The sequence below is a fragment of the Kitasatospora sp. NPDC022856 genome (genome assembly GCF_055561235.1).
The window spans coordinates 1-115,343 of record NZ_JBVHHE010000012.1; the positions used below are offsets into that span (position 1 = coordinate 1).

The following is a 115,343-nucleotide window of genomic DNA, read 5'->3' on the forward strand; positions in this document are numbered from 1 at the left end:
GTCTGAACCCAGAACTCGAACGGTTCCGGCGCCGATAGTGCTCACCTGCTGGCGGCTATGGAACTGAGCATTCCCCGGTTCCATAGCTCCCATTAGGCGCCGAGGAATTCCAGCAGGTCCTTGGTGAACGCGGCCTCGTAGGCGCCGACCAGGCCGTGCGGGGCGCCCGGGTAGACCTTGAGGACGCCCTGGGAGAGCAGCTCGACGCTCTTCTCGGCGGAGGCGGCGATCGGCACGATCTGGTCGTCGTCGCCGTGGGCGACCAGGACCGGGATGTCGATCTTCTTGAGGTCCTCGGTGAAGTCGGTCTCCGAGAACGCCTCGACGCAGTCGAGGGCGCCCTTGAGGCCGGCCTGCATGCCCTGCAGCCAGAACTCGCGGCGCTTGCCCTCGGAGACCTCGGCGCCCGGCCGGTTGAAGCCGAAGAAGGCCTCGCTGAGGTCGTAGTAGAACTGCGAGCGGTCGGTCGCGACGCCGGCCCGGATGCCGTCGAAGACCTCGATCGGGGTGCCCTCGGAGTTGTCCTCGGTGCGCAGCATCAGCGGGGGCACGGCGCCGAGCAGGACGGCCTTGCGCACGCGGTCGCTGCCGTGCCGGCCGAGGTAGCGGGCGACCTCGCCGCCGCCGGTGGAGTGGCCGACCAGGACGGCCTCGGTGAGGTCGAGCCGCTCCATCAGCTCGGCCAGGTCGTCCGCGTACCGGTCCATGTGGTTGCCGTCCCAGGTCTGCTCGGACCGGCCGTGCCCGCGCCGGTCGTGGGCGACGACCCGGTAGCCGGCCTCGGCGACGGCGACGGCGAGGCCGTCCCAGGCGTCGGCGTTCAGCGGCCAGCCGTGCGAGAGGACGACGGGGCGACCGGTGCCCCAGTCCTTGTAGAACTTCTGCGAGCCGTCGGAGAGCGTGATGGTGGGCATGAGGCGCCTTTCTGAAGGGGTGTCACGGCCGGACCGGAGAGCCCGGACCGGAGAGCCCGGGCCGGGGGCGGCCACGGGGTCGGCCGGGCCTCCGTGCGGAACACCGGGAACGCTAGGGCGCCGTCGGGCCGAGCGGTGCTCCCTCCCTGCACAGCCCTTGCCCACGCGCGCACCGCCCGTCTCCCCGACCACCCGGGGCGGCTCCGGGCCGGCCCGGGACCGCCCGGCCGGTCTCCGCATACCGGACAGTCAACTACCGCATCGAACACGGCCTTTCACGTCAACGGACCATCCGTCCAGGGCTATTGACTAAGAATCCAACAGTGGCGATTCTCATCGCACCGAGTACGCGGGACATGACAGTCGCCCGGCGCGAAACAATCAAACACCCCGCGCCGGCGGGTCGTTCGTCCCCGTCGTCCCTGCCTCGACGACACGAATGGTGACCGATGAAACCCCCACAGCCCCGCCCTCATCCGCACCGCAGGCGCAGAATCGTCACGGCCCTGGCCTCGCTCCTCACCCTCTTCTCCCTGCTGTTCGCGGCCCCCGCGCCGGGGGCCTCGGGCGGGACGGGCTGGTGGAACCCGGTCGCCCGGCCCGCGCCGGACTCGCAGATCGGCGTCACCGGTGAGCCGTTCCGCGGGACCGACGCCCAGGGCAAGGTCCGCGGCTTCGTCGACGCGCACGACCACCTGATGTCCAACGAGGCCTTCGGCGGCCGTCTCCTGTGCGGGAAGACGTTCTCCGAGGCCGGGATCGCGGACGCGCTCAAGGACTGTCCCGAGCACTACCCCGACGGCTCGCTGGCGGTCTTCGACATGATCACCAAGGGTGGCGACGGCAAGCACGACCCGGTCGGCTGGCCCACCTTCAAGGACTGGCCGGCCCACGACTCGCTGACCCACGAGCAGAACTACTACGCCTGGGTCGAGCGGGCCTGGCGCGGCGGCCAGCGGGTGCTGGTCGACGACCTGGTCACCAACGGGGTGATCTGCTCGGTCTACTTCTTCAAGGACCGCGGCTGCGACGAGATGGACTCCATCCGCCTCCAGGCGCAGAAGACGTACGACCTGCAGGCCTACATCGACCGGATGTACGGCGGGACGGGCAAGGGCTGGTTCCGGATCGTCACCGACAGCGCGCAGGCCCGCCAGGTCGTCGCGCAGGGCAAGCTCGCCGTCGTGCTCGGCGTGGAGACCTCCGAGCCGTTCGGCTGCAAGCAGATCCTGGACGTCGCCCAGTGCGGCAAGGCCGACATCGACCGCGGCCTGGACGAGCTGTACGGCCTGGGCGTGCGCAGCATGTTCCTGTGCCACAAGTTCGACAACGCGCTGTGCGGGGTCCGCTTCGACGAGGGCGCCCTCGGCACGGCGATCAACGCCGGCCAGTTCCTGTCCACCGGCACCTTCTGGACCACCGAGCAGTGCGCCGGGCCGCAGCACGACAACCCCATCGGCCTCGCCGCGGCACCGGAGGCCGAGAAGCTGCTGCCGCCGGGGGTGACCGTGCCGGCGTACGCGGCGGGCGCCCAGTGCAACTCCCGCGGCCTCACCGACCTCGGTGAGTACGCCGTGCGCGGGATGATGCAGCGCAAGATGATGCTGGAAGTCGACCACATGAGCGTCAAGGCGGCCGACCGCGCCTTCGACATCCTGGAGTCCGCGTCCTACCCGGGCGTGATCTCCTCGCACAGCTGGATGGACCTCGACTGGACCGAGCGCGTCTACAAGCTCGGCGGCTTCGTCGCCCAGTACATGAACGGCGCCGAGGCGTTCAGCGCGGAGGCGAAGCGCACCGACGCGCTGCGCGACAAGTACGGGGTGGGCTACGGCTACGGCACCGACATGAACGGCCTCGGCGGCTGGCCCGCGCCGCCCGGCGCGAACGCCCCGCACCCGGTCCAGTACCCGTTCCGCACCACCGACGGCGGCTCGCTCGTCGACCGGCAGACCACCGGCGAGCGGACCTGGGACTACAACACGGACGGCGCCGCGCACTACGGCCTCGTCCCGGACTGGCTGGAGGAGATCCGGCTGGTCGGCGGACAGGGCGTGGTGGACGACCTGTTCCGGGGCGCCGAGTCCTACCTGACCACCTGGGGCAGCACCGAACAGCACCGGGCCGGCACCAACCTGGCCGCCGGCGCCCCGGCCACGGCCGCGTCCACCGAATGGAACCCGTTCGTCAGCTACGCGGCCGGCCGGGCCGTGGACGGCGACGGCGGCACCCGCTGGGCCAGCGACTGGAACGACGACCAGTGGCTGCGGCTCGACCTCGGGTCCACCACCCTGGTCGGACGCGTCACGCTGGACTGGGAACGCGCCTACGGGAAGGCGTACCGCATCGAGGTGTCCACCGACGGGGCCACCTGGAAGTCGGTGTGGTCCACCACCACGGGGGCGGGCGGGCTGGAGACCGCGCGGTTCACCGGCGTCCCGGCCCGGTACGTCCGCGTCCACGGGGTCCAGCGCGGCACCAGCTGGGGCTACTCGCTCCACGAGGTCGGGGTCTACAGCACCTGACGGACGGACGGCGCGGGCACGGCTTCGCGGCCCCGGGCGACCGCCCGGGGCCGCGGGACGTGCGCGGCGCTCAGTTCCGGCGGGTGTGCGGCATCAGGTAGACGTCCACGGCGACCTGGCGCTCGGGGTGCGCCGAGGGGAACGAGGAGAACTCCAGGTAGTACGGCAGCGGCGGGCGCTCGGTGCGCTGCATCCCCTTGGTGGCGGCGCTGACCGCCAGGTGCATGTAGGTGAACGGGATCAGCTCGGGCGGTCCGACGTGACGCATCGCCAATCCCGTTGAAGCGGGAACGACTTGGACACCCATCCCGTCCCGGGTCTGCGGGTCGAAGCGGTCCGAGACCGGGACGCAGATGTCGTGCCGGGTCCGGGCGCCGATGAAGAAGTCCGGGTCGTCGTAGGAGACGCCCAACGCCTTGGAGCGGGCCGGGCAGTGGCCGTGGGTGGTGAGCCAGCCGCGCAGCCGCTCCCAGGCGGTGTCGGCGCTGTCGATCGGTCCGAGGTGGGAGTAGAACGCGACCCGGCGCTGCGGGATCGCGGCCGGCCGGATGTCCGAACCGGCCGCACCGGCGGTCGGCCAGGCGGTGTTCTGCGGGTTGGTGCGCAGGTCGGTGGGACATATCCCGTACGCGGACCGGAACGCGCGGGTGAAGGCCGCGTGCGAGTTGTAGCCGGCGCTGACCGCGATGTCGATGATGGTGCGGTCCCCGTAGACCAGCCGGTAGGCCGCCAGGGAGAGCCGGAGCCTGCGGACGTAGCGGTGGATCGGCTCGCCGACCTGGTGCCGGAAGACCCGGCGCAGGTAGTCGGGCGAGGTGTTGGTGGCCATCGCCAGCTCCTCCAGCGAGACGGCGGCCTCACCGTCCCTGACCTGGGCCACGATGTGGGGGATGGCCCGGCGCAGACGCTCGTCGTGGCTGCTCAGCGTGTCGATCTTCATAGCAGACTGAAGCCCTCCGCTTCTCGGGTCCCTCGGGCGGGGTCCGACGGGCGACCGGAGCCGAGCCCGGGCCTGTTGGAGCCGACGCCTGACCGACCGATGGCATGACAATCGATCGCACCTCAATGCCTACCTGCGCGGTCACCCCCCGTGCGCGCCAGGGTCAGACGTCCAGATCCACCTCGCCCCGTGGCATGTCCGGTGGACGGACGCCGCCCTGACAGCGGCTCCCGGGGACGGGCGAAGACGGGCCCCGACGGGCACCTGGCCCTGACGGGGATTCTCACGATGCTAGGGGGGGCGTCCATGGCTGTCCAGCGGGCCGCAGCCGGTGCACGGAGGTGCGCCACGGCGGCCACAGGAGGTCAGGGGTCCGTACCCGGGTGTGCCGACGCCTCAGGACACCGGCTGGCGCAGGATGGTACGGCGTCGCTCGGGGGCCGTCCTGGTCGGGTCCGAGAGGTAGATCTCGTGGTGCCGGCCGGCCTCGCGCAGCCCCTCGGTGTGCAGGTAGTCGTGCAGCAGCTTCACCGTCCGCGGCTCGGTCTCGTAGGGGCCCTGGTGCAGCACCTGGACGCAGCGGCCCTCGGTGAAGGACTCCCGGCGCAGCCGGCCGACCGCCTCGGCCCCGGCCTTCCCTTCCGCCTTGGCCTCCGCCTTGGCGAGCGCGGCGGCGAGTTGTGCGTCGGTGTAGGGGACGGGCTGGCGGATCAGCAGGGTCCACCGCCAGCCGGCCCGGGCGCCGGGGCCGTAGGAGTCGGCGGAGACGGCGTCGAAGTGCGGGTCGTCGCTGTGCCAGAGCCCTTCCAGCGGCATCACCGCGTAGTCCGTCCCGGTGTCGGCCCGGACGGCGAACTTCAGGGCGTAGGAGACCGCGTACAGCGCGGCGATGGCGGGCCCGAACTCGGGGCTCTGCTGCGGGTCGCCGGTCCCGTCGAGGGCCAGGAAGGCGAACTCGGGGACGTCGAGCGGTTGCGGGACGGCCTTCGCGCGGTACAGCTCGCCGCCCAGCTTGCGGTGGTCGGTCTTCTCGGCCTTCTTCCCGGTCTGCCCGGTCTTCTCCCCGGCCTTGCCGGGCTGCCCTGCCTGCTCTGCCTTCTCGGCCCTCTGCTCGGTCTTCTTCTCAGCCTTGCCGGTGGTACCCATGGTGCACAACTCCCGTACGACTGCGGATCGGGGCGCCCGGGGCGCCGGTGGAACAGGGCGACCGGTGGCCCCCGCAGGGGCGAACGAGACGGCGCGACGACGGTCACCGCGCGTCCGGTCGCACGGTCCGGGCCGCCGCCCCGCCGTCGGTCCGGGCTCCTGACCCGGGGTTCACCCAGGAGCGGGCCGGTCCGGGACCGCTTTTCCACCGTTGCGGTCAAGTACTCCCCCGGCAACCGATCCAAAGCTTGACTGAGCCGGTCAACAACGCTCCTACCGCTTCTCACCCGGTCGTTTCGCTGCGAGAACTGACGTGCGCGGTTCCCCCATCCGGATGACGAGAGGGATGCATCGTGACTCCAGCCGCCCAGTGGACCCCCGTGCCGGTGCCGGCCGCAGCGGACCCCCATGAGGTCCCGTCGCACTGGTTCAACCTCGTCCCCAGCCTGCCCGGCCCCGTCCCGCCGCCCCGCGAGCCCGAGGGCGCCGAGCACGACGCCTGGGGCTCCCGGCTCGCCCTGCAGCAGCGGATCCGGCTCGACGCCGTCCGCGCCCAGGACGGTGCCACCGAACCCTTCCTGGCCATCCCGGAGCGGGTGCGCGAGGAGCTGGCGTCGATCGGACGCCCCACCCCGCTGCTGCGGGCCCGGGCCCTGGAGCGCTACCTGGAGACCCCGGCCCGGATCTACCTCAAGCGCGAGGACGTGCTGCCCACCGGCAGCTTCAAGCTCAACTCGGCCATCGCCCAGGCCCACTACGCGGCCGAGCAGGGCGTCGACACGCTGGTCACCGAGACCGGCGCCGGCCAGTGGGGCCACGCGGTGGCCTGGGCCGCGCGCCGCTTCGGCCTCAGGGCCGTCATCTACTGGGCCGGCGTCTCGGCCCGCCAGAAGCCCGGCCGCCGGGCGCTGATCGAGATGCTCGGCGCCGAGGTGCACGCCTCCCCCAGCGAGCGGACACCGGTCGGCAAGGCGCTGCTGCGCGACGGCCGGCACCTGCTGGGCTCGCTCGGCACCGCGATCGGCGAGGCGATCAGCCACGCCGCGCTGCACCCGGAGACCCGCTACATCTCCGGCAGCAACCTGGCCCACGTACTGATCCACCAGACCGTCATCGGCCAGGAGACCAAGGCCCAGCTGGCCGCCCTCGGCGAGCGGCCGGACGCGCTGGTGGCCTGCGTCGGCGGCGGCAGCAACCTGGGCGGCTTCATGGGCCCCTACCTCGCCGAGAAGGCGGAACGCGGCGACGACCTGCTGCTGCTCGGCGCGGAGTCCGCGAGCGCCCCCCGGCTGACCCGGGGCACGCTGCGCTACGACCACGCCGACCCGGAGGGCGTCACCCCGCTCGGCAAGTCGTACACCCTCGGCCGGGACTACGAGCTGCCGGAGACCCACGTCGGCGGTCTGCGCCAGCACAGCGGCTCGCCGCTGATCGGCGTGCTGCGCGGCGAGGGGCTGCTGGACGCGGTCGCGTACGAGGAGACGGACGTCTTCGAGACCGGGCGGCTGGTGCTCTCCACCGAGGGGATGCTGATCGCGCCGGAGTCCTGCCACGCCCTGCGCGCGGCCGTGGACCGGGCCGTCCTGGCCCGCGAGACCGGGCGGGCCGAGGTGATCGTCGCCTGCGTCAGCGGCAACGGGCTGCTCGACCTCGACGGCTACCTCGCGCACCGCTGACCACCGGCGCCCCGCGCCCACCACAGGCACCCGTCACCGGGCCCTCCGCCGGGCCCCGCACCACCGCCCGCGCACGCCGGGAGCGTGCCACCGCGTACCCGGGGCCGCGCGCACCACCGGGAGCACCACCCCCCGCGCACGACCGAGGTCACGGCACCACCCGCACCGGCACCGCCCGGGCGAGGCGCACGTGCCCCAGGACCACCCGTTCCGACACCACCCGTTCCGACACCCTGCACGAAAGGACCGACGTGTCCGACGGAACCATCATCGAGCTGTCCAGCGGGACCAGCCCAAGCTGCCCGTACTATCTCGGCGAGTCCATCGGCGACCGGCTGCCCGAGTACCTCGGCCGGCACGCCTTCGACGAGTTCTACCTGGTCACCAGCCAGCCGCTGTACGAGCTGTTCGGCCGGGACCTCGCCAACCGGCTCGGCCGGACCGGCGTCGCCGTCAACCTGATCACCGTGGCCGAGGGCGAGGGCGTCAAGGGCTGGCCCGAGCTCACCGCCCTCTGCGAACGGCTGGTGGCCGCCGGGGCCACCAAGGACTCGATCGTCGGCGCGCTCGGCGGCGGCATGATCAGCAACCTGGCCGGACTGGCCGCCGCCATGGTCTACCGGGGCCTGCGCTTCGTCGAGATCCCGACCACCATGCTGAACCTCACCGACGGAACCCTCAGCAACAAGCAGGCGATCAACGGCGCCCTCGGCAAGAACCAGTTCGGCGTCTACCACGCACCGCTGTTCATCTGGGCCGACGTGGCGATGCTGCGCAGCGAGCCGGAGCGCCAGCACCGCAGCGCGCTGGTGGAGGCGCTGAAGAACGGCCTGGTCAACGACGCCGCGTGGGTCGACCGGATGGAGGGCCTGCTGACCGGCGGTGTGGCGGGCATCCGGGACGACCTGCTCGGGGTCTGCCACGAGGTGGTCCGCAGCAAGCTGGGCATCCTGGCGCAGGACCCGGGCGAGCGCGGCGCCGGCATCATCCTGGAGTACGGCCACACCGTGGGGCACGCCGTGGAGTTCCTCTCCGGGGGCGCGCTGCTGCACGGCGAGGCGGTCGGCATCGGGATGTGCGCCGCGGCCCGGCTGGGCATCCGGCTCGGGATCACCGCCCCGGAGGTGCTGGCGCGCCAGGAGCACCTGCTGGGCACCCTGATCGGCAGTCCGACCACGGTGCCCCGGGAGTTCACCCCGGAGCGGATCGTCGAGGTCATCCTCAGCGACAACAAGCGCCGGGCGGGCAGCGCGGTGCGGTTCGTGCTGGTGCCCGAGGTCGGCCGGGTGCACATCGTCGACGGCGACCACGAGACGCCGGTGCCCGAGCCGCTGCTGAAGAGCGTCCTCGCCGAGGCCTGACCGCCCCCGTACGCGCCCGGGCACCGCGCGCACCCCCCGACCGCCGGCCCAGCAGGGCCGGACGGCCCGTTCGGCCTCCCGAAGGAGTCATCCATGAACGACGCGCATTCGCCGGAGATCGCCGAGACGGTCTACCGGCTCGACGGCCCGCTGCGCTGGGCGCTCGGCGAGGTGCAGGACCTGCTGCGCTCCGTCGGCGCCGCGCCCGGCCAGCAGGTGGTCGACGTCGGCGCGGGCACCGGCTACGCGGCCGTGCCCGCCGCCCGGCTGGTCGGGCCGGAGGGCTCGGTGCACTGCGTCGACGGCAGCCCGGAGCTGCTGGAGGTGCTCGCCGGCCGGGCCGCCCGCGAGGGCGTGGCCGACCGGGTGACCCGCACCGTGAGCCCGGTGGTCCCGCTGCCCGTCGCCGACGCCGCCGCCGACCTGGTGATCTCCACCTACGTCCTGCACGAGCTGGCCGACGACGCGCCCGCCGCGATCGCCGAGATGTACCGGGTGCTGCGCCCCGGCGGGCGGGTGGCGCTGGCGGACTACCGCAAGACCGCCGACAAGGAGCGCAACCGGGAGATCGAGGCCTGGTACGCCCGCCAGCCCGACGGCGCCGGTCCCGAGGAGGTGCACCTGCGCTTCACCCTCAACGAGTTGGAGGAGATGCTGCGCGCCGCCGGCTTCCAGCGGATCGAGCTGCGCACCTGGCACGACTTCCACGTGCACGCCACCGCTGAGAAGTGACCGGGCCCCCGGGCACCGGAGCCCCGGCGCGGCACGCACCGACGCGGCCGCGCACCAGCACCCGGCGACCGGCCGGCCAGGACCCGCCGGTCACCGTCGTCACCACCGTCACCAGCCAGAAGGAGAACTGTCGTGGTCAAGCTTGCCTACAACGCCAACGGCCTGCGGACGATCTCGGTGGAGCGGGCGATCGAGGCGGTCGCCGACGCCGGCTACGAGGGGATCGAACTCTCGCTCCACCCGGCCCACCTGGACCCGTTCGCCTTCGGCCCCGCCGAGGCCGCGCCGATCCGCAAGGCCCTGGAGCGCACCGGCCTGACGGCCTGCTGCCTGGCCGCGGGCGCCGACAACCTGCTCGGTGAGGAGCGCTTCGAGCCCTCGCTGATCCATCCCACCGCCGAGGGCCGGGCCCGCCGCGTCGACCTCGTCCTGCGGTCGGTCCGGATCGCCGACGAACTCGGCATCCCCTACGTCAACTTCGCCACCGGCAAGCGCAAGCCCGAGGTGGCCGAGGAGCAGGCCCGGCAGTGGCTGGACGAGGGCGTCCGGCAGGTGCTGGACGGCCCGGGCACCGCGGTGCTGGCGATGGAGCCCGAGCCGGAGTTCTTCCTGGAGAGCAACGACGGGGTCGCCCGGCTGGCCGACTCGCTGGCCTCGGACCGCTTCGCGCTCGCCCAGGACCTCGGCCACTGCCGGGTGGTGGAGGAGGACTACCTCGCCTCGGTGGAGCGGAACCTGCCCTATACGAAGATCATCCAGGTCGAGGACATCAAGGGCCGGGTGCACCACCACGAGATCCCCGGGGACGGCGACATCGACTTCGCCGGCTTCTTCTCGGTGCTGGGGCGCGGCGGCTACGACGGCTACGTCAGCGTGGAGCTGTACAACCACGCCGACCGCTACGAGCACGCGCTGCGCCGCAGCCGCGAGGTGCTGACCGCCGCGATCGCCGCCGCCGCGCAGGGCTGAGCCCGTCGTGCCCGCCGACCGCCCCGGCCCGCCGCCGCCCCCGCCGCCGCTGGCCCCCCGGGCCCTGCACGGGACCGGACTGACGCCGCTGTTCGACCACCACATCCACACCGACCTGCGCAACGCGGACGACTACGAGCTGATGGCCGTCAGCGGGGTGCTCACCGCGCTCGCCCCGTGCTCCGCCTCGCTGGAGGCCCGGGACTCCGGCAGCGCCTTCGCCGCCCGCTTCGAGCGGCTCGCCGGAGCCGAGACCGCCCGGGCCGCCGCGTACGGGATCGACCTGCACGTGGCGCTCGCGGTGCACGCGGCCGACATGGCGGGGCTGCGCGGCGCGCTGGCCGGGATCGAGGTGCTGGAGCGGTACCTGGACCACCCGAGGGTCCGGGCGCTGGGCGAGGTGTCGCTGCGCGGCGGCGGCCCGGACGAGGTCGAGGTGCTGGAGCGGCAGCTGAAGCTGGCGTCGGCGCGCGCCCTGCCGGTACTGGTCGAGTCGCCGCCCGCGCTGCCGGCCTTCCGGGAGATGCTGGCGCCGCTGGCGGGCGCGGTGGAACGGGCCGGCATCGACCCGGCCACGATCGCCCTGCTCGACCTGGACGAGCAGCGGATCGACCTGCTGGCCGAGCACCCGGCGCTGCGCGGGCTCGGCGGGTACGGGATCGCCGTCGCCCCGCGCCAGGACGCGCTGTTCCAGGTCCGCGAGAAGCAGTCGCACCGCGAGGTGCTCGGCCTGCTGGACCGGTTCGGCCCGGAGCGGCTGATGCTCAACACCGGCCTGCACTTCGGCTCGGCCGACCCGCTGGGTCTGGCCAGGACGGTGCACCGGCTCCGACTCCATGGTGTCCCCGAGCAGATCGTGAGGGCTCTCGCTCATGGCAACGCTGCCCAGTTCTTCGCCGTCCCCCACCGGGTCCCCGCCGCCGGGTGAGCCGGCCGGCGCCCGCCCGCACGGGCTGCCCGACCGGGGCGTCCCCGTCGAGCGGGTGCTCGCCGAGCTGGCCGGGCTCTGCGCGGACGACCACGACTACCGGGACGGCACCGTCTTCAACTCGATCTGCTCGACGCCGCTGCCGGTGGCCGAGCAGGTGTTCGCCGCCCACCAGCAGTCCAACATGGGCGACAACCGGATCTTCCCCTCGCTGCCCCGCGCCGAGGCCGAGGTGACGGCCATGCTGGCCGACCTGATGGACGGTCCCGGGGCCGCCGGGGTGGCCACCTCGGGCGGCACCGAGGCCAACCTGCTGGCGGTGCTCGCCGCGCTCCGGCACCACCGGGCCCGCTTCGGGGCCGGTGCGCCGGCCCGGGTCCTGATGGGCGACAGCGCGCACTTCTCCTTCGACAAGATCGCCGCGCTGCTGGCGGTCGAGGTGGTCCGCGTCCCCTCCGACGAGCGGCTGCGGGTCGACACCGGGCGGCTGCTGCCGCTGGTGACCCCGGAGACCGCGCTGGTGGTGGCCACCGCCGGCAGCTCCGAGTCCGGCGCCGTGGACGACGTGCCGGCGATCGCCGCGCACGCCTCGGCGCTCGGCGTACCGGTGCACGTAGACGCCGCCACCGGCGGGTTCCTGGTGCCGTTCGCCCGCGAGATGGGCGACGACCTGCCGGCGATCGGCTTCGGCGTCGACGGCGTCAGCTCCGTCACCCTGGACCCGCACAAGTACGGCGGCGCGCCGATCCCCGCGGGCCACGTGCTCTTCCGCGACCCCGGGGCGCCGGACGCGCTGCGCACCTCCTCGCACTACCGGGGCACCCTCGACCACCACGCCCTGCTCGGCACCCGGCCCGGCGGCGCCCTGCTGGCCACCTGGGCGGCGCTGCGCGCCCAGGGCCGCAGCGGCTACCGGGCCTCGGTCGCCGGGCTCTGGGAGCGCCGGGCGCTGCTGGTGCGGCTGCTCACCGAGGCCGGTTTCGAGGTCGCCCCGCGGCCCGAGCTCACCGTGGTGACGGTTCGCCACCCGAGCCCGGAGAAGCTGGTCGACGCGCTGGAGGAGCGCGGCCTGATCGCCTCGGTGGCCCACCGGCTGGGCCTGCTGCGGCTGGTCGTGCACTGGCACCAGAGCGAGCGGCAACTGCGCGGCCTGGTCGCCGCGCTGGCCGAGGTCGACGGAGGCCGGCCGTGAAGATCCTCTTCGTGTCGATCAACAAGCTGAAGTCCTTCCGGCCGGTCCTGCCGATCGGCATGGTCACCATCGCCACCCAGGCGCGGGCGGCCGGGTACCAGGTCGAGACGCTGGACCTGATGTGGGAGGAGGAGGACGAGCCCGTCGTCCGGGCCGCGGTCCGCGCCTTCAAGCCCGACGTGGTGGGGATCTCGATCCGCAACGTCGACTCGCAGAGCATGCTGGAGCCGGTCGTCTACACCCCGCTCGCCCGCGAGGTGGCCGACTGGTCGCGCGACGAACTGCCCGGCGTCACCGTGCTGCTGGGCGGTCCGGGGTTCTCCACCGTCCCCGAGGACCTGATGGACTTCGTCCGGGCCGACTACGGGATCACCGGTTTCGCCGAGGAGTCCGTCCAGCCGCTGCTGGACCACCTGGCCCGGGGCGAGGAACCGCTGGACGTGCCCGGGGTGATCAGCCCGCGCGAGGGCGGCGGCTACCACCGGCGCGACGCCGTCTTCCGGATCGACTACCGCAAGGCGGCCCGCCCCGACCCGGCCCTGTACGACCAGCGCTACTTCAGCTACTCGTACGAGACCCACGACCGCAGCCTCAAGGTGCCGGCGACCATCCAGACCAAGAAGGGCTGCGTGCTGGAGTGCGTCTTCTGCAGCAACTTCCTGGTGGACGGCACCGGCGTGAAGTTCGACGAGGTCTCCCGGGTGGCCGACGAGGTGGAACGGCTGCGCGACGAGGGCCTGGAGGTCCTGGAGATCGTCGACGGGGTCTTCAACCTGCCGCTCAACTACTCGCTGGAGGTGCTGCGGGAGTTCGTCCGCCGGGGCATCGAGATGCCGTGGTCCTGCATGGTCAACCCGGGCAACGTGACCTCCGAACTGGTCGACCTGATGGTCCGCACCGGCTGCTACTACGTCGAGTTCGGCACCGACTCGGCGTGTGACCGGATCCTGCGCGGGCTGAAGAAGAACTTCCGCCAGCGCCAGATCATCGAGTCGCACCGCAAGTTCGTCGAGGCCGGCATCCGGGTCGAGCACTGCCTGTTCATCGGCAGCCCCGGCGACGACCGGGACTCGGTCCGCGAGACCTTCGACGTGATGGAGCAGCTCGTGCCGCCCGCCACGCCCGACGTGCACGCCTTCTGGACGCTCGGCCTGCGGGTCTGCCGGGGCACCGCCCTGCACACCACCGCCGTCGCCGAAGGCATGATCACCGGAACGGAGCGATTCATCGTGCCCAAGTACTACTGCTCCCGCGCGGTCATCGAGGACGCCGCCGTCCTCGACGAGATCCAGGCGCGGGTGCTCGCCAACGACAACTGGTACCTGTGGTGGGGGCTCAACTCGATCAGCCTGCGCGAGCGCATCACCATGGCCCGCGCGGAGAGCGAGCGGATCGAGGCCGAGCTGAACGACCACCTGCCGCCGCTCCCGGCGGCCGGGGACGGTGCCCGGTGAGCGCCGGGGCGGACCTGCGGCTGACCGGCCCCGGCCGGCTCACCGTCGACGAGGCGAAGCCGCCGACCGCGCCGCTCGGCCCGGACGAGGTCCTGGTCGAGGTCGACCGGGTCACCCTGTGCGGCAGCGACCAGGCGCTGTACGACGGCGCCTACGGCGGCCCGAGCAGCTACCCGCTGCGCTTCGGCCACGAGTGGTCCGGCCTGGTGGTCGACACCGGGAGCAACGGCCGCGCGCTGCTGGGCCAGTGGGTCACCGGCGACTGCTCGCGCTGGTGCGGGGACTGCCCGCGCTGCGGCACCGACCGCAACGTCTGCACCCGGATCGAGAAGTTCGGCCTCACCGTCGACGGCTTCTCGACCCGGCTGCGGACCGTGGACCGCCGCTACCTCTACCCCGACACGCACGGCCTGGGCCCCGGCCTGCTGGCGCTCTCCGAGTTCTTCGCCGTCGCCGCCCAGGGCCTGCGGCGGATCGACCCGCGCCCCGACGAGCGGATCCTGGTGATCGGCGCCGGCGCCCTCGGCCTGGCGAGCTACCTGCTGCTCACCGGGGCGTACGGGGCGGGCGGGGTGGAGCTGCTGGAGGCGGACCCGGTGAAGGCCGCAGCCGTCACCGCGCTGCTGCCGAGCGCCCGGGTCCGCACCGCCGCGCCCGAGCCCGACGCCGCCGCGCGGTCCGCCGGCGGGTACGCCGCCCTGACCGCCGCCGCCCGGTACGACCTGACCGTGGACTGCTCCAGCGGCGCCGACGGCCTCGCCACCGCGCTGGCCTGCGCCGTCCCCCGCGGCCGGGTGCTCTGCTTCGGGCTGCGCCGCAGCGCCGCGCTCCGTACCGACCTGCTGGTGGCCAACGCACTGACCCTGGTCGGCTCGATCGGCGGCACCGGCGGCTTCCACCGCGCCCAGGAGTTCCTGGCCGGCCACCGCGAGGAGGCCGGGCTGCTGGTCACCCACCGCCTGCCGGCCGAACGGGCGGCGGAGGCCTTCACGCTCGACCCCCGTACCCGGATCAAGACCCAGCTGATGTTTGGAGAGGATGCCCGGTGACCACCGCCGACCGCCCCCCGCACCTGCGCTATCCGGAGATCCGGGAGGCCGCGCTGGCCGACCTGGCCGCGTTCGAGAAGCTCAGCCCCGACCAGGTGCCCGACCACCAGTTCGCTCTGCTGCGCCGCCAGTTGGACCACGCCTTCGCCAACTCGCCGTTCTACCGGGAGCGCTGGGCCGGGCGGCACGGCTCTCTGCGGCCCACCAGTGCCGAGGAGCTGCGGACCCTGCCCTTCACCACCAAGGCCGAGCTGCGCGGCGCCTACCCGTTCGGCCTGCTGGCCGTCGGCCGGGAGGAGCTGATCCGCTACGGCGAGTCCACCGGCACCACCGGCAGCCCCACCTCCTCGATGATCACCTACGAGGACTGGATCCGCGGCAACGTCGCGGTCGAGCAGTCCGTCGGCCACGTGCTCGGCCCCGGCGACCTCGTCTTCATCGCCATCCCCTACGAACTCGCCTTCGCCTCCTACGACCTGGACCGGGCGCTGGAGCAGAACGGCGCGGCCGTGGTGCCGGTCGGCACGCTCAGCCTGGTCTGCCCGTTCGAGCGGATGGTCGAGATGATGTGGACCGTCCGCCCGACCGCCCTGGTCTGCACGCCCAGCCGGGCGCTGCGCCTCTACGACATGCTGAAGGACACCGGGCGCGACCCGGCCGAGATCGGGCTGAAGACCTTCCTCTACGTCGGCGAGACCTGCTCCCCCGCCAAGCTGGAGAAGATCGCCGCGCTCTGGGGCGTCCGGCTCTCCAACGCCTACGGCTCCACCGAGACCAACTCGCTCGGCCTGGTCTGCGAGCGGGGCAGCCTGCACCTCACCGAGGACCGGCACCTGTTCGAGGTGATCGACCCGGAGACCACCGAACCCGTCCCCGACGGCACCGCCGGCGAGCTGGTCATCACCGCCCTGGCCGGCCGGGCCATGCCACTGCTGCGCTACCGCAGCGGCGACTTCGTCACCGTCTCCGCCGAGCCCTGCGCCTGCGGCAGCCCGCGCCGGGTGCTCTCGCACCACGGCCGGGTCAGCGAGCAGCTGACCGTCGGCGGGCAGCGGATCAACAAGCTGGCGCTGGAGCAGACCGTGCTCGCCACCGAGGGCGCCGGCCTCTACTGGGCGGCCGGCGTCTCCGGGGACCACCTGGAGATCCGGGTCGAGGCCGAGGTCGAGGACCCGGCGGCGCTCTGCGCGGCCGTCGCCGAGCGGGTCACCGCGGAGTTCGCGGTGCCCGCCTCGGTCGCCCCGATCGACCGCGCCCAGGTGCGGCGGGCGATGGACCGGATGCTCAAGCCCGGCAGCCTCACCATCGAGGACCTGGAGGCGGTCTCATGACCCTCGGCCTGCGCCCGGGCAACCCCGCCGAACCCCGGCACAACGACCCCGGCACGATCGCCGTGGTCGGCCTCGGCCGGCTCGGCTCGGTGCTGGCCGACCGGCTGGCCGAGCGCTTCCCGGTGCTGCTCAACGACAGCGACCCCGCGGTCGCCCGGCGGGTCGCCGCCGAGCTGTCGCTGCCCGACATGGACCAGCGCGAGATCCTCTCCGCCGCCGACACCGTGCTGCTCTGCGTCCCGCCGCAGGAGACCGCGGCCGCGCTGCGCCGGCTCGCCGCGCTGACCGAACAGGTCGGCCGCCGGGCGCTGTTCGTCAACATGGCGACCAGCGTGCCCACCGAGGACCTGCCGGACCTCGGCGTGGAGGTGGTCGGCCTCAAGCCGGTCTGCCAGTTCACCGCCGTGGCCCTCGGCCTCAAGACCGTCCTGGTCACCTCCGCACCGCGCCGGATCGGCCTGCTGCGGACCCTCGCCGCCGACCTCGGCGAGGTGGTGCTCGGACCGGAGGCGTGCGTCGGCCCGGCCAACCGCGCCGCCACCAAGGCCGCCCTGCGCGCCTGCGCCGAACTGGCCGCCGAACTGACCGGCCGCGGCCTGCCCACCGACATCGTGCGGGCGGCGATTCGCAACGTCTTCGTCGGGACGGCGCTGGACTACCCGCCCTCGGACGCCAACCCCTACACCCGCTCGGTGCTGGAGGAGATCGCCGCCGAGGCCGCCGGCGCCGCGCCGCCCGCCGCCGACCGGGCACCGGCCGGGCCGCGGGCCGCCGTCCGGCCACCGACCGTCCTGCCGCCCACCGACCTCGTCCCGCCGGACGCGCTCGGCTGGGCCGCCTGGGCCGAGCGCCCCGTCACCCCGGGAGGACCCGCATGACCACCACCCCGCCGGACGTCCCGCACGGCGGCGCGCACTGCGAGACCGCGTCGATGCGCAAGCAACTGGCCGCGCACGACCTGCCGATCAGCGAGGCGATGCTGTTCGGCGTGGCCGGCGGCATCAACTTCATGCACATGCCCGCCCCGCCCGGCGGACGCGGCTTCACCGGCGGCCGCAACGGCCCGTTCCCCGAGTTCACCCGGCGGATGGCGGCCGGCGTCGGCCTCGACCTGGAGGTCGCCGTCACCGACGACCCCGAGCGCGCCTGGGGCGACCTGCTGGCCGAACTCGACCTCGGCCGCCCGGCGGTGGTCTACGCGGACCTCTTCCACCTGCCGTACTTCCAGGCCACCCGGCACTTCGGCGGCCACGCGATCGTCGTCGTCGGCCACGACCGGGACGACGACACCGTCACCGTCTCGGACCGCCCGGCCCGCGCGCAGACCCTGACCACGGCCGAACTCGCCACCGCCCGGGCCTCCGGCCACCAGCCCTTCCCGCCCCGGCACGCCCTGCTGCGCGCCGACTGGAAGGCCGCCCGGTACCCCACCGAGGACGACATCCGCCAGGGCATCCGCTGGTCCTGCCGCGCGATGCTGCACCCGCCCGTGCCCAGCTTCGGGTTGCGCGGCCTCGACTCCTACGGCGCCGGTCTGCGGCACCTGCTGCTCAGCGACACCCCCGCCGCCGCCGTGGTGGACGAACTCGCGGGCGCCTACGTCGACTTCGAACTGGCCGGCACCGGGGGGAACGCCTTCCGCAACCTGTTCCGGACCTTCCTGACCGAAGCCGCCGAGCTCACCGGGGACCACCGGCTGGCCGACGCCGCCCTGCTCTGCGCCGACAGCGCCGGGCGCTGGGAGCGGGTGATCGCCCTGCTGCTGCCCGACTGGACGCCCGCGTTCACCGAACTCGGCGCCGCCTACCGGGCACGGGAGGCCGAGCTGCTGGACGGCGGCGCCGCCGCCCTCGCCCGGGCCGCCCTGCTCGGCGAGCGGCTGCCCGACCTGCGGGCCGCCGCGGCCGCCGGGCTCGCCCCGGTGCGCGAGCGCCTCGCCGGGGAGCTGCGGGCGGCCCTGGCCTCCGTCGCCGAGACCGAGCGGGAGCTGTTCGCCCTGCTGAGGGAGGTGTGAGCGGGGTGTCCACCGGCCTGCTGCCGGCCGTCCGGACGCCGACCCGCCACCGGCTCTCCGACGAGGCCGACCGGCTGGCGTACGACCGGTACGTGGCCGCCCGCAACCAGTACAAGGAGGAGTTCCTCGACCTGCTGGAGAGCGCCTGCACGGACGGCCCGGTGCTGGAGGTCGGCCCCGGCTACGGCGGGTTCGCCGCCCTGCTGCTGGCCCGCCGCCCGGTCGACCTGCGGGTGCTCTGCACCGACCCGGGCGCCGTCGCCCCGCTGCGCGAGCGGCTCGGCGCGGCGGTGCCGGTCGACCACTGGCCGGCCGGCGGCCCGCTGCCGGCCCCCCTCGCCGGGCGCCACCCGCTGGTCTACAGCGTGCACGCGCTCGGGGAGTGCACCGACCCCACCGCCCTGCTCCGCGGGGCGGCGCGGGCCCTGGCCCCCGGCGGCCGGCTGCTGGTCAACGACCTGCGCCGGGACCCGGATCCGTTCATCCTCGAATACACCCTGCGCGAGATGGCCGCCGACGACTCGCCCGACGGCCAGTACCGCTTGCGCACCTACCTGGACTCCCTGCGCGGCGCCTGGACCGGCGCCGAACTGCGTCAACTGCTCGACGCCGCGGGGATGGCCGACTGGGCGGTCGGCCCGGACGGCCCGATGGCACTCACCGTCGAGCACCACCGCGCCACCTGACGACCGGAGAGGCACATGACCCAAGAAGCGATCACCCGGAACTTCCTCGACACCCCCAGCTTCTGGCGCGACTACCCGGAGCGGGACATCGAGTTCGTCCGCTGGTACCCGTGCGACGTCAAGCCGCTGTCGGCGGACCAGATCTACGCCACCCGGGAGAAGTTCCCGAAGACCACGTCGTTCTACGTGCACATCCCGTTCTGCAACCAGGTCTGCACCAGCTGCCCGTACAACAAGTTCTCCACCCGCAACACCCTCACCCAGCGCTACATCCAGGCGCTCAAGCGGGAGATCGACCTCTACTCGCAGCTGCCGCACGTGCGGGACACCGTCTTCACCTCCGGCTACTTCGGCGGCGGCACGCCCACCACGCTGCGCGCCGAGGAGCTCGACGACCTGCTGGGCTACATGAAGCAGCGGCTCAACTTCAGCCCGGACTGCTCGGTCACCATCGAGTCCACCCCCGTCGACGTCGACCAGCAGAAGCTGGACGTGCTGCTCAAGCACGGCGTCAACCGGATGAGCCTGGGCGTCCAGACCTTCCACGACCCGCTGCTGCGCTACCTCGGCCGGGCACGGGCGCACACCGGCGAGTCCGCCACCCGCACCATCGAGCTGATCGACCGCAGCGGCCTGGAGAACCTCTGCATCGACTACATGATCGGCATCCCCGGCCAGACCCCCGAGCTGTGGGCGCAGGACATCCGCACCCTGATGGACCTCCCGGTGACGTCCTTCTCGGTCTACAACTACGCGGTCATGCCCGGCTCGGAGGTGTTCTTCGCGCTGCAGAGCGGCGCCACGCCGCCCTGCCCGAGCACCCGCGAGGCCGACGAGATGTACCAGTACCTGCACACCACGCTGATGGACGCGGGCTACCTGGCGCTCACCTACAACGACTTCATCGAGCCGATGCGGCCCGAGTGGGAGGCGGCCGGGGTCAAGACGTACCCGGTGGTGAAGGACGGCAGCAAGCCGTACCGCGGCCTGGAGACGGACACCTTCTACCTGACCGACCACCTGTCCCAGATCTGGGGCCGGTGCGGGGACATGGTGGCCATCGGCTCGGGCGCCTACGGGTACCTGAACAACCACATGTACCTCAACGAGCCGGACATCGAGTCGTACATCAGCCGGTGCAACGAGGGCCGGCTGCCGGTGGTGATGGGCGCCTACACCGACGAGCACGAGCAGCGCTGCCGCAGCCTCGTCCTGGGGCTGAAGCTGCTGCGGGTCAAGCGCTCGGTCTACCGCGAGCGGCACGGCGTCGACCCGTACGAGTACTTCAAGGACAAGGTCGACGACCTGGTGGCCAAGGGGCTGCTGGAGGTCGACGCCGACGCGATCCAGGTCACCTACCCGAAGGGCTGGTACTACATCGACAACATCTCCAAGAGCTTCTACTCGGACGCCAACTACCGGCTCCCGCAGCCGACCTCGGCGAGCACCGAGATCCTCAAGTGGCAGATCGACCGCACCGACGGCCGGAAGGGGCTCCCCCTTGTCCAGTTCTGAGACCACCGCGCGCCGCTCCCGCCGGGGGCGGATCTTCGACCTCGCCGAGCGGGCCCCGCAGGGCGACCCGTTCGAGACCGCCGAGGAGTGCCGCGCCTACGACCGCAGCGTGCGCACCTCGATGATCATCCCGATGCAGCACATGATGAAGCTGATCGGGCCGGACTGCGGTCCGGACAAGGACGTCCTGGAGATCGGCTGCGCCAGCGGCCTGCTGTCGCTGCGCCTGGCCGCCCAGCACCGCGACTCCACCTTCACCGGGCTGGACAGCAACGACGCCTTCCTGGAGGTCGCCCGGGAGAACACCATCTTCGCCAACCTGGTCTCCTACGGCGGCGACTTCGCCTGCGACTGGGCCCGGTACAGCCGGCTGCCGTACCCGGACGACAGCTTCGACGTGGTGTTCAGCTTCTGCGCGATCAACCGGTGGGACAAGCCCGCCCGGATCCTGCCCGAGCTGGCCCGGGTCTGCCGCCCCGGCGGCGCCGTCCTGCTGTACGACCTGGCCCGGGACGCCGACGAGGGCATGGTCTCGTTCGTGCTGCAGTACGCCGGCGGTGACGCCAACGCGTTCATGACCTCGCTGCGGGCCTCGTACTCCACCGAGGAGATGCGCGAGCTGCTCGACCAGGTCGGCCTGAACGACTGGAGCGTCACCAAGGAGGGCATCAACCTGGTGGTCTCCTCCCGGGCCAGGGACACCGGGTACACGGTCGGCGAGCCCGGCATCTACGAGCGGATCTTCGACTGACGGTCCCCGCCCCAGGTCCGGGTGGGGTGCCCGCCGCTGCGGCGGGCACCCCACCCGGACCCCCCGGACCACCCCGCCCGCGCCACCGCCCGTCCCCGGAAGGAGCACGACCATGCCCACCGCCGATCTTCGCCGGTACCGGGTCGGCGTCGTCCAGCTGTCCGTCGCCACCAACCGCCGTGCGGAGAACCTGGCGCGGGCCGAGAAGCTGGTGCGCGCCGCGGCCGACGACGACTGCCGGCTCGTCGTCCTGCCCGAGGTGTTCGCCACCGCGCTCAACCTGCCGAAGAGCCACGAGATCGCCGAGCCGGTGCCCGGGCCGCTCACCGAGTGGCTGGCCGGCCTGGCCCGCGAACTCGGCGTCTGGATCGCCGCCGGCGTGCTGGAGCGCGCCGGGGACGACGTGCACAGCACCGCCGTCCTGCTGGACGACACCGGGGAGCTCGTCGGCACCGCGCGGCGCACCATGGTGTACGACCTGGAGGCGCACTTCATCACGGGCCGCACCGGCGCCCGCGTCTTCCCGACCCCGCTCGGCCGGATCGGCTTCGCGCTCGGCTACGACGTGCAGTTCCCGGAGGTGCTGCGCGGCCTGTTCGCCGACTCGGCGGAGATCATCGTGGCCCCCTCCGTCCTGCTGCGGCCGTTCGCCGAGCCGGTGCGGCAGATGCTGCTAGCCCGGGCCGCCGAGAACTGCGCCTACGTGCTGTTCGCCAGCGCGACCGGCGAGAACACCCTCGCCGGGCTCACCTACATGGGCCGCAGCGCGATCCTGCGCAGCCCGCTGGCGATCGGCGCCTACTCGCGGGACTTCCGCAAGCAGCAGCCGGTGCTCGCCGAGGCCGACCGCGAGGAGGTACTGCTGACCGCCGACCTGGACCTGCACGAGCTGCGCCGGATGCGCGAGGCGGCGCCGTTCGCCGCCGACTTCCGCCGCTCGCCGCTCGGCCTGGCGCTGACCGCCGCCACCCACCCGGACGGGCCGCTGCCCGACTGGGCCGCCGCGGCCCTCGCCCCGCACACCGCACCGCATGCCGCTTCGGACACCCCGGACGCCCCGACCCCGGAAGCCCCCGAGACCCCGGTGGCCTCGGACACCTCGGCGGCCCCGGACACCTCGTTCGCCTCGGATGGAGCCTGACCAGATGACCGTCGAACGCTCGCTCGCCACCAGCCGGCCCCGGGTCGCGCTGATCCAGTCCTTCTGGGACCCGGACCCGGAAGTCAACCTGGCCCGGACCCTCGCCCTGCTGGACACCGTCCAGGACGTCGAACTGATCATCCTGCCGGAGTTCTTCCTCGGCCCGCCCTTCTACTTCCCCGGCCGCGCCCACCTCAAGGGCGTGATCGACCAGCCGGTGCCGGGCCCGCTCTTCGACCAGCTCGCCGAGGTGGCCCGCGCCAAGGGCTGCTACCTGCTCTGCGGCACCGTCGTGGAGCGGGAGGGCGACCGGTACTACAACACCTCCGTCCTGCTGGACGACCAGGGCCGGATCGCCGCCAAGGCCCGCAAGACCCACCGATTCGCCGCCGAGATGGTCACCGTCTCGCCCAGCGACGAACTGGTCATCGTGGACACGCCGTTCGGCCGCCTGGGGATCTGCGTCTGCTCGGACTTCTGGATCCCCGAGGTGCCGCGGACGCTGGCGATGCGCGGCGCCGAGATCATCGCGGTGCCGGGGGCGGCGCTGCGCGGCAACATCCAGATCACCCGGCCGTGCATCCAGGCCAACTCCTCCTTCAACGTCTGCTACACCCTGCTGGCCAGCGCGGTCGGCGAGGTGACCGGCGAGCGCGCCGGACGGACCGTCACCATCTCGGTGGCCGGCCACAGCACCGTCGCCTCGCCCGAGCACCTGGTCGGCTCGCTGGACGAGGAGGAGGGCGTGCTGATCGCCGAGCTCGACCTGGACCGGGTGCGCGAACTGCGGGAGGTCGACCTGTCGTTCCGCAAGAGCCTCTACTTCTGCCTGCACGGCCGTCGGCCCGAGCTGTACCAGGACCTGCTGAAGCCGTACGCCGGCCACCAGGACCTGGAGACCCTCATCACGGACTACCTCACCGCCCGACGGAGCTGATTCGCCATGGCACCCAGCCTGCTGTACCCCGCCGCCGACCACCTGCCCACCGGTGCCGACCGCGAGCCCGCCCTGAAGGAGGTCCTCGACTGGGCCGACCGGGCGGCCGCCACCAACACCGCCGACGCACTGCTCGCCTTCTTCGGCCAGCCGCTGGACCCGCGCACCCTGCGGCTGACCGGCCTGCACCACGTCGCCGTCTACCTGGGCGACTACCGCACCGAGGAGGAGTACGAGGCCTGGCTGGAGACCGTCCGGTCCCACCCGGGACTCGGCCGGGTGTCCGCCGGCCCCTCGCACATCGCGCCGCGGGTGCACGGCACCCCCGGGCACTGGATCAACCTGACCACCGAACGCGGCACCGAGGTCGAGTTCTTCACCTGCCGAGCCTACGGGGCCTGGGCCGACGAGCCGCCGGAGCGCAAGCGGGCGCTGATGTCCCACCTCGGACTCAGCGTCGACACCCCGGACCACGTCCGCCGGGTGCTGGACTACCTGGCCGGCTTCGACAGCGTCGAGGTGCTGGCCTACGCCCCCGAGGACGAACTCGGCCACACCTACGGACACCTGCTGCGCACCGACACCGACCGGGTGCTGGAGCTGGTGCACGCCGGACGGAGTCTGGCATGAGCGAGCGGAGCGAGGTCATCATCCAGTGCCGCGCGTTCCGCGAAGCGGCCACCGAGCGAAGCGAGGCGGGCGCATGAGCGAGCGGAGCGAGGTCATCATCCAGTGCCGCGCGTTCCGCGAAGCGGCCACCGAGCGAAGCGAGGCGGGCGCATGAGCGGGTTCCCGGTACCGGCCCGGCTGCCGGAGAACGTGCCCGGGCGGTTCTACGTCAACGCGGAGTGCACCGACTGCGACACCTGCCGCTGCATCGCCCCGGACTCCTTCGTCCGCAACGACAAGGCCGGCTACACCTTCGTCGCCCGCCAGCCGGCCGACGAGGACGAGGAGGAGCTGGTGTACGAGGCGATGGACTGCTGCCCGGCCGACGCCATCTGCGAGGACGAGTGAGCCCCCGTCCGCCGGGGCCGAGGATCCTCGGCCTCGGCGGCTCGCTGCGCCCCGGCTCGACCAGCCAGCTGCTGCTGCGCCGCGCCCTCGCCGTCCTGGACGCCGACGGCTGCCGGACCTCCCTGCTGGACCTGCGCGAGCTGGACCTGCCGTTCTGCAACGGCGACAAGCAGGACCCGTGGCCGAGCCGCCCGGACGTCAAGCTGCTGCGCGAGGAGTTCCGCGCCGCCGACGGCGTCATCCTGGCCGGGCCGGAGTACCACGGGACCATCGGCGGGGCCCTGAAGAACGCCCTGGACCTGCTGGACTTCGAGCACGTCGAGGGGAAGGTCTTCGGGGCGATCTGCGCGCTCGGCGGGCGCAACAACTCCAACGCGCTCAACCACCTGCGCCTGGTGGCCCGCTGGTACCGGGCCTGGATGGTGCCCGAGCAGGTCGCCGTCCCGCAGGCCCGCGGCGCGCTGCCGGGCGGCGAGCCGGCCGATCCCGAACTCGGTGCGCGGGTGGACGAGCTGGCCCGCAGCGTGGCCCGGGCGGCGGCGCTGCTGCGGCCCGGGGCGGGCGGTCCGGCCGTGGTCGGGTCGGTCCGGCCGGGACCGGCCGTCCCGGAAGAAGTTCCGAACGTGTCCAGGACAGTCAAACGCGGGAGCTGACCCGTTGGTAGCGTCACCCCTGTGAATAAGACGCACACATTGGGTGCGCATTTCCAGGGGGCCGGAGAATGGTTCCCGGTGCACCCCAGACCACTTCTCGTGATCAGTCTCCGCCATCCGTCCAACGGAACTCCGCGGGAGGCGACCTGGCTTCGCCTCACCGCCTTTCTGTTCAATCGCGGGATTTCCGACGACCGCACCGTCGGTATCGAAGTCCTGTACGACGATCCGGAGTCCACGGCGCCCGACCGGCGGCGTTTCGACGCCTGCCTGTCGGTGCCCCGGGACCGGGTCGCCGGGCTGTCCCTGCTCGATCCCCGCAGGGACAGCCTGGGCATCCGCGTGCTGCCCGTCCTGAGCGAACGGCTGATGCTCTGGCGGGGCGGTTCGGCCCAGGCCGAACCGCCCGTCCGCCACCGGCACGTCGCACCGGCCGCCGACCTCCCGCTGCGGGCCAACTGGCCGCGCTACGAGGTCTACCGGGGCTCGCCCGTGCTCACGCCCGGGCACCCCGAGGTGATCGGCTGGTACGCCACCGCGGCCTCCTCGGCCGGCGCCGTGGGCGGCAGCCACCTCCCCCCGCGCACGCCCGCCACCGGCGTGCCCCGCCGGCCGTACGGTGCGGTCCGGCGCGCCTCCGGAAGGGGTCAACGACCATGACCACGACGACCACGATGAACTGGGACCGGGCCTACAAGGCCGGTGATCACCACCAGTACTGGGAGCTCAGCGCCCCCTCCCCCGACCTGGTCGGCTTCCTCGCCGCCACCCCGCCCGCGCCCGGCGCCCGGGCCCTGGACCTCGGCTGCGGCACCGGCTGGGACACCGTCGCGCTGGCCCGGGCCGGGTACCGCGCGACCGGGGTCGACATCAGCGGCGAGGCCGTCGGCATGGCCGTCGCGCGCGCCGCCGAACTGGGCCTGGAGATCGAGCTGTCGGTCGGCGACGTCCGCGGACTCGACCTGCCGGACGAGGAGTTCGACCTGCTGGTCGACCGCGGCTGCTTCCACCACCTCGGCCCGGACGACCGCGACCGCTACGCGGCCGAGGTGGCCCGGCTGCTGGCCCCCGGCGGCCTGCTCTACCTGCGCGGGAGCCGGCAGGAGATGTTCCCCTTCAAGCCGGTGGACGCCGCCTCGCTCGCCCGGCACTTCCCCTCGGACCGGTTCAGCACCGGCCCGTTGATGCCCTTCCAGCTCCACACCGACGTCCTCCAGCTGGACGCCAACGCGGTGGTCCTGCGCCGCGCCGACTGACTCCGGGGCGGCCCCCGCCGCCCGCCGGCGCGCCCGTGCGGCGCGACCGCCACCCTCGCGGCGCACCGCCGCGACCACCCCTCGCGATCCGTTTCGCGCCGGCCTGACCGAGACCGGCGGACATTCCGTGCTTCCCCGTTTCCGGAGCCCGATGCCCGCTTCGTCCGACGGCTTCCGGCGCTCCAAGAAATGAGCCACCTATGCCCACCCCGCAAAGCCGGGACAAAAGTCCCTGGCTCATCCTCGGCGTGCTCAGTATGGGCTTCTTCATGACGCTGCTCGATATGACGATCGTCAATATCGCGCTGCCCCATGTGATGACCGGAGTACACGCCTCGCTGGACGAGGGCCTGTGGGTGTTCAGCGCCTACATCCTCGGCTACGCCACCCTGCTCATCGTCGCCGGCCGGCTCGGCGACCTGTTCGGGCCCCGCCGGCTCTACCTGTACGGCCTGGCGGTGTTCGTGGTCGCCTCCTGCGTGTGCGGGGTCGCCCCCAACGCGGGCGTGCTGATCGCGGCCCGGGCCGTCCAGGGAATCGGCGGGGCCATGCTCGCCCCGCAGATCCTGCCGATCGTCACCATGGTCTTCCCGCCCTCCAAGTGGGGCGCGGCGTTCGGGTTCACCGGCGCGCTCTCCGGGCTCGCGGTGCTCACCGGGCCGACCCTGGGCGGGGTCATCGTCAGCTACCTGGACTGGCGGTGGATCTTCTACCTCAACCTGCCGATCGGCATCGCCACCGCCTACCTGGTGCTGCGGCACGTCCACGACTACCGGCCGGGCAAACGCCAGCCGCTCGCCGTGCTGCCCACCGCCCTGCTCGTCCTCGGCCTCACCGCGCTGGCCTTCGGCCTGATCGAGGGCGAACGCCTGGAGTGGAACGCCACCGCCTGGGCGGCGATCGCGGCGGGGCTCATGGTCCTGACGTACTTCGTCCTGGACCAGCGCAGGCACCAGCGGTCCGGCCCGCTGCTCCCCTTCGACCTGCTGCGACTGCGCAACTTCGCCTCCGCCAACATCATCGCGGCGATCATGGGCTTCTCGATGCTCGGCGCCTTCCTGCCGATCTCGCTCTACCTCCAGACGGTGCTCGGGATGTCCCCGCTGCGGGCCGGCTTCACCATCGCCGCGATGCCGCTCACCTCGGCGCTGGTCGCCGGGGTGGGCGGCAAGCTCTCCGACCGCGGCTCGGGCAAGGCCGTCATCCTGACCGGGCTGGCCTGCTTCACCGCCGGGCTGGGCTCGTTCGTCCTGGTCACCGGGACGGACACCGGCACGCTCCAGCTGATCGGCCCGTTCGTGCTGGCCGGCCTCGGCATGGGCCTGGTGTTCTCGCCGCTGTTCAGCGTCGGCATGCGCCAGGTCCCGCCGCCGCAGGCCGGGGTGGCCTCCGGACTGGTCAACACCGCCCAGGAGATCGGCGGCCTGCTGGCCAGCGCGGCGATCGGCGCGATCCTGTCGCTGCGGCTCTCCAGCGGCCTGCGCGGCTGGGTGAACGAGCAGGCGCTCGCACTGCCGCCGGAGGCCCGGGAGGGCTTCAAGCGGGCGTTCGCCCCGCTCACCGACGGCGCCCTGAAGATCGGCAGCGGCGGTCCGCCCCCCGCCCTGGCCGGGGCCGACCCGGCGCAGGCGGCCAAGGTCCAGGACGCCTTCGCCGAGGCCTTCACCAGCGCCATGCACAGCGGACTGCTCCTGCCGGTGGGCCTGCTGGCCGTCGGCTGGGTGGCCGCCCTGCTCCTCATCCGGGACGTCCCGGCACCGGCCTTCGGAGCTCCACGACCGCCCGCCGCCAGGGCCACGGGCAGCGCCCCGGCGGCGGCCGAGAAGGCCTGAGGCCACCGGACCGGTGGCTCCGCGCCACCGACCGACGTCCCCGTCCACCATCCACCCACCACCTACCGATCCGAACCGCATCCGACCGGTCCGCACCGGCGGCACGAACAGAACCGAGGAGTCATCCGATGTCCCAGTCCCCCGTGGTGCTGTCCACGCACATGATGGCGACGTACATGGTCAAGCCCGGCTGCGCCGAGCAGGCCCGTGACATCATCGCCCGGCACTGGCCCACCCTGAAGGCGCACGGCCTGGTCACCGACGAGCCCGCCACCGTCTACCACAGCGAGAGCGAGCACGGTCCGGTCTTCTTCGAGATCGTCACCTGGGTCGACGAGAACGCGGTCAGCCGCGCCTTCAACACCCCGGACGTCAACGCGATCTGGCAGGAGATGGCGGCGATCACCGAGGCCCGCGAGGGCCGGCCGCCGGTCGACTACCCGATCGTGCACCGGATGGGCTACTTCCAGGACGAGCCCGACCTCCCCGAGGAGGACGCCTACACCGGGCTCGCCCACTACCTCGTCCGCCCGGACAAGGTCGCCGAGTTCCACGAGCTGATGGCCCGTGACTGGCCGACCCTGCGCGACGAGAAGCTGACCACCGGCGACCGCGCCGTCGTCTACTTCGGCGAGGACGCCACCGGCCCGTTCTTCCTGGAGATCGTCCGCTGGTACGACCAGCAGGGCCCCAGCATCGCGTACCGCAACGACAAGGTCAGCGCGATCTGGCAGGACGTGTTCCGCTACACCGAGGGCCGCAGCGGCCGCCCCGCCTCCGAGTACCTGTGGGCCGGCGAGATCCGCTACCCGTACCACGACGCCGACTGACGTAACGTCAACACATCAGAGAACGATCAGCGTTCGGACGGGCCGGGGCTCCGCCCCCGGCCCGTCCGGCCCCGTCCGACCGGAGCTTCCTCGGTGACCCGCAAGACCCCCCAGACCTTCGACACCCCGCCCGCCCCCGTCCTGGCCGACCGGCTCAGGTCCGAGTTGGAGGACAGCGCCGTGCCCGGCCGGGCCGACGGCGAGAAGGCCTACCTGAAGAGCCGGCTGGAGCACATCGGCGTACCGCTGCCCGCCATGCGCACCGTGGTGCGCAACTTCGTCCGCCGCCACCCCGGGATCGACCGGGACACCCTCCTGGAGCTCACCGAGGAGCTCTGGGCCCCGCCCGTCCACGAATCGCGCTCCTGCGCCGCGCTGCTCCTGGAGAGCCGCTCCGACCTGCTGGTCCGCGAGGACACCGGCTACCTGGAAGAGCTGCTGCGCGAGTGCGAGACCTGGGCGCACGTCGACCTGATCGCCCCCAAGGGCGCCGGCGCCCTGCTGCTGCGGCTGCCGGAGACCGCCGAGGACTTCCTGCGCTGGAGCCGGGACGACCACCAGTGGGTACGGCGCGGCGGCATCCTGTCCTACCTGCTGGCCCTGCGCGACCGGGGCGAGTTCCCGCACTACTTCGCCGCCTTCGGCGAACTCGCCGACCCGCTGCTGACCGACTCCCGGTTCTTCGTGCGCAAGGCGCTGGGCTGGGCCCTGCGCGAGGGCGCCAAGCACCACCCCGAGGAGGTCGCCGACTGGCTGCGCGCCCGCCTGCCCCGGGTCTCCGGGCTCACCCTGCGCGAGGCGATCCGGCCGATCGACGACGACACCTGCCGGAGCCTCCTGCAGGAGCACGCCGAACTCGGCGGGCGCCGACCGCGCGGCTGACCGCCCGCGCCGCGCCCGGCCGCCACCGCACACCGCCCGGAGGCCCGCATGACCACGCACAGTCCCGCCGACCGGCACCGCCGGCCGCTCCCGGTCGTCCAGGTGCTCGCCGAGGACGGCCGGCACCGGACGATCTGCCGGATGTGCCACGGCGGCTGCGGCGCCGTCGTGACCGTCGACCAGGGGCGGCTGACCGCCATCGAGGGCGACCCGGAGAACCCCAACAACCACGGGTTCCTCTGCGCCAAGGGCCGCGCCTCGCTGGAGCACCTCAACCACCCCGACCGGCTGACCACGCCGCTGCTGCGCACCGGGCCGCGCGGCAGCGGCGAGTTCCGCCCGATCGGCTGGGACGAGGCGCTGGAGCGGACGGCCGTCGCGCTCGACCGGGCCCGGATCGAGCACGGCCCGGAGGCGGTGGTGCTGGCCCAGGGCACCGACCGCAACTACCAGGAGTGGCTCTTCCGGTTCGCCAACAGCTTCGGCACGCCCAATGTGCTCGGCCCGGCGCACGTCTGCTTCTACCCGAGGGTGATGGCCGGCATCCTCACCGCGGGCGGCTTCACCTTCTGCGACTACGAGGGCCGGCCCGACCTGGTCCTGGTCTGGGGCTCCAACAAGGCGCTCACCCACGGCGACGGGGTGATCGGCACCCGGCTGCTCGCCTCCGTCCGGGACGGCTCCCGGATGATCGTGATCGACCCCCGGCGGACCTCGCTGGCCGCCCGCGCCGAGCAGTTCCTCCAGGTCCGCCCGGGCGGGGACGCGGCGCTGGCGCTCGCGATGATCCACACCGTGATCGAGGCGGACGCCTACGACCACGCCTTCGTCGAGAAGTACACCGTCGGCTTCGAGGACCTCGCCGCCCACGTCGCCGACTGGACGCCGGAGTCGGTCGCCGAGCGGACCGGCGTGCCGGCCGACCTGATCAGATCGGCCGCCCTCGCCTACGCGGCCGCGCCGAGCGCCGCGATCGAACTCGGCACCGGGCCCCAGCAGCACCGCGACTCCTTCCACACCTGCCGGGCGGTCCTGCTGCTCTCGGCGATCTGCGGCAACCTGGACCGGCCCGGCGGCGACGTCCTGTGGGACCCGCCCGGCATCGACGGCCGCCGGTCCTTCCCGCGCGCCGAGCTGCTGGCGCCCGAGCAGGCCGCCAAGCGCCTCGGCGGCGACCGGCACCGCATCCTGGCGATGTCCGGCTGGGCCCACCCCGGCTCCGTCTGGGACGCCGTGCTCGAACCCGACGCCCCGCACCCGGTGACCACCATGCTGGTGCACGGCAGCAACCTGCTGCTCAACTACGCCGACTCGGACCGCGTCCGGCGGGCCCTGGAGCGGCTGGACTTCCTCGCCGTCGCCGACCTGCGGCTCACCCCGACCGCCGCCATGGCCGACGTCGTCCTCCCGGTCGGCGGCTGGCTGGAGCGGGACCAGATCGTCGAGCACGCCCACTACGTCGCGGCCCGCCGGGCCTTCGCCAAGGTCGGCGACACCCGCTCCGACGAGTGGATCCTCACCGAACTGGCCCACCGGCTGGGCCTGTCCGCCGACTTCTGGCCGGACGCCGCGGACTCCCTGGACACCCGGCTGGAGCCGATCGGCATGGACTGGCGGCAGCTGGCCGAACTCCACTACCGGGCGACCCCCCTGGAGTACCACAAGTACCGCAGCCGCGGCTTCGGCACCCGCAGCGGCAAGGTCGGGCTGCGCTGCGACGCCCTGCGCGCCTTCGGCTACCCGCCGCTGCCCACCCCCGGCCCGCCGGTCGGCGGCCCGGAGGACGGCCCCTACCTGCTCACCTCGGCGCACTCCGCGTTCTACTTCAACTCCGAGTTCCGCGACCTGCCCTCGCTGCGCTCCAAGGAGCCCGAGCCCCGGCTGGAGATGCACCCCGAGGCCGCCGCCCGCGAGGGCATCGCCGACGGCGAGTGGGCGGAACTCGCCACCCGCACCGGCCGCATCCGGCTGCGCGTCCTGCTCACCGACCGGATCGCCCCCGAGGTGGTGATGGCCCCCGCCGCCTGGTGGTACCCGGAGCGCGGCGCCGACGGCGGCTGGCGGGAGGCCAACGTCAACCTGCTGACCACCAACGAGGACGAGAACGCCGAGATGGGCTCCTCCACCTTCCGCGGCCTGCGCTGCACCGTCACCCGCGCGGCGGACCAGTCCCCGGCCCCGGGCGGACCGGCCGCCGCCGCGGCGGGTCCGCGGGCCCCGGGGCGGTGAGCCCGGCCGTCCGCCGGGCCGACGGCGGGCGCCGACCGGTCAACCGGCCCTCGCGCTGCGGAACGCCTCCCGGTAGCTGTTGGGCGGGACGCCGACGATCCGCTTGAACTGGCGCCGCAGCGTGGTGGCCGTCCCCATCCCGGTGGCGACGGCCACCGCCTCGACGCTCTCGTCGGTGGCCTCCAGCAACTCCTGGGCCCGGCGGACCCGCTGGTTCAGCAGCCACTGGAGCGGTGTCTGCCCGAGCACCGACCGGAACTGCCGGCCGAGGTTGCGCGGGCTGGTGTTCGCCCGCCGCGCCAGGTCGGTCACGGTCAGCGGCCGGTCCAGCCGCTGCTGCGCCCAGGCGAGCACCTGGGTCAGCGGGTGGTCGCCCGTCGCCTGCACCGGTGTGGCCACGAACTGGGCCTGGCCGCCCGTGCGGTGCGGCGGCATGACCAGGCGACGGGCGACCGAGTTGGCGATCGCGGTACCGTGGTCGAGGTGGATCAGGTGCAGGCAGAGGTCCACGGCCGCCGCCTTGCCCGCGGAGGTGAGCACGCTGCCGTTGTCCGTGTAGAGCACGTCCGGGTCGACCACGGCCAGCGGGTGGCGGGCGCTCAGCTCCGCAGTGTGGGCCCAGTGGGTGGTGGCCCGCCGGCCGTCCAGCAGGCCCGCCGCGCCGAGCACGAACGCGCCGGTGCAGAGCGAGGCCACCCGGGCGCCGGCCCGGTGCGCGGCGCGCACCGCCTCGACCAGCTCCGGGGGCGGCGGCTCGTCGACGTCGGCCCAGGCGGGCACGATCACCGTGTCGGCGTCCACCAGGCGGTCCAGCCCGTGGTCCGGCTCGACGACGAACGGGCCGACCCGTACCGGCCCGGGCCCGCAGAGCACCACGTCGTACCAGCCGTCCACGGCCTCGCGCGGAGGATTGCCGAAGATCTCGTAGGCCACCCCCAGTTCGAAGTGCAGCAGGTTTCCGGCGGTCGGCAGCGCGACAGTGGGCATGTCCGGAAGTGTACGGGTGTTGTCGTTCCGGACCATCACACCCGGGCCCCGCCGGCGACCAGACTGAGGGTCGACAGGACGACGAGAACGGGGAACAGCGATGGGTACGACGGCTGCAGTGGTGGTCTACGGCGCGACGGGGCACACCGGTCGCTTCATGGTGGCCGAGTTGCGACGGCGTGGCTTCGCCCCCGTCCTCTCCGGCCGCAACGCGGCCCAGTTGGAGGCGCTGGCGGCCGAGTGGCCCGGTACCGAGGTCCGGCCGGCCACCGTGGACGACCCGGCCTCGCTGGACCGCGCCCTCGCCGGGGCGGCGGCGGTCGTCAACTGCGCCGGACCGTTCGCGGTGACCGGCGGCCCGGTCGTCGAGGCCGCGATCCGCGCGGGGATCCCCTACGTCGACGTCGCGGCGGAGATCGAGGCGAACGCCGCGACCTTCGCCGACCACGCGGACGCCGCCCGGGTGGCCGGCACCCCGGTCGTCCCGGCGATGGCCTTCTACGGCGGCCTGGGCGACCTGCTGGTCACCGCCGCGATGGGCGAGTGGACCTCTGCGGACCTCGTGCACGTCGCGTACGGGCTGGACAGCTGGCATCCCACGCCGGGCACCCGGGAGGCCGGCCGGGTGTCCCACGAGCGCCGCGCGGGCCGCCGGGTGAGGTTCGCGGACGGCGCGCTGCGGTACCACGACGACGCGCCGTCCGAGCAGCAGTGGACGTTCCCCGCGCCGCTGGGTACCCGCGCGGTGCTCGGGGAGTTCACCATGGCCGACGTCGTCACGGTACCCAGCCACCTGGCCGTGCCGGAGGTCCGCACCTACATGACCGTCGAGGCCGCGGGTGACCTCGCCGGCCCGGACACCCCGGCCCCGGAGGCGGTCGACGACCTGGGCCGGTCGGACCAGAGCTTCGTCGTCGACGTCCTGATCGAGTCCGGCGGGGTCGGGCGCCGGGCCACCGCGCGCGGCCGGGACATCTACGCGATCACCGCCCCGCTGGCGGTGGAGGCCGTCGAGCGCCTGCTGACCGGCCGGGGCCGCACCACCGGGGTCGCCTCGGCCGGCGCGATGTTCGACGCGGCGGACTTCCTGCGGGCGCTGGGCCCGCACCTCTCGGTCGAGCTCCCGCACTGACGCCGCTCGGCCGTCCCCCGCTACCCGCTACGCCTCACCGGCGCGCAGCGGGTAGCGGGGGACGGAGCGGCGGTGGGCGATCCGCCAGCCGTCCCCGGTGCGGACGTAGACGTCGAACCAGTCCCCGTTGTGGACCGTCCCGTCGAACTGGATCGCCAGGTAGCGGCTGTGGCCCCGGACGGTGCCGTCCGGCTCGACGGTGAGCACGCTGTCCAGGGTGTGCTGGTCGGGGGACCGGCTGCCGAGGTCGCGGCTGAACACCCGGATCTTCTCCAGTCCGCTGAACACCGCTCCGGTGCGGGCGAGTTCGAGCACTCCGTCGGCGGTGAAGACCTCGCCCAGCGCCCTGGTGTCGGCGTTGTCGAAGGCGTGCGGGAAGCGGGCGAGCAGCTGGCGGATCTGCTCGGCGTCGGTCGGGGACAGGTCGGCGGCCATGCGGTCTCCTCGGCAGGGAAGTCGGGGCGGGGGTCCGGCACCCGGACCTCGACCGCACCGGTGACCTGACGTCGCGTCAGCGGAGTGCACCCCGGTGACGGGGCTGCCGGCCGGGGCCCGCGGCCGACGTTCTCCGCCGCCCGATTCTAGGAACGCCGGGACGATCTCTCAACGGCCGGACCGGGGATTCGGCGGCCTCGGGGCATTCCGAAAACCGCACGTCACAGGAGCGAAACACAGCCGCCACACTGACCCGTGGAACGCCACTGCGACCCGCCTGCCGGCCGACCCGCCCGGCGCCGGGCGCACCGGCCTCAGCAGGCGCAGGAGATCCCGGAGCGCGGGGCGGTCAGGTCGTCCACCGGCCGCTGCTCGCTGCCGTGGTCGGTGTCGTAGGCGAAGCCCTCGCGGGCCCAGTACTCGAAGCCGCCGAGCATCTCCTTGACCGGGTGGCCGAGCCGGGCGAACGCGAGGGCCGCCCGGGTGGCGCCGTTGCAGCCCGGACCCCAGCAGTAGGTGACGACCGTGGCCGAGGGGTCGATCAGCAGCGGCGCGAGTTCGGCGATCCGGGCGGTGGGGATGTGCACCGCGCCGGGGATCCGGCCCTGTGCCCAGGCCACCTCGTCACGGGAGTCGACCACCACCACACCGTGCACGCCGGCGGTCAGGTCGGCGTGCACGTCCGAGACGTCGGCCTCGAAGGAGAGCCGGCCGAGGAAGTGCGCGGCGGCGACGGCCGGGTCGGCGGCGGGGACGGTGAGAACGGCGCTGGCGGTCATCGGGGTGCTCCTCGCACTCGTACCGGGGTCCGCCCTGTTCGGCGGTGGTCCGATCCTCGCCCGGCGGGGCCGGCGCCCACGAGCGGCGTGATCGCCCGCCTTCGTCAAGATACCGCCAGCCCGTGGGCGCCCAGCCGGATGCGCAGCCCGCGCAGTTCGTGGCGGGCGAGGGCGGGCAGCGCGGTCGCCTCGTCCAGGACCGGGGCCAGCAGCTCCACGGCGGTCCGCGGGTCATGGGCACACAGGTGGCAGTCGGCCATCCGGATGGTGAACAGCAGCCGGGTGGAGGGCAGTTGCTCCGGGGCCAGCAGCCGCAGCGCGGTGTCGGCGGCGTCCACGGCGCGCAGTGCCAGCCGGTGGTCCCCGACGGCGGCGGAGGCGTCGCGCAGTGCGGCGGCGGCGGCCGACTCGACCCGCAGCCGCATCGAGGCGATGGAGAGCCAGGGCGCGTCGGTCTCGTCGTGCTCGCCGATGTGGTCGAGGTGCAGCCGGGCGCGGCCGATGTGCCGGACGGTCGCGCGGACGTCCCCCGCCAGGGCGCGCGCCCGGGCCTGGCCGATCTGGGACATCGCGCCGGCCCAGTGCCGGCCGGGCGCGGCCCGGGCGATCTCGCGGGCGTAGCCGAGCGCGGCGGCCGGGTCGCCGTCGAGCCGGGCGAGGGTGCTCATGTCGCTCAGCGCGGCGACCTGGGTGGCCGGGTCGTCGGCCAGTTCGGACCAGGTGAGCGCGCGGTCGAAGCAGGCCATCGCGGTGGCGTTGCGGCCGTGCTGCATCCGCAGTCCACCGGCCGCGTGCGCGTACTCGGCGGCGAGCCGGGCGAGCGCCTGGCGGGCCCGGGCGTCGGTGGTGCCGCCGAGCCGGCGCAGGATCGCCCGCAGGGTCTCCTCGACGGCGGCTGTGCCGGGCCCGGCGGGCGCCTCACCGGCGCGCAGGTGGGCGGCGAGCAGGCCGGTGAGGGCGTGTGCGGTGTCGGCGTCCAGCGGCGGCGCGGTGTCCGGGGCGGTGGCGCAGAACGCGGCGTGCAGGGCGGCGAGTTCGGCGGCCTCGGGGACGGCGCAGCCGGCCGCGCCGTGCAGCGGGCAGAGCAGCCCGTAGTCGGGGAGCCGGCGGGGCGGGCCGCCGGCCGCGAGCGGCGGCAGCGGCGAGGGCGGGGCGGCGGGGCCGCCGGGCAGTGGTGGGCGGGCCCAGCCGGCCGGTCCGGGCGGGGCTGGCGGGGCGGCCGGGGCGGGCCGGTCCCACTCCCCCGCGTCCCCCTCCTCGGCCCGCAGGCAGGCGGTGCGCAGTTCGCCGCCGGCGCCGAGCAGACCGTCCAGCCGCTCGGCGATCCGCGGGGTGGTCCGGCGGGCGCCGTGTTCGAGCTTGCTGACGGCGGTGTGGTCGTAGCCGATCTCGGCGCCGAGCTGGGCCTGGGTGAGGCCGGCCCGGCGGCGCCAGTGCCGCAGCCGGGCGCCGAAGGCGCGCCAGAGCGGGTCGGCCGGCGGCGGACCGACGGACGGTACGTCGGTGTGGCTCCGGTGCACGGGGCTGCCCTCCCGAGTCGGTTCCGGTCCTTCCGATGGACAGGACGGTACTGGACCGGGCGGGCTCCGTACATGAGGTGGTCTCAACCTCTTGGTCTCAACCTCTTCACAAAACCCGCAGCTTGACAGAACTTGCCAACTGCACGGAAGCCATGCCGCAGCCGTTGACCGGGGCATGACGGCATGTGAGTGTTCCGGCACCCGAGCGCGGACGCCCGCAACGGCCGTCCCCCGATGCGGCCCCGCGGTGAGCGCCAGACAGGCACGTCGTCCGCGGTCGAGCACCCCCACGTTCGAGGAGCCTCGGAATGAAACGCAGATTACTGACGGCGGGAACCACCCTGACCGTCCTGGCCGGCATGCTGACCGCCACCGCGGTCGGACAGGCCGCCGCCCAGCCCGGCCCGGCCGTCAGCGCGCCGCCGAGCGCCCTGGCCGCCGCCGTCTCCGCCGCCGACCAGGCGGCCGCGGCGGGCCTGGACGCCCTGGCCAAGGGCCCGGGCGAGACCTACGAGCGCCAGTCCGTCACCCCGTGGCTCGGCGGCCTCTACTCCGTGGCCTACGAGCGCACCTACCAGGGCCTGCCGGTGGTCGGCGGCGACGCCGTCGTCATAGCCGACGGCCAGGGCAGGGTCCGCGGCCTCCAGTCCGCCGCCACCGGTCCGGTCGGCGGCCCGACCAAGGCCGCGATCAGCGCCGCCCAGGCGGAGAAGACCGCACGCACCCGGCTGGCCGCCGTCGACGGCGTCGACACCCGCCGCCTGGTGGTCAAGGTGCAGGACGGCACCGGGCGGCTCGCCTGGGAGACCGTGCTCACCGGCCGGACCGGCGCGGCCCCGAGCCGGCTGCACGTCTTCGTCGACGCCCGCACCGGCGAGGTGATCGACAGCTACGACGACGTCAAGGCCGGTACCGCGAACAGCAAGTGGAACGGCCCGGCCCCGGTCACCATCAACACCACCGCCTCGGGCGGCACGTACTCGCTGCGCGACCCGAGCCGGTCCGGGCTGAGCTGTGCGGACTACAGCTCCGGCCAGGTGTTCTCCAAGTCCAGCGACTCCTGGGGCACCGGCAACCCGACCAGCAAGGAGACCGGCTGCGCCGACGTGATGTTCGCGGCGCAGAAGGAGTGGGACATGCTCCGCGACTGGCTGGGCCGCAACGGCCACAACGGCAACGGCGGCAGCTGGCCGGTCAAGGTGGGCCTGAACGACGTCAACGCCTACTGGGACGGCTCCTCCGTCTCGATCGGCCACAACAACGCCAACGAGTGGATCGCCTCCATCGACGTGGTCGGCCACGAGTTCGGCCACGGCATCGACCAGTACACGCCGGGCGGCGCCAACAACGAGAACGGCCTCGGCGAGGGCACCGGCGACATCTTCGGCGCGCTGACCGAGGCGTACGCCAACGAGCCGTCCCCCTACGACAACCCGGACTACACCGTCGGCGAGATGATCAACCTGGTCGGCAGCGGGCCGATCCGCAACATGTACAACCCCTCGCTGGTGGGCAACAACCCCAACTGCTACTCCTCCTCGATCCCGAGCACCGAGGTGCACGCGGCGGCGGGCCCGCTGAACCACTGGTTCTACCTGCTCTCCGAGGGCTCCAACCCGGGCGGCGGCAAGCCCACCAGCCCGACCTGCAACAACTCCTCGGTGACCGGCGTCGGCATCAAGGACGCCGGGCGGATCTTCTACGGCGGCATGCTGCTCAAGACCAGCGGCATGACCTACAAGAAGTACCGGGTCACCACGCTCACCGCGGCCAAGAGCCTCGACCCCGGCTGCGGCCTGTTCACCCGCACCAAGGCGGCCTGGGACGCGATCAGCGTCCCCGCCCAGAGCGGTGAGCCCACCTGCACGCCGTCCGGCACCAACGACTACTCGCTTCTGGTCAACCCGACCGTCGGCTCCGTGCAGCCCGGCGCCACCACCAGCGCCACGGTGAGCACCGCGGTCACCTCGGGCACCGCCCAGGCCGTCAACCTGGCCGTCTCCGGCGCCCCGGCCGGCGTCACCGCCTCGGTCAGCCCGTCCTCCGTGCAGGCCGGCTCCTCCGCGACGCTGAACGTCTCGGCCTCCTCCTCGGCCACCCCCGGCACCTACGTGCTCACGGTGACCGGCACCGGTTCCGCCACCCACAGCGCGCAGTACAGGCTGACGGTCGGCAACGGGAACCCCAACCCCGGCGTGCCCGACGTCAGCGTCGCCAACGTCCAGGCGCACCTCGCCCAGCTGAACACCATCGCCTCGCAGAACGGCGGCAACCGCCGGGCCGGCTCGGCCGGCCACAGCCAGTCGCTCGCCTACATCAAGGGCAAGCTGCAGGCCGCCGGCTACACCGTCAGCGAGCAGACCTGCACCTCCTGCACCTACAGCTCCAACAACCTGATCGCGGACTGGCCGGGCGGCCCGGCCGACCAGGTGACCATGTTCGGCGCCCACCTCGACAGCGTCGCCGCCGGCCCGGGCATCAACGACAACGGCTCCGGCTCCGCCGTCCTGCTGGAGAACGCGCTGACCCTCGCCCAGCAGAACCCCACCCTGACCCGGCACGTCCGGTTCGCCTGGTGGACGGGTGAGGAGCAGGGCCTGCAGGGCTCGCAGCACTACGTCAACCAGCTGGGCTCCACCCAGCGCAGCGCCATCAAGGGCTACTACAACTTCGACATGGTCGGCTCGCCCAACGCCGGCTACTTCATCAACAACATCGGCTCCGCCACCTCCGCCCCGATGAAGGCCTACTGGGACTCCCTGGGCATCCAGCCCGAGGAGAACGTCGAGGGCCAGGGCCGCTCCGACGACTACTCCTTCCAGCAGGGCGGCATCCCCACCTCCGGCTACGCGGCCGGCGCCAGCGCCGTCAAGACGGCGGCCCAGGCGACCAAGTGGGGCGGCACCGCCAACCGGGCGTACGACTCCTGCTACCACCAGGCGTGCGACACCACCAGCAACATCAACGCCACCGCCCTGGACCGCAGCGCCGACGGCGTCGCGTACACCCTGTGGAAGACCTCGGTCGGCACCGGGCCCATCCCGACCAACGACTTCTCGGTCGCGGTGAACCCGACCACCGGCAACGCCCTCCCGGGCGGGAGCACCAGCGCCACGGTCTCCACCGCCACCACCTCCGGCTCCGCCCAGACGGTGAACCTCACCGCCTCGGGCGCGCCCAGCGGGGTCACCGTGTCGGTCAGCCCGTCCTCGGTGCAGTCCGGCTCCTCCGCGACGCTGAACGTCTCGGTCGGCTCCGGCGTCCAGGCCGGCACCTACACCATCACGGTGACCGGTACCGGCTCGGCCACCCACAGCACCACGTACTCGCTGGTGGTCGGCACCGACCCGGGCAACCCGGGCGGCACCTGGACGCCGGGCACCACCTACAGCGCGGGTGACGTGGTCACCTGGATCGGTGTCAGCTACCGCTGCATCCAGGGCCACACCGCCCAGGTCGGCTGGGAGCCCAACATCGTCCCGGCCCTCTGGCAGCAGATCTGACCTGATCCGGAGGCCGTCGGGCCGGGCCGGGCCGCGGTTCGTCGAGGGGGACGAACCGCGGCCCGGCCGTCTGTTCGGCGGGGGTCACCGGGCGCACGACGGGGTGCGACCCCGGTCGGCACCCGATCCGGTCGGCACTGCCGTCCGGGCGGATCGGAACCCCGCCGTCGTTGCGGGCCCCGGCGGTGCGGCCGGGGCCCGCAACACGTACGCCCGGCGGCAGGGCGGCGCGCGGCGCTCGTGCGCTGACGTACAGTCAGCCCGGGGCCCGTGCCCCGCCCAGCAGTCGACCGTGTCGGCAGAGGAGAAGCGCCGTGGCCACCGAAGCCCACCCCGTCCCCGTCCCGCCGCCCGCCGACGGGGCCGCCCGGCCCGTTCCCGAACTGCCGGCCGGGGCCGTCACCCGGTGGCAGGCCGAGGGGTCCGAGCTGGTCGAGCTGCTCGCGCTGGCCCACCGGGAGCTGGGCGGCGTCGCGGCGTTCCGGCTCGGACCGGCCCCCACCGTGCTGGTCACCGATCCGGAGGCGGTGCAGCACGTGCTCGGGCGGCACCCGGACCGCTACGTCAAGCGCTCCCACCGGGCCCGGATGCTGGCCGGCGAGGGCGTCCTGTCCGCCACCGGAGAGGCCTGGAAGCGCCAACGGCGGATGCTGCAGTCCCAGTTCACCGGACCGGGGATGCGCCGCTACGAGCGGCGGATCGCCGAGGCCGCCCGCCGCGCCGCCGACCGCTGGGCCGGGTACGCCCGCACCGGCGAGCGCTTCGACCTCGGCGAGGAGATGCGGCACTTCGCCCTCGACACCATCTGGCGCGCCCTCACCGGCCGCCCGCTGGACGACCGGACCGACCGCGAACTCGCCTCGGTGGCACGGGTGGTGGCCGCGCTGCCGACGCTGCCCGCGGACGGCGCCGACGCCCGGGACGCGGTCGCCGAGGACCTGGCCAGGATCGACGCCGTCGCGCACGCCGCGATCGACGCCGCCCGGCGCGACCCGGCGGGCGACGGCCTGCTCCGGGTGCTGGTCGAGGCCGCCGACGAACACCCCGAGTACACCGACCGGTTGATCCGCGACGAGCTGGTGACCCTGCTGGTCGCCGGGCACGAGACCACCGCCACCACATTGACCTGGCTCTTCCTGTTGCTCGACGGCAACCCCGGGGCCCGCGCGTGGGCGCTGGCGGCCGGCCCCGAGGGCTCGGCCGGGCGGCGCGAGGCGGTGCAGGCGCTGGTCAGCGAGACCCTGCGGCTCTACCCCTCCGCCTGGATCCTGCCCCGGCACGCGGCGGAGGCCGACACCCTGGCGGGCCACCGGATCGAGGCCGGTACGGACCTGCTGGTCTGCCCCTATCTGACCCACCGGGACGCGGAGTTGTGGCCCGACCCGGAGCGCTTCGACCCGGCCCGGTTCACCTCCCCCGGCCGCAAGCCCGCCCACCTGGGCGCCTACTACCCCTTCGGGCTCGGCGCGCGCGCCTGCCTGGGCACCCAGTTCGCCGTGCGGGAGACCACCGCCCTGGTCGAACTCCTGCTGGAGCACAGCCCGCGGCTGCTCGCCGTCCCCACCGGCTCCGCGTACGGGATCACCGTCCGGCCCGACGGGCCCGCCCCGGCCACGCTCGCGGGAGCGTGACCGGGGCGGGCCGGCCTGCGGGCGACCGTCGGGGACGGCCGGTCGGAGACGGTCAGGTCAGGGCCGGTCAGTGCAGGGCCGGTCAGTGCAGGGCCGGTCAGGGCGTTCAGGGTCGGGTCAGGGACCGGTCAGGGGAAGGCGACCACGGTGGACGGGACGGTGGCGGTGCCGGAGGTCGCGCCACCGGTGCCGTTGACCACGTGCTCGTACTGGCCGTTGCCGCCCAGCGAGACCACCGACAGGTCGTGCAGGCGCACCCCGGGCCGGACCGGGACCTCGAAGCCGTGGTCCATCCGGATGGTCGGGTCCACGTTGAAGTAGCAGTAGCTGCCGAGGCCCCAGCCCTCGTGGGTGGTCACGCCGTCGTCGACCTTGTAGGCCGCGAAGCCCTTGGTCGCGCCGTTCTGCACGGCCGCCTGGTTCGGCGCGTCGTACGCCTTCTCGTTCTGGAAGAAGATCGTCCGGCCGCGCTCGCCGGACCACTCGACGTCGTACTTCTTGAAGTGCTCCACGAACAGGCCGGTGGCGAGCACGTCGTCCCCGCGCACCAGCAGGCCGTAGTCGGAGGGGTTGGTGGTCCAGCCGACCCCGGCGCCGTGGTCGGCCCGCCAGATCCAGCTGTGGTCGACGATCACGTCGTCACTGTTGACCACGATCCCGGCGGTGGCGGAGCCGGGGCCGGCGCCGCCGACCCGGATGAACACGTCCTGGAGGGTGGTCGGGTCGGCCGCGTGGTCGGCGGCGGCGTTGTCCGGCCCGATCTGCACCAGGGAGGGCGAGTTGACCGCTCCGGCGTCGACCAGCAGACCGGCCAGCCGGACGCCGTCGACGTCGGCCACCTTGATCGCCGTCACCCCGTTGTCCGGGACGACGGTGGCCAGGCCGAGGCCGAGCACCACGGTGTCGGGCCGGTTCACTTCGATCGGCCGGTCGACGTGGTACACGCCGGGGGTGAAGAGCAGGTCGAGCCCCTGGGCCAGCGCCGCGTTGATGGTCGCCGCGGTGGCACCCGGCTTGACCACGTAGAACTGGCTGAGCGGCCGCGAACCGCCCTGCGGGGTACCGTCCCAGGAGACGCCGCGGGCGTCGGTCCGCTTGGCCGGGACGAACACCTTGTAGTCGTTGCCGTCCAGGTAGAGGAACGGCTTCTCGCGGGAGACCGGTGTGCTGTCGAGCGTGGTGTAGGGCGGGTTGGGGAAGCCCTGCGCCGGGGCGCCCTGGACGCCGGAGAACACCTGGTTCCAGACCCCGTTGGAGAAGCCGCCGACCGCGCTGTCCCGGGTGTACCACTGCTGCTGGGAGTAGTTGCCGACGGTGCCGTCGATCCGGCTGTCGGCGATGTAGCCGCCGCTGGCCCAGCCGTAGCCGTCGGGCGACAGGTTGAGGCCGCCCTTGACGTGCATCCGGCGCAGCGGCGCCGCCTGGGCGACGGCCCAGCGGTCGGTGCCGTTGACCGGGTTGAGCGCGAGGTTCTCGGCGGAGCGCCAGAAGTTCTGCGTCGCGTTGCCGTTGAACCAGCCGGCGTCCACCGTGACATCGCCGTTGATGGTGGTGTCGTCCGGCTTCAGGCCGAGGCCGGCGATCGAGGTGTAGAAGCCGAGCTGCGCGTTGAGGTTGTTGTAGGTGCCCGGCTTGAACAGCAGCGCGTAGCGCTCGCTGCCGAACTGGTTGGCCTCCTGCTGGTGGAAGACCGCGTCGACCTTGGCCTGGATCCCGGGGGTGGCGGGGTCGAAGACCAGCACGTTGGGGCCGAGGTCGCCGCCGCCCTGGACCGGCGGCACGGTCGGCCCGTCGGTGGTGTTGACCCGGAAGTCCCAGAGCGAGTACCCCCAGGCGGTGCCGCGGGCCTGCCCGTTCATCCGGACGTAGCGGCCGCTGCCGGAGACGGCGAGCGTCTCGGTGCCGCCGGTACCGGTCGCGGTGGCGTACAGCGTCCGCCAGCTCGATCCGTCGTCCGAGGTCTGGAGCTGGTAGGAGCGCCCGTACGCGGCCTCCCAGTTCAGGACGACCCGGCAGAGCGGGCGGACCGAGCCGAGGTCGACCTGGAGCCACTGCTGGTCGCTCGCCGCGGAGGACCAGCGGGTGCCCGGGTCGCCGTCGACGGCGTTGCCGGCCGCCGTGCCGGCGTTCTCCGCGGACGAGGCGGTGGCGGGCCGGCCCCGGGCGGCGTCGGTGCTGCCGCAGTCGGCGCCGGCCGGGGTGAAGGCGCCGTAGACCTGGAACTCCCAGAGCGAGTAGCCGTATCCGGTGCCCCGGGCCAGGCCGTTCATCCGGACGTAGCGGCCGCTGCCGGAGACGGCGAGCGTCTCGGTGCCGCCGGTACCGGTGGTGGTGCTGTGGAGCGTCCGCCAGCTCGATCCGTCGTCCGAGACCTGGATCTGGTACGCACGGCCGTACGCCGCCTCCCAGGTGAGCACCACCTTGGTGAGCGCGGCACTGGCGCCGAGGTCGACCTGGAGCCACTGCTGGTCGCTCGCCGCGGACGACCAGCGGGTGCCGGTGGACCCGTCGACGGCGTAGGCGGCCGGGGTGGCGCCGTTCTCGGTGGACGAGGCGGTGACCGCACGGCCCTGGGAGATCAGGGCGTCGGCGGCGTGGGCGGCCGGCGCGGGCAGCGCCAGGACGGCGCCCGAGAGCAGGGCGAGGCCGGCCAGTGCGGCCGGGGCCCTGCGGGGGCGTGCTGAAGCGAGCCTCATGGGCTTCTCCTGCGGTGGGGGTGGGTGGGGTGTGGGGGCGCGCGCCACGGCCCGCACCCGGTGCGGCGCAGGTACCGGGCGTGGGGGAACGGCGGGGCGGCCGGGCGGTCAGCGGTCGACGGTCGGCCGGCCGGGCTCGGCAGGTGGTGGCCGGCCGGGCACGGGTGGACGGCCGCCGGAGGTCCGACGGAGCGCCACCGGCCCGTCGTCCGGGCTCGGGGAGCGCCCCCGACCGGGAGTCTCGGGGCTGCCGATCGGGGGTGTCAACCCTTCGCGCCGACTTTCCTCACACCGTGAACTTGCCGGTGTGCCAACGGATCGGCAGAAGAAGCCAGGTCAGGCGGGGGTGGCCCGCACCTCCCGGGCCCGCGGTTCGGCGCGACGCGGGAACTCCCCGCCGGAGTCCAGGAAGTCGGTCAGCGGCAGGGTCGCCGCGCCGACGGTGACCGCCTCCGGCCCGAGCATGCCGAGCACGATCGAGGTCTGCTCCCGGGGGAACCGCAGCGCGTACTCGGTGGCGGCGGCGCGGATCGCGGGCAGCAGCCGGGGGCCCAGCAGCAGCCCCGCCCAGCCGCCGATCACGATCCGCTCGGGGTTGAACAGGTTGACCAGGTCCGCGATCGCCGCGCCCAGGTACTCCGCCGCCTCGGCCAGCAGCCCGGTGGCCGCCGGCTCGCCCGCCTCGGCGGCCGCCAGCAGCGCGGCCAGCCCGGCCTTCTCGCCGCCGCCGGGCGGCGCCGCGCCCCACCGCTCGACCAGCGCCTCGGCGCCGACGTACGCCTCCAGGCAGCCGCGCGCGCCGCACCGGCAGCGCCGGCCGCCGACGTGCACCTTGGTGTGGCCCCACTCGCCGGCGCTGCTGGTGGCGCCGCGGAAGCGCACGCCGTCGGCGATCACGCAGGCGCCGACCCCGGAGCCGAACAGCGCGATCACCGCGTGCCGGACCCCGCGCCCGGCGCCGAACCACATCTCGGCCTGGCCGAGCGTCTTGGCGCCGTTGTCGACGAACAGCGGCAGGTCGGTACCGGCTCTCAGCAGCCGGCCGAGCGGGACGCCCTCCCAGCCGACGGTCTGGCTGTGCACGACGATCCCGAGGCCGTCCGGGGCCGGGTCGCCCTGGTCGACGATGCCCGGGACGCCGATGCCGACGCCGAGCACGGTCGCCGGATCGGTGCCGGTGCGCTCCAGCACCTCGGCCAGTCCGGACAGGATCAGCTCCACCACGTGGTCCACGTCGTGGCCGCAGTCGGAGAGCGGCCGGTCGCTGGCGGCCAGTTCGGTCCGGGCCAGGTCGAACAGGGCGACCCTGACCTGCGTCTCCCCGACGTCCACGCCGACCAGCCGGGCCCGCCCGGCGGCGACCCGGAGCAGGATCCGGGGGCGGCCGCCGTCCGACTCCACCGAGCCGCACTCCTCGATCAGCCCGTCGGCGAGCAGCTCGCCGGTCACGTTGCTGATCGAACCGGCACTGAGCCCGGTGATCACGCCGAGCTCCTGCCGGCTGAGCGATCCGTCGAAGTACAGCCGCCGCAGCAGCGCCGACCGGCTGCCCCTGCGCAGGTCACGCACCGTCTTCTTGCCTCGCACGGTCATGGCATCTCCCTCCTGATCCGAATCTATCGCTGTCCGAACCCTTGACGGAAGCTTTTCTCACACGTTAAATCACGGCCTGAAGTAAGCATTCCATCAAGGCACTTCACCCGAACCCGCCCACCCCGCCCGAGAGGGGCAATCGGTCATGCCCATCAGCCGAGTCGCTGCGGCCACCGCCCTGGTCGCCACCCTGGTCCTCACCGCCACCGCCTGCGGCGGCGGTTCCACGTCCGGCGGCGGAGACAACAGCAGCCCCGGCACGCTCACCTACTGGGCCTCCAACCAGGGCACCAGTCTGGAGAACGACCGGCAGGTCCTGGAGCCGGAACTCAGGAAGTTCGAGCAGCAGACCGGCATCAAGGTCAAGCTGGAGGTCATCCCCTGGGCCGACCTGCTCAACCGGATCCTCGCCGCCACCAGCTCCGGCCAGGGCCCCGACGTGCTGAACATCGGCAACACCTGGTCCGCCTCGCTCCAGGCCACCGGCGCGCTGCTCCCCTTCGACGCGGCCGCCCTCAGCAGGATCGGCGGCAAGGAGCGCTTCCTGCCCGCCGCGCTCGCCTCGGCCGGCGCCCCCGGCCAGGACCCGGCCGCCGTCCCGCTGTACTCGATGGCCTACGGCCTGTACTACAACAAGAAGCTCTTCGCCGAGGCCGGCCTCGACAAGCCCCCGGCCACCTGGGAGGAGCTGGTCGCCGACGGGAAGAAGCTCACCACCGGCGACCGCCACGGCATCGCCCTGGAGGGCGGCAACGTCTCCGAGAACGTCCACCACGCCTTCGTCCTCGCCAAGCAGCAGGGCACCGACTTCTTCGACGCGGCCGGCAAGCCCGCCTTCGACAGCCCGGGCGCCGTCGCCGCCGTCAAACAGTACGTCGGCCTGCTCGGCACCGAGAAGATCGCCGCGCCCGGCAACGCCGAGTACGCCAACAACCAGTCCGTCACCGACTTCGCCACCGGCAAGGCCGCCATGCTGATGTGGCAGGCCGCCGGCGCCAACCTCAAGTCCCACGGCATGAACCCCGAGGACTACGGCGTCGCCCCCGTCCCCGTCCCGGCCGGCGCCACCGGCGGACGCGCCACCACCTCGATGGTCGCCGGCATCAACCTGGCCGTGTTCAAGAACACCAGGAACACCGACGGCGCGCTCTCCTTCGTCAAGTTCATGACCGGCACCGAGGAGCAGACCCAGCTCAACCGGACGTACGGCTCCATCCCGCCGGTCAAGGACGCCCAGGCCGATCCGGCCTTCGCCACCCCCGAGCTCAAGGCCCTCACCGACGTCCTCTCGACGAGCGCCCAACCGCTCCCGCAGGTCGCCGACGAGAGCCAGTTCGAGACCCTGGTCGGCACCGCCGTGAAGAACCTGCTCGCCGCGGCCGCCGGCGGCAAGGCCGTCACCGACGAGTCCGTGAAGGCCGAACTCACCAAGGCCCAGCAGCAGATGCCGGCCAAGTGAAGTGATCCGCAAGCGCCTCCTCCCCCGTCGCAGCGCGCTGCCGTACCTGCTGCTGCTCCCCGCCCTCGTGCTCGAACTGCTCATCCACCTGGTGCCGATGGTGGTCGGCATCGTGATGAGCTTCAAACAGCTCACCCAGTTCTTCCTCCGGGACTGGACCGCCGCCCCCTGGGCGGGTCTCGCCAACTACCGGATGGCGGTGGACTTCCACGCCCCCGTCGGCCGGGCCCTGCTGCACTCCTTCTGGGTCACCTGCGCCTTCACCGCCCTGGCCGTCGGCCTCTCCTGGCTGCTCGGCACCGCCGCCGCGATCATGATGCAGGACACCTTCCGCGGCCGCGGCCTGCTGCGCGCCCTGTTCCTGCTCCCGTACGCGCTGCCGGTCTACGCCGCCGTCATCACCTGGTCGTTCATGTTCCAACGGGACACCGGCCTGATCAACCATGTACTGCACGACCAGCTCCACCTGGTCGACGACAAGCCGTTCTGGCTGCTCGGCGACAACAGCTTCACCGCCCTGGTCACCGTCTCGGTCTGGCGCAGCTGGCCGTTCGCCTTCCTCACCCTCACCGCGGGCCTGCAGAACATCCCGCGCGAGCTCTACGAGGCCGCCGCCCTGGACGGCGCCGGCGTCCGGCAGCAGATCCGCCGGATCACCCTGCCCTCGCTGCGCCCGGTCAACCTGGTGCTCGTCCTGGTGCTGTTCCTCTGGACGTTCAACGACTTCAACACGCCGTACGTGCTGTTCGGCCGGTCGGCGCCGGAGGCGGCGGACCTGATCTCGGTCCACATCTACCAGTCCTCCTTCGTCACCTGGAACTTCGGCGCGGGCTCCGCGATGTCGGTCCTGCTGCTGCTCTTCCTGCTGCTGGTGACCTCCGGCTACCTGCTGCTCACCTCGCGCCGAAAGGATGCGCAATGATCGGCCCGCCCGCGTCCTTCCGCTGGATCCGCCGGATCCTGCTGACCGCGCTCGCCCTCTTCGCGGCCGCGCCCGTCCTGGTGATGCTCAGCAGCTCGCTGAAGCCGCTGCAGGACGTCCAGGGACCGTTCCGGTGGATCCCGAGCACCGTCACCCTCCGGCCCTACCTGGACATCTGGCGCACCATCCCGCTCGGCCGGTACCTGGTGAACTCGCTGATCGTGGCGGGCGGCGCCACCGTGCTCTCGGTGCTGGTCGCGATCCTCGCCGCCTACGCGGTGAGCCGCTACCGCTTCCGCGGCCGCCGGCTGTTCACCGTCACCGTGCTCTCCACCCAGATGTTCCCGGGCATCCTCTTCCTGCTGCCGCTCTTCCTGATCTTCGTCAACGTCGGCAACGCGACCGGGGTGGCGCTGTACGGCAGCCGGGGCGGCCTGATCCTGACCTACCTCACCTTCTCGCTGCCGTTCTCGATCTGGATGCTGGTCGGCTACTTCGACTCCATCCCGCGCGACCTCGACGAGGCCGCCCTGGTCGACGGCTGCGGGCCGGTCCAGGCGCTGCTGCGGATCATCGTCCCGGCGGCCGTGCCCGGCATCGTGGCGGTCGCGGTGTACGCCTTCATGACCGCCTGGGGCGAGGTGCTGTTCGCCTCCGTGCTCACCAACGACGAGACCCGCACCCTCGCCGTCGGCATGCGCGGCTACGCCACCCTCAGCGACGTGTACTGGAACCAGGTGATGGCCGCCTCCCTGGTGGTGAGCGTGCCCGTGGTCGCCGGCTTCCTGCTGCTCCAGCGCTACCTGGTCGCCGGGCTCACCGCCGGAGCCGTCAAGTGACCCTCCCCGAACTCCCCTTGAGCGAAAGGCTCGCCGTGAACGACCTCAGCGCCCTCCCCGACGACTTCCTCTGGGGCGCGGCCACCGCCGCCTACCAGATCGAGGGGGCGGTGGACGCCGACGGCCGCGCACCGTCCATCTGGGACACCTTCTCGCACACCCCCGGCAAGGTCGCCGGGGGCGACACCGGCGACACCGCCTGCGACCACTACCGGCGCTGGCCCGAGGACGTCGCGCTGATGAAGCGGCTCGGCCTCGACGCCTACCGGTTCTCGATCGCCTGGCCCCGGGTGGTGCCGCTCGCCGACGACAAGGTCAACACCGCCGGTCTGGACTTCTACGACCGCCTCGTGGACGCCCTGCTGGCCGCCGGCATCACGCCCTTCCCGACGCTCTACCACTGGGACCTCCCGCAGGCCCAGCAGGACCGCGGCGGCTGGCCCGTCCGGGAGACCGCCGAGCGCTTCGCCGAGTACACCGCCGCGGTGGCGGCCCGGCTCGGCGACCGGGTGACCGACTGGGCGACCCTCAACGAACCCCTCTGCTCCGCCTGGATCGGCCACCTGGACGGGGCGATGGCCCCCGGCCTGACCGACCTCACCGCGGCCGTCCGGGCCTCCTACCACCTGCACCTCGCCCACGGCCTGGCCGTCCAGGTGCTGCGCGAGAACGTCGCCGGGGCCCGGATCGGCATCGTCAACAACCTCAGCCCGGTGACCGCCGCCACCGACTCCGAGGCCGACCGGACCGCCGCCGTCCGCGCCGACGGCCACATCAACCGCTGGTGGCTGGACCCGGTCCTCGGCCGCGGCTACCCCGAGGACATGGTGCGGGCCTACGGCGTCGACCTGCCGGTGCGCGACGGCGACCTCGACCTCATCGGGGCCCCGCTGGACTGGATCGGCCTGAACTACTACTTCCGCCAGATCGTCGCCGACGACCCGACCGGCCCCGCCCCGCACTTCCGCCAGCTGCCCGGCCCCGGCCCCGAGCGGACCGCGATGCCGTGGGAGGTGCACGCCCCCGGGCTGGAGGAGCTGCTGCTGCGCCTCACCCGCGAGTACGGCGCGCGACGGATCTACGTCACCGAGAACGGTTCCGCCTACCGCGACACCGTCGGCCCCGACGGCAGCGTCCACGACCCGGAGCGCACCGCCTACCTGGAGCAGCACCTGGCCGCCTGCGCCCGGGCCACCGCCCAGGGTGCCCCGCTGGCCGGGTACTTCGCCTGGTCGCTGCTGGACAACTTCGAGTGGGCGTACGGCTACGACAAGCGCTTCGGCCTCGTCCACGTCGACTACGCGACCCAGCGGCGGACGGTCAAGACCAGCGGCCGGCGCTACGCCGACCTGATCACCGCCCACCGGGGGCGCTGACGCCGACACCCGAGGGGCGCGGACCGAATCGGTCCGCGCCCCTCGGGTGCACCCCTGCCCCCGCACCGCCCCGTCGGCCGCGTCAGTGGCGCCGTCCCAGGTAGGCCGGGGTGACGGCGGAGATCAGCACGGCGGCCGCGGCCACCTGGAGCAGGTGGCGTATCCAGTCGACCCCGTCCGTGTGCCGCACGCCGACCGCCGAGGCGAGCAGATTGCCGAGCAGTGCGCCCACCAGCCCCAGCAGTACCGTCAGCCAGAGCGGAACGGGCTGACGGCCCGGCAGTACCAGCTTGGCGAGCAGACCGACGACGAGTCCGACGACGAGCGCCCAGATCAGCGTCATGGGGAACAACCTCCCTGTGGGCCGGGCTCCCGGCCGGTCGACCGGGGCGCCCTCCGCCTGCCCCGCCGGCCCCGCTTCATTCCTGGGTCGCCCGCGAGCCGGCCGCGCCCCGGGGAGGCTACGGCGCGTCGACCGGGTCGGCGGCGCTCACCGGCACGTCCGGGTGGCGGAACCAGGAGCCCTGCACGGCCCACTGGACCAGCATCAGCACACCGCCCAGCAGCAGGGCGCCGATGCCGATCACGGTCACCCCGCCGGTCTCGCCGATCAGCGGCAGATCGATCGAGGTCGCCCCGTAGTCGGCGGCCGCGTAGACGTCGAACGCGGCGTAGCAGAAGAAGTACAGCAGCACCACGCCGCCCAGCAGCGGGACGAGCCCCTTGAAGACGAAGTCCTTGACGCTCCTGGTCAGCACCCGCCGGTAGTACCAGACGCAGGCGAAGCCGGTCAGGCCGTAGTAGAAGGCGATGCCGAGCCCCACCGAGGCGATCGAGTCGGCCAGGACGTTGCCGCTGATCGCGGTCAGCAGGACGTAGAAGGCGATCGACGCCAGGCCCATGCCGACGGTCGACCAGGTCGGGGTGCGGTGGCGGGGGTGCACCCGGCCGAACGCGGCGGGCACGGCCCTGTGCGCGGCCATCGAGAAGGCGGTCCGGGCGGTGGGCAGGATGGTGGTCTGGGTGGAGGCCGCCGCCGAGGTCAGCACCATGAAGATCAGCAGCTTGCTGAGGAACCCGCCGAAGCCCGCCGTGCCGAACACCGCGTCACCGAGGCCGGACAGCACGTCCCCGGAGTTCTCCTCGTTGCCGAGTCCGATGCCCTCCGTGCCGATCCCCGCGAACGACAGCGCCGAGGTGGACACCAGGGTGTAGATCAACAGCAGCAGCACGGTGGAGATGACGGCCGCCCGCCCCGGGGTGCGCTTCGCGTCGGCGGTCTCCTCGTTGACCGAGACGGCGGTGTCCCAGCCCCAGTAGATGAACACCGCGGCGAGCATCCCGGCCGTGAAGGCACCGGCCGAGGGGATGTCCAAGGGGTTGAACCAGGAGGCGCTGACGTGGGCCGCCGTGGCGGGCGCACCGCTGCCGTAGGCCTTGACCAGGGCGGTGACCGACAGCACGACCAGCATCACCACCTCGATCGACAGCAGCCAGCGCTGCAGGGCGGCGGAGATCTCGATCCCGACGTAGCAGATCGCCGTCATCACGACGATCCAGACCACGCCGGCGATCGACGTCCAGACCGTGCTGTCGGCGAGCGAGTCCAGCCCCACCAGCCGGAACCCGTACACGCCGGCGATCTGCGCCAGGTTCGCCATCACGATGATGTCGGCGACGATGATCCCCCAGCCGCCCATCCAGCCGGTGCGCGGCCCGAACGCCCGGGCGGCCCAGGTGAAGGTGGTGCCGCAGTCCGGATCGGAGGCGTTCAGCTCCTTGTACGCGTACGCGATCATCAGCATCGGGATGAACGCCAGGATGGTGACGATCGGCGCCTGGAAACCCACCCCCACCACGATGATGCCGAGCGTCGCGGCGAGGCTGTACGCGGGCGCGGTGGAGGCCAGCCCGATGGCGACCGAGGACACCAGACCGAGCGCACCGGTCTTCAGCCCCTTCTCGCCCGCACCCGAGCCGGTCGCCACTGGCGCCACGCCCGGGGCCGGGCCGTCGGAGGAGTGCGGCATGGGTCCCACCTCCTCCCCCTGACCCACCCGAGTGCCTCGGGCCCGGTCACGGGGTCAGACAAATCACCCTGAACCGACCATACTGCCGCCACCCCTCCCCGGCTCGCTGCGCGCCTGCGGCCCAGCTGGGGGCGCCCCGGCCCGCTCCGGGGCGCCGCGTCACCCCTCACCGACCGGCACTCGCCCACCGCGCGGGCGGCCCGGCCTCCGAACCGCGTGGCGGTGCCGGGTGCGGTCGGGGTGGTCGCCGATACTCCGAGCAGCCGAGCGACGGCGGAGGGGTGAGCGAGAGGATCCCGATTCCCGATGGAGTTCCTGGTCGACATGGTGACCACCGTCCCCGACGGGACGAGCGAGGAGGAGGTGGCGCGGATGCGGGCCCGGGAGGCCGTCCGGGCCGGGGAGCTGGCCGCGCAGGGGAGCCTGCTGCGGCTCTGGCGGCCGCCGCTCTCGGCCGGCGAGTGGCGCACCTGGGGGCTGTTCAGCGCGCCCGACGCGGAGCGGCTGGAGCGGCTCCTGGCCTCGATGCCGCTGCGGGCCTGGCGGCGCGACCGCGTCACGCCGCTGTCGCCGCACCCGAGCGACCCCGGGGCGGAGGGCGTCCGATGAGCGACACCGCCGTGCTGCGGGGCGTGCTGGACCGCTGGAAGGCGGCCGTCGACGCCCATCGGCCCGAGGCGGTCGCGGCCTGCTTCACCGAGGACGCGGTCTTCCAGGGCCTGCACCCGTACAGCGTCGGGCGGCCGGGCGTCGCCGCCTACTACGCCTCCCAGCCGCCCGGGATGACGGCCGACTACCGCGTCCTGGAGACCAGGCGGCTCACCGACGGCCTCCTGCTCGGCTACCTCGCCGTCGACTTCGCCTTCGTCGACCGGCCGACGCTGACCGTGAACCTCGGGGTCCTGCTGAGCAGGGCGGGCGACGGCTGGTCCATCGCCCACTACCAGGTCTCGCTGCTGCCCTGACGGCTCGGTCCCGCGTCAGTGCCGGTGGTGGTTGTCGGGCTGGGCCGGATCGCCGGGGTGTTCGAGGCCGGGCAGCAGGGTGAGCCGGGCGGCGCGGGTGCGGTCGAGCCAGCGGACGAAGGCGGCGCGGCGGGCGGCGGCCCGGACGGCGGGGGCCGGGTCGCCGCCCGCCTCCCCCGGCGGGTGGACGGCGAGCAGGGCCGCCGTCCACCCGCCCGCCGTGACCCAGGCGCCCGGCCCGGCGGCGCGGAGGGCGTCGGCGAGGGCGAGCGGGAGGGTCGCCGGGTCGGCCTCGCAGCCGCCGCCGTCGGGGAAGCCGAGCCGCCAGAGGGCGGGAACGGGGCGGTCGGCGGTCATCGCCCGGTAGTGGGCCACCTCGTCCGCCCGGGGCCGGACGTCCGCCGTGACGGCCTCGAAGACCGCCCGGACGGCCGCGCTGCCCTCGTACGCGGCGGCCGTGATCGAGCCGAGTTCGACGGCGGCCTGCTGGTCGAGCCGGGCGGGGGTGCCGGTGCCGAGCGGCAGCCCGCGCTCGGTGCACACGGTGGAGCACAGCTCCTCCGTCAGCACCACCTGGGCGACCCAGCGGGCGAGTTGGCGGTCCTCGGAGCTGCCGGGCCGCGGCAGGGCGGCGGAGCGCGGGCCGGACCGCAGGGCGGCGAGGCGGCGGTCGAGTTCGGTGCGCGGCAGCGGGCGGCCGTCGAGCAGACCGAGGGCGCCGGCCACCGGGGCCCCGGCGGTCACGGCTCCACCACCAGGGCGACGGCCGGGGAGTACTGGCAGCGGCCGAACCACATCACCTTGGCCAGCGCCCAGGAGGCACCCGGCTCGGCGTCCTCGGGAGCCGCGAGCTCGAAGGCGGCGGTCTCCGTGGCGCCGGCGGCGAGGGTGAAGCCGCGGACGGGGGCGCCGACCGCCTCCCACGTCCCCCAGGGTGAGACCAGCTGGAGTTCGCCCCGGATCTCGCCGCGGGTCCGGTTGGCGAGCCGGACGGCGAGGGTGGCCCGGCTGCCGGGGGTCAGCCGCAGCCGCTCCTCGGCCACCGTCGCGGTGAGACCGGTGTCGCGGCCCTCCATGGACTCGGTCCCCTGCGCGGCGGTCCAGTCCTCGGGCGTCTCCCCGGCGGCGGGCAGCAGGCCGGGGAGCTCGCCGACGGCGAGGGTGACGACGTCCTCGATCAGCTGGTCCTCGTGCGTGATCCGGACGGCGGCGAAGTACAGCCCGGGTTCGACCGCCGCCGGCGGGGTGAGCGTGACCGGGAAGCGCAGGTGTCCGCCCGGCTCCAGGCGGTAGGGGCGGGCGCCGAGGCTCGCCGTCCAGCCCTCGGGGGGCAGGATCAGCGCGGCGCCCTCCACCGCGGCGTCCCGCAGCTGGGAGGAGAGGGCGACGGAGAGCTCGACCGGCTCACCCGGCCCGGCCGTCCGCAGCAGGCCGGGCGAGACGCCGACCGACACCGGGAGGTAACCGAGCGGCGCCGGGCCCCGGTTGTGCAGCCAGTAGCGGGCGTGGACCGGCTGGGCGGCCTCGGCGACCGCGCCGAGCACCGGGCCGGCCGGGTCGGCGGCCACGCTCGGCCGGGCCAGCACGGTGGCGATCTGCGAACCGGCGAGGTCCAGGGCCCCGTCGACGGAGTCCAGCGGCCGTTCCAGCAGGTCGGCGCGGTGCGGGTCGGTCAGCCCGAGGGCGCCGCCGAGGGTGGCGGTGCGGCCCAGGCCGGTGGACTCGACCAGCCGGACGGTGAGTCGGCCGTCGCCCGGGGCGGCGGCCGAGCCGTGCGCGATCGGGTTGCCGGTCGGCTTGAGGGTGCCCAGCAGCACCTCCCGGGCGGGTTCGACCCGCAGCCAGGAGAGGGTGGCGGGCAGCGGCCCCTTCCGCGCGGGGGCGATCCGGGCATACAGCGGGTGGTTGAACTCCTGCCCCTGGGCGGGCAGCGCCTGGGCCCGCCAGTCCCCCGCGCCGCCGACCAGCGCGTAGCTGAACTCATGCGTCCAGTGCTGGAGCTGGAAGGACGCGCCGTCGGGCAGGGTGCGCCGGGGCGGGTCGATCCAGACGCCGGAGGGCCAGCCGGTGCAGGAGCGCATCAGCGAGAGGTGCAGCGCGCCGGTGGCGTCGACCGCGAAACCGGGCAGGCCGAAGCTCAGCAGTCCGACGCTGTGGTCGGTGAGCCGCTCCGCCGGGTGGAGCGCTCCGGGGCAGACGGCGGTGATCCGGGCGTCGGCGAGGTCGTGGACCAGCGCGGCCGGGTCGGTCACCACCAGGGCGGGCAGCGCCCGCAGGTCGCGCAGGTCGGCGCCGGGCTGCCAGACCTCGGCCAGCGGAGTCAGCGCGGGCACCCAGACGGCGCCGTGCGTCTTGAGTACGGTGGCGTACTCCTCGCCCGCCCGCTCGATCAGCTCCCGGGCGGCGGCATTGACCTCCGGACCTCCGAGGACGATCCGGAAGTCCGGCAGGTTGGAGTCGACGTCCAGCCAGCCGTAGCGGGCCCAGTCGGCGCCGGAGGTGGTGGCGGTGACGCCGATCCGGGCGAGCGCGACCACCAGGTCGCGGGCGTCGGCGGCGGAGTCGAGGTCGGGAGTGATCACCTCGGCGACGCCGAGGGCGCGTTCGCCGAGCGGCGCGCCGGCCGGGTCGGTGAGGGCGACCCGGGCGGTGGAGCCCAGGCCGAACCAGGTGTTGGCCGGATTGTCCAGGGTCCAGGGCGCCTCGGCGGAGTCCACGTCGGGCAGCGCGAAACCGCGCCCGACCACCGCGTCGGCGACCTCGCTGACCGGCAGCGCGCCGGGCAGGTCGACCGGGAAGCGCAGCCGCAGCAGGCGGTCGGCGCCGGAGAAGTCGACCACCCTGGTCCGGCAGTCGACCCGGTCGACGCCCCGCCAGAGCGTCACGGTCTGCTCGTACCGGACGCCGTCCACGGTGCCGGCGATCACCAGCCGCTCACCGAGCGGGCCGGTCTCGCGGCGCACGCTCGCCGGCTGCCCGCCGGAGCCGAGGACGGGCCCCTTGGGGACGAGGTGCCACGGGCCCTCGCCGAAGTCGGGGTGCTGCGGGTACTCCTCGTACACCCGCAGCTCGTTGCCGATCCGGCCGTTCCGGATCAACTCGCTCTCGTGGAATAGGTCCTGAATGGACGTCAGTCCGCCGCCCCGGGCCGGGTCGGCGGTCACCCGGTAGCGGGCGTTGGCGACGGTGTGGCCCTCGGCGCGCGACCAGGCGGTGTCCTCGACCCCGTCGGCGGAGGGGACCAGCCGCCAGGTGCGCCAGCCCAGGGCGGGCACCCCGGCGGCCAGGAAGCGCAGGGTGCCCCGGTCCACGGCGCTGGGTACCACGGCGCCGGTGTCGTCCAGGACGAGGACGGCCCGGGAGCGCCCCCGCGGCAGCCGGACGGCGACCAGGTCGGTGCGGTCGAAGGAGAGGGTGTTGGTGACGACGACGGCCGAACCGATGCCGGCGGTGTCGATCCGGCCGGTGAGCGCGTCCAGCGACCGGTCCCGGACGTCGGCGGCCAGGTCGTACGCCTCGCGCCAGCCGCCGAGCAGGTCGAGGTAGACCTGGTCGGACTCCGAGCCGGTGATCGCGTCGTGGTGGGCGCCGTAGGCGAGGTGGCGCCAGACCTTGTCCAGCGCGGCCCCCGGGTAGCGGCCCAGCCCCTGCACGGTGGCCAGGGTGGCGAGCTTCTCGGCGTCGACGGCGGCGACCTCGGCGGCCCGCTGGGCCTGCTTGGTGTCGATGTAGGAGACGTCCTTGCCGGTGTAGACCGGGTTCATGTCCCGGGTCTGCGGGCTGGGCCGGCGGCCGGCGGCGGCCAGCTCGGCGCGGACGGCGTCCAGGAAGTCGCGCGGGGTGGCGCAGACGAACCGCGGCCAGAGGTACTTGCGCGCCCAGGAGCGGTGGATCTCGGTGACCCACTTGTTCGGCGGGGTGTAGTCGGTGCCGACGGGCAGCAGCAGGTTCTTCGTCGCGCCGACCGGCTTGAGCTTGCGGTACAGCTCGTAGACGGCCTGCTCGGCGGTGGCGAGGTCGGCGGAGGAGTCCATCCACCAGCCGGCCGAGTAGTGGTGCGGCATGTAGTGGGTGAGCACGCCGTCGCCGGAGGGCGCGATCCACTCGAACTCGCTCGGGAACTGCATCACCCGGGCGTCGTCCTTGGCCTCGCGGAAGTTCTTCTGGATCGGGCCCCACTGGTGGAACGGGCCGCGGGCCCAGGCGCTGCCGGTGAGCCCGGCGGCCGCGAGGTGACCGGGGAACTGCGGGTCGTGGCCGAACACGTCCAGCTGCCAGGCGGTCCGCGGGTCGCCGCCGAGGATGTCGCGCTGGTAGCCGATGCCGTAGACGATGTTGCGGATGGTGGTCTCGGCACCGGTGAGGTTGGTGTTGGGCTCGTTGTAGGTGCCGCCGACCAGTTCCACCTGACCGCGCTCCAGCAGCAGCCGCAGCGCCGCGCGGCGTTCCGGGTGCTGGTCGAAGTAGGGCTTCAGGTAGTCGACTTCGGCGAGTACGAACCTGTAGACCGGGTCACGCAGCGCGAGGTCCAGGTGCGCGTCGACGAGCGCGAAGCCGTTGCGCTCCCAGAGCGGCCGGGTGGTCGCGTCGGCGGAGAGCAGCTCCCAGGGCGAGGTGTAGGCGGCCTGGGTGTTCCACCAGACCGGGTCGTAGTGGAAGTGCGAGACCAGGTACATCGTCCAGCCGGGTTCGGCCGCCTCGACGACGGCCTCGGCGGTCGCGGTGACGCCGTCCGTCGCCGCGGTCACCAGGACCGGGATCCGGGCCCCGGGCTCGGCGCCGGTGATCTCCAAGGGGACTTCGACCAGCCCCGTGCCGGCCTCCTCGCCGCGTACGCCCGGGCCGGTGACGGTGATCCGGGCGGGCGGGCCGTCGAGGGTCACGCGCAGCAGCTGGCGCGGCGCGTCCTCGGGGCCGGTGAAGAGGTCCGTGCTCTCGACGGCGGTGATGGTGACCGGCACGGGGTGGGTCCTTTCGGGAGACGGAGCGGGTCGGGAACCGGGGCCGGGACGTGTCCGGTGATTCCCGTCGCATCAGCGCGCGACGGGAATCACCGGAGGAGCCCTACGCGCCCCAGGCCTCGAACTCGTAGATCCGGGCGGCGGGGTCGGTGCCCTGGGTCGGCTTGGTCACCGAGAGCCGGACGTAGCGGGCCGTGGTGCTCACCGGGTGGGTGGTGGTCCCGGCGGTGTTGCCGGTGACGGTGGCGACGGTGGTCCACGCGTCGGCGGTGGAGTCGCGCACCTGGATGGTGAAGTCCCGGGTGTTGTACGCCGCGCTCTCACCCCCGGCCGAGGCGTGCTTCACCACGAACCTGCTCAGCGGCTTGGCCGAACCGAGGTCCACCTCCAGCCACTTGGCCGACGTGGTGGTGCACCACTTGTCGCCGTTGCCACCGTTCACGGTGCCGTTGACGGCCTTGGCCGGGGTCTCGTTGCCGTTGCACTGGCCGGAGGCGGTGGCCGGGCGGTTCAGTGCCAGGTTGCCGCCGGCCGGCGGGGTGCCCGTCCAGGAGACCGTGGTGGCGGCGGCGGCGGAGCGGCCGTACTCGGTGGAGACCGCCTCCACCTCGACGGTGGTGCCGCTCTCCGTCCCGGCCCGCTCCAGCTTGTTGACGAAGTAGGCGTCGGACGGCGTCGCGCCGAGGTAGCTGCGGCTGCCGTCGGCGTTGCGCCGGTACAGCTCGTAGTGGTGCACCGAACCGCTCGCCGAGGCCGTCCAGGAGAGCCGCAGCGACTGGCTGGAGCCGGCCACCACGTCACTGGCGCCGAGCACGGTGAGGCCGCTCGGCGCGGCGGGCGCGTCGACCACGCCGTCGTAGACGGCGAGCTGACCGACCCTCAGGTCGTAGGCCGGGTTCGAGCCTTCGACCTGGAGGCCGATCTGGGCGATGGTGCGGCCGGCGTAGGCGGAGAGGTCGAGGGTGTGCCGCTCCCACCCGGTACCGGAGTTCGCGCCGACGTCGACGGTGGTGAAGGTGCCCGGTGCGTCGGTGAAGGAGATCGCGGCCTTCAGCCCGGTCGCCCCGGCGGCCGGGGTCTTGAGCACCAGCGAGAGCTTGCTGTCCGCCGCGACCGGCAGTCTGCTCTGGTAGAGGCGCACGGTGTTGGTGGCGTCCAGCTTGCCGCTGAGCCGCAGCGAGGAGCCGCCCTCGTAGGCGTCCGTGAAGTCGACGGACGGGGTCAGCTTGGTGCCGCTGGAACCGACCAGCCAGCGGTAGGTCGGCGGGACGTCCTGGAGCGAGAGGTTGTTCCAGCCGCCGGTGGCGACCCGGCCGCCACCGGCGTTGTAGAAGTCGCCCTGACCGGTGGAGAAGTTGGTGACGAAGGGCTTCGCGGTGATCGGCGAGGACTCGGCTATGTAGGTCGACAGGCCCTTCCAGCTCGACGAAGTGGCGGTGTTCGACGGGTCGTTGTTGGCGCCGACCCAGTAGCGGGAGTCCTTGGCGTAGAAGTCGGCGCGGTCGGTGGCGGACTTCCACGTCCACTCGGGCCGGTAGAGCCCGAGCGAGGTGGTGTGCGCCTTGCCGGCCGGGAAGAGCGCGTTCCAGTCGACGCCGGTGTTGTAACCGTTGGACTCGGTGTCGATCCCGGAGTAGAGGTCGTACTCGTCGCGGCCGAGGCCGCGGGCCAGCGAGCGGGACGAATCCAGCCCGCCGGAGCTCCAGTTGAAGTTCAGGAACATCGAGTCGGAGGTCCGCTTGGCGCCGTCCTGGAGGAACGAGTCGTTGGCGGAGGTCAGCGCGTTCTGCCAGGACACCGAGCCGGACTCGGTCATCGCGTCGTACCACATGTACTCGGTGCCGGTCTGCGCCTTGGTGTACTGTATGAGGTTGCGCACCTCGCCGGCCAGCGCCGAATCCCCGCCGCCGGTCTCCTGGTTGATGAACCAGCCGTCGAAGCCGTAGTACTGGGCGGCCTGGGTGAGCTTGTCCGCGACCGGGTAGCGGGAGCCGGACTTCTGGACGAAGTCGCGGACCCACTGGAGCTGGCCGCCGTAGGCGGCGGGCGGGAAGAAGACGGTGCCGTAGACCTTGACGCCGTTGCGGTGCGCGGCGTCGATGACGGTCGGGTTGGGGGCGAGGATCAGGCCCTCTCCGGCCGAGCCGCCCCAGAACACCAGCTTGTCGACGTACTGCCAGTAGCCGAAGGCGTAGTAGTTCGGGTCGGCCGAGCCCTGGGAGGGGTTGTTGGAGGTCGGGCCGAAGGAGACCAGCGAGGCCACCTTGCCCTCGCCGGCCCGGGCGTTGGGGTTGGCCTTGAGCGCCGGGTCGCTGGTGCGCGGCCGGAGCGGGACGCGGGACCGGTTGAAGCGGGCGTCCGGGTCGGTGGCCGGGTCCCAGTTCAGGATGGTGTTCGGGTACCAGTAGGAGGCGTAGGGCTGGGTGCCGGCGGCCGCGGCGGCGGCCCGGGTGGCCGGTGCCGGAGCGGGATCCGCGTGGGCGGTGGGCGCGGCGCCGAGGACGGCGGCCCCGAGGGCGGCGCTCAGCAGGAGGGGGAGACGTCGTGACATGCGGTGGCTCCGATCGAGCGGAGGAGGGTGGGGGCGGAGCCGCCCGCGAGGGGCGGTCCGGGTGCATGTGCGAGGTACGTGCGGTGGTGCGGGTGGGCGTGGTGGTGCGGGTGCGGTGGCGCCGATCGCGGGGAGTCCCCGCCCGTCCGGCCCCGGCCCACTCGGTGCCGGACGGCCGAGGGGCCGACGGTGCGAGGCACGGCGGAACGGGGAACGGCGGTACGAGGAAGGCGGAAACGGCCGCGCACCGGCTCCCGCCCAGGGGACGCACGGGGCAGCACGGGCACGACGCCCCCGCCGCCCCGGCCGCGACGGCCCGGGCCGGGAGCCGCCCGACTCCCCGCCACCGTGGCGCGCCGAGCGGACCGGCTCGGCGCTGCGAGGCTAAACCGGTTCAGACCGACTGTCAACGGCCCCGGCAACAGCCACCCCTGAGGGTGATTCGGGGGTCGGCGGTGAGGTGGACTCGCGGACCGTGAGGCGCGGCGTGGGCATCTGCAGGTCCCGGCCGGGGCCGGTCCCGTCGATCACCGCGAGCAGGCTGCTCGCGACCTGCTCGCCGAGCGCGAAGGTGTCCCGGCTGAGCGCGGTCAGCGGCGGGTGGACGATCCGGGCGAGCACCGAGTCGTCGAAGGAGACGATCGACAGCTCCCCGGGCACCGCCACTCCCATCTCGCCGGCCACCCCCAGACCGGCCACCGCCATGACGTCGCTGTCGTAGACGATCGCGGTGGGCCGCCGGGGCCGGGAGAGCAGGGCCCGGGTGGCGGCCGCGCCCTCGGCGTCGCTGAAGTCGGTCGGCACCGAGACCGCCTCCTCCAGGTCCAGCCGCCGGGAGGCGTCGCGCAGGGCGCGGATCCGGCGCTGGGTGTGCTGGAAGTGCGGCAGGCCGGCCAGGTGGGCGATCCGGCGGTGCCCGATCGCGGCCAGGTAGTCGACGATCGAGAGCATCGCCTCCCGGTCGTCGGCCCAGATCCGCAGCGGCCCGCCGCCCTTGCCGGGGCCGCCCAGCACCACGGCGGGCAGGGCGAGTTCCTCCAGCGCCTCCAGCCGCGGGTCGCGCACCTGGAGGTCGACCACGATGAAGCCGTCGACCCGGTGCTCGGAGGCCCAGCGCCGGTAGACGCCGATCTCGGCGGCGGTGTCCTCGACCACCATCAGGTGCAGCGCGACCGCGTGGGCGGAGAGCACCGCCTGGAGGCCGGAGAGCAGTTGGCTGAAGAACGGCTCGACCCCGATGGTGCGGGCGGGGCGGGCGATCACCAGCCCGACCGCGTCGGCCCGGGCGCCGCCCAGGGCGCGGGCGGCGCTGTGCGGCCGCCAGTTCATCTCCTCGGCGACCCGGAGGATCCGGGCCCTGGTCGCCTCGCTCACCCCGGGGCGCCCGTTGAGCGCGAAGGACACCGCGCCCTTCGAGACCCCGGCCTGGCGCGCGATGTCGGCGATGGTCGGTCTGCCCACAGAATCCGACTCCTCTCTTGACATCCAAGTTTAGGCGGGAGCATAGTCCCTGCAACAGCTAGACCGGTTTAGTAAGTCAGGTTCTGTACGTCAGCACAATCCCCCACCCACCCCCTGGACCGGGAGACCCTCATGCGAAGAATCTGGGCGGCACTGACGATGGCGGCGGTCACCACCGCCACGCTCACCGGCTGCGGACTCGGCTCCGACACCAAGAGCGACGACACCGCGGCGAGTGCGGCCGCCACCGGTGACGTCAAGGGCAAGGTCTCGCTCCAGACCTGGGCACTCAAGCCGAAGTTCACCGATTACATGCAGAGCGTGATCGACGGCTTCAAGCAGAAGTACCCGGGCGTCGAGGTCGACTGGCTCGACCAGCCCGGCGACGGCTACTCGGACAAGGTGCTCAGCCAGGCCGCGGCCGGCGGCCTCCCCGACGTGGTGAACCTTCCGCCGGACTTCGCCCTCCCGCTGGCCAGGCAGAACCAGCTGCTGGACATCGCCAAGGCCGACCCGAAGCTCGCCGACGAGTACGTCGCGGGCGGCGTCGACGCCTACCGCTTCCGCGGCATGGACGGCACCTACGGCTACCCCTGGTACCTCAACACCGATGTCAACTACTGGAATTCCGAGCTGCTGACGAAGAACGGCCTCGATCCCAAGGCCCTTCCCGGCACCCTGGACGAACTGATCGCCCAGGCCCGGGTGTTCAAGGAGAAGTCGGACGGCTCGACCTACCTGATGAGCCGCAAGCCCGGCCTCGGCGACCTGGTCAACGCCGGCGTCAAGGTGATGTCGGACGACGGCAAGTCCTTCACCTTCAACACCCCCGAGGCCGCCGCGCTGCTCGACAAGTACCGCGCGGCGTTCAAGGAGGGCCTGCTGCCCAAGGACGTCCTGACCGACACCTACGCCGGCAACTCCAAGCTCTTCAACGCCGGCACCGCGGGCTGGACCACCGGTGGCGCCAACTTCATCACCAGCGTCGCGACCGACAACCCGACCCTCGCCCCGAAGATCGTCTCCTCCCCCGCGACGGGCACGCCGCCGCTCTACGTCCAGGGCCTGTCCGTCCCGAGGAACAGCAAGAACCCGGCCGCCGCGGTGGCCCTCGCCCGCTGGGTCACCAGCGCCGAGAACCAGGCCAAGTTCGCCCACCTGACCAGCATCTTCCCGTCCACCAAGGCATCCGCCGGCGACCCCTTCTTCAGCAAGAGCGACGGCACCAACGCCGGTGACGCCAAGGTAGTCGCGTTCACCTCGCTGGCCAAGGCGAAGATCCTCCAGCCGGTCGAGGTCGACGATGCGATGGGCACCGTCATCAAGCAGCAGATCGCCCTGGCGATCAGCGGCGACGCGACCTCGAAGCAGGCCCTGGACACCGCCGTCGAGCGCTGCAACCAGCTGCTCAAGGGCTGATCCGGCCCCCGGACCAGCCCCCGGCAGTACCCCGTACCGGTGGCGCGGCGGCGTCCTCCCCCAGGAGCCGCCGCCCGCCGGGGCCGCCCGCACCGACCGGCCACCCCCGACCGCCCGCACCGCCCGCACCGGCCGCCGGCACCGCCCCCGGCCCGCCGGGACCCGGCCGCGAAACCCCGGCCGCAGCCCCCGCCGCGGCTCCCCGGCCCGACGGCCCCGGCCCGCACCGCACCACCCCCGGGGACCCACCCTCCCCGCCCCAGGAAGGCATCGGTATGACCCACCGGCGTTGGTTCACCCCCTGGCTGCTCGCCGGGCCCGCGATCATCTGGCTGGTCGTCTTCAACCTCTGGCCGACGGTCAACACGGTGATCCTCTCGTTCACCAACGCCAAGCCGCTAGGCGGCGGCCGGTTCACCGGCCTCGCCAACTACGAACGCATCTTCAGCGACGAGCAGTTGGCCGACGCCCTGCTCAACAGCATCGTCTACCTGCTGATCTGCCTCCCGCTGCTGACCGTCCTGCCGCTGCTGCTCGCCCTGCTGGTGCAGCGCAAGCTGCCCGGCATCACCTTCTTCCGCACCGCCTTCTACACCCCGGTGATCGCCTCCGCCGTCGTGGTGGCGCTGATCTGGGGCTGGGTGCTCGACGACCGCGGGCTGGTCAACGGCCTGCTCCAGCAGACCGGGCTGGCCGACTCCCCGGTCGCGTTCCTCACCGACCGCTGGCTGCTGCTGCTCAGCTCGATCGCCCTGACCACCTGGAAGGGCCTCGGCTACTACATGGTGATCTACCTGTCGGCGCTGGCCAACGTCGGCCGCGAACTGCACGAGGCCGCCGCGGTCGACGGCGCGAGCGCCTTCCGCCGGTTCTGGCACGTCACCCTGCCCGGGGTGCGCCCCACCATGATGCTGATCTCGGTCCTGATCTCGGTCTCCTCACTGCGCGTCTTCTCCGAGCTGTACGTGCTCTCCAACGGCACCGGCGGCCCCGGCGGCCGGGACATGTCGGTGGTGATGCTGATCCAGATGTACAGCCGCGGCTTCACCGGCCACCTGGGCTACGCCTCGGCGCTCAGCCTGCTGCTGTTCGTCATCACCCTCGGCCCGATGCTGCTCCTGACGCGCCTGAACCGGAAGGCGGACTGACCCCGTGACCCGACCCGCCACCCCCACCGGGCCCGCCCAGGCACCCGCCACGGCGCCGGTCCCCGCTCCCCGCGAGCCCGCGGACCGCCCCGCCGCCGCCCGGCGCGCCCGGAGCTTCAACTCCCCCTCCCCCGCCCAGACCGCGCTGCGCTACCTGCTCCTGCTGGTCGTCCTGCTGCTGGTGATCGGCCCGTTCCTCTGGCAGCTCTCCACCTCGCTCAAGGGGCCGGGCGAGGACGTCTACACCAAGCACCCGAGCTTCTTCCCGCAGGACCTCACCTTCGCCAACTACGGCAAGGTCGCCGACACCATCCCGGTCTGGACGTACGCGGCCAACTCGCTGGTCGTGGCCGCGATCGCGATCTTCGGCAACGTGGTCGGCACCACCCTGGCCGGCTACGCCCTGGCCAAACTGCGCTTCCGCGGCGCCCGGCTGGTCTTCGGCCTCTTCCTCACCACGCTGGTCCTGCCCGGCGAGGTCACCATCGTCTCCCAGTACGTGACGGTCCGCAGCCTCGGCCTGGCCGACTCGCTGACCGGCGTCGCCCTGCCCGGCGCGATCGCCATGCTCAACGTGCTGCTGATGCGGACGGCCTTCGCGGCCGTCCCGCCCGAACTCGACCAGGCCGCCCTGGTGGACGGCGCCTCCGTCTGGCAGCGCCTGTGGCACATCGGCCTGCCGAACGTGCGCGGCATGCTCAGCGTGATCGTCATCTTCACCTTCATCGGCGCCTGGGACGACTTCCTCTGGCCGCTGATCGTGCTCAACGACCCGCAGAAGTACACGCTCACCGTCGGACTCCAGTACCTCAACGGCACGTTCAGCGCCAACCCCCGGCTGATCGCGGCCGGCACCATGATCGCCTTCCTGCCGATCGTCGTGGTGTTCGGCGTCTGCCAGCGCTTCTTCTTCAAGGGCGTCGAGGAGGGGGCCGTCAAGGGGTAGCCGCGCCATCCGCCCGACCCGTCGCGGTACCCGCGACGGCCGCACCCACCGAGGAAGCCCACCGCGCATGACCGCCGCTCAGGACCGCCCGCAGGACCGCGCCCAGGACCGGGCCGGGGACCGCACCCAGGCCCCCGCCGCCCCGCGCTTCGGCGTCAACTACACGCCCAGCGCCGGCTGGTTCCACCACTGGCTCGACTTCGACCTCGACGCCGTCCGCGCCGACCTCGACTCGATCGCCGCGCTCGGCCTGGACCACGTCCGGGTCTTCCCGCTCTGGCCCGTCTTCCAGCCGAACCGGACGCTGATCCGCCCGCGCGCCGTCGAGCAGCTGACCGAGCTGGTGGACGCGGCCGGCGAGCGCGGCCTGGACGTCGCGGTGGACGGCCTCCAGGGCCACCTGTCGAGCTTCGACTTCCAGCCCTCGTGGACGCAGACCTGGCACCGCCGCAACCTCTTCACCGACCCGGACGTGATCGACGGCCAGGCCGCCTACCTGCGCACCCTGGCCGCGGCCCTGCACGAGCGGCCCAACTTCCTCGGCATGACGGTCGGCAACGAGGTCAACCAGTTCTCCGGCGACCCGCACCCCGACCCGGACCGGGCCACCCCCGGGCAGGTCGACGCCTGGCTGCGCCGGATGCTCGCCGCCTGCGAGCAGGGCGCGCCCGGCCGGCTCCACCTGCACGCCTCCTACGACGCCGCCTGGTACCTGGACGAGCACCCGTTCACCCCCTGGCACTCGGCCCGGCTCGGCGCCGCCACCGCCGTGCACTCCTGGGTGTTCAACGGCACCGCCCAGCGCTACGGGGCGCACTCCACCGCCACCGCCCAGCACGCCGCCTACCTGGTCGAGCTCTCCAAGGCCTGGGCGGACGACCCGCACCGCCCGGTCTGGCTGCAGGAGGTCGGCGCGCCGGCCCCGCACATCACCGCCGAGGACGCCGCCCGGTTCACCGGCGACACGGTGGCGGCCGTGCTGGACTGCCCGGACCTCTGGGGCGTCACCTGGTGGTGCTCGCACGACGTCGACCGCTCGCTGGCCGACTTCCCCGAGCTGGAGTACAGCCTCGGCCTGCTCACCACCGACCGCCGGGTCAAACCGGCCGGCGCCCGCCTCGCCGCCGCCGTCGCGGACCTGCGCACCGACCGGCGGCCGCCCCGGCCGCGCACCACCGCCGTGGTGGTCGCCACCGGCGACGACGTCACCTCGCCCAAGCGCTCGGTCTGCGGCCCGGGCGGCACCGTCTTCGAGGCGTTCATGCGCCTCGCCGAGGCCGGCGCCCGGCCGACCGCGGTGCTCGCCGAGCGCGCCGAGGACCGCGCCCACCTGGCCGCCCGGGGCATCACCGAGGTCGTCCACCCGGACGACGTACGCTGACGAACCACCGCCCGGACCTCGCGAAAGCCGCACCCCGACCCCCCGTCACCACCCCTCAGTCACGCAACGGAGCCTGCTGACATGCACGATGACCGCAGCCTGGTCGAGTCCCGCCTCAAGCGCGTCCTGGAGGAGCGCATCCGACCGGCGCTCTACCCGGAGTCCGTCCCGCTGGAGGTCACGGTCTGGACCGCGCCCGGCGAGCCCGTCCCGGTCGCCGAGGGCCTCGCCGCGCCGCGCACCCCGATCGCCGTCGGCGACGCCTGGGGCGCCCCGTGGAGCACCAGCTGGATCACCGTCGCGGGTACCGTGCCCGAGGCGTGGGCCGGGCGGACCGTCGAGGCGCTGATCGACCTCGGCTTCGACGCCAACATGCCCGGCTTCCAGTGCGAGGGCCTGGTCTACCGCCCGGACGGCAGTCCGGTGAAGGGCCTCAACCCGCAGAACCAGTGGGTGCGGATCGCCGCCCCCGCGGCCGGCGGCGAGCAGGTGCTGCTGCACGTCGAGGCCGCCGCCAACCCGGTGATCCTCGACTACCACCCCTTCCTGCCGACCGAGCTCGGCGACAAGGACACCGCCGGCGACCGGCCGCAGTACAAGCTGGCCCGGATGGACCTCGCGGTCTTCGACGAGACGGTCTGGCAGCTCGTCATGGACCTGGAGGTGCTGGGCGAGCTGATGGAGGAGCTGCCGGTCGACGGCGCCCGCCGCTGGGACGTGCTGCGCGCCGTCGAGCGGTCCCTGGACGCGATCGACCTCCAGGACGTCAACGGCACCGCGGCCGCCGCCCGGGAGCAGCTGGCCGGCGTGCTGGCCTCGCCGGCCGTGCCCTCCGCGCACCGGATCAGCGCGGTCGGCCACGCGCACATCGACTCGGCCTGGCTCTGGCCGCTGCGCGAGACCGTCCGCAAGGTCGCCCGCACCACCGCCAACATGACGGCGCTGCTGGAGGACGAGCCGGACTTCGTCTACACCATGTCGCAGGCGCAGCAGTACGCCTGGATCAAGGAGCACCGGCCCGAGGTCTACGCACGGGTCAAGAAGGCCGTCGCCGAGGGCCGGTTCGTGCCGGCCGGCGGCATGTGGGTGGAGTCCGACACCAACATGCCCGGTTCGGAGGCGATGGCGCGGCAGTTCGTCCACGGCAAGCGGTTCTTCCTGGAGGAGTTCGGGGTCGAGAACCAGGAGGCGTGGCTGCCGGACACCTTCGGCTTCACCGGCGGGCTGCCGCAGATCATCCGCAACGCGGGCTCCAAGTGGCTGCTGACCCAGAAGATCTCGTGGAGCCAGGTCAACAAGTTCCCGCACCACACCTTCTTCTGGGAGGGCATCGACGGGACGCGGATCTTCACCCACTTCCCGCCCGTGGACACCTACAACTGCTCCATGAAGGGCAAGGAGATCGCGCACGCCGCGCGGAACTTCAAGGACAAGGGCGTGGCCCGGCACTCGATCGCCCCGACCGGCTGGGGCGACGGCGGCGGCGGCACCACCCGCGAGATGATCGCCAAGGCGGCCCGGCTGCGGGACCTGGAGGGTTCGGCCACGGTCCGCTGGGAGCGGCCGGCCGAGTTCTTCGAGAAGGCCGAGGCCGAGTACCCGAATCCGCCGGTCTGGGTGGGCGAGCTGTACCTGGAGCTGCACCGGGCCACCCTGACCAGCCAGGCCAAGACCAAGCAGGGCAACCGCCGCAGCGAGAACCTGCTGCGGGAGGCCGAGCTGTGGTGCGCCACCGCCGCGCTGCGCACCGGGCTGGCGTACCCGTACGAGGAGCTGGACCGGATCTGGAAGACGGTGCTGCTGCACCAGTTCCACGACATCCTGCCCGGCTCGTCGATCGCCTGGGTCCACCGGGAGGCCGAGGCGACGTACGCGGCGCTCGGCGAGGAGCTGGAGGCGCTGATCGAGCGGGCCCAGCAGGCCCTGGCCGGGGACCGGGCGGGCGGGCGCGAGCTGGTGTTCAACGGCGCGCCGCACACCCGCTCGGCGGCGCCCGCCGGCGGCGCGGCGCCGGCCTCGGCGGCGCCCGCGGACGGCTGCGCGGTCACCGCGCGGGCGGGCGGCGGGTTCGTGCTGGAGAACGGCCTGCTGTCCGTCACGCTGGACGCCGAGGGCCTGGTCGTCTCGGCGGTGGACCTCGCCACCGGGCGCGAGACGGTGGCCCCCGGCGAGCGCGCCAACCTGCTCCAGCTGCACCCGGACTTCCCGAACATGTGGGACTCCTGGGACGTGGACCAGTTCTACCGCAACTCCGTCACCGACCTGACCGGGGTGGACGCGCTCACCGTGTCGCTCGCCGCACCGGACGCGGTCGCCGTCCGGGTGGCCCGCTCCTTCGGCTCCTCCACGGTGGTCCAGACGCTGAGCCTGCGCGCGGGCGCCCGGCGGCTGGACATCGACACCGAGGTGGACTGGCACGAGACGGAGAAGTTCCTCAAGGCGGCCTTCCCGCTGGACGTGCACACCGAGCGGTACGCCGCCGAGACCCAGTTCGGCCACCTCTACCGGCCCACCCACACCAACACCAGCTGGGAGGCGGCCAAGTTCGAGGCCTGCAACCACCGCTTCGTCCACCTGGACGAGCCGGGCTGGGGCGTCGCGCTGGTCACCGCCTCCACCTACGGCCACGACGTCACCCGCACGGTCCGCGCGGCGGACGGCGGCACCACGACCACGGTGCGGTTCTCGCTGCTGCGCGCCCCGCGCTTCCCCGACCCGCAGACCGACCAGGGCCTGCACCGGTTCCGGCACGCCCTGGTGCCGGGCGCCGGGATCGCCGACGCCGTCCGCGAGGGCTACCTGATCAGCCTGCCCGAGCGGCGGGTGACCGGCACCGCCGACGCCGTCCGGCCGCTGGTGGAGCTGGACGAGGACGCCCTGGTGGTCAGCGCCGTCAAGCTGGCCGACGACGGCAGCGGGGACGTGGTCGTCCGCGTCTACGAGGCCAACGGCGGCCGCGCCCGGGGCCGGCTCACGACCTCGTTCCCGCTGGCCGGGGCGGTGCCCTGCGACCTGCTGGAGCGGCCGTGGGACGGCACCCGCGGCTCGGTGGCGGTGAGCGGCGACGGCGTCGAGCTGGCCCTGCGGCCGTTCGAGCTGGTCACGCTGCGCCTGACGGCCGCCGCGGGCTGACGCCCCGGTCCGGCCCGGCGGATGCCCGCCCGACGCCGTCCGTCCGGGCGTCCCGCGGGCCCGCCCGGGCCGGACCTACCCTGCCCCTGTGCCCCGCCCGCCCGGGCGGGGGCCCCGTCCCCGGTTCTGGAGCCCCTGCGATGACCGCCGCCCCGCCCGTCCGCCCGCTGTTCGCCGCCCTCGACATCGGCGGGACGAAGATCGCCGGGGCGCTCGTCGACGAACGCGGGGAGCTCTCCCACCGACTCCAACTGCCCACTCCCGCTGCGCAGTCCGGCGCGGCCGTGCTGGCCGTGGTGCACCAGGTGCTCGACCGGCTCGCCACCGCGCCCGGCTGGGCCGCGGTGACCGCCGTCGGCATCGGCAGCGCCGGGCCGGTGGACCTCCGGCACGGCACCGTCAGCCCGGTCAACATCCCCGGCTGGCGGGCGTTCCCGCTGGTCGCCGAAGTCGCCGGGCACCCCGCCGTGGCCGGGGCCGCCGTCCCGGTGGCGCTGGCCGGGGACGGCGTCGCGATGGCGGCCGCCGAGCAGTGGCGCGGCGCCGCGCGCGACGCCGCCAACGCGCTCTGCCTGGTGGTCTCCACCGGGGTCGGCGCCGGGCTGGTCCTGGACGGCGCGGTGCGGCCCGGCCCCAGCGGCAACGCCGGCCACCTCGGTCACATCAGCGTCGAACTGGACGGCGACCCCTGCCCCTGCGGGTCGCGCGGCTGCCTGGAGGGGATCGCCTCCGGTCCGGCGATCGCCCGGCGGGCCGTGGCCCGGGGCTGGCGCCCGTCGGACGGGGGCGAGGACCGCTCGGCGCGCGCCGTCGCCGCCGACGCGCTGGCCGGCGATCCGGTCGCGCTCGCCTCCTTCGACCGGGCCGCCCAGGCGCTGGCCGCCGGGATCGCCGCCACCGCCGCCCTGGTCGACCTCGACCGGGTGGTGATCGGCGGCGGGGTCGCCGCCGCCGGCGCCCCGCTGTTCGACCCGCTCGCCCGCCACCTCGACCGGTACGCCGCGCTGCCCTACGTCCGGGGGCTCGACGTCCGCCGCGCCGAACTCGGCACCGACGCGGGCCTGATCGGCGCGGCGGCGCTCTGCCGACCGGCGCCGGCGGGGCGTCAGGCACCCCCGGGCCCGCTGTAGCCGCCCCGTCGGCCCCCTCAGGAGAGGCCCCGCATGCCCACACCCGCCCGTCCCCCGTTCGCCCCGCTCCTCAACCCCGTCCGCGGCTACGCGTGGGGGTCCATCACCGCCATCCCCGCGCTCACCGGCGCCCCGCCCACCGGCGAACCGCAGGCCGAGCTCTGGATGGGTGCCCACCCGTCCGCGCCCTCGCTGCGGGACGACGGCGCGGACGCGGGCCCCCGCCCGCTCGACCGGCTGATCGCCGAGGACCCGGACGGCGAGCTCGGGCCGGACACCGTGAAGCGGTTCGGGCCGCGACTCCCCTTCCTGTTCAAGGTGCTGGCCGCCGACCGGGCGCTCTCGCTCCAGGTGCACCCGACCCGGGCGCAGGCCGAGGCCGGCTTCGCCGCCGAGGAGGCCCGCGGCATCCCCCGGGACGCCCCGCGGCGGATCTTCCGGGACCGCGGTCACAAGCCCGAACTGATCTGCGCCCTCGGCGACTTCGAGGCACTCTGCGGGTTCCGACCGGCGCCCGCCACGGCCGGGCTGCTGGACGCGCTGGCCGTCCCGCTGCTCACCCCCTGGGTCACCGCACTGCGCCACCGGCCGGCCGAGGAAGTGCTGCCCGCGATGCTGCGGCACGTCCTGGAGGACGTCCGCCCCGGGCCGGCCGAGCTCGCCGCCGTGGGCGCGGCACTGCGGCGGGTCGCCGCCGGCGGCGGACCGTACGCCGCCGCCTGCGCCGCCTACGCGCGGGCGGCCCGGGACTACCCCGGTGACCCGGGCCTGGTCGCCGCGCTGCTGCTGAACCACGTCCGGCTCGGGGCGGGCCAGGCCCTGGCGCTGGACGCCGGGGTGCCGCATGCCTATCTGCACGGTCTGGGAGTCGAGTTGATGGCCAACTCGGACAACGTGCTGCGCTGCGGCCTCACCGCCAAGCACATCGACGTGGACGGGCTGCTGGCGGTGACCTCGTTCCGGACCGGTGAGCCCCCCGTGCTCACCGCCTCCCCTGCCGCCGGGCCCCCCGCGAACGGCGCACCGGCCCGTGGGGGGATCGAGGAGGTGTTCCCGTCACCGGCCGAGGAGTTCCGGCTCTCCCGGCTGCGGCCCACCGCCGCCCCCACCGGGATCGACCTGACCGCGCCGCAGATCCTGCTCTGTACGGCCGGGCGGGCCCGGCTGCGGAGCGCCGCGGGCCACACCCTCGACCTGCGGCCGGGCGGATCGGCCTACCTGCGGCCGACCGGCGACCCGGTCCTCCTGACGGGCGCCGGCGCGGAGCTGTTCCGCGCCACGACCGGCTGAGCGGCGCGGGCGACCCACCGGACGGTCCACGGGATGACCCACCGGACGACCCACCGGGTGAGCACCGGGCGGCTCCCCCGGCCGCTTCCGGCCGCCGCCTCGTCGGGGTGTCGGGAGCGCGGCAGCCGGTCGGCGTCCCGGTCGGGTCTCCGCAGTCGGCGGCGCCATTGCCGCCGCTGCCCACCCCACCGCCGCCGTCCTCGCCGCAGCCGCCCACCGGTCCTGCCCGCGCTGCGGGTCATGCTCGTCCTACGGCCCAGTGGGCCCTGTCCCGGACGCGTCCGTGGTCCCGGACGCCCCGAATGTGCTGGATGTGCTGGCTGTGCTGGATGCCGGCAGCGTCATCGGTGCCGGCATCGCCGCCGTCAGCGCGCCGAGGCGCGACAGCGTCGGCGGGCGCGGAGCGCCGAGCCGGGCAGCGGGCTGCGCGATGCCGACACCGGCACCCGCTGTGACGGCGCCGAGGCCGTCGCCTCGACCGCCTCGCCCGGGACGAACGCCGAGAGAAATCGGCGCTCGGACTGGCTGAGTTTACGGGAACGGCCCGATTCGCGGTCCCGGGCGACCACCACCGTGCGCGCCCGCATATAGGTGAGCGGATCGCGGCAGACATTCACCACCACATGCGCGGAACTCCGGCCCAGCCGCTCCACGGTCAGCCGTACCAGCAATGGCTCCGGCTGGTGGTGCAACTGTTCCAGGTAATCGATCTCGTGCCGTGCGATCAGGAATCCGGACGGAAAGAGGGATTCCCGGACGGCGACCTTGTGGTGGCAGAAGAGGTCGTAAATCCCCTCCTGGACGTAGGAGACCAGCCGGGCGTTGTTGATGTGCCCGTTCTCGTCCACGTCGCTCCACCGGGTGGGGCAGGTCAGGACGTGCGCGTTGGAGTGCGGCGCGCTCACGGCTTCTTCAGCCCGGCATCGCCCTGGCCGCCCGCTCCGGCGGGCAGCAGCGCCCGCCGCAACCGGGCGTAGTAAACGGCGTGTTCGGACGCCATCCGGGCCGCCGTCCACCCCTCCTCGGCGGCCTCGGCGGCAGCCTGGACGACCAGGCTGTCCAGCACCCCGTCGACGGCCCGGCAGAGGTCGGCGACCGCCGCCAGGCGCTCGGGGACGTCGGAGCCGCCGGCCCCGCCCCGGGCCGGGAAGGCCGCGAGGGAGTCCACGGCGAGCCGCAGCTCGTCCACGGCGACCGGCCGGATTTCCGAAATGCTATTACCCATGAGTTTCTCCCGAATTAGCTGAGGCATTCGTCGGATGCGTTCGAACGGACCGGTGCGGCACACACGCAAGCGAGGTACCCCCCGGTGCACTGGACGCTATCCCAGGCTGGGCACCGCATACGAGGTTTGGGCGGCCGCAGGGGAAACTGCCCACCATTGGAGTAGTTTGCCGGGGCATAAAATCTGCCGCATCAGCCGAATGCCACCCCGGGCCGTCACCCTGAGCGACCGTCACCCGCTCCAACTGGCCCACCAGCGCGCCTTGTACAACTGCGTACCGCGCAGGGTCCGGGCACCGTCCGGACCGTGGAGTGCCAGGACGGAGGTGCACCAGGAGCAGGCCCCCGCATGGTCGGGGGCGGCGGTGAGCAGCCGCCCGGTGCCGGGTTCGTCGCCGACGCTCTTGATGTCACGCTCCGCGGCCTCGTCGGCGAACCGCACCCGGGTGAAGCGCCCGCCGGCCGGGTCGAACTGCCACAGGTGCTCGGCGGTGCTCACCCAGAACCGGCCCGGCGCGGCGAGCACCGGCGCGAGGTCGTGCCCGCCCGGCTCCGGCAGCGGGATGCTCCGGGCGGCCGTGAGCACGGGCGCGGCCGGTGTGCCGCCCACCCGGAGCGCGGTGAGTTCGTCGTCCCCCACCGCCCAGAGCAGCCGGGTGCGCCCGTCCCACTGGACGCCGTGCGCGCCCTTGAGCGGGTAGACCGCGTGGACGGCGCTGCGCGGCCCCCGCGAGGCGGCGTAGAGCCGGACCCACCCGCCCGCGCTGGCCGCGACGGCGACGTTGCCGTCCGGCAGCAGCTCCACGCTGTGCGGGTTGGCGCCGCCGGTGTCGGCGGCCCAGTAGGTGCCGCCGGTCGCGGTGTCGACCACCGCCACCAGCCCGCCGCTGGCGGTGGTCAGCAGGTAGCGACGGCCGCCGCGCACCCGGCTCTTCGCCTCGTCCGGCATCGACCAGCTGTGCGCCGGGGTGAGATCGGCGAGGTCCGCCGCGCGGTCCGCGCTCCAGGACCACACCACCGGCAGCCGGCCAGGCCCCCGATAGGCCATCAGCTCCTCGGCGCTCTGCAGCAGGAGCACGCTGCGCGATCCCTGATCCACCACCACGACCGCCCAGCCCGGCCGCACGGGCAGGGCCGAGGCCGTCGGCGCACCGAGCCCCAGTGACACGGCCAGCCCTACCAGTCCCACTCGCCACCTGCGCACCCGCACCGTCCCTCCGCCGCCTCGACCCCGGGACCACCGTGCGTCGTGGCGACCGCCGCTGCCACCGCGGCACGCCCGAACGGCCGCCGGGAGCACGGCCGCTCGGTCGCCCCTCGGTCAGTGCCGTCCGGAGATGGCGTCCGCCAGCCGGGCGAGCGGTGAGCCGGTGGCCCGACCGGTGGACTCCTGGCGGTCGGCGGCGTGGTACGCGGCGTAGAGGGCGTGCACGCCGAGCCAGCGCAGCGGCTCCGGCTCCCAGCGGCGCACCCGGTGGCCGACCCAGGGCAGCCGGGTGAGCTCGGTGTCACGGCCGAGGACGAGGTCGCGCAGGGTGCGGCCGGCCAGGTTGGCGGTGGTGACCCCGCTGCCCACGTACCCGCCGGCCCAGCCGAGCCCGGAGGCGCGGTCGAGGTCCACGGTGGCGCACCAGTCGCGGGGGACGCCGAGCACCCCCGCCCAGGCGTGGTCGATCCGGGCTCCGGCGGCGGCCGGGAAGAAGCTGTCGAGAATCTCGCGCAGCTGCCGGACGGTGGCCGGCTGGGTGGTCCCGTCCGCGTCGGTGCGCGAGCCGTACCGGTAGGGGACGCCGCGCCCGCCGAGCGCGATCCGGTCGTCCGCGGTGCGCTGCGCGTACATGTAGGCATGGGCGAAGTCGCCGAGGACTTCGCGGCCGGCCCAGCCGGTCCGGGCCCAGAAGGACTCCGGCAGCGGTTCGGTGGCGATCATCGCGGAGTTCATCGGCAGCCAGGTCCGCCGCTCGCCCCGGAGCCCGGCGGTGAACCCCTCGGTGGCGCGCAGCACGTGGTCGGCGGTGACCGTGCCGTGCGGGGTGACGGCGCGGGCCCGGCGGCCGGCGCCGCCCGGCTCGACGGCGGTGACCGGCGTCCGCTCGTGGACGCGGACGCCCAGACCCGCCACCACCTCGGCGAGCCCGCGGGCCAGCTTGGCGGGCTGGACGCGCGCGCCGTAGGGCGTCCAGGTGCCGCCGAGGGTGCCGGCGATCCGGATGCGCTCACCGGTCTCGGCCGCCGTCAGCAGCCGGACGCGGTCCGCACCGAAGGAGCGCTCGGCCGTCGCGAAGGCCTGCAACCGGGCCAGCTGGGCCGGGGTCCGGGCGACCTCCAGGACGCCGCCCCGGACGAGGTCCGCCTCGATGCGCTCGGCGGCGACGGTGTCGGCCACCTCGCCGACCGCCTCGTCCATCACCCGCTGCATCGCGGCGGCCGGCCCGGCCCCGTACCGGCGGGCGAAGGCCGACCGGCCGGCGAACCCGTTGTAGAGCCACCCGCCGTTGCGCCCCGAGGCGCCGTAACCGCAGAACCGGCGCTCCAGCACGGTGATCCGCAGTCCGGGGTCGGCCTTCTTGAGGTAGTAGGCGGTCCAGAGCCCGGTGTACCCGCCACCGACGATGCACACGTCCGCGTCGGCGTCGCCCGGCAGCGCGGGCCGGGGCTCGGGCAGTCCGGTCTGCGCGTACCAGAAGGAGACGCGGCCGTTGACGGCCGGGGATTCGTCGCCGGAGCGGTCCACGGGAACCTGCCTTCGCTCGGTGGTCTCCCCGGACGCTATGCCGCGGCGGTGCACCGCGACCACCGACACGGTGGCAGGATCCGCGCACCCCGCCCTGCACACTGTCAGAGCCTCCGCCGCCGGCCCGGTCGACAACTCTGGTTACCTCGCGGCATTTCGGCAACTATAGTTACCACCATGTCGACACCCGAGATCACCGCCCCGGAGCGGGCGGCACTCGCACGGATCCTCCAGGGCGCCCTCGGCCCGCCCGCCCCGGCCGCGCACGCCGGGCGCCACCGTTGCGCAGTGGACGCCGTCGAGGTGGCCCTGGCCGTCCTCGACAGCCGCAGCGGAGCGTCGCCGCGAAGTGGCGGCCGCCCGCACCCGGACCGGTCGGCAGGGCGCCGACCGGTCCGGCCCGCGGCGGGTCAGCGCGAAGCGCCCGCTCCCGCGCCGATCGTCGAGCCCTCGATGGGCGCCGACAGCGGGATCGTCTCCCCGGCGAAACCGGCCTTGACGAACTGCCAGGTGAGCCCGTTGATCACGCCCTGGCCCAGTGGCGCGAACCTGGCGAAGGCCGGCTGGCTCAGGTCGAGGTGCGTGGAGTCGCAGGACGGACACTTGTCCCGGACCGGGACGGTGACCGTCTTGCCCTGATAGGTCACCTTGACCGAGATGCCCTTGCACAGCGGGTCGTTGTTCGGATTCGCCGAAGTCCACCAGGTGTGCGAGACCGCCACCAGCATCTGGTTGGACGCGTTGATCTGGGTGCCGCAGGCGCCGTAGCCGGCGTCGTTGTAGTAGGTCGCCTTGCCGGTCATCGGCTTGTTGATCGGGATCGCGGCACTGGCCGAACCCGCGGTCAGGGCGATCAGTGCGGCGGCGGCGAGCGGAGCGCCGGCCAGGATCCTGAGGTTCTTGACGACTCGCATGGTTCCCTCCGATTGTCGGTGCGGACGGCATGACCGAGTACGGGCGGGCCGGCGGACCTGCGGAGGCTCCCGAGCAGGCCGAATCGGCTTGCAGTGCAGTGGAGTTCGGGCACGTCCGACCTACCCAGGGAAGGACCGTATGCCGGACGCCGAAGGGAGGTCCATACCTTTGATGTGTTGTCATGAACACAAAGCAGGAAGCTTTACGAAAGCGGCCGAAGGCGGGACGATACGTGACCGCAGAGCGGACGACGCGTTGTCAGTTCACGCGTCCCACTCTCCGGAGGCCCCCTTGCGCATCCCGTCCCGCACGCCGTCCCGCACCCCGCTCCGCCCCGCGTCCCGCGTTCCGCTCCGCAGCGCCGCCCTCGGCGCCGCCCTGCTGGGCGCGGCCGTCCTGACCGGTGCCACCGCGACCCCGGCGGCGGCCGTGCCCCGGGAGGTGAACCAGGGCTACGTCATCCCGGTCGGCGGCATCACCGACCTCGGCGCGCTGCCCGTCCTCGGCAGCCTCGGGATGGACTTCGCCCGCCTGCTCGGGCAGTCCTGAGCCACCCGCTCAGCACCGGGCGGCCGGCCCCGGCACCGGCCGCCCGACACTCCCGCGCTCCCGCCCCCGCGCCCTCAGGCCCGGCCGCGCACCCCCGGGGCGGCCAGCTCGAACAGCCGCCCGGAGAGCGGGTGTTCCCCGCTCCGGGCGGTGGTGACGAACAGCGTGCCCAGCCCCGGCCCGCCGAAGGCACAGCTGGTCGTCCGCGGTGCCGGGACCTCCACGGTGTCGAGCAGCCTCCCCTCCGGCGAGAGGCAGTGCACCGCCCCGCCGTCCCAGAACGCCACCCAGAGGTTCCCGGCCTCGTCCAGGGTCATGCCGTCGGGCATCCCCGGCAGGTGGGAGACGTCCAGCGAACGGATCCGGCGGCCGACCGGGCCGTGCTCGGGGTACTCGTAGAACCCGATCCGCCGGGTCGGGGTGTCGATGTGCCAGAGCCGGTCCGGCTCGGGCCAGGCCAGGCCGTTGGGGATGGCCAGGCCGTCCAGGATCGGCCGCACCGAGCCGTCGGACTCCAGCCGGTACAGCGGCCCCGGCTGCTGCGGCCCGGTGCGCTGCATGGTGCCCGCGACCGGCCGGCCGTACGGGTCCCGCTTCCCGTCGTTCATCCGGCGGTCCGGCCGGTCGGCCTCGACGGCCGCGAGCAGCTCCGTCCGGCCGGTCGCGGTGTCCAGCGACTCGAACCCGCGCTCGGTCGCGAGGACCGGACTGCCCTCCGTGGCCGGCATCAACGTGCCCGGGGTGACGTCCAGTTCGAGCACCGTGAGCCGGCCGCTCGGACGGTGGAGGGTGAGGACCTCGCGGTCCGGGATGCCGATCCAGTGGATCGACTGGGCGGCCGCATCCCAGACCGGGCCTTCACCCAGGGTGAGGCAGGGGGTGTCGGCGACGGGTTCGGCACGCATGGGCATCTCCTCGGACTGGACGGCGGGCTCGACGCGACGGGCTTCCGGAAGCATCGCACCCGCCGACCGGATCGGCGGGTGCCGGGGTGGGACGGATTCACCGGACGAGCCACACACCGCGGTCGAACAGTGTGACGATCCGATTCCGGAAAGTGACGATCGGGATCGGGTCAGCCCCCGGCGATCACCTCCCCGGCGCCGCCGCGCACCGCCACCCTGGTCTCGGCACTCTCGCGTGCCGCACCTACAGGGGAGAGCGGTTGAGGGGCACCGCCGGCCGAGTGGACCTACTCCGCACCGAGGTCGAGAACGGCTTCACCGAACTGCGCGGCACCGGTGACGCCCTGCGCACCGAACTGCTCGACGCCATCGTCGACGGCCTGCGCGACCACCGCGACGAGATCGTCACCGCGCTCACCAGGGAGCGGCAGTCCGCCGAACAGGCCGACCGCGACACCCGGCGGCTGCAGCGCCGGCTCACCGAGGCGCGCGAGGAACTGCACCGCCTCCAGCTCCGGGCCGCCGAGACCGCCCACCCCCGACCCGAACCCGTCGACCCGCCGGATCCCACCTACCTCCCCGTGAAGGAGACGCCCGTGCCCGAGACCGCCCACGCCGAGGAGAGCAGCAGCCCGTCCCCCGGCATCACCGCCGAACAGGCGCAGCAACTCATCGACCTGCTCGCCCGGCTCACCCCCGCCGAGGCGGCCGCACCTGCCCCGGACCGGCCCGCCGCCGACGCGCCGCCCGTCGACGCGGGCGGCGTCGCCGACCTCATCCCCGCCACCCTCGCCTGGCCCGCCCACGTGGCCACCCTGCTGAAGGCCGCCGCCGTCAACACCGTGGCGATCGCCTGCAACCCGCACACCTGGGAGTTCCTCGGCAAGCGGGTGGAGGGCGCCGAACACTTCGACCAGCAGGAGGCCGCCCACCGCCCCCGCGGCGCCTTCCAGGAGGACGAGGCCGACACCATCCTCTCCGGACGCAGCGTCATCGCCCTCCTCAACGCCCTGCGCACCACCGTCTACGCGGGCACCGGCCAGGACGTCGAGACCTGGGCCCTCGCCGTCACCTGCTACGAGCGCATCGCCGAAGTCGTCAACTCCACCCGCCCGGCCCGCGACGAACACGAGTCCACCCGCCCCCGCATCGTCCTGGACGACCTCACCGCGAAGACCCCCGCCTGACCCCGCCCCCACCGGACGGCGGCACCAGGCACGGCGTTGTGACACTGAGCGCCGGTCGGGCACCCCCGGTGCTGAACACCGTGGCGACGTACCGGCTCTCGGGGTGGCGGGCCGTAACGGTGGAGTTCGGCGGCACGGTCGACGTCTCGCGATAGCCGGAGACCGTCAGCTCTCCCCCCGGAGTCAACGTCAGATGAGCGTGGGCCGCCGATTGGTGGGCGAGCCACGCGTGCGCTACGTGTCGGTAAGAATACTCATTCGATACGCTCGTCTCGCCTCGTTCGGCCGATCCGCTGGATTCCCACACCGGAGTGGGAAGTCGGACCGGCCGACTTCCCACTCATCCGGTGGTCCGTGTCGGGGGCTACATCGGGGTGGCGAGGGGGACGGTGATCTGCTTCAGCCAGGTGTGGGTGGCGAAGTCGCGGGCCTTGAGGACGACGCGGTCGTTGTGGACCTCCACCTGGAGGCCCTGGTTGAAGGTGCCGGGCACGGCCGACTCGCCGCCCTGGCCGTTGTCGGTGTAACCGGTCTGCACGGCGCCGGTGTTGACCACCGAGAAGCCGTCGAGGTTGGCGGTGCCCGGGACGACGCGGCGGACGTACCAGTCGGAGAGGCCGAGGTCCCAGTGGGTGTGGCCGCAGAAGACGAAGACGTCGCGGTGGCGGCCGAGCAGGCCGAGCAGGCGGTCCGCCTGGAGGTAGTCGTGCAGGTAGAGGTTGTTCCGGCTGCCGGAGACGGTGTTCGGCAGCGGGTGGTGGGTGATCACCATGACCGGCCGGCGGCGCTGCGCCCAGTGGGTGAGCCGCTGTTCGAGCCAGGTGAACTGGGTGTCGCTGAGCCACACTTCGTCCCAGAGCTTCGGGTCGTGGAAGTGCATGTAGCGCTCGGTGCCCAGGGTCAGCACCGGGATGCCGCCGAAGACGTGCTCGGAGAAGACGGTGCTGCGGCCGGCGAAGGTGTAGAAGCTGCGGAACAGCGAGTCCTCGGTGGCGCCGTTGGGCCAGGCGGCCTGGTCCAGGGTGGCCGGGTCGCGCCACTTCGGCACGTAGAACTCGTGGTTGCCGATCGCCCAGGCGACCGTCGCCGGGTGGCTCGTCCTGGCGAACTCGGACCGGACGGCGGCGTATTCGGCGTCGTAGCCGCGCGGGGTGATGTCACCGGCGACGGCGAGACCGGAGGAGGCGGGATTGGTGGACCTCATGTCACGCAGCGCCACACCGAGGTCGCCGAGGTCGCCCTGGATGTCGCTGATGACGTTGAAGGTGGTGACGGGGCCACCGGCGGAGGGCCGCGCGGCGGCCGGGGTCGCGGTGACCGCGGTGGCGGTCACCGCGGTCACGGCTCCGGCGGCGGCGGTGCTGAGCAGGGTCCTGCGGTCCACGGGTACGTCCTTCCGGGGGGGAGGGCGGCGCCGTGCCGGACGGACCGGCGCGGCGCCGCCTGTGGGGATCAGACCCGTTATCTCTAAGTGATCACGCTGAACGGACCGGCGGAGACGGTGTGTATACCGCGTGAACGGCTCCCCAAGCGCCGCACCCCGGCGTGGGTCCGGGCCCGGGCCCGGACCCACGGGGCGTCAGCTCAGGGCTGCCGCCAGGAGAGCGGCCGCCTTGGCGACCAGCGGCTCGTCCGCCGCCGCGTCGGCGTCGCGCTGGGTGGACAGGACGGCCAGGACGACGGGCGTGCGGTCCGGTGTCCAGGCGATGCCGACGTCGTTGGTGGTGCCGTACTCGCCGGTGCCGGTCTTGTCCGCGAGGGTCCAGTCCTTGGGGAGTCCGGCGCGGAAGCGGGCGGTGCTGGTGGTGTTGGCGAGCAGCCAGTCGGTCAACTGCCGCCGGTCCCGCGGCGCCAGCGCGTCCCCGAGGACCAGCTTCTGGTTGGTCCGGCCGATGGCGGCCGGGGTGGTGGTGTCCGTCGTGCGCTCCGGTTCGGCGGAGTTCAGCGCGGGCTCCCACCGGTCGAGCCGCGTCACCCGGTCGCCGATGGACCGGCAGAAGCGGGTGATCGCCGTCGGACCGCCGAGCTCACGGAGCAGCAGGTTGTCGGCGGCGTTGTCGCTGTAGTCGATGGCCGCGGCGCACAGCTCGGCCACGGTCATGCCGTTGGCGAGATGCTCGGGCGTGCCCGTGATCGGGGCGTAGCCCGAGTCCTTGACGTCCTGCTCGGTGTACCGGATCCGCTTGGCGAGGTACTCGCCGCCCCGGTCGAGGTCCCGCAGGACGGCCGCGGCGGTGATCGTCTTGTGCGCGGAACAGATGGGGAAGCGCTCGTCGGCGCGGTACGTCACGGTCCGGCCCGTGACGGTGTTGCGCCCGAACACCCCGAGCCGGGCGCCGTGCTCCCGTTCCAGGTCGGCCAGGGCCCGGCCCACCGCGTCCCCACCCGCCGGAGCGAGGCCCGCCGCATGGGCCGACCCGCCCGCCGACACACCGGCGGCGAGTACCGCCCCGGCACCGAAGGCCAGCACCGCGCGACGCCCGGGGCGCCCTGCGAAGGTCTCCACGATCGCATTCTCCTCTTGTTCGGCAACGATCCTTCGGAACTCAGGACGCCCCGGCAGCCCCACCGGTTCACCCGCTTCCCAACGGATCGTCCGACGAACGGCCCCGGCCCGCCTTCACGGGGCCCGCCGGGCTCAGAAGCCGGTCGTGTCCACTACCAGCCCCAACGGCGCGGGCAGGTGCAGCGGGGTACCGAACGGATGGAGCCCTTCCACCCGGGTGTAGCCGACCCGGCTGCGAGAACAGCGTGCGGGTGCGTTCCTGACGGTCGACCAGGAGGTAGAGCGGGGCCCCGAACTGCGAGTGACGACGCCGCTTGGCGGTCCGGTCGGTCTCACCGTTCGACGGCGACGTCACTTCGACGACCAGCACGGTCTGATCCGGCAGGAGCGCGCCCTCCGTCTTCGCCAGTTCGGCGGGTACGACCGCGAGGTCCGGTACGTAGAAGTTCTGCGTCCCGGGCAGGTCGAGGTTCCCGGAACCGGCGCGGAGGCCGAGTTCGCGCATCCGGGGCCCGATCTGCTCGCGGATCAGGTCGACGGCGGTCTCGTGGGCCCAGGACGGTGACAGCGGGGTGATGACTCCCTCGACGATCTCGACGCGCTCACCCGCGATGTGCTGGATCGCGTACTTCAGGGCCTGCTCCGGATTCGGCACCCGGCTGTAGTCACCCGGACCGGCATGCGCGGTGCGCACGTGCTGCTCTCCTGTTCGGATCTCAATCCCCTACGGAACGGTGACAGTTAGTCGCTTCCTCGATGGCCAGGCCGACACGGCCGAAGCACTGAGCGAGCCCCGGTCCGCAGAGGCACCGGAGGAGCCGAGGCACTCAGTAACGTTACTGGGCGACACCGCCCGGCGTCGGCGGCGCTCCCGGGACCAGACGGCCCCCAGGGCCCGGAGGCGGTGTTCGACCGTGGTCGGCCGACCCTCCTCCCGGGCGGGTCGGCCGGGTTAAGCTCACCGTCGTACGCATGCCACACATTCAGGGGGGACCTGTGATCGGCGAACTGCTTCCCGCGGCGGTCGTGGTGGAGACGGCCTACGACGACCCGCCGCAGGCGCGGCTGGAGCCGGCGGAGGAGGCGGTCGTCGCCCGGGCCGTCGAGACCCGGCGGCGGGAGTTCACCACCGTCCGGTACTGCGCCCGCCTCGCGCTCGGGCGGCTCGGCGTCCCGTACCGGCCGCTGGTACCCGGCCTGCGTGGCGCGCCGAGCTGGCCCGACGGGGTGGTCGGGAGCCTCACGCACTGCGCCGGTTTCCGGGGCGCGGCCGTCGCCCGGGCGGGCGAGGTCGTCTCGATCGGTATCGACGCCGAGCCGGCCGAGGCGCTGCCGGAGGGGGTGCTCGACGCCATCGCGCTGCCCGGCGAGCAGGAGCGGAACGGCAAGCTGCTCGCGGACCACCCGGGGCTGCCCTGGGACCGGCTGCTGTTCAGCGCCAAGGAGGCCGTCTACAAGGCGTGGTTCCCGCTGACCGGCGTCTTCCTGGAGTTCTCGGAGGCCGACATCACGCTGCGTCCGGACGGCACCTTCCACGCCGTCCTGCTGGTTCCGGGCCCGGTGGTGGACGGACACCGCCTGGGGGGCTTCGACGGGCGGTGGGTCGTCCGGGACGGGCTGCTCGCCACCGCGATCACCGTCCTGCCGGGGGCACGCGGCTGACCGGGGCACGCGGGTCGTTCCGTGGCGGCCCGGGCCGTCGGGGCCTGGGCCGGTTCCGGGACTACTCGGACGGGTGGGGCCGGATCGGCCGCCTGACCTGCCGGCGGCCGGCCCGGCTCAGAGTTTGAACAGCTTGTCGTAGGGCTGCACGACTCGCACCTGGTGCGAGCCGAAGTCGACCAGGACCGCGCCCTGGCCGGCGGTCTCGGTGCTGATGATGCGGCCCAGACCGTACTGGTCGTGGGTCACGCGGTCACCGGCCTCGAACTGCTTGAGGGGCGGTGGGACCTCGCTTCGGAAGGGACTGGTGGGCAGGTGGCGTCTCGGCGCAGGTGATTTCGTCATCCCTGGAAGTATGCGCCCAGTTCGCCGTCCCCGGCCGCACCGGGGCGCCGAATTCCGGGATCCGCCCGGGCCGCCGACCGTCCGGCGCCGGCCCGCCGCGAGGGTGGCCGAGCGAGCGCGGCGGCCCGCCGGGGCACCCCGTTCCGGCGCCGTTCCCCCCGCGTTCCGGCCCCGTTCCTGCACTGTTCCCGGTTGCCCCCGGCCGCCGGCCGGCTCCGCACCGGGCACCGCCGGCGGTGGCCGCCACGCCCCGTGAGGCTTCCCGTACGGGGTGGGAGAGTTCGGACGGTCGCTTGACAAAGCCGGATCCGGCCGCGGCAGCACGGGACTGGGCGCCCGGGCGAGTCGCCCCCGGTGGCTGGGAACGCGGGGGCGCCCCGGACCGGGGCGCGGCTCAGGCCAGGGCGTCGCAGAGGCGGACGAAGGTGCGCCCCTGCGCCAGCAGCGCCGGCAGGGCCGCCGCGAAGCCCGGCGCCGTCCCGCCTCCCGGGTGGTTCATATGGGCGATCACGATCGCCCCGGGCGGCGCGGCCGCCACCTCGCTGCGGACCTGGGCGGCGCTGAAGGTGGCGCCGCCGTCGCCGTTGACGGTGAAGCCGGCCACGCGTTCGCCCAACCCGGTGACGATCCGGGTGGCGACGTCGTCGTAGTGGGCGGTGCCGGAGCGGAAGAACCGCGGCGGCCGGCCGAGCAGGGCGGTCAGCTTCGCCGCGTTGCCCGCGATCTCGTCGTACGCCTCGCCCACGTCCCGGGTGCCCGCGATCCCGTACGCGGAGCGGCCGGCGACCGAGAGCGGCCGATGCGCCGTCCCGTGGTTGGCGATCTCGAACAGCGGGTCACCGGCCAGGGCCTCGAACTCGGCGGGGTTGGCGTCGATCCAGCGGGCGTTGAGGAAGAGCGTCGCGGGGACGCCGTTGGCCCGGAGGAGGTCGATCAGGTCCGCGTCGTAGCCGGAGCCGCCGGGGCCTCCGCAGGCGTCGAAGGTGAGCGCGGTGGTCCGTGCCCCGTCCGGCAGCCCGGTGATCACCCCGGACACCTCCAGGCCCCACTCCTCGGGCACGGCGTCCCCGTAGCGGGCCACCACCTCGGCGCGCCCGACGGCGGGCGCGGGCAGCGGCGGCTCCGGCACGGCGGGCGGCCCGGCGGCGGGGGCCGGGGCTTCAGCGGGGGACGAAGCGGTGGCCGAGGCACTGGGCGAGACAGTGGGCGAGGTGATGGCCGGCGCGGCGGAGGCGGTGGCCGCCGCCACGGGCTGCGCCGTGGGCTGCGTCGCCGGTCCGGCCACCGCCCCGGCGAGGGGCCGGCAACCCGCCAGCGCGCCGCCCGCCGCCAGCACCAGGACCGTCCGACGACTCAGCCCCATGCGCCCATTCCTCCACACTCCGTCATAACGTCAGATGAACCGCCTGTCTGTTTCTATGAATACCGATCGGCTGACACCCGCAACTCCAGGCCCAGGTCGGCCCGCCGCTCCCCCGGCCGCGCGCGAACCCCCGGCGGCGGGTCCGGACGCGGGTCCGGACGCGGCTCAGGAGAAGGAAGTCGGCCGGTCCGACGTCCTACTCCGGACAGCCCAGCAGCCCCGGCCGACGGTCCGGCCGGGCCCGCCGACCGAGGAGCCCCCGTGCCCGAACCCCACCCCACCGACCCCCGGCCCGGTGATCCACGCCCCACCGGCCCGCACCCCACCGGCCCGCACCCCGCTGATCCACGCCCCACCGAGGCCGTCCGAACCGTCCTGTCCGGGCTCGCCCTCGGGGAGTCGCCCCGCTGGCACGACGGCCGGCTCTGGCTCTGCGACTGGGGCGCCCAGGAGCTGATCACGGTCGGGCCCGACGGCCGGGCCGCCGTCGCCGCCACCGTGCCCTCGTTCCCGTTCTGCATCGACTGGCTGCCCGGGCCGGACGGCCGCCTGCTGGTCGTCGCCGGCGGTGACGGGCGCCTGCTGCGCCAGGAGGCGGACGGCGCCCTGGCCCCCTGCGCGGACCTGCGCCCGCTCTCCGACCGGCCGTGGAACGAGGTGGCCGTGGACGGGCGCGGCAACGCCTACGTCAACGGCATCGGGTTCGACCTGATGGGCGGCGAGGCGCCCGCGCCGGGCCTGATCGCCCTGGTGGCCCCGGACGGCGAGGTCCGCCGGGTGGCCGACGGCCTGGCGTTCCCCAACGGCATGGCCGTCACCCCCGACGGCTCGACGCTCCTCGTCGCCGAGTCCTACGCCGCCCGGCTGACCGCCTTCACCATCGGGCCCGGCGGCGACCTGACCGACCGCCGGGTCTGGGCCGAGGTGCCGGGCTCGGCACCGGACGGGATCTGCCTGGACGCCGAGGGCGCGGTCTGGTTCGCCGACGTCCCCGGCCGCTGCTGCGTCCGGGTCCGCGAGGGCGGCGAGGTGCTCCGGCGGATCGAGCTCGACCGCGGCTGCTTCTCCTGCGCCCTCGGCGGCCCGGACGGCCGGACCCTCTTCCTGACCGCCGCCGAGTGGCCGCCCCCGCCGGGCGCCCGCACGGGCCGGCTCCTGGCCGTCGACGTGGACGTCCCGGCCCACCGGCGGTGAGCCGTCCCACCGTCAGTGAGCCGTCCCGGCCCGGGCCGCCGTGACGCGGCCCCGACGGCGGTGCCCGGTCCACCGGGCGCGCGTCCGACGTGCGCGCGTCCGACGTGCGCGCGTCCGACGTGCGCGCGTCCGGCGGCTCGCCGGTCAGGCCGGGACGGCGGGCCGGATTCCGTCGAGGATGGTCCGCGCGCCCCGGTCCACCAGGTCTCCGGCCAGGTCCGCGCCCAGCCGCTCGGGCTCGCTCGCGGGCCCGGTGACCGATCCGGTGACCTGGCGCCGCCCGTCGAGCGAGGTGACCTGGGCGAACAGGTGCAGCGTCCCGTCGGGCCGGGTCGTGGCGCAGGCGCCCACCGGCACGCTGCACCCGCCGTGCAGCTGCGCCAGCAGGGACCGCTCCGCGCGGACCTCACGGTCGACGGCGCGGTCCCCGACGGTCGACAGCACGTCCCGGACCGCCCGGTCGTCCACCCGGACCTGGATGCCCAGCGCGCCCTGGCCCGGGCTCGGGGGGAAGAGGTCGAGGGGCAGCGGTTCGCCGATCGCGTCCTGCCGGCCGAGCCGGTTCAGACCGGCGACGGCGAGGACCACGGCATCCAGCCTCATGGACCGCAGCTTCTCCAGCCGGGTCGGCACGTTGCCCCGGATCGGCACCGGGACGATGTCGGGGCGCACGGCGAGGAGCTGGGCGATGCGACGGGCCGCGCCCGTGCCCACCCGGGCCCCGTGCGGGAGCCCGGCCAGCGTCGATCCGCACAGCGCGTCGCGGACGTCCTCCCGGCCCGGCGGGGGCAGCAGCATCAGGCCCTCGGGATTCGCGGTCGGCAGGTCCTTCAGCGAGTGGACCACCACGTCCACGTCCCCGCGCAGGAGGGCGGCCTCCTGCGCGGTGCTGAACGCCGACCCGCCGCTGACGGCCGAGACGTTCGCCAGCAGCGACGTCCGGTCCCGGTCGCCGCCTTCGAGGATCACCCGCTGGGTGAAGGCGATCTCCGGGAACCGGCCGCGCAGCGGGGCCAGGAAGTCGCGCACCTGCGTCCGGGCCAGGGCGCTTGCACGGGAGCCGACCAGGTACGTGGGCACGGGAACCAACTCCTACGGTTGACTGCCTGTCAGTTCCATCGTAGGCGGGGCGGCCCGCTGCCTTTACAGACAGCGCGTCGGAAAGGGGCCGTACCCGGCGGGCCGGTCGCCCCGGCATACCGGCGTGCCCGCCGGCCGGCCTCCCGGGCACCTTCACCGAGCCGACCGACTGCGGCCCGGCCCGGCTCACCGGCGGTTCACCGGTGGGGGTAGGGGGCCGGGCGTGCCGGCCGGGTGTCCGCCCGCCGCCGGTGTCCGCCCCAGACCGGAGGCTCCGATGACCGACCGCGACGCCGACACCCCCACCGAGCCCGCCCGATCCGGCTCGCCCCGGGCCGGCTTGCCGCAGACCGACCCGGTCCCGGCCGGAGCACGGACCGAGCGCCCCGGGCCCGACCGGCGCGGCCTGCTCCGGACCGGGCTGGCCACTGGCGCCGTCACCGCCCTCGGCCTGGCCGCCGCCGCACCCGCCGGGGCAGCCCACGCGCTGCCCGACCGGACGATCACCCTGTCCGGCCATCTCCCCACCGGCGCCCCCGACTTCGTCCTCCTGCCGTTCGACGTCCCGGACGGCGTCCGGGAGATCGCCGTCTCCTACAGCTACGACCGGCCGACCGTCCCCACCGGGACCCCCGGCAACTCCTGCGACATCGGCCTCTTCGACGAGGGCGGCACCGAACTCGGCGGGCGCGGCTTCCGCGGCTGGTCGGGCGGGTTCCGCACCGAGTTCACCGTCGCCCGCGACCGGGCGACGCCCGGCTACCTGCCCGGTCCGATCCGCCCCGGTCGCTGGAACATCGTGCTCGGCCCCTACCAGGTGGCACCCCAGGGGCTCGACTACCGCGTCCAGGTGACGCTGCGGTTCGGCCCGCCCGGGCCGGAGTTCACCCCGTCCTACCCGCCGGAGCGGGCCCGTGGCCGGGGCCGCGCCTGGTACCGGGGCGACTCCCACCTGCACACCGTGCACTCCGACGGGCGCCGGCTCCCGGCGGAGGTGGCGGCGGGTGCCCGGGAGGCCGGGCTGGACTTCATCGTCTCCACCGACCACAACACCACCTCCGCGCACGGCGTCTGGGGGCCGCTGGCCGGGCCGGACCTGTTGATCGTGCTCGGCGAGGAGGTCACCACCCGCAACGGCCACTGGCTGGCGCTGGGCCTGGAGCCGGGCCGGTTCGTCGACTGGCGCTACCGGGCGCGCGACGGGGAGTTCCCGCGCTTCGCCCGGCAGGTCCGCCGCCAGGGCGGCCTGGTGGTGCCCGCGCACCCGTACTGCCCGTACGTCGCCTGCCAGTGGAAGTTCGGCTACCAGGACGCGGACGCGGTCGAGGTCTGGAACGGACCGTGGACGTACGACGACGAGTCGGCGGTGGACACCTGGGACGCACAGCTCGCGGTCGCGCTGCGCGAGGGGCGGCCCTGGCTGCCGGCCGTCGGCAACAGCGACGCGCACAGCGCCCCGCAGGTCATCGGCTCCCCGCACACCGTCGTCCGGGCCGAGGACCTCACCCGGGCGGCGATCCTCGACGGGCTCCGGGCCGGCCGCAGCTGGCTGGCCGAATCGGCCGGCGTCGGGCTCGACCTCACCGCCACCGGGCAGGGCCGCCAGGCGGGCATCGGCGAACAGCTGACCGTTCCGGCGGACGCGCCGGTGGACGTCCGGCTCGCGGTCTCCGGAGTGCCGGGCGGCACCGTCCGCCTCCTGACCGACGAGGGCCAGTTGCACCAGGAGTCGCTGCCCGCCGACGGCGCCGGCACGGTGGTCTGGCGCACCACCGCCTCGCTCGCCGCGTACGTCCGGGCGGAGGTGCGCCGGCCGAGGGCGGACGGGACGCCCGGCCGGGGCAACGCGATGGGGCCGGACCTCCCGTGGGGGCCGATGGCGGCGCTGACCAACCCGATCGTGCTGCGGACGCAGAAGCCTTCCGGGGACCGTTAGCGTCGGTCCGGCGATTCCCGGGACGATCGGTGGAAGGAGTCGTGGAGGTGCGGTGGGGGCGGCGGTCCGAGGACCGACGGGGGGAGGACTCGGAGCACCGGCGTGGACTAGGTTGATCTCCGACAGCAGTCGGTCGTGGGGACGAGGCGGCCGGCTGTCCGTAGCCGGGTCGGGCCGTCGTGCCAGGGGCCGGCCGCCGGTTCGTCTCCGGTCGGCCCGGTGCGCCGGCCGCCACCCCTCCCCCGGTTACCCCGTCCCCCCGGCCCGCGAAGGGATCAGCAGCTGTGAACCGTACGACCGTAGGTGGGCCGAAGCTCGGGGGCGGTCGGGGCGCCGGCGGCGTCGTCGTCCTCGCCGACCCGGCCGGGGCCGGGAGCGGCGCGGTCGCACCCCTGCTGGCCAACTCCCTGCACCCGAGCGTGCTCCTGCGGGCGGACGACTTCCGGCGGGCGATCCGGCAGGGGTTCGTCCCGTCGCACCTGCCGCAGGCGCACCGGCAGAACGAGACGGCCCTGGCGGCCGCGATCCAGGCCGCCTTCGCCTTCGCCACCGGCGGCTACCAGGTGGTGCTGGAGGCCACGGTCGCGCCGCCGGCGCTGGACGTGCTGCGTCGGGAGAGCCGGACGACCGGGGCGCCCCTGCACTACGTGGTCCTGCGGCCGTCCGGCGGCCCCGGGGAGTCGGACCCGCCGGACCGGCACGACGTCGATGTCGCGGCGGAGCCCAAGGCGACGGCCGGGACGGTGCTCGCCGGCCTGGGCCGGGGGGCCTTCCTGCTCGGCTGGTGAACCCGACGGAGGCCGCCCCCGGCACCCCGGTGGACGCGGCCCCGGCCGAACCTGACGACGCGCGGCCCTCGGCACCCCGATCCACCGGGTGCCGAGGGCCGCGCGTCGTCACCTGCCGTCGGTGGGAGCAGGCCCGCACGATCAGCCGGCAGCCGGCTCCGGGTCACGGCGGCGGGTGGAGACCAGCCCGAGCGCACCGCCGAGGAAGAGCAGGGCCCCGGTGGTGGTGAGCAGGACGTCGGTGCCGTCCGCACCGGTGGAGGCGAGCGAGCCGCCGCCCGGCGCGGCGGGCGCGGGAGCACCGCCGGCGGCCTGGGTCGGCGGGGGCGACCCCTCGGTGGCCGCGGTGGCCGGGCCGGACGCAGTGGTGGCCGTACCCGTCGGGGTCACGGGCGGCTTCGAGGTGGTGGTGGTCGCACCCGGGGTGGTGGGGGCGGTCGAGGCCGGCGTCGTGGGTACGCCCGTCGGCGCCGGTGTGACCGGGGCCGGACTAGGCGGGACGCAGGCCGTACGGGCGGGCGTCGGGGTGCCGTCGGACGGGCGGGCGGACGGCGAGGCCGACGGGCCGTCGGCCGGCGGGACCGCGTCGGCCGGGCGGGCGACGGTCGGGGTCGGCAGCGGCCAGGTGGTCCGGCCGGGGCCCGGGGGCAGCGTGGTGACGACCGCCGGGCTCGGGCAGGGGCCGTCCCCACCGGGCACCGAGTCCACGTGGTAGCCGGCCACGATCCGGGTGAAGTCGTACGCGGTCTGCTGGACGCCGCTGCACGTCGCGGTGGTGAAGGTGCCGCTCGCGCACGGGCGGTCGCGGTTGACCGCCCAGAAGCCGAACCGGGCCAGGTGGTGGGTGGCGGCGAAGTCGCGGACGGAGCGGAAGTCGGCCGGGGTGAGCTGCTCGCCCTGCTGGTCGGTGCGGCCGTTCATGGAGGAGAGGCCGGAGTGGCGCCAGGCCTTGTCGTCGTCCCAGCCGTAGGCGGCGGCGACGGCCCGCTGGAGGCCGCTGACGGCGGTGACGGTCGCGGCGGCCATGGTGCCGTCATGGTTGGTGAAGTCGAACGGCATGGCCGTCCAACCGTCCACCACCAGAGCGGCCTTGGCGGCGGTCCTGATCAGGTCGGCGCCGTCGGCGTCCGGGCCGGTCGGGTCGACCGGGAAGCTGACGTAGACGAGCAGTCCGGGGTTCTTGGCCTTCAGCGTCTTCAGCGCGTCGACGACCCGCTGCCGCACCGCGGGGGTGCTCAGCTCGGTCGACTCCAGGTCGATGTCCACGGCCTGGAGGCCGTACGCGTCGACCACCTTCTGGTAGGCGGCGGCCAGTTCGGCGGCGGTGGCGCAGCGTTCGCCGAGCTTGGCACCGTCCCAGCCGCCGAAGGAGACGAGGATCTCGCCGCCGGCGGCCCGGATCCGCTTGATCACCTTCTCGTCGGCGCCGCCCGTGAGGGCGCGGCTGCCGTCCCACTTCGGGTCGCAGCCACCGCCGGAGAGGACGAAGGAGAGGGCGAACTGCCGCAGCCCGGTGGCCTTCATGACGGCGACCGGGTCGGGGGCGTCGCCCCAACCGAGGTACTCGGAGACGGCGTTGAGGCCGACCGGGTCCGGGGCCTCGGCGGCGGGAGCCTGGTGCTGCATGAGGATGAGCGCGGCGCCGGCGACGAGGGCGGTGGAGGCCGCCGCCATCCGTCGTCGTCGGGTGAGCCGGTGTTTGGGCATCGGGACTCTCCTGGGCTGGGAGCGGACGGGCGGGCCGGCCCGGCGTCCGCCACGCGGCGCGCCCCGGCGGTAGCCCTCCCACAAGGGCACCGCCGGGGCGCCAGGGACCCGGATCCCGCCGGGCGCGGGAGCCGGGAGTTCCATGGCCGGAGCCGGACGCTGAACCTGGGCCGGTGGCCCGGGACACGCCGCGCGCCGTACACGGGGCGCGGCTCTCAGCAGTAGCTACGGACGGGCCACGCCTCCCGGTTCACGCTCTCCACACCGGATTGACCGTCAGAGACGCCGCACCAGGCCGGAGTTGGCACCCGCCGGAGGGCGGGTGAACCGGCGCCCGCACGGGGGGACGAGCGCCGGTGGCGATACCGCCACCCTGGAGAACGGCCCGGACCCCCGGAGTGGTTCACCGCCGCGGAGAACTTCCTGAGCCCTGAGCCCTGGGCTCGGGCCTGGGCGTGGGGGCCCGACCCGTGAGCACGTCCACGTACTGGACGGCGCCCGGGCCGCCGCCCTCACCGCCCGACGGCCGGTTCCGCACCCTCACCCCCGCCGCCGAGGTGCGCCCCCCGGCCCCGACGACCAGAGTGAGGTGGTGAGCATCCTGGTACTCCTCGAACCCGAACTCGTCCGCACCTCGACAGCGAGCGGCGGCACCGACTACGTAGAGGTCGTGCGCGCCGTCCACGCGGCCCGGGCCGCCCCGGCGCCGGCCGGTCGGCCCGAGGAACTGACCCTCTGCGGCATGGGAACCGACCGGATGCGCCGCGACCCGTACCGGGCGCCCGACCCCGACGCGCCGTGGTACCCGCCGAAGTGGAGCGGCCAGGTGTGCCCGTACTGCGACCGCGTGGTCCGCACCTGAGTGCGGACCGGGGCGGCTACCCCGCGGCGACCATGCCGCGGGCTTCGAGGATCGGGCGCAGCGCGCGGACCGCGTAGAAGCTGCGGGACTTGACGGTGCCGACCGGGACGCCGAGGACGGCGGCGGCCTCGGCCATCGAGCGGCCGTGCATGTGCAGCTCGACCAGGACGTCGCGGTGGTGCGGCTGCAGCTCGGCGAGCGCGATCGCCATGTCCTGGGCGGCGAGCACCTCGTCGTAGGGGTCGTGGGTGCCGGCGTGCTCCTCGGGAGCGTCGTCGGCGACCTCCTGGGCGCGGGCGGCCTGCATCCGGAAGTGGTCGATGGCGATCCGGCGGGCCACCGTGAACAGCCACGGACGGCTGTACTCGGGGCCCCGGCGGATGGCGGCCGGGTTCTGCCAGGCGCGCAGCAGGGTCTCCTGCACGATGTCCTCGGCCTTGCCCCGGTCGCCGCTGGTGACGCGCAGCATCGCGCGCAGCAGGTAGCCGCCGTGCAGGCGGTACAGCTCGGCCAGGGTCTGCTGGTCGAGGGTGGGCCGGTCCGCACGGCTGACGGGAGCGTCCGGGGCGCCCCCGGCCTCCCCGGCCTCCCCGGCCTCCTCGGCTGCCCGATGGGTGTCCTCGGCGTGAACGGTAGCGTCGATGGCCACGGCGGTTGAGTCCCTCGCAACGGTTGGTCGATATGTCGGGACGAGCCGGTGCGGCTGTCCCTCCCCCCTTGCTGGGACACATTTCCAGCCACGGCCAAGACCGGACCAACGCTGCGCCAACGAACCTCACGCCAGGGCGTTGGCGGCGGGAGGGGCGTCCGCCGCTCCCCGTACCGCGACCGCAGGGCGGCCGATGTCACGCCCCGTCGACGGAAGCACCCGGTCGGCCGGGGCCCGCGGCTGCTTCCACTCCCTACCCACGGCCGGACCCGGCCGCGCGGTTCACCGGCCAAACGGTTCACCGGCCGCGCGGTTCACCGGTGGCCGATCACCGGCGGGCGGTGGGCGCCCCGGACCGACCGGCACGGCCGGGGCGGAGCGGCGCCGCGTCAGCCGGTGCGCCGGTGGTTCCCGCGGGCGCCCTCGGCGGTGAGGTCGGTCAGTGCCGTGGTCAGCAGCTCGCGGGCCTCGTCCGCACGGTCCAGCTCGATCAGGGCGGTGCCCAGCTCGGTGAGGGTCTGGGTCATGCTGTCGGGCTGCCCGGCCCCGTCGAAGTGGCCGAGGGCCTGGCGGTAGGCGGCCTCCGCCTCGGACCACTCCAGCAGTGCGGAGTGGTCGAGGCCGACCTCGTGGGCGGCGAACCCGGCCAACAGGTGGACGATGTGCGAGGAGGTGCCGTCCAGCCACCCGAGGATCTCGGCGACGAGCAGCCGGTGGCTCTCCAGCGCCTCCCGGGGCCGGCCGGACTCCCGCAGGCAGGAGCCGACGCAGCGCAGCGCCACGATCCGCCCCACCTCGGCGGACCGGCCCTCCAGCGAGGTGAACACCTCGGCGGCCTGGCGGTAGGAGTCCATCGCCTCCTCCGGCCGGTGCAGCCGGCGCAGGGCGGTGGCGCAGTAGGCGAGGGCCCAGGCCTCCTGCTGGGCGTCGCCGATCCGGCGGGCCAGGTCCAGGGCCTCCGAGGCGACCGCGAGCCCCGACCGGTAGCGGTGCAGGCAGGTGATGTGGGACCAGGCCAGGTAGTTCAGGTGGACGGCCTCGGCGAGCCGGTCGCCGACGGCGCGGGCGGAGTCCGCCGAGAGCCGGAAGACCTCGGCCCAGACGTCCCAGTGCAGCAGGCTGTCGGAGAACCAGTGCATGGCCTCGGCGGTGTCCACCACCTGCCGGTGCCGGCCGGTGGCGTTCGCGTGCTGCAGGGCGGCCAGCCACTCGGGGTGCTCCTCCTCCAGCCAGCGCCGGGCGTCGGCGAGGGTGACCGGGGCGGTGGCCGGATCCGGGTCGGCCGATTCGGCGCCGGCGTGCTCGGCGCCCTCCACGTCGAACCGCAGACCGGCGGCGGCGGCCCGGCGCAGCAACCGGTCGCCGGCCTGCTCGCGGGCGGCCTCCAGGGCCTGCGGGCCGTCGTCGGCGGCGAGCCGCTCGCCCGCGTAGAGGCGGACCAGGTCGTGCAGGCGGTAGCGCTCGGGGGCCGCGGCGGGCTGCAGCAGTCCGGCGTCGGCGAGTTCCTCCAGCCGGCGGTCGGTCTGCTGGACGGGAAGGCCCGCGTAGGCGGCGACGGTGGCGGCGGTGAAGTCCTTTCCCGCGGACAGCGAGCAGCGGCGCAGGACCAGCGCGGTGGCGGCGGGGAGCTTGCGGTAGGAGAGCGCGAAGGCCGCGCGCACTCGCAGGTCACCGGCCTCCAGCACGTCCAACCGGTACTCCTCGGCGGCGAGTTGGCGGACCAGGTGGCTGACGGGCTGCTGCGGGCGGGCCACCAGCCGCTGTCCGGCGATCCGCAGGGCGAGCGGCAGGTGGCCGCAGAGCCGGGCGAGTTCGGCGGCGGCGTCGGGTTCGGCCGCGAGCCGCTCGGGGCCGGCGATCCGGGCCAGCAGGGCGGCCGACTCGCCGGGGGCGAGGACGTCCAGCGGCAGGCGGTGCACCGATTCCAGGCCGGGCAGCACGTGCCGGCTGGTGATGATCGTCAGGGCCGGGCCGGAGCCCGGCAGGAGCAGGCGGACCTGTGCCTCGTCGGCGGCGTTGTCCAGGATCAGGACGAGGCGCCGCTCCCGGACCAGGGTGCGGAACAGGCTGGCGCGCTCCTCGGTGTCGGCGGGCACCGAGCGGTCGGCGACGCCGAGGGCGCGGAGGATCTGGCCGAGGGCGTCGCGCGGTGCGAGCGGCGTCGGAGCCATCCCGCGCAGGTCGAGGGAGAGCTGGCCGTCGGGGAACTGCGGGGCCAGGGTGTGGGCGGCGTGCAGGGCGAAGGCGGTCTTGCCCAGGCCGGGCTGACCGTAGGCGAGCACGATCCGGGGGTGTGCCGGATCGGCGTCCCGGACCAGCCGGTGCAGCCGGGCCAGGGCGTCCTCCCGGGCGGTGAAGTCGGCGATGTCCCGGGGCAGCGCGAGTGCGGAGAACACCGCCTCGGCCGGGCTGTCGCTCCCGGGATCGGCCGCGGTCGCGTTCGCGGGCACGGTCGCGGTCGCGGTCTCGGGCACGGTCGCGGTCTCGGGCGCGGTCGCGGGGGCGTCCACGGTGGCGGGCGTCTCGGGGGCGGCGGGCGCGGCGGTCCCGGGGGCCGGGCGCGGGGCCCTCGCGCGGGCGGGGGTGCGCCGGGGACGCCCGTCGCGGGCGGCCCGGTCGAGCGCGGCGGTCCGGTCCGGGTCGAGACGCAGCGCGACGGCCAGGGCCTGCACCGTGCGCTGCTGCGGTCCCCGGGTGCGGCCGCGCTCCATGTCGCCGAGCGCGCGCAGGCTGATCCCGGCCGCCCGGGCCAGCTCGGCCTGCGTCAGACCGGCCAGCACCCGGAAGCGTGCCAGCAACAGGCAGAACTCCTCCGCCGCGGCGGAACTGCCTGTCGCTATGCCCTGCGGGCTGCCTGCGGGGTTGCCTGTCGCACCCATCGCCACCCCTGTCACTCACGGTGTCGGCCTCTTCACCGAACACGTCAGGTCAGACAGTATGCACTGGTCAAAGTCGTGATCTTGCACCGGATCCGCCCACGCCCGGCCGCCCGGTGGCGCCCCGGCCGGAGCCGGCCCGCCGGTCCGCCCGCTCGGGAACGGGATGGGCGGAACACGATGCGCCGCCACCTGCGGAGCGGTGGCTCCGCCGCTACTTCCGCCTGTGGTTCTGCCCATCCCCGCACACGAAGGTGCCCAGAACCGCCCGCCGTCCGCACGGGCGGGCACTCGGAGGTCAGCGGTGGCGGCTCCCGACCGCACGGCCCGACGCGCGCAGGAGCGTGACCACCGGCGCAGGCGAACGGTCCTCATGCGACCGAGACGGGTCCGCCCGCACACGAGGCCCCCCGACACCGCCCTCGGCGGTGTCGCCTCCCCGGCCTCACGGCCCGGCCCACCCGGGACCGCGGCCGCCGGCGCGGGCCGGCAGGCCTCATGCGACCGAGACCACCTGAATCCGCCCGAGACGGACCCGCCGTCAGCGGGCAGCGGTGGCGGCGGCCCGGCGCTCCTCCGCCGCGGCCTCGGCCGTACGGCCGAGCGCCCGCAGGACCGTGGCCATCAGCGTGTGCGAGCGGGCCTCGACACCCGGATCGGCCTGGGTGCGGCCGAGCACGAGGGCCAGCCGGGCCGTGGTCAGGGCGTCGCCGTGGCGGCCGAGCGCGTGGAGGGCCTCGGCCCGGGTGTGAGTGGCCCGGACGGTCTCGGCCGCGTCCGGGTGGGCGGCGAGGATGCGCACGGCCTCGTCGGCGTGGGCGAGAGCCGCTTCGAGGGCGCCGCCGGCCACCTGGGCTCCGGCCAGGTCGTCGAGCGCCCGGGCGAGCAGCCGGTCGTCGGCCAGCGAGCGGGCGCGGGCCACGATGTCCGCCATCAGCGGCAGGGCGCGGTCCGGCCTCCCGGCGCCGGCCAGGCCGGCCGCGATCCGGACCCGGCAGTGGTGGCGTTCGACCGGGTCGCCGACCTGGTCGGCGGAGGTGAGCGCCCGGTCCAGGTGGTCGAGGGCGGCCCTGACGTCCCGCCGGTCGACCAGGACCGCGGCGAGGTCGGTGGTCAGCCGGGCCACGGCGGCCGGATCGGCGCAGGCGCGGGCGGCCCGCAGACCGGACTCGACGGTGGTCCACCACCCGGCGCGGCGGTGCCCGGACCCGGCGTAGAGGGCGCCGGCCCGGTGGGCGAGCCGCCAGGCCTCGGCGAACCGGCCGTGCCGTTCGGCGCGCAGCACCAGGCCGCGGACGGCGGGCTCCTCGCGGTCGAACCAGTCGGCGGCCCGGCGGGCGCTCGGCGGCAGGGGGCGGTCCCCGGCGGACGGGCCCACGACCGACGGAGCGACAGCGGACGGGCCGACGGCGGACGGCGGACCGTCGCCCGGCCGGCCGACCCGGGCGGCGGTGGCGTTCAGGTAGTGCTCGATCAGCCGGTCCAGGGCCGCCGCGCGCTGGTCGGCCGGGAGTTCGGCGGCCAGCCGGGCGCTGTGCCGACGGACCAGCTCGCGCCGGGCGAACAGGCCGGGCGCGCCCTCCTCCACCAGGTGGACGGCGTCGAGCTGGACCAGCAGGCCGCGGGCCGCGGCCGGCGGCACCTCGGCGAGGGCGGCGGCGGCGAACGGCTCGATGACCGCGCCGGGGTGCAGGCCGAGCAGGGCGAACAGGCGCGCCGCGGCCGGCGCCAGGGTGCGGCAGGTCAGGTCGAGGGCCGCGCCGAAGCCGGGCGGACCGAGGTCGGCGCGAGCCGGGTCGGCGAGCCCCGACGGCTCCTCGGCGAACTCCGCCACCAGGTCCTCCAGGGCCCAGTCCGGGCGGGCGCCCAGCCGGGCCGCGGCGAGGCGCAGGGCGAGCGGCAGGTGGTCGCACCGTTCGGCGAGTTCGGCGGCGGCGAGCGGCTCGGCGGTCACCCGGGCCGGGTCCAGCGCCCGGGCCAGCAGCTCCTGGGACTCGGCCGGGGTCAGGGCGTCGAGCGGGAACGGGGTGGCGCCCTCGTGCACCAGCAGGTCCCGCAGCCGGCTGCGGCTGGTGATGACGGTGACGGGTCCGACCCAGGCCCGGCCGGTCTCGGGTCCGGCCTCGGGCGGCGGATCGGGCAGCAGCGGCGCGAGTTGCTCGTAGGAGCGCGCGTTGTCCAGCACGATCAGCAGCCGGCGGCCCGTCACCAGCTCGCGGAAGCGGCGGGCGCGGCCGTCGAGCGAGGCGGGCAGCGCGCTCCCGGTGACGCCCAGGGCGGTCAGGAAACCGGCCAGCACCTCGGCCGGGTCGCGGGGGCCGCTCTCGTCGAAGCCGCGCAGATCGGCGTGGAGCCGGCCGTCGGGAAAGCGGTCGGCGGCCCGGTGGGCCCAGCTCTGGACCAGGCTGCTCTTCCCGACCCCGGCCGGTCCGGTGACCAGGACGGGGCCGGCCTCCCGGCCGGCGGCGACGGCCGCGTCCAGGCGGTCGAGCTCGGCCGCCCGGCCGACGAACCGCCGGTTGGCGCGGGGCAGTTGTGAGGGGACGAGGTGCGGCGGGCGGGCCGTGGCGACGGGCGGCCGGGGCTCGGCGCGGGGCGTGGTGAGGCCGGCCGGCCGACCCGCGACGCGCTCGCCGGCCAGCCGCAGTTCGGGCCCCGGCGCCGTCGGCAGCTGCGCCGTGACCCGCTCGTACCAGGCCCGCGCCTCGGCCCGGCGCCCGGCCTGGTCCAGGCAGTCGATCAGCCGGACGGCCAGCCGCTGGTGGGTGGGGTGGGCCGCGGCGGTCTCGACCAGCTCGGCGACCAGTTCGGCGCCGCGGTCCAGCCGGCAGAGCCCCTCGGCCAGCCGGTCCAGGGCGCGCAGCCGCAGGTCGGTCAGCCGGGGGGCGGCCTGCTCGCGCAGCAGGGCGGAGCCGCAGTCGGTCAGGGCCGGACCGCGCCAGAGGTCCAGCGCCGCCCGAAGCAGTGGCAGCACCGGGTCGTCCGCCCCGGTGGCGCGGTCCGCCGGGGCGGCGGCGGGGTCCGGCCGGCCGGGGAGCAGCACCCCGGCCCGGTCGCAGAGGCGTTCGAAGCGCAGGGCGTCCACCTGCTCGGGATCCCCGCTCAGGACGTAGCCGGCGCCCCGGGTGGCCAGCTCCAGTCCACCGTCCAGCAGCCGGCGCAGTCCGGCGACGTGCCCCTGCAGCGCGGCGCGCGCGGTCGCGGGCGGGTTCCCGTCCCAGACCAGCTCGATCAGCCGGTCGGTGGGCACCACCCGGTCGAGTTCCACGGCCAGCGCGGCGAGCAGCGCACGGCGCTTCGGCGCCGAGGGCGTGGCCGCCGTGCTGCAGTCGTAGCGGACGGTCACGGCACCGAGCAGGTCGATCCGCATACGGCCTCCTCGTCATATGTCAGTGATCGGCATATTGACGGATCCGACCGGGAAATGCCCAATCACGGACCACGGTGTGCCCGAAAGGGCAGGAGCCGGCACCCCGCTCCGGCGTCCACGGCGCGGACGAAATGCCAACCCGGACAAACGGCACGGATACACTGCAGCCCGATATCAGGCTGGACCGCCGTGGGGGGCGACTGTGGGCGACCGCGTGGGCATCCGACTGCTCGGCCCCGTGGAGCTGCGAACCGGGTCCGAGGGGTACGTCGCGCTACCCGGACCGCAACGGCGCGCCGTCCTGGCCCTGCTCGCCCTGCGGCTCGGACGGGTCGTCGCGGTGGAGCGCTTCTTCGAGCTGCTCTGGGGCGAGGATCCACCGGCCCGGGCCAGGGCGGCCCTGCAGGGGCACGTCGCCGCGCTGCGCAAGGTCCTCGCCGCCACCCCCTTCGAGCTGTCCACCCGGGCGCCCGGCTATCTGCTCACCGGCCCGGCCGAGCAGGTCGACGCGCTGCGCTTCGAAGCGCTGTCCGCCCGCGCCGGGGAGCACGCCGACCGGGCCGACCGCGGCGCGGACGCCGAGGCGATCGGGCTGCTGGAACGGGCCATGGGCCTGTGGACCGGCGCCGCCCTGGCCGACCTGCCCGACACCGAACTGCGACAGGCCCTGGCCGGCCGGCTGGAGGAGGCCGGGACGAGGGCGCTGATCGGCTGGGCCCGGCTGCGGCTGCGCCAGGGATCCGGCGCCGCCGCCGTGGAGGCCCTGGAACAGCGGGTGCGGGCCGACGGGCTGCGCGAGGAGGTGGTGGCCCTGCTGGTCCGCTGCCTCCACCAGGCCGGGCGGCCCGCCGACGCGCTGGCGGTCTACCACCAGGCCCGGGAGCTGCTCTCCCGCGAGCTGGGCATGGTGCCCGGCGCGGAGCTGCAGGCCGCACTGGCCCGGGTGCTGGCCGAGGAGCCGGCCGCCGGGACGGTGCCCGGCCCCGGGCCGGCGGCGCCGCGCGCCCCTGCGAGCACGCGACCGCCGGTGGCCCCTGAGCCGGCCGCGGCCGCCGACCCGCCGGTGGTCCCCGCCCCACCCGTGGCCGGTCCGGCCCCCGCGGCCGCACCCTCCCCGGTCGAGCCCTCGAAGCCCCGCCAGCTCCCCCGCCGGCCCATCGGCTTCGTCGGGCGCGGCCTGGAGTCGCACTGGCTCGACCGCGAGTGCGGTCCGGACCGCACCGGTGACGGACTGGCCGTGGTGGTCGGCCCGGCCGGTGTCGGGAAGAGCGCCACCGTCATCCGCTGGGCGCACCGGACGGCCGCCGGCTTCCCGGACGGTCAGCTCTTCGTCGACCTGCGCGGCTTCGATCCGGCCGGACCGGCCGACCCGGCCGAGGTGCTCGGCCAGTTCCTGCTGGCCCTGGGCGTCCCGGAGGCGGCCATCCCCGAGGACCGGGCGAGCCGCGCCGGCCTCTACCGCGCCCGGACCGGCGACCTCCGCCTGCTCGTCCTGCTGGACAACGCGCACAGCGCCGCCCACGTCGCCGACCTGCTGCCAGCCGGGCCCGACTGCGCCGCCGTGGTCACCAGCCGCGCCTCCCTGGAGGACCTGGTGGTCACCGAGGGCGCCGCCATCCTGCGGCTGGAGGCGCTGCCCGGGGGCGACGCGCTGCGGCTGCTCGAACGGAGCCTGGCCCCCGAGCGGGTCCTCGCCGAGGCCGCCGCCGCCGAGCGACTGATCGAACTCTGCGACCACCTGCCGCTCGCCCTGCGGATCGCGAGCTCCCGGCTGGCCGCCCGACCGAACTGGACGATCACCGACCTGGTCGCCGAGCTCTCCGACGAGCGCACCCGGCTGCTCGCCCTGGAGACCGACGGCGCGGTCAGCATCCGCACCACCCTGATGCTCACCCACCGCCACCTCTCCGACCGGGCCGCCACCCTGCTCACCCTGCTGGCCGCGCACCCCGGCCGGGAGGTGGACACCGCCGCCACCGCCGCGCTGCTGGGTACCGACCCGGCCACCGCCCGCGACGCGCTGGGCGAACTGGCCGCCCACCACCTGCTCGGCGAGAGCGCGCCGGGCCGGTACAGCCGCCACGACCTGATCCGGCTGTTCAGCGTCGAACTCCTCGCCGAACAGCCCCCCGAGCTCCGCCGGCTCGCCGTCGAACGGCTGCTGGACTACTACGTCACCGCCGTCCAGCACTGCGGCGAACACCTCGAACCCGGGCAGGACGGCTACGGCGAACGCGCCCACCCGCCCGCCGCTCTGCCCGCCGCGAGCGACACCCGCGCCGCGCTCGACTGGTTCCGCGCGGAGCAGTCGACGATCCGCGCGCTGGTCGACACCGCCGGCGCGGTCGACCCCGAACGGGCCTGGCGCCTGGCCATGTCGTCGAGCGCGCTGTACTACGGCTCCAGCCGGCTGGCCGACTGGCTGAGCTGCCTGCGGGCGGGCGAGCGCGCCGCCGAACAGTGCGGCGACCGGGTCGCCACCGCGCTGCTGCGGGGCGCCTCGGCGAACGCGCTGCTGGGGCTGGAACGCCGTGAGGAGGGGGCCGAGGCGGCCCGGCGGGCCGTCGCCGACACCACGCCCGCGGACGGCTTCGCGCACATCCGCGCCCTGGCCACCGCGTCGCTCGGCACCGCCCTGCTCGGGGACCCGGTCCGGGCCACCGCACTGGCGGCGGCCGCGGTGGCCCTCGCCGAGGAGTCCGGCTCCGCGCACCGGACCTCCTACGCCCTCGGCTACGCCGCGTCGGCCGCCCTGATGGCGGGCGACCACGACGGCGCGCTGCGCCGGGCCCGCGAGACCAGGGCCCTGCTGCCCGACCACCCGGCCGCGACGATCCACGCCTGGTCGATGCTGACCGAGGCGCACGCCCTGCAGGCCCTCGGCCTCGCCGAGGCCTCCGAACTGGCCTGGGCCCGGCTCCTGGTCACCTGCGAGCAGGCCGGTTTCCTGCACCTGCAGGCCGTCTCGGAGGAGTGCTACGCCGCCTTCCTGCGGACCCAGGGCCGCGAGGAGGAGGCGACCGAGCACCTGAAGGCGGCCGTCGGACTGTACCGGCTGCACCGACATCAGGCCGGCTCCCCGAGCGGCGTGCCCGCCGCGATCGAACGCTCACTGCGGCCCCCGCCGGCCGGGGCGGCGCCTGTCGGCCGGCTCTGAGGCTCCCTCGGGCCGCCCCGGACGGCGCCGAGGCCGGCCGGTCCGGTACCGGGACGGGCGGGTGCGGTGATGATCCGAACTCCCGTCAGCCGGTGCAGTCGGCACGGACGGCGCCGGCCGCGTGGTGGGCCTTGTCGGCATCGCCGCCCCAGTCGATGCCCCGGTCGTGGAGCATCACCGCGATCCGGCCCCCGGTCAGCGGGAAGGTACCGGCGCTGGCCCACGTGCCCCGGGCCGCGGTCTGGTCGACCTTGAACTCGCCGACGGTGCCGCTGCCGGGCGTCGAGCTGTTCTGCACGGTGTAGACGGTGGGCTTGCCACCCACCATCTTGCGGTCGCTGCTGTTCGGGACGTAGACGGAGATCTTGCAGCTGCCGGTGGTGACCGGGGCGGTGGTGAAGGTCCACACCACCGAGTTGCCCTTGTCCTTGCCGTCGCCGCTCATCGGCACCGAGTCGTACTTGCCGTTGCAACCCGACCCGGAGTACCCCCCGGCCGAGTTGACCGTCCAGCCGGTGCTGCCGTTCGTCCACTGGCCGTACTGGGCGTAGCCGGTGCCGGAGTTGCCGCAGCCGGTGCCGGCGACGGCGGTGAAGGTGGGCGCGGCGGGCTTCGGCGGGACGGGCGGCTGGGGCACCGGGGGCTGCGGCTTGGGCTGCTGGGGGACCGGCGGCTGCGGCGCGGTACCGCCGCTCCCACCGGTACCCCCGGTGCTTCCGGTGCTCCCGCCGGTGCCCCCGCTGCCACCGGTGCTGCCGCCCGTACCACCCGTACCACCGGTACCACCCGTACCGCCGCTGCCCGTGCTGCCGGTAGCGCCGCTGCCACCGGTACCGCCGCTGCCGCCCGTCGTCGGCGGCTTGGCACCGGGGGCGGGCCGGGAGAGCAGGTTGGTGCCGGGGGGCGGCGCGGTGTTCGGCGCGGCCCCGTTGCCCGGGGTGGTGCCGGGCACGCCCCCGGGGGCGCCGTCCGCCCCGGGCGTGGTCGGGGCGCCCGCGGCCGGGTCCGGGGGGAGGGTCGGATCGGTGGGCGCGGCCGGGGCGCCGGAGGCGTTCGGATCGGTGGGTGCGTCGATCGGTGCGGGATCGCCGAACTCCGGCCCCTCGGGAAGGGGCAGGTCCGCCTGGCTCAGGCCGACGTTGTCGGCCGTCCCGTCCCTCCCGGTCCGACTCCCGTCGGTGATCAGGAACGGCAGGCCCATCAGCACCACACCGGCGGTGGCGGCGGCGACCATCACCGGCCGCTTCGGCCGGGCCCGGCCGAAGCGGTCCGGGCGCGCGACCGGCGCGAGGGCGGTCGGCCCCGGCTCCGGCCCCGGCTCAGGGTCGGGCACCGGCGCGAGCACCGGTCCGGGCACGACGGGGGTCGGCGGCAGCGGGGGCTCCGCGGCCGCGACCGGGCCGGTCGACACGGCGGCGACCTGCCCGTACTCCGGCACGACCGGCGGCGGAACCACGGGCAGCACGGCGGCCGGCGGTACGGCCGCGGCTGCCGGGTCGGGTGCCCCCGCTCCACCGGCCTCCTCGTCCATCTCCCAAGCCACCGAGGGCAGCTGAATGCTCGCCACCCCGCTCTGAGCCCCGTTTCCACTCGTGCTCGTGCCCACCACAGCTCCTCGGCTCCGCATGCCGTCCCTGTCGGCGGAACCGCCCGGCCGACAGGGCCACCGACGCTTCCACTCGGTACCTACGGCCCGGCCGGGCCGTGCGGTTCACCGGTCGTCGGTGGACCGCACGGCCCGGCCGGGCCGTTGAGCGCCGTGCGGCTGTCGTCAGCGATGGTGTCCAACAGGTCCGCACCGCGTCCGGGGCTGACCGGACCAGGCCCCGGTTGCCCCCTCGGTGGTGCGGTGGGCGTGCTCCCGCGCGGCACCGCCAGGCGAAGGCGGTCCCACTGCCGGGTGCTGCCGGTGACGACGTCCTCGCCTCCCGGCGACTCCTCCACCGTTGGCACCTACCCGCCTGTGGGCGGCGTAGGTACGCGCACGCAGTCGGAGCTCGGCGGCGAACCGGCTCGTCCCGTCGACCGGGTCGGGCTCGGTCGCCGTCCTGCCGTACCAGGGTCGTCTCCCCGACCGTCGCCAAGGCCGTGACCACGCTGCCGTCCGCGTCGTGCGGCTTCGGTTCCAACGGCTCGCCCCCCGGGGCATCGCGCGGTACGCCCGGATGGCGGGTTCGGCCGTCCGGGCGCGTGCACAGCCGCGTTCCAGCCGCCCGGGGACTCTTCGCTGCGCCCCCTCCACGGCCTGTCGCGCCCGGGCAGTGCCCACGAGGTCCTACGGGCCGACGGTCTCGCCCGGTCCGGGCCGGTCACTGAACCGGTGGCCGGGCGGCGCCCGTATTCCCCGACGATGAGTCTCTCCCGCCTCGGCCTGCCCTCCGGTGACCCGGCCGCGCCCCGCCGCCGGTTCGGCCGCCGGCGTGGCGGGGCCGCCGCGCTGCCCGCCGGGCCGGGCGGCCCGGTAACCGCCTCCCCGGTGCCGGCGGTGGCCGCCGCTCCGGCCGGGGCCGCGCTCGCCCTCCGGTCCGAGCTGCGCCCCGTCGGCCCACACTTCGTCATCGCCCCCTCCACCGCCGGGGACGACGAACTGTCGGCGGCGGTCGCCACCCTGCGCCCGGTGCCCGACAGCATCGTCGTGGTCGCCGCCGCACCCGACTCGGCCGCCGTCCTGCGGGACCGGATGGCCGACCTCGGCGTGATCGCCCGCTCGCGCGGCGCCGCCACGCTGGTACTGGCCGCCTCCGGCCTCGCCGCGCTCGCCCCCAACGGCCGCCGCCCGGCCGAGGTGGTCGCCGACCGGGCCGGCCTGCCGGTGATCGCGCCGGACGGCCTGGTGGAAATCACCCCGGACGGCAACCTCAAGGTCACCGCGCCCGACGGCGCCGGCGAGGCCGCCTCCTGGTGGCACTGCGCACCCGGCAGCGCACCGCGCCGGGTCCGGGAGACGATCGGTGCCACCGCGCCGGTCGAGCCGCCCTCCACCGCCGTCGCGGTCGTACCCGCCGGCCCGGCCGGGCACCTGCCGGTCGAGAGCGCCACCGCCGCCCGCCGCCCCCCGGCCGTGCACGTGCTGCGGCTGCCCGCCGGTTTCTGGCTCACCCACCCGTCCGCCCCGCCCCCCGGCCCGATGCCCGGCCTCGGGCTGGCCGCCGCGCCGCCCGGCACCGTGGTGCTGGTCGTCGGCACCCCGGCACGGCCCGTCCTGCTGCCCGAGGACTTCGCGGAGGCCGTGGTCGGCCTGCCGGTGGACACCTCGCGGCTGCTGGTCAGCGCGCCCTGGGCGGCCCCGGACGAACTCGCCGCCCTGACCGGGGCGCTGTCGGCCCGGCTGGCCCGCCCGGTCAGCGCCGCGATCGGCCTCCCGGTGCTCGGCCCGGGCGGCCCCACCTCGCGCATCCTCGACACCCACGGCCGGGCCCGCTGGGAGCCGTACCTGCTGCGGCTCGCCGCCGCGCCCGGCCAGGGCACCGCCCCCGCCGCCTGGCGCAACGGGGGCGCCTCCTGGCGGACCGACGGGCCTGGTGTCTTCGAGGCGTTCCCCTACTGGGCGTTGGAGGCCGTCCCGGCCGGCCTCTGGCTCCGGCCGGAGCCTCCGCACGTCCTCACCCCGCGCTTCCGCCGGCCCGAGGCGGCCCGCCCGCTGCTGATCGTCGGCGAGCGGGACCGGCCCGTCGAGGCCGACGTCTTCGAGGAGCTGGGCAGCCTGCTCGACCGCCTGCCGTCCTCCGGCTCGGACGGGTTCGGGCTGCTGGTGCACGGGCTGCTGGAGCCGTCCACCGAACGGATCGCCCGGTTCATCGCCCGGATGCACGACCTGGACTGGCTCGGACCGGAGCAGCCCGCCGGTTCCGTGCCGGGCGTGGCGGCGGTGTCGTACGGGATCAGCGGCCTCCCCGCAGCCCGCCCGACGGCCGTGGAGGCCGCGCCACAGCCCGCGCCGGCCGCCGTGGCGGCCTCACCACGCCCCGTACCTGCCGCCGCGGAGGCCGCGCCACAGCCCGTCCCGGCCGCCGTGGCGCCGCCCCGGGCCGCGGCGCTGTCCGGTCCGCCGGCCGGGCCCTCGGCGTTCGCCGTACCGACCACCACCAGTGGTGGCCCCGGCCTCCCCCCGCCGGTGGGCGCGGCGCCGCGCGGGACCGACCCCCTCGGCACCGCCCGGGCCACCGCCGGCGGGCCTTCGGCGGCGACCGAGGAGCGGAACCCTGCGGAGAGCGCTCCCCTGACCGACCCCGTCACCGCCCCGTACGCCCACCGGGTGGACACCGCCTCCGAACCCCCTTACGAGCGAACGGACTTCGCCCGGCTGGACGCGGCCGACGTCGAACCGCACGGCGACCCCACCATCGCGGACCCGCACGGCGAGCCCACCGTCGCGGACCCGCAGGGCGAGCCGGACGAACCACCGGACAGGCGCCCTTTGGAGCCGGTCGGTCCGGAGTCACTCGACCCGGAGCCGGTCGAAGACCCCCGAGAGCTCACCGACGAGTTCACCGGAGTGCAACCGGACGGCGGCCCGGCACGGGCATCGGCCCCGCCGCGCGCCCGTCACCTCCGCCCGGAGGACTTCCCCGTCCCCGTTGCGGTCAGCGGCACCGACGACCGGGACGCCGTCCGGACGCTGCTCGGCGAGCACTACCACCGCTGCTCCGGCCGGATCGACCAGGTCACCACCCGGTTGCCGAGGCTGCGGTCGACCTCCAAGGACGACATCAAGCCCGATCTCGCCGCCGTCCTGCTGCACCACGGCGACACCGGAATCCCGGCGGAACGGGCGGAGTTGATCGCGGCCGCCCGCTCCCGCGACCCGATCCTCGCGCCCTTCCTCCGCTGCCTCGGCTCCGGGCTGCGCCGCTTCCCGAGCCACCACGGCGCCGTGCTGCTCTGTGCCCCGCCCGGCCCGGATCCGGCGGCCCTGCTCGCCCACTACGCGGTCGGGCAGGTGGTGACGGAGCCCGCCCCGGTCACCGGCCTGACCACCAGCGCCGTCGAAATCCCCGGCGCGGCAGTCGAGTTCGTCATCTGGTCGGCCACCGGGCGGCGCAGCTCGGCCTTCGGCTCGGGCACCGAGGAGCTGCGGGTGACCTTCGCCCCGGGCACGTCCTTCACCGTGGTGGCCGTCCTGCCCTCCGATGACACCGAGAACGCGGAGGACAACGAGCACGCCGAGGACCCCGGGTACGCCGCCGAGCCGTCCGGCCGCCGCCCCGCCCGCGTCCTGCTGCGCGAGTACACCGGAGCCGCCGGCGCCGACCCGGACGAACGGGACCGCAGCGCCCTGACCCGCCTCCAGTCGTGGCTGGACCGCAGGGACCGGCTGAGCCCGGCCGAGCGCCGGCGGATCGAGGACCCCGAGCGCTTCCACCTCACCCCGGGGGTCGAGCTTCTGCCTGGTCCCGAGGGTGCGTGAACCCGCCGTCGGACGGCGGCCGTTCACCAAGCGAACCCGCTCGCCCGCCGTTCCCGCGGCCGATCCGGCCGCCCGACCCCGGAGCCTCCATGCCGATCCGGCCCACCCCGCTGCCCCTCGCCCTGACCGCCCTCCTGTTGGCCGGCGCCCTCCCCGTGCTCCCGGCCGCCGCGGCGTCCCCGAGCCCCACCCCGAGCGGCTCGCCCACCACGACGGTCGCCGACCCCGCCCCGGCGAACCACGGGCGCCCCCACCGCACCACCCTGCCCACGGCCAAGTCACCTACCACGCCCAGTGGTTCGCCATCCGGCTCCGCCTCCGGCTCGCCGTCCGGCAAGCCCACCACGACCGGGGCCGGCGACCTCACCGACCCGCATCTCAAGGACATCGCCCAGCAGTTCGTCTCCAGCGCCGAGAACTCCTCCCTCGACTGGAAGGCGCAGTTCGCCTACATCGAGGACATCAAGGACGGCCGCGGCTACACCGCGGGCATCGTCGGCTTCTGCTCCGGCACCGGCGACATGGTCGAACTGGTGCGCCACTACCGCGAGTTGAAGGCAGACAACGTCCTGGCCAAGTACCTCCCCGCGCTGGAGAAGCTGGACGGCTCCGCCTCGCACAGCGGCCTCGACCCCGACTTCGCCTCGGACTGGAAGAAGGCGGCCCAGGACCCGGTCTTCCGCAAGGCCCAGGAGGACGAGCGCGACCGCGTCTACTTCACCCCGGCCGTCACCCAGGCCAAGTCCGACGGACTGCACGCGCTCGGCCAACTCGCCTACTACGACGCCATCGTGATGCACGGCCCGGGCAGCAGCGCGGACAGCTTCGGCGGGATCCGCGCGGCGGCGCTCAAGAAGGCCAAGCCCCCGGCGCAGGGCGGCGACGAGAAGGCCTACCTTGCCGCGTTCCTGGACGCCCGCGCCGCCGCCATGCGCACCGAGGCGGCCCACTCCGACACCTCCCGCGTCGACACCGCCCAGCGCCTCTTCCTCCAGGCCGGGAACCTCGACCTGCACACCCCGCTGAGCTGGAAGGTCTACGGCGAGTCCTTCCACATCGACAAGTAGCCCACCGGGTGACGGAAGAGCGGCGGGCCGCCCGCGGAGGCGGCCCGCCGCTTTCGGTGATCTTGATCACAAAGCCGTTTCCCCGGACCCTGTTCGCCCATTCATCACCGCATGACAACCATTCCCGGCAGTCGCACCGTCACCACGGACGACCGAAGTGCCACCAGGGCACCGGACTCCCCTGCACCGGCCGCCGTCGCCGCTTCCTCCGCCGTCACCGTTACCACCAGCGTCACCGTTACCAGTGCCACTGCCACGGCCACTGCCACCACTGCCGAGCTCACCCGGCTGCTCTACGGCCCCGACCACGAGCGGGTCCACGGCCCGTGGCGGCGGTTGCTCGCCGACCCCCGGATGCGGACCGACCCCGGCGCCGCCACCGCGGACCGGATCGCCGCCAGCTACCGGCGGTTACGGCAGGTCAACCGGATGACCGACGCCACCGCACTGGCCACCGACCCGCGCGCGCTGGCCGCCCTGCACGAATGGCTGGGCCCGCTGGACGGCGCGCTGGTCGTCGTCGCCGGCATCCACTACAACCTCTTCCTCGGCAGCCTGCTCGACCACGACCCGCACGAGAAGCGGCCGTTGGACCCGTACCTCGCGATGGAACGGATCGGCACCTTCCTCTGCACCGAGCTCGGCCACGGCAACGACGCCACCGCGCTGCGGACCACCGCCGTCTACGACCGCACCGACCGCACCTTCACCCTGCACACGCCCGACGCGGGTGCGCAGAAGTTCATGCCGAACACCGGCCCGGCCGGCGGGCCGAAGTCCGCCGTGGTCGCCGCCCGCCTCCTGGTCGACGGCCGGGACCACGGGATCTTCCTCTTCCTCACCCCGCTCACCGACGAGGTCGGCCCGCTGCCCGGCGTCACCGTCCGCCCGCTGCCGCAGCGCCCCGGCAACCCGGTCGACCACTGCCTGACCTCCTTCGACGAGGTCGTCCTGCCCCACGAGGCGCTGCTGGCCGGCGAACACGGCCGACTCGGGCCCGACGCCGGGTTCACCAGCTCCCTCGGCAGCAGGCGGAAACGGTTCCTCACCAGCATCGGCCGGGTCACCGCCGGCAAGCTCTGCATGAGCGCGGCGGCGGTCGGCTGCGCCCGCGCGGTGCTGACCGTGGCCGTCCGCTACGCCCACCACCGCGAGGTGACCGGGGCCCGCGCGGACCGCCGCATCCCGGTCTGGGCCCACCGCAGCCACCACGGCCCGCTGCTGGAGGCGGCCGCCACCACCTACGCGATGACCGCCCTGCACCGGGCCGCGGTCGAGCGCTGGACCGGCCGGGACGACAGCGACCCGGGCGAGGTCGCCGCTGCCGAGCGGCTGGCCGCCGTCACCAAGGGCTGGACCACCTGGCAGGCCCGCAACCTGATCATCGAGTGCCGCGAACGCTGTGGCGCCCAGGGACTGCTCCCGGTCAACGGGATCTCCCCGCTCGCCATGGACATCGAGGGCACCATCACCGCCGAGGGCGACAACCTCGCGCTCTGGGCCAAGGCCGGCGCCGAACTCCTGCTGGCCGAGTCCGCGCCGCCCGGGGCCGTCCCCGAAGGCGGCCCCGACGACCCGGCCGTGCTCCAGTCCCTGCTGCACGCGGCGGAGCACCTGCACCTGAGCCGTGCCCGCGTCCTGCTGCGGCAGGCGCCGTCCGGGGACGGCCTGCGCCGCTGGAACACCGCCTCACCCGCCGCGCTGGCCGCCGTCACCGCCCACGCCGAACGCTCCGCGGGCGCCGCCCTGTTGGCCCTCGCCGAGCAGGCCACCGAGCCGCGGGCCCGCGGCCCGCTGCTCGACCTGTACCGGCTCTTCGCGCTGCGCCGGGTCAGCACGGAGAGCGGTCCTCTGCTGAGCGAGGGGCTCCTGACGGATCATCACGTGCGACTGCTCCCCGACCTGATCGAACAGGTCATCGGCCGACTGGCGGACCGGGGCCGACAGCTGGTGGACGCCTTCGACCTGCCGGAGGAGTTCCTCGCCGGCCTCCCGATCGCCGGCCCCGACTACCAGCGCGCCTTCGACCACCCTGAGGCACATTGGAACGCCACCGAGACTGCTGTTCGACCGATCTGACCCTCCGACAGGCCTCCGGGGCTCCCCCGCACCGGGTCCCGCCGGTCCGCCCCCACGGCGGACCGGCGGGACCGTCCACGGTCACTCCGGGTCGTGCTCAGCCGCGTGCGGAGTTCACCACGGCCGGGGCGGCCGCGGCCGCCCGGTGCCGGCCTCACCGGCGACCGCCTCCTGCCCGGAGACCTCGGCAGCCCGCTCGGCGTGCACGCCGTGGTCGGCCGGGCCGGCCTGCGTCGTCCACCGGGGGGTGGTGGCCGCCCCGCCCCGGCTCCCGGTCGGTACGCCCCGCACGGCCTCGTGCCCGAGCGGCACCGCCGGGGAGGCCTGCTGGGCCGCCGGCCGGCCCGTCTCACCGCGCCACACCGCTCCCCGGGCGGCCTCGTACCCGGCGGGCATCCCCGGCCGAACCGGTTCCGCCACCTCGGCGTCCCACACCGCGGGCGCCTCCCACTCCGCCGACGACTCCCACACGGCAGGCACCGCCCGCTCCACCGGAACCGCCCGCTCGGCAGGCACCGCGCGCTCGGCAGGCACCGCCCGCTCCACCGGGACCGCGCGCTCGGCAGGCACCGCGCGCTCGGCAGGCTCCGCCCGCTCAGCGGGCTGCCCCGGCCTCAGGTTGCGCATCGCCTTCTGCGGACCGGTCGCCCCGCTGACGGGCTCGCGCCCCGCCAACACCTCCTGGAGGGCAACCGGTTCGACCGACGCCTTCTCGTCCGCCCGCCAACGGGCCGGCACGGCCCGGGTCGCCGCCTGTCCCAGCACCTGCCCCAGCACCTGCCCCTGACCGCTCTTCCGGCGGATCGCGGGGACCTCCCCGGGGCCGAGCTCGGACAGCGGAACCGGGACGCGCTCCCAGCCTTCCGGCACGGGTGGGAGCGACTGCCACGGGTCGTACGCCACGGCGGGCTCCCCGCCGGCAGCCGCCTGATCCGCACCCCGCCCGGAAGGAGCCGCCGGACCGCGCCCCCACCCGGCCCGCGCCGTGCCGACGCCCTCCTGCCCGACGCCGTGCCCGGCGCCGTGCCCACGGCCCTGCTCGACCCCGTGCCCGCCACCCCGCTCGCTGCCCTGCCCGCTGCCGCGCCCGTCCTCACTCGCGGTCCGGTGCCCCACCCGGTCGGTCCCCGCGAGCGTGGGCGTGCCCGGATAGGGGCCCGCGGAGGTGCGGACCACCGGGGTCGCCGCCGGGATCGGCGCCGAAGCCGGCTCCTCCTGCGGCGCCGCCGCGTCCAGGCAGACCAGCCGCAGCGTGAAGTTGCGCTCGGTCGGGTCGCCGTCGACCCAGTCCACGTCCTTGCTCCGCACCACCCGGGACCGCCGGCCGCCGTCCGATGCCTGCAACGGCCCGGGCAGCACCCGGACGTTGGGCCGCCACCCGAGGCCGGGGGCGTAGTGCTCCAGGTGCAGCTCCCACTCCTGCGCCGGGACCTCCAGCGACGCCCCCACCCGGCCCGGCAGCACCACCGCGCCGTACGGGGTGCGCACCACCGCCCGCTGGTCGAAGGCGGCGTCCTTGCCGATCACCGTGATCCGCCATGCTCCGTCCATCCGCAGCACGGGTGTCCTCCCCAGGTCGGTGGGTGCGGGACCGGCCGACCCCGCACCTCGCTCGACGGCTCGCCGGACGCCGGTGGTTCACCGCACGAGGCCGGGTCCCCGCACGTCCACCGGACGAGGCCGGGGGCCCACCGGACAGCGCCGGGCGTCCGCGGCTTCACCCCGGGGCGCGACCGCGACGCCCGGGGGTTCAGGGCCGCCGCGGCCGACCGGCCCTCAGGCGGTGCGTCGGCGGTGCTGGAGCCGGGCCGCGACCAGGACGCCGCCGCCGAGCAGCAGGGCACCGCCGCCGACGCCCGCGATCAGCGCCGAACCGCCGCCGCCACCGGTGTGCGCGAGGTCCGTACCGACGGGCACCGCCGTGACGGACGGCGAGGCCGAGGGGCTCGGGGAGACAACGGACGAGGACGACTGGGACGCCGTGGGCGTCGGACGGTCGGACGGCTTGGTGCTGGGCGGCGGCGTGACCGGCCGGCTCGGCGTCCCGCTGGGCGTCGGGCTCGCCGACCCGCTGGGTGTCCGGCTCGGGGTCGGCGTCACCGAGCCCGTCGGCGTGGGCGTGGCCGTGCGGCTCGGGGTCGTGCTGGGAGCCGGGGTGGTCGGCGCGGGGGTGGTGGGCGTGGCCGTCGGCGTGGGCGTGGGCGTGGTGGTCGGCGTCGGCGTGACGCAGAGCGGCACGTCCGCGATCCGCTTCTCCACCTGGGTGTCGGCCAGGCGGTAGCGCCAGGTGTCCCCCTGACCGGTGTAGCCGACGGTGACCTTCACCGACCCGTGGGCGGCCACCGTGCCGTGGTACTTCTCGTCGCTGCCGACCCGGGTCAGCGTGTACTCCCCCGCGGCGCGGTAGTTGTTGCCCAGGACCAGCTCGACGTGGGCCGCGTCGGTGCGGCAACCGACGCTCAGCGAGGCGTCGGCCGGCTGCCAGGCCATCGCCGTCCCCGAACCCGCGGCGGCGAGGGCCGCGACGGCGCTTCC

At 74.4% G+C, this 115,343-nt stretch carries 86 protein-coding genes and 1 pseudogene (1 of these 87 running past the window's edge); 53 read left to right on the forward strand and 34 right to left on the reverse strand.

What is annotated here, in order from left to right; genetic code table 11:
• Positions 1-92: 92 nt before the first annotated feature.
• Positions 93-914 carry an alpha/beta fold hydrolase gene (locus tag ACZ34W_RS16760; RefSeq protein WP_465604727.1) on the reverse strand — a complete coding sequence of 274 codons (822 nt, stop codon included), beginning with the start codon at positions 912-914 and terminating at the stop codon, positions 93-95.
• Between the two features lie 449 nt (positions 915-1,363).
• Between ACZ34W_RS16760 and ACZ34W_RS16765 the strand changes: the two genes are divergently transcribed.
• A complete protein-coding gene (locus ACZ34W_RS16765; RefSeq protein WP_465604730.1) occupies positions 1,364-3,439 on the forward strand; it encodes a galactose-binding domain-containing protein in 2,076 nt (691 codons plus the stop codon).
• Positions 3,440-3,509: 70 nt separating this feature from the next.
• Here ACZ34W_RS16765 and ACZ34W_RS16770 read toward each other — a convergent pair whose 3' ends face one another.
• Both ACZ34W_RS16770 and ACZ34W_RS16775 read right to left on the reverse strand, forming a co-directional pair.
• A complete protein-coding gene (locus tag ACZ34W_RS16770; RefSeq protein WP_329486337.1) occupies positions 3,510-4,379 on the reverse strand; it encodes an AraC family transcriptional regulator in 870 nt (289 codons plus the stop codon).
• A gap of 396 nt (positions 4,380-4,775) precedes the next feature.
• Entirely contained in the window at positions 4,776-5,525 is a 750-nt protein-coding gene (locus ACZ34W_RS16775; RefSeq protein WP_465604734.1) for a GyrI-like domain-containing protein, read from the reverse strand.
• A gap of 353 nt (positions 5,526-5,878) precedes the next feature.
• Here ACZ34W_RS16775 and ACZ34W_RS16780 point away from each other — a divergent pair, with 353 nt between their 5' ends.
• The 25 genes from ACZ34W_RS16780 (at position 5,879) to ACZ34W_RS16900 (ending at position 31,960) form a co-directional block, all read left to right on the forward strand.
• Positions 5,879-7,201, forward strand: a complete 1,323-nt coding sequence (locus tag ACZ34W_RS16780; RefSeq protein WP_329486339.1) for a TrpB-like pyridoxal phosphate-dependent enzyme — start codon at positions 5,879-5,881, stop codon at positions 7,199-7,201.
• A gap of 251 nt (positions 7,202-7,452) precedes the next feature.
• Positions 7,453-8,562 carry a 2-deoxy-scyllo-inosose synthase gene (locus ACZ34W_RS16785; protein ID WP_465604738.1) on the forward strand — a complete coding sequence of 370 codons (1,110 nt, stop codon included), beginning with the start codon at positions 7,453-7,455 and terminating at the stop codon, positions 8,560-8,562.
• A 93-nt stretch (positions 8,563-8,655) separates the two neighbouring features.
• Positions 8,656-9,294 carry a class I SAM-dependent methyltransferase gene (locus ACZ34W_RS16790; protein ID WP_329486341.1) on the forward strand — a complete coding sequence of 213 codons (639 nt, stop codon included), beginning with the start codon at positions 8,656-8,658 and terminating at the stop codon, positions 9,292-9,294.
• A gap of 132 nt (positions 9,295-9,426) precedes the next feature.
• On the forward strand, positions 9,427-10,263 hold the full coding sequence (locus ACZ34W_RS16795) for a sugar phosphate isomerase/epimerase family protein (protein WP_465604742.1): 837 nt from the start codon (positions 9,427-9,429) through the stop codon (positions 10,261-10,263).
• A gap of 7 nt (positions 10,264-10,270) precedes the next feature.
• Positions 10,271-11,191, forward strand: a complete 921-nt coding sequence (locus ACZ34W_RS16800) for a deoxyribonuclease (RefSeq protein WP_329486343.1) — start codon at positions 10,271-10,273, stop codon at positions 11,189-11,191.
• Positions 11,136-12,383: a tyrosine decarboxylase MfnA gene (gene mfnA / locus ACZ34W_RS16805; protein WP_465604746.1), complete on the forward strand. Its 1,248-nt coding sequence runs from the start codon at positions 11,136-11,138 to the stop codon at positions 12,381-12,383. The genes ACZ34W_RS16800 and mfnA overlap by 56 nt, the downstream gene beginning before the upstream one ends.
• Positions 12,380-13,837 (forward strand): B12-binding domain-containing radical SAM protein, encoded by a 1,458-nt coding sequence (locus ACZ34W_RS16810; protein ID WP_329486345.1) that lies wholly within the window; start codon positions 12,380-12,382, stop codon positions 13,835-13,837. Before mfnA ends, ACZ34W_RS16810 begins: the two co-directional genes overlap by 4 nt.
• Positions 13,834-14,886: a zinc-dependent alcohol dehydrogenase gene (locus ACZ34W_RS16815; RefSeq protein ID WP_329486346.1), complete on the forward strand. Its 1,053-nt coding sequence runs from the start codon at positions 13,834-13,836 to the stop codon at positions 14,884-14,886. Before ACZ34W_RS16810 ends, ACZ34W_RS16815 begins: the two co-directional genes overlap by 4 nt.
• A complete protein-coding gene (locus tag ACZ34W_RS16820; protein ID WP_359833725.1) occupies positions 14,883-16,217 on the forward strand; it encodes a phenylacetate--CoA ligase family protein in 1,335 nt (444 codons plus the stop codon). Before ACZ34W_RS16815 ends, ACZ34W_RS16820 begins: the two co-directional genes overlap by 4 nt.
• Complete coding sequence (locus ACZ34W_RS16825; RefSeq protein WP_465604752.1) at positions 16,214-17,095, forward strand: NAD(P)-binding domain-containing protein; 882 nt, start codon at positions 16,214-16,216, stop codon at positions 17,093-17,095. Before ACZ34W_RS16820 ends, ACZ34W_RS16825 begins: the two co-directional genes overlap by 4 nt.
• A complete protein-coding gene (locus ACZ34W_RS16830; protein ID WP_329486349.1) occupies positions 17,092-18,231 on the forward strand; it encodes a BtrH N-terminal domain-containing protein in 1,140 nt (379 codons plus the stop codon). The genes ACZ34W_RS16825 and ACZ34W_RS16830 overlap by 4 nt, the downstream gene beginning before the upstream one ends.
• 5 nt (positions 18,232-18,236) lie before the next feature.
• Positions 18,237-18,917: a class I SAM-dependent methyltransferase gene (locus ACZ34W_RS16835; protein ID WP_329486350.1), complete on the forward strand. Its 681-nt coding sequence runs from the start codon at positions 18,237-18,239 to the stop codon at positions 18,915-18,917.
• Between the two features lie 15 nt (positions 18,918-18,932).
• Positions 18,933-20,432 (forward strand): coproporphyrinogen-III oxidase family protein, encoded by a 1,500-nt coding sequence (locus ACZ34W_RS16840; RefSeq protein WP_329486351.1) that lies wholly within the window; start codon positions 18,933-18,935, stop codon positions 20,430-20,432.
• Complete coding sequence (locus ACZ34W_RS16845; RefSeq protein ID WP_329486352.1) at positions 20,419-21,183, forward strand: class I SAM-dependent methyltransferase; 765 nt, start codon at positions 20,419-20,421, stop codon at positions 21,181-21,183. Before ACZ34W_RS16840 ends, ACZ34W_RS16845 begins: the two co-directional genes overlap by 14 nt.
• A 112-nt stretch (positions 21,184-21,295) precedes the next feature.
• Positions 21,296-22,324 (forward strand): carbon-nitrogen hydrolase family protein, encoded by a 1,029-nt coding sequence (locus tag ACZ34W_RS16850; protein WP_465604757.1) that lies wholly within the window; start codon positions 21,296-21,298, stop codon positions 22,322-22,324.
• Positions 22,325-22,328: 4 nt separating this feature from the next.
• On the forward strand, positions 22,329-23,261 hold the full coding sequence (locus ACZ34W_RS16855) for a carbon-nitrogen hydrolase family protein (RefSeq protein ID WP_359803945.1): 933 nt from the start codon (positions 22,329-22,331) through the stop codon (positions 23,259-23,261).
• Positions 23,262-23,267: 6 nt separating this feature from the next.
• Positions 23,268-23,891 (forward strand): hypothetical protein, encoded by a 624-nt coding sequence (locus ACZ34W_RS16860; RefSeq protein WP_465604760.1) that lies wholly within the window; start codon positions 23,268-23,270, stop codon positions 23,889-23,891.
• A 150-nt stretch (positions 23,892-24,041) separates the two neighbouring features.
• Positions 24,042-24,278 (forward strand): ferredoxin, encoded by a 237-nt coding sequence (locus tag ACZ34W_RS16865; protein WP_329486357.1) that lies wholly within the window; start codon positions 24,042-24,044, stop codon positions 24,276-24,278.
• Entirely contained in the window at positions 24,275-24,931 is a 657-nt protein-coding gene (locus ACZ34W_RS16870; RefSeq protein WP_329486358.1) for an NADPH-dependent FMN reductase, read from the forward strand. The genes ACZ34W_RS16865 and ACZ34W_RS16870 overlap by 4 nt, the downstream gene beginning before the upstream one ends.
• A gap of 21 nt (positions 24,932-24,952) precedes the next feature.
• Positions 24,953-25,591, forward strand: coding sequence for a hypothetical protein (locus ACZ34W_RS16875; protein WP_465604765.1), 639 nt, complete (start codon positions 24,953-24,955; stop codon positions 25,589-25,591).
• Complete coding sequence (locus ACZ34W_RS16880) at positions 25,588-26,187, forward strand: class I SAM-dependent methyltransferase (protein ID WP_329486360.1); 600 nt, start codon at positions 25,588-25,590, stop codon at positions 26,185-26,187. The genes ACZ34W_RS16875 and ACZ34W_RS16880 overlap by 4 nt, the downstream gene beginning before the upstream one ends.
• 200 nt (positions 26,188-26,387) lie before the next feature.
• On the forward strand, positions 26,388-28,019 hold the full coding sequence (locus ACZ34W_RS16885) for an MFS transporter (protein WP_465604768.1): 1,632 nt from the start codon (positions 26,388-26,390) through the stop codon (positions 28,017-28,019).
• 128 nt (positions 28,020-28,147) lie between these two features.
• Positions 28,148-28,849, forward strand: coding sequence for a hypothetical protein (locus tag ACZ34W_RS16890; RefSeq protein WP_329486362.1), 702 nt, complete (start codon positions 28,148-28,150; stop codon positions 28,847-28,849).
• A 93-nt stretch (positions 28,850-28,942) separates the two neighbouring features.
• Entirely contained in the window at positions 28,943-29,731 is a 789-nt protein-coding gene (locus tag ACZ34W_RS16895) for a DNA alkylation repair protein (protein WP_465604773.1), read from the forward strand.
• A gap of 48 nt (positions 29,732-29,779) precedes the next feature.
• A complete protein-coding gene (locus tag ACZ34W_RS16900; RefSeq protein ID WP_465604776.1) occupies positions 29,780-31,960 on the forward strand; it encodes a molybdopterin-containing oxidoreductase family protein in 2,181 nt (726 codons plus the stop codon).
• 39 nt (positions 31,961-31,999) lie between these two features.
• On the opposite strand, the gene ACZ34W_RS16905 is transcribed toward ACZ34W_RS16900, so the two are convergent.
• Positions 32,000-32,947 (reverse strand): helix-turn-helix domain-containing protein, encoded by a 948-nt coding sequence (locus ACZ34W_RS16905; protein ID WP_465604779.1) that lies wholly within the window; start codon positions 32,945-32,947, stop codon positions 32,000-32,002.
• Positions 32,948-33,047: 100 nt separating this feature from the next.
• Between ACZ34W_RS16905 and ACZ34W_RS16910 the strand changes: the two genes are divergently transcribed.
• On the forward strand, positions 33,048-34,079 hold the full coding sequence (locus ACZ34W_RS16910) for a saccharopine dehydrogenase NADP-binding domain-containing protein (protein WP_465604782.1): 1,032 nt from the start codon (positions 33,048-33,050) through the stop codon (positions 34,077-34,079).
• Positions 34,080-34,106: 27 nt separating this feature from the next.
• Here the strand turns inward: ACZ34W_RS16910 and ACZ34W_RS16915 are convergent, their stop codons facing one another.
• The 3 genes from ACZ34W_RS16915 to ACZ34W_RS16925 all read right to left on the reverse strand — a co-directional run bounded on the left by ACZ34W_RS16915 (position 34,107) and on the right by ACZ34W_RS16925 (position 36,813).
• Positions 34,107-34,514, reverse strand: a complete 408-nt coding sequence (locus ACZ34W_RS16915; RefSeq protein ID WP_359803939.1) for a nuclear transport factor 2 family protein — start codon at positions 34,512-34,514, stop codon at positions 34,107-34,109.
• Positions 34,515-34,828: 314 nt separating this feature from the next.
• A complete protein-coding gene (locus ACZ34W_RS16920) occupies positions 34,829-35,293 on the reverse strand; it encodes a rhodanese-like domain-containing protein (RefSeq protein WP_465604786.1) in 465 nt (154 codons plus the stop codon).
• 104 nt (positions 35,294-35,397) lie between these two features.
• Positions 35,398-36,813 (reverse strand): helix-turn-helix domain-containing protein, encoded by a 1,416-nt coding sequence (locus ACZ34W_RS16925; protein ID WP_465604789.1) that lies wholly within the window; start codon positions 36,811-36,813, stop codon positions 35,398-35,400.
• A gap of 308 nt (positions 36,814-37,121) precedes the next feature.
• Between ACZ34W_RS16925 and ACZ34W_RS16930 the strand changes: the two genes are divergently transcribed.
• Together ACZ34W_RS16930 and ACZ34W_RS16935 are read left to right on the forward strand one after the other, a co-directional pair.
• Complete coding sequence (locus tag ACZ34W_RS16930; RefSeq protein WP_465604792.1) at positions 37,122-40,316, forward strand: M28 family peptidase; 3,195 nt, start codon at positions 37,122-37,124, stop codon at positions 40,314-40,316.
• A 314-nt stretch (positions 40,317-40,630) separates the two neighbouring features.
• A complete protein-coding gene (locus tag ACZ34W_RS16935; RefSeq protein ID WP_465604795.1) occupies positions 40,631-41,947 on the forward strand; it encodes a cytochrome P450 in 1,317 nt (438 codons plus the stop codon).
• Between the two features lie 128 nt (positions 41,948-42,075).
• Here the strand turns inward: ACZ34W_RS16935 and ACZ34W_RS16940 are convergent, their stop codons facing one another.
• Both ACZ34W_RS16940 and ACZ34W_RS16945 read right to left on the reverse strand, forming a co-directional pair.
• Complete coding sequence (locus tag ACZ34W_RS16940) at positions 42,076-44,643, reverse strand: discoidin domain-containing protein (protein ID WP_465604798.1); 2,568 nt, start codon at positions 44,641-44,643, stop codon at positions 42,076-42,078.
• Between the two features lie 336 nt (positions 44,644-44,979).
• The gene (locus tag ACZ34W_RS16945) at positions 44,980-46,236 is read right to left on the reverse strand and encodes an ROK family protein (RefSeq protein ID WP_465604802.1); all 1,257 of its coding nucleotides are present in this window, start codon (positions 46,234-46,236) and stop codon (positions 44,980-44,982) included.
• A 145-nt stretch (positions 46,237-46,381) separates the two neighbouring features.
• Here ACZ34W_RS16945 and ACZ34W_RS16950 point away from each other — a divergent pair, with 145 nt between their 5' ends.
• The 4 genes from ACZ34W_RS16950 to ACZ34W_RS16965 are packed head-to-tail and all read left to right on the forward strand — an operon-like array spanning position 46,382 to position 50,832.
• The gene (locus ACZ34W_RS16950) at positions 46,382-47,695 is read left to right on the forward strand and encodes an extracellular solute-binding protein (RefSeq protein ID WP_329486377.1); all 1,314 of its coding nucleotides are present in this window, start codon (positions 46,382-46,384) and stop codon (positions 47,693-47,695) included.
• A gap of 1 nt (position 47,696) precedes the next feature.
• A complete protein-coding gene (locus tag ACZ34W_RS16955) occupies positions 47,697-48,617 on the forward strand; it encodes a carbohydrate ABC transporter permease (protein WP_465604807.1) in 921 nt (306 codons plus the stop codon).
• On the forward strand, positions 48,614-49,456 hold the full coding sequence (locus tag ACZ34W_RS16960) for a carbohydrate ABC transporter permease (RefSeq protein WP_465604810.1): 843 nt from the start codon (positions 48,614-48,616) through the stop codon (positions 49,454-49,456). Before ACZ34W_RS16955 ends, ACZ34W_RS16960 begins: the two co-directional genes overlap by 4 nt.
• Positions 49,457-49,491: 35 nt before the next feature.
• On the forward strand, positions 49,492-50,832 hold the full coding sequence (locus ACZ34W_RS16965) for a GH1 family beta-glucosidase (protein ID WP_465604813.1): 1,341 nt from the start codon (positions 49,492-49,494) through the stop codon (positions 50,830-50,832).
• Between the two features lie 82 nt (positions 50,833-50,914).
• Here ACZ34W_RS16965 and ACZ34W_RS16970 read toward each other — a convergent pair whose 3' ends face one another.
• Both ACZ34W_RS16970 and ACZ34W_RS16975 read right to left on the reverse strand, forming a co-directional pair.
• Positions 50,915-51,175: a GlsB/YeaQ/YmgE family stress response membrane protein gene (locus tag ACZ34W_RS16970; protein WP_329486380.1), complete on the reverse strand. Its 261-nt coding sequence runs from the start codon at positions 51,173-51,175 to the stop codon at positions 50,915-50,917.
• Between the two features lie 118 nt (positions 51,176-51,293).
• Positions 51,294-52,862: an APC family permease gene (locus ACZ34W_RS16975; RefSeq protein WP_329486381.1), complete on the reverse strand. Its 1,569-nt coding sequence runs from the start codon at positions 52,860-52,862 to the stop codon at positions 51,294-51,296.
• 306 nt (positions 52,863-53,168) lie between these two features.
• On the opposite strand from ACZ34W_RS16975, the gene ACZ34W_RS16980 reads away from it, so the two are divergent.
• Together ACZ34W_RS16980 and ACZ34W_RS16985 are read left to right on the forward strand one after the other, a co-directional pair.
• Positions 53,169-53,471: a muconolactone Delta-isomerase family protein gene (locus ACZ34W_RS16980; protein ID WP_465604817.1), complete on the forward strand. Its 303-nt coding sequence runs from the start codon at positions 53,169-53,171 to the stop codon at positions 53,469-53,471.
• The gene (locus ACZ34W_RS16985; RefSeq protein WP_465604820.1) at positions 53,468-53,827 is read left to right on the forward strand and encodes a nuclear transport factor 2 family protein; all 360 of its coding nucleotides are present in this window, start codon (positions 53,468-53,470) and stop codon (positions 53,825-53,827) included. The genes ACZ34W_RS16980 and ACZ34W_RS16985 overlap by 4 nt, the downstream gene beginning before the upstream one ends.
• Positions 53,828-53,842: 15 nt before the next feature.
• On the opposite strand, the gene ACZ34W_RS16990 is transcribed toward ACZ34W_RS16985, so the two are convergent.
• The 4 genes from ACZ34W_RS16990 to ACZ34W_RS17005 all read right to left on the reverse strand — a co-directional run bounded on the left by ACZ34W_RS16990 (position 53,843) and on the right by ACZ34W_RS17005 (position 62,800).
• Complete coding sequence (locus ACZ34W_RS16990; RefSeq protein ID WP_329486384.1) at positions 53,843-54,571, reverse strand: DUF7158 domain-containing protein; 729 nt, start codon at positions 54,569-54,571, stop codon at positions 53,843-53,845.
• A complete protein-coding gene (locus ACZ34W_RS16995; protein ID WP_465604824.1) occupies positions 54,568-58,788 on the reverse strand; it encodes a glycoside hydrolase family 38 N-terminal domain-containing protein in 4,221 nt (1,406 codons plus the stop codon). The genes ACZ34W_RS16990 and ACZ34W_RS16995 overlap by 4 nt, the downstream gene beginning before the upstream one ends.
• A gap of 103 nt (positions 58,789-58,891) precedes the next feature.
• Positions 58,892-61,339 (reverse strand): endo-beta-N-acetylglucosaminidase, encoded by a 2,448-nt coding sequence (locus ACZ34W_RS17000; protein WP_465604827.1) that lies wholly within the window; start codon positions 61,337-61,339, stop codon positions 58,892-58,894.
• Between the two features lie 384 nt (positions 61,340-61,723).
• The gene (locus tag ACZ34W_RS17005; RefSeq protein WP_329486387.1) at positions 61,724-62,800 is read right to left on the reverse strand and encodes a LacI family DNA-binding transcriptional regulator; all 1,077 of its coding nucleotides are present in this window, start codon (positions 62,798-62,800) and stop codon (positions 61,724-61,726) included.
• A gap of 132 nt (positions 62,801-62,932) precedes the next feature.
• Between ACZ34W_RS17005 and ACZ34W_RS17010 the strand changes: the two genes are divergently transcribed.
• From ACZ34W_RS17010 to manA, 7 genes are all read left to right on the forward strand, one after another.
• Positions 62,933-64,219, forward strand: a complete 1,287-nt coding sequence (locus ACZ34W_RS17010; protein ID WP_352295524.1) for an ABC transporter substrate-binding protein — start codon at positions 62,933-62,935, stop codon at positions 64,217-64,219.
• A 275-nt stretch (positions 64,220-64,494) separates the two neighbouring features.
• Positions 64,495-65,367 carry a carbohydrate ABC transporter permease gene (locus ACZ34W_RS17015; protein WP_329486389.1) on the forward strand — a complete coding sequence of 291 codons (873 nt, stop codon included), beginning with the start codon at positions 64,495-64,497 and terminating at the stop codon, positions 65,365-65,367.
• A gap of 4 nt (positions 65,368-65,371) precedes the next feature.
• Entirely contained in the window at positions 65,372-66,313 is a 942-nt protein-coding gene (locus tag ACZ34W_RS17020) for a carbohydrate ABC transporter permease (protein ID WP_465604833.1), read from the forward strand.
• 67 nt (positions 66,314-66,380) lie between these two features.
• Positions 66,381-67,694, forward strand: coding sequence for a glycoside hydrolase 5 family protein (locus ACZ34W_RS17025; RefSeq protein WP_396486601.1), 1,314 nt, complete (start codon positions 66,381-66,383; stop codon positions 67,692-67,694).
• An 81-nt stretch (positions 67,695-67,775) separates the two neighbouring features.
• Positions 67,776-70,826 carry an alpha-mannosidase gene (locus tag ACZ34W_RS17030; RefSeq protein WP_465604837.1) on the forward strand — a complete coding sequence of 1,017 codons (3,051 nt, stop codon included), beginning with the start codon at positions 67,776-67,778 and terminating at the stop codon, positions 70,824-70,826.
• A gap of 140 nt (positions 70,827-70,966) precedes the next feature.
• Positions 70,967-71,956 carry an ROK family protein gene (locus ACZ34W_RS17035; RefSeq protein WP_465604840.1) on the forward strand — a complete coding sequence of 330 codons (990 nt, stop codon included), beginning with the start codon at positions 70,967-70,969 and terminating at the stop codon, positions 71,954-71,956.
• A 33-nt stretch (positions 71,957-71,989) separates the two neighbouring features.
• Positions 71,990-73,246 carry a mannose-6-phosphate isomerase, class I gene (gene manA / locus ACZ34W_RS17040; RefSeq protein WP_465604843.1) on the forward strand — a complete coding sequence of 419 codons (1,257 nt, stop codon included), beginning with the start codon at positions 71,990-71,992 and terminating at the stop codon, positions 73,244-73,246.
• Between the two features lie 365 nt (positions 73,247-73,611).
• On the opposite strand, the gene ACZ34W_RS17045 is transcribed toward manA, so the two are convergent.
• The 5 genes from ACZ34W_RS17045 to ACZ34W_RS17065 form a co-directional block, all read right to left on the reverse strand.
• Entirely contained in the window at positions 73,612-74,151 is a 540-nt protein-coding gene (locus ACZ34W_RS17045; RefSeq protein ID WP_329486395.1) for an acyl-CoA thioesterase, read from the reverse strand.
• Positions 74,148-74,471, reverse strand: a complete 324-nt coding sequence (locus ACZ34W_RS17050) for a hypothetical protein (protein ID WP_329486396.1) — start codon at positions 74,469-74,471, stop codon at positions 74,148-74,150. Before ACZ34W_RS17050 ends, ACZ34W_RS17045 begins: the two co-directional genes overlap by 4 nt.
• Positions 74,472-74,702: 231 nt before the next feature.
• On the reverse strand, positions 74,703-75,548 hold the full coding sequence (locus ACZ34W_RS17055) for a DUF6528 family protein (protein ID WP_465604848.1): 846 nt from the start codon (positions 75,546-75,548) through the stop codon (positions 74,703-74,705).
• Positions 75,549-75,791: 243 nt separating this feature from the next.
• Positions 75,792-77,204 carry an NAD(P)/FAD-dependent oxidoreductase gene (locus tag ACZ34W_RS17060; RefSeq protein WP_465605166.1) on the reverse strand — a complete coding sequence of 471 codons (1,413 nt, stop codon included), beginning with the start codon at positions 77,202-77,204 and terminating at the stop codon, positions 75,792-75,794.
• A 410-nt stretch (positions 77,205-77,614) separates the two neighbouring features.
• Positions 77,615-78,118, reverse strand: coding sequence for a cysteine/serine endopeptidase inhibitor (locus tag ACZ34W_RS17065; RefSeq protein WP_329486399.1), 504 nt, complete (start codon positions 78,116-78,118; stop codon positions 77,615-77,617).
• A 292-nt stretch (positions 78,119-78,410) separates the two neighbouring features.
• Between ACZ34W_RS17065 and ACZ34W_RS17070 the strand changes: the two genes are divergently transcribed.
• The gene (locus tag ACZ34W_RS17070) at positions 78,411-78,668 is read left to right on the forward strand and encodes a hypothetical protein (RefSeq protein ID WP_465604851.1); all 258 of its coding nucleotides are present in this window, start codon (positions 78,411-78,413) and stop codon (positions 78,666-78,668) included.
• A gap of 74 nt (positions 78,669-78,742) precedes the next feature.
• Here the strand turns inward: ACZ34W_RS17070 and ACZ34W_RS17075 are convergent, their stop codons facing one another.
• Complete coding sequence (locus ACZ34W_RS17075) at positions 78,743-79,573, reverse strand: SMP-30/gluconolactonase/LRE family protein (protein ID WP_465604854.1); 831 nt, start codon at positions 79,571-79,573, stop codon at positions 78,743-78,745.
• A gap of 281 nt (positions 79,574-79,854) precedes the next feature.
• Between ACZ34W_RS17075 and ACZ34W_RS17080 the strand changes: the two genes are divergently transcribed.
• A complete protein-coding gene (locus ACZ34W_RS17080; RefSeq protein WP_465604857.1) occupies positions 79,855-80,760 on the forward strand; it encodes a hypothetical protein in 906 nt (301 codons plus the stop codon).
• A 364-nt stretch (positions 80,761-81,124) separates the two neighbouring features.
• Here the strand turns inward: ACZ34W_RS17080 and ACZ34W_RS17085 are convergent, their stop codons facing one another.
• The 3 genes and pseudogenes from ACZ34W_RS17085 to ACZ34W_RS17095 form a co-directional block, all read right to left on the reverse strand.
• Positions 81,125-82,144, reverse strand: a complete 1,020-nt coding sequence (locus ACZ34W_RS17085) for a metallophosphoesterase family protein (protein WP_465604860.1) — start codon at positions 82,142-82,144, stop codon at positions 81,125-81,127.
• A 195-nt stretch (positions 82,145-82,339) separates the two neighbouring features.
• Positions 82,340-83,266 (reverse strand): class A beta-lactamase, encoded by a 927-nt coding sequence (gene bla / locus ACZ34W_RS17090; protein WP_465604863.1) that lies wholly within the window; start codon positions 83,264-83,266, stop codon positions 82,340-82,342.
• A 132-nt stretch (positions 83,267-83,398) separates the two neighbouring features.
• Positions 83,399-83,960: pseudogene (locus ACZ34W_RS17095) on the reverse strand (Uma2 family endonuclease).
• 302 nt (positions 83,961-84,262) lie between these two features.
• On the opposite strand from ACZ34W_RS17095, the gene ACZ34W_RS17100 reads away from it, so the two are divergent.
• Positions 84,263-84,928: a 4'-phosphopantetheinyl transferase family protein gene (locus ACZ34W_RS17100; RefSeq protein ID WP_329492031.1), complete on the forward strand. Its 666-nt coding sequence runs from the start codon at positions 84,263-84,265 to the stop codon at positions 84,926-84,928.
• A gap of 117 nt (positions 84,929-85,045) precedes the next feature.
• On the opposite strand, the gene ACZ34W_RS17105 is transcribed toward ACZ34W_RS17100, so the two are convergent.
• Both ACZ34W_RS17105 and ACZ34W_RS17110 read right to left on the reverse strand, forming a co-directional pair.
• On the reverse strand, positions 85,046-85,273 hold the full coding sequence (locus tag ACZ34W_RS17105; protein WP_329486410.1) for a hypothetical protein: 228 nt from the start codon (positions 85,271-85,273) through the stop codon (positions 85,046-85,048).
• 394 nt (positions 85,274-85,667) lie between these two features.
• Positions 85,668-86,636 (reverse strand): polysaccharide deacetylase family protein, encoded by a 969-nt coding sequence (locus ACZ34W_RS17110; protein WP_465604866.1) that lies wholly within the window; start codon positions 86,634-86,636, stop codon positions 85,668-85,670.
• A gap of 261 nt (positions 86,637-86,897) precedes the next feature.
• Here ACZ34W_RS17110 and ACZ34W_RS17115 point away from each other — a divergent pair, with 261 nt between their 5' ends.
• On the forward strand, positions 86,898-87,830 hold the full coding sequence (locus ACZ34W_RS17115) for an SMP-30/gluconolactonase/LRE family protein (RefSeq protein WP_465604869.1): 933 nt from the start codon (positions 86,898-86,900) through the stop codon (positions 87,828-87,830).
• Between the two features lie 144 nt (positions 87,831-87,974).
• Here the strand turns inward: ACZ34W_RS17115 and hemC are convergent, their stop codons facing one another.
• A complete protein-coding gene (gene hemC, locus ACZ34W_RS17120) occupies positions 87,975-88,910 on the reverse strand; it encodes a hydroxymethylbilane synthase (RefSeq protein WP_465604872.1) in 936 nt (311 codons plus the stop codon).
• Between the two features lie 277 nt (positions 88,911-89,187).
• On the opposite strand from hemC, the gene ACZ34W_RS17125 reads away from it, so the two are divergent.
• On the forward strand, positions 89,188-90,846 hold the full coding sequence (locus ACZ34W_RS17125) for a CehA/McbA family metallohydrolase (RefSeq protein ID WP_465604875.1): 1,659 nt from the start codon (positions 89,188-89,190) through the stop codon (positions 90,844-90,846).
• A gap of 284 nt (positions 90,847-91,130) precedes the next feature.
• Positions 91,131-91,634 carry a hypothetical protein gene (locus ACZ34W_RS17130; protein WP_329486417.1) on the forward strand — a complete coding sequence of 168 codons (504 nt, stop codon included), beginning with the start codon at positions 91,131-91,133 and terminating at the stop codon, positions 91,632-91,634.
• A gap of 141 nt (positions 91,635-91,775) precedes the next feature.
• On the opposite strand, the gene ACZ34W_RS17135 is transcribed toward ACZ34W_RS17130, so the two are convergent.
• Positions 91,776-93,341 (reverse strand): chitinase, encoded by a 1,566-nt coding sequence (locus ACZ34W_RS17135; RefSeq protein WP_465604879.1) that lies wholly within the window; start codon positions 93,339-93,341, stop codon positions 91,776-91,778.
• Positions 93,342-93,933: 592 nt separating this feature from the next.
• Here ACZ34W_RS17135 and ACZ34W_RS17140 point away from each other — a divergent pair.
• The gene (locus tag ACZ34W_RS17140) at positions 93,934-94,203 is read left to right on the forward strand and encodes a hypothetical protein (protein ID WP_329486420.1); all 270 of its coding nucleotides are present in this window, start codon (positions 93,934-93,936) and stop codon (positions 94,201-94,203) included.
• 16 nt (positions 94,204-94,219) lie between these two features.
• On the opposite strand, the gene ACZ34W_RS17145 is transcribed toward ACZ34W_RS17140, so the two are convergent.
• The 3 genes from ACZ34W_RS17145 to ACZ34W_RS17155 form a co-directional block, all read right to left on the reverse strand.
• Entirely contained in the window at positions 94,220-94,852 is a 633-nt protein-coding gene (locus ACZ34W_RS17145; protein WP_465604883.1) for a sigma-70 family RNA polymerase sigma factor, read from the reverse strand.
• 389 nt (positions 94,853-95,241) lie between these two features.
• A complete protein-coding gene (locus ACZ34W_RS17150) occupies positions 95,242-97,650 on the reverse strand; it encodes an ATP-binding protein (RefSeq protein WP_465604886.1) in 2,409 nt (802 codons plus the stop codon).
• 619 nt (positions 97,651-98,269) lie between these two features.
• Positions 98,270-101,098 carry an AfsR/SARP family transcriptional regulator gene (locus tag ACZ34W_RS17155; protein WP_465604889.1) on the reverse strand — a complete coding sequence of 943 codons (2,829 nt, stop codon included), beginning with the start codon at positions 101,096-101,098 and terminating at the stop codon, positions 98,270-98,272.
• A 238-nt stretch (positions 101,099-101,336) separates the two neighbouring features.
• Between ACZ34W_RS17155 and ACZ34W_RS17160 the strand changes: the two genes are divergently transcribed.
• A complete protein-coding gene (locus ACZ34W_RS17160; RefSeq protein ID WP_465604893.1) occupies positions 101,337-104,255 on the forward strand; it encodes an AfsR/SARP family transcriptional regulator in 2,919 nt (972 codons plus the stop codon).
• 85 nt (positions 104,256-104,340) lie between these two features.
• On the opposite strand, the gene ACZ34W_RS17165 is transcribed toward ACZ34W_RS17160, so the two are convergent.
• On the reverse strand, positions 104,341-105,822 hold the full coding sequence (locus ACZ34W_RS17165) for a carbohydrate-binding protein (RefSeq protein ID WP_465604896.1): 1,482 nt from the start codon (positions 105,820-105,822) through the stop codon (positions 104,341-104,343).
• Positions 105,823-106,605: 783 nt separating this feature from the next.
• Between ACZ34W_RS17165 and ACZ34W_RS17170 the strand changes: the two genes are divergently transcribed.
• From ACZ34W_RS17170 to ACZ34W_RS17180, 3 genes are all read left to right on the forward strand, one after another.
• Complete coding sequence (locus ACZ34W_RS17170) at positions 106,606-109,662, forward strand: hypothetical protein (protein ID WP_465604899.1); 3,057 nt, start codon at positions 106,606-106,608, stop codon at positions 109,660-109,662.
• An 89-nt stretch (positions 109,663-109,751) separates the two neighbouring features.
• Entirely contained in the window at positions 109,752-110,729 is a 978-nt protein-coding gene (locus tag ACZ34W_RS17175) for a chitosanase (protein ID WP_465604902.1), read from the forward strand.
• 111 nt (positions 110,730-110,840) lie between these two features.
• Entirely contained in the window at positions 110,841-112,808 is a 1,968-nt protein-coding gene (locus tag ACZ34W_RS17180; protein ID WP_465604905.1) for an acyl-CoA dehydrogenase family protein, read from the forward strand.
• A 114-nt stretch (positions 112,809-112,922) separates the two neighbouring features.
• Here ACZ34W_RS17180 and ACZ34W_RS17185 read toward each other — a convergent pair whose 3' ends face one another.
• On the reverse strand, positions 112,923-114,368 hold the full coding sequence (locus ACZ34W_RS17185) for a DNA polymerase III subunit gamma/tau domain-containing protein (protein ID WP_465604908.1): 1,446 nt from the start codon (positions 114,366-114,368) through the stop codon (positions 112,923-112,925).
• A 216-nt stretch (positions 114,369-114,584) separates the two neighbouring features.
• On the reverse strand, positions 114,585-115,343 hold the 3' portion of the coding sequence (locus ACZ34W_RS17190; protein WP_465604911.1) for a hypothetical protein. 30 nt of this gene lie beyond the right edge of the window; 759 of the gene's 789 nt are visible here — the last part of the coding sequence; its start codon lies beyond the right edge, outside the window — the gene reads right to left on this strand; its stop codon occupies positions 114,585-114,587.

Coding starts and splice junctions, on each gene's coding strand:
- ACZ34W_RS16850 (WP_465604757.1), top strand. CDS start 21,296: ATGCCCACCGCCGATCTTCGCCGGTACCGGGTCGGCGTCGTCCAGCTG.
- ACZ34W_RS16945 (WP_465604802.1), bottom strand. CDS start 46,236: ATGACCGTGCGAGGCAAGAAGACGGTGCGTGACCTGCGCAGGGGCAGC.
- ACZ34W_RS16915 (WP_359803939.1), bottom strand. CDS start 34,514: ATGGCCGCCGACCTGTCCCCGACCGACGCCGAGCAGATCCGCCAGCTG.
- ACZ34W_RS17135 (WP_465604879.1), bottom strand. CDS start 93,341: ATGCCCAAACACCGGCTCACCCGACGACGACGGATGGCGGCGGCCTCC.
- ACZ34W_RS17065 (WP_329486399.1), bottom strand. CDS start 78,118: ATGCGAGTCGTCAAGAACCTCAGGATCCTGGCCGGCGCTCCGCTCGCC.
- ACZ34W_RS16960 (WP_465604810.1), top strand. CDS start 48,614: ATGATCGGCCCGCCCGCGTCCTTCCGCTGGATCCGCCGGATCCTGCTG.
- ACZ34W_RS17030 (WP_465604837.1), top strand. CDS start 67,776: ATGCACGATGACCGCAGCCTGGTCGAGTCCCGCCTCAAGCGCGTCCTG.
- ACZ34W_RS17000 (WP_465604827.1), bottom strand. CDS start 61,339: ATGTCACGACGTCTCCCCCTCCTGCTGAGCGCCGCCCTCGGGGCCGCC.
- ACZ34W_RS16905 (WP_465604779.1), bottom strand. CDS start 32,947: ATGCCCACTGTCGCGCTGCCGACCGCCGGAAACCTGCTGCACTTCGAA.
- ACZ34W_RS16950 (WP_329486377.1), top strand. CDS start 46,382: ATGCCCATCAGCCGAGTCGCTGCGGCCACCGCCCTGGTCGCCACCCTG.
- manA (WP_465604843.1), top strand. CDS start 71,990: ATGCCCACACCCGCCCGTCCCCCGTTCGCCCCGCTCCTCAACCCCGTC.
- ACZ34W_RS17075 (WP_465604854.1), bottom strand. CDS start 79,573: ATGCGTGCCGAACCCGTCGCCGACACCCCCTGCCTCACCCTGGGTGAA.
- ACZ34W_RS16770 (WP_329486337.1), bottom strand. CDS start 4,379: ATGAAGATCGACACGCTGAGCAGCCACGACGAGCGTCTGCGCCGGGCC.
- ACZ34W_RS17025 (WP_396486601.1), top strand. CDS start 66,381: ATGACCGCCGCTCAGGACCGCCCGCAGGACCGCGCCCAGGACCGGGCC.
- ACZ34W_RS16910 (WP_465604782.1), top strand. CDS start 33,048: ATGGGTACGACGGCTGCAGTGGTGGTCTACGGCGCGACGGGGCACACC.
- ACZ34W_RS16825 (WP_465604752.1), top strand. CDS start 16,214: ATGACCCTCGGCCTGCGCCCGGGCAACCCCGCCGAACCCCGGCACAAC.
- ACZ34W_RS17035 (WP_465604840.1), top strand. CDS start 70,967: ATGACCGCCGCCCCGCCCGTCCGCCCGCTGTTCGCCGCCCTCGACATC.
- ACZ34W_RS16940 (WP_465604798.1), bottom strand. CDS start 44,643: ATGAGGCTCGCTTCAGCACGCCCCCGCAGGGCCCCGGCCGCACTGGCC.
- ACZ34W_RS16975 (WP_329486381.1), bottom strand. CDS start 52,862: ATGCCGCACTCCTCCGACGGCCCGGCCCCGGGCGTGGCGCCAGTGGCG.
- ACZ34W_RS17010 (WP_352295524.1), top strand. CDS start 62,933: ATGCGAAGAATCTGGGCGGCACTGACGATGGCGGCGGTCACCACCGCC.
- ACZ34W_RS17105 (WP_329486410.1), bottom strand. CDS start 85,273: ATGACGAAATCACCTGCGCCGAGACGCCACCTGCCCACCAGTCCCTTC.
- ACZ34W_RS16885 (WP_465604768.1), top strand. CDS start 26,388: ATGCCCACCCCGCAAAGCCGGGACAAAAGTCCCTGGCTCATCCTCGGC.
- ACZ34W_RS17155 (WP_465604889.1), bottom strand. CDS start 101,098: ATGCGGATCGACCTGCTCGGTGCCGTGACCGTCCGCTACGACTGCAGC.
- ACZ34W_RS16890 (WP_329486362.1), top strand. CDS start 28,148: ATGTCCCAGTCCCCCGTGGTGCTGTCCACGCACATGATGGCGACGTAC.
- ACZ34W_RS16980 (WP_465604817.1), top strand. CDS start 53,169: ATGGAGTTCCTGGTCGACATGGTGACCACCGTCCCCGACGGGACGAGC.
- ACZ34W_RS16775 (WP_465604734.1), bottom strand. CDS start 5,525: ATGGGTACCACCGGCAAGGCTGAGAAGAAGACCGAGCAGAGGGCCGAG.
- mfnA (WP_465604746.1), top strand. CDS start 11,136: ATGGCAACGCTGCCCAGTTCTTCGCCGTCCCCCACCGGGTCCCCGCCG.
- ACZ34W_RS16860 (WP_465604760.1), top strand. CDS start 23,268: ATGGCACCCAGCCTGCTGTACCCCGCCGCCGACCACCTGCCCACCGGT.
- ACZ34W_RS17170 (WP_465604899.1), top strand. CDS start 106,606: ATGAGTCTCTCCCGCCTCGGCCTGCCCTCCGGTGACCCGGCCGCGCCC.
- ACZ34W_RS16865 (WP_329486357.1), top strand. CDS start 24,042: ATGAGCGGGTTCCCGGTACCGGCCCGGCTGCCGGAGAACGTGCCCGGG.
- ACZ34W_RS17050 (WP_329486396.1), bottom strand. CDS start 74,471: ATGGGTAATAGCATTTCGGAAATCCGGCCGGTCGCCGTGGACGAGCTG.
- ACZ34W_RS16880 (WP_329486360.1), top strand. CDS start 25,588: ATGACCACGACGACCACGATGAACTGGGACCGGGCCTACAAGGCCGGT.
- ACZ34W_RS16855 (WP_359803945.1), top strand. CDS start 22,329: ATGACCGTCGAACGCTCGCTCGCCACCAGCCGGCCCCGGGTCGCGCTG.
- ACZ34W_RS17175 (WP_465604902.1), top strand. CDS start 109,752: ATGCCGATCCGGCCCACCCCGCTGCCCCTCGCCCTGACCGCCCTCCTG.
- ACZ34W_RS16930 (WP_465604792.1), top strand. CDS start 37,122: ATGAAACGCAGATTACTGACGGCGGGAACCACCCTGACCGTCCTGGCC.
- ACZ34W_RS17125 (WP_465604875.1), top strand. CDS start 89,188: ATGACCGACCGCGACGCCGACACCCCCACCGAGCCCGCCCGATCCGGC.
- ACZ34W_RS16900 (WP_465604776.1), top strand. CDS start 29,780: ATGACCACGCACAGTCCCGCCGACCGGCACCGCCGGCCGCTCCCGGTC.
- ACZ34W_RS16765 (WP_465604730.1), top strand. CDS start 1,364: ATGAAACCCCCACAGCCCCGCCCTCATCCGCACCGCAGGCGCAGAATC.
- ACZ34W_RS17110 (WP_465604866.1), bottom strand. CDS start 86,636: ATGGGGCTGAGTCGTCGGACGGTCCTGGTGCTGGCGGCGGGCGGCGCG.
- ACZ34W_RS16840 (WP_329486351.1), top strand. CDS start 18,933: ATGACCCAAGAAGCGATCACCCGGAACTTCCTCGACACCCCCAGCTTC.
- ACZ34W_RS16790 (WP_329486341.1), top strand. CDS start 8,656: ATGAACGACGCGCATTCGCCGGAGATCGCCGAGACGGTCTACCGGCTC.
- ACZ34W_RS17015 (WP_329486389.1), top strand. CDS start 64,495: ATGACCCACCGGCGTTGGTTCACCCCCTGGCTGCTCGCCGGGCCCGCG.
- ACZ34W_RS16920 (WP_465604786.1), bottom strand. CDS start 35,293: ATGACCGCCAGCGCCGTTCTCACCGTCCCCGCCGCCGACCCGGCCGTC.
- ACZ34W_RS17180 (WP_465604905.1), top strand. CDS start 110,841: ATGACAACCATTCCCGGCAGTCGCACCGTCACCACGGACGACCGAAGT.
- ACZ34W_RS16985 (WP_465604820.1), top strand. CDS start 53,468: ATGAGCGACACCGCCGTGCTGCGGGGCGTGCTGGACCGCTGGAAGGCG.
- ACZ34W_RS16830 (WP_329486349.1), top strand. CDS start 17,092: ATGACCACCACCCCGCCGGACGTCCCGCACGGCGGCGCGCACTGCGAG.
- ACZ34W_RS16760 (WP_465604727.1), bottom strand. CDS start 914: ATGCCCACCATCACGCTCTCCGACGGCTCGCAGAAGTTCTACAAGGAC.
- ACZ34W_RS16970 (WP_329486380.1), bottom strand. CDS start 51,175: ATGACGCTGATCTGGGCGCTCGTCGTCGGACTCGTCGTCGGTCTGCTC.